Genomic DNA, 112,413 nt, shown 5'->3' with positions numbered 1-112,413 from the left:
GCCCGGCAACCAGCAGCAGCCCGGCCGCCAGCGCCGCCAGCAGCACGGGCGAGGGCCGCCGCGGGTCCGGGCCGAATTGCCGCCAGGCCAGCCAGGCCAGGGAGGGCAGCAGGATGAGCAGCGCGGCGATGAGGTAGGGCATGTGGATGATATAGACGTGGCGCGCCGAAGCGGCACCCGTCTCAATCGCGCAGCACGCGGGCCAGATTCACCAAAATGGTGGCGGTGGCGCCCCAGATCAGGTGGTCGTCATGCGGCCAGACCCAGTAGTCCCGCATCCGGCCGCGCCATTCGGTGCTGCGCCGCATCGGCGCCGCCGGGTCCATCAGCACGGACAGCGGCAATTCGAAGATCGCCTGCACCTCGGAGGGGTCCGGCGTCAGGTTGAAGGGCGGGTCGAGGAAGGCCACCACCGGGGTCACGCGGTAGCCGGTGCCGGTCATGTGGTCCGGCAGCGTGCCGCGGATGCGCGGCAGGCGCGGGTCCAGCCCGACCTCCTCCGCCGCCTCGCGCAGCGCCGCGGCCTCGGCGGTCTCGCCCGGCTCGATCCGGCCGCCGGGGAAGGCGACCTGCCCGGCATGGGAGGACAGGCGGCTGGACCGCAGGGTCAGCAGCACGCCGGGGGTATTGGAATGCCAAGTGATCGGCACCAGCACCGCCGCCGGCACCGGCCCGCCCGGCCGTTCCGCGGCCAGCCAGTGTTCCGCATCGTCGGAGGCGGTGGCGCCGGCGCGTGCCATCACCGCCGGGTCGGCCAGCCGGGCCGCGATCTCCTGCCGGCTGGGAAGGGACAGGCTCATCGGTGGCGTCGCGCGATCACTCCGCCGCCTGGCAATGCGCCGCGGGGGTCTCGTCGATCGGGAAGAACACGCCCTGCGACCAGACGCCGAGCACCGACCGGCCCTCGACCGTTTCCGGTTCGGCCAGCGCCACCAGTTCGTAGAACACCGCGCGGTTGATGCGGGCCTCGAGCCCCGGGCGCACCGTGACATAGGGCCGCGGCTCCCGCGTACGCGGGTCGATGGCCACCCGGATGGGATGGTCCGCATCGGCGGTCACCATCTCGTCCAGGTTGGTCCGGAAGGTCAGGCACTGCCGCGGTTCCGGGGTGGGGGCGAAGGGGTCGGCGCAGGTGCGCCACCACATCTCGACCGCCACGAAGGGCGCGTCCTCCACCTCGATCCGGCCGCGCTCCACCGGCGTCTCCAGCCAGAAGCTGCCATCGGCCTCCCGCTTCAGGACGGAGGCGAACAGGCAGACCAGCTCCTTCCGGCCGATCGGGCTGCCGCGGTAGTGCCAGCTGCCATCCTTGGCGATCCGCATCGAGAATTCGCCGCAATCATGTCTGAGCGGCGGCATCCGGGCCTTGGCGGGACCCGATTTCTGAGAATCGGTCTTGCTCATGCGGGACATTGGCGCCTGGACCGGCAAGCCTCCGGCCACCCGCGCTCCGTCGGGTCGTGCTTCGCTCATCCGCCCTTCCGCACCCCCAGCTTGTGCCGCGGGCCAATCGGCCCGGGCTGCCTCTCCGCCGCTCGCGGCATCTTACACTTTGATGCACTGCGATGTGGCATCCGGGATGGGCGGCGTGGATACTCTGCCCATATCGGATGTGACGCATATAGGGAGCCCGACCCGCATGGTGGAAGTAGCGGACAGCGCCGAGGCGGAAACTCTGCTCGCCGAGGCCGATTCCCTGGCCTCGCGGCTGGCGCGGGTGCGCGAAGGTGTCGGCCGTGTCATCTTCGGGCAGGAAACGGTGGTGGAGCGCACGCTCATCACCCTGCTGTCGGGCGGCCACCTGCTGCTGGTCGGCGTGCCCGGCCTCGGCAAGACCAAGCTGGTGGAGACGCTGGGCACCGTGCTCGGCCTCGATGCCCGCCGGGTGCAGTTCACGCCCGACCTGATGCCCTCCGACATCCTGGGGTCGGAGGTGCTGGAGGAGGATGCGCATGGCAAGCGCAGCTTCCGCTTCATCAAGGGGCCGATCTTCTGCCAGTTGCTGATGGCGGACGAAATCAACCGCGCCTCCCCGCGCACCCAATCGGCGCTGCTGCAGGCGATGCAGGAGCAGAAGGTGGCCATCGCAGGCGAGGTGCACGCCCTGCCGCTGCCCTTCCACGTGCTGGCGACGCAGAACCCGATCGAGCAGGAGGGCACCTACCCGCTGCCGGAAGCCCAGCTCGACCGCTTCCTGCTGGAGATCGACGTCACCTACCCCGACCTCGCCGCGGAACGCGCGATGCTGCTGGCGACCACCGGGGCGCGGGAGGCGAAGGCGGCCCCGGCGATGACCGGGCAGGAACTCGCCGCCGCGCAATTGCTGATCCGCCGGCTGCCGGTGGGCGAGCAGGTGCTGGAGGCGATTCTCCGCCTGGTGCGCAGCGCCCGGCCCGAGACGACCGAGATCGAGGATGTGCGCCGCCACCTGGCCTATGGCCCCGGCCCGCGCGCGGCCCAGGCGCTGATGCTGGCGACCCGGGCGCGGGCGGTGCTGGACGGGCGGCTTTCGCCGAGTGTCGAGGATGTGAAGGCGCTGGTGGAGCCGGTGCTGCGGCACCGCATGGCGCTGAACTTTTCCGCCCGCGCCGATGGCGTGCGGCTGGGCGAGGTGCTGGATGTGCTGAAGGCGCAGCTTGGTTAAGGCGCGCCTCACGGTTCCCTGGGCGGAACAGCTCGGCGCCCGGCTGCCGCCGCTTCTGGTGCAGGCCGAACGGGTCGCCGCCACGGTGATGCCGGGGGTGCATGGCCGCCGCCGCTCCGGCCCCGGCGAGGCCTTCTGGCAGTTCCGGCCCTACGTCGCCGGCGACCAGGTCAACCGGATCGACTGGCGGCAATCCGGCAAGTCGGACCGGCTGTTCATCCGTGAGACCGAATGGGAATCGGCGCAGACCGTGGCGCTGTGGCGTGCCGCGGATGCCGGCATGGCCTGGCGCAGCAACCGCGACCTGCCGGAGAAGGGCATGCGCGCCGAATTGCTTCTGCTGGCCCTGGCCGCGCTGCTGCTGCGCGGCGGGGAAAGGGTGCGGCTGTTCGGCCTGCCGCGCCCCTATGCCGGCCGCGGCGCCCTGCCGCAGATCGCCGATGGCATGGCCGGAATCGCGCCGAGGCCGGAGGATCCGCGCATCGCGCGCCACGCCCGCGCCGTGCTGTTCGGCGATTTCTGGGATCCGCTGGAGGAGACGCGCCGCGCCATCAGCCGTCTGGCGGGGCAGGGGGTGCGGGGCCATCTGCTGCAGGTGATCGACCCCGCGGAGGAAACCCTGCCCTATGCCGGGCGTATCCGCTTCGAAGGGGTGACCGCGGGGCTGGAGGGCGCGCTGGTGCCTCGGGTGGAAGCTGTGCGGCCGATCTATGCCGAGCGTGTCGCCCGGCACCGGGAAGGCCTCGCCGCGCTGGCCGCCGCCGCCGGCTGGACCTTTGCAAGCCACCGCACCGACCAGCCGCCGGAAGCGGCACTGCTGGCGCTGCACCAGCGATTGGCGCCGGGATGAGCCCATGCTGACCTTGGGCGCCCTGACCTTCGCCGCCCCCTGGCTGCTGCTGGCGCTGCCGGCGTTGCCGGTGCTGTGGTGGCTGCTGCGGATCACGCCGCCGGCGCCGAAGCGGCAGGATTTCCCGGCGCTGCGCCTGCTGCGGGACATGCCGGCGCCGGAGGAAACCCCGGCCCGCACGCCCTGGTGGCTGCTGGCGCTGCGACTGGCGGCGGCCGCCCTGATGATCCTCGGCCTGGCACGGCCGATCTGGGGGCCGGGGACCGGCGCGGGTGGCGACGGGCCGCTGCTGATCGCGATCGACGATGGCTGGGCCGCCGCCGCCGACTGGCCGGACCGCATGGCCGCCGCCGAGGCGGAACTGGATGCCGCCGCGCGCGAAGGCCGCCGCACCGCCCTGCTGCTGACCGCCCCCCCGGCGCTGCCCGACGCGCCGCGCATCACCGGCCTGATGCCGGCCGAGGAGTTGCGCGGCCGGCTGGTGGCGCTGCGCCCGAAGCCCTGGGCTCCGGACCGCGCCGCGGCGCAGGCCGCGCTGGCCGCCTGGCGCACGCAGCACCCCGGCGGCTTCGGCGCGCTGTATGTCGCGGACGGGATCGAGCATGTGGAGGCCGACGCCTTCCGCCCCCTGGCCGAGGCGCTGGCCGCCGGCGGCGCGCTGACCGTGGCGCGCAGCGAGGGTCGCCCCACCCGCCTGCTGCCGCCGCCGCGCGCCGAGGCCGACCAGCTTGTCATCGCGCTGCGCACCACGCCCCTTCCAGTTGCGTCGGAAGCCGTGGTGCTGGCGCGGACCGGCGATGGCCGCACCCTGGCCCGCGCCGCCATCCCGGTGCCGGCCGGCGCGACCGAGGCCGAGGCGGCGCTGCCCCTGCCGATCGAGATCCGCAACCAGGTGGTGCGCCTCGATCTCGACGGCGTCGCCGGCGCCAATGCCACGGTGCTGCTGGACGAGCGCTTCCGGCGCCGGCCCGTCGGCCTGATCGCCGGCGGCGAGGCGACCGCCGCCGACGTGCCGCTGATCGGCGAGCTGTTCTACCTGGACCGCGCTTTGGCGCCGCATGCCGAACTGCGTCGCGGCAGCGTCGACGAATTGCTGGCGCGGCGTCTCTCCGTGCTGGTCCTGGCCGACCGGCCGGTGGATCCGGGCTCGGAGCGGGACCAGCTGATCGCCTGGATCGAGGCCGGCGGCACGCTGATCCGCTTCGCCGGGCCGCGACTGGCGGAAAGCCCGGACGGCCTGCTGCCGGTGCCGCTGCGCGCCGGGGAACGGCAACTGGGTGGCGCGCTGTCCTGGGAACGACCGCAGGCGCTGGCGCCCTTCCCCGATGGCTCGCCCTTCCAGGGCCTGCTGCCGCCGCCGGAGGTGACCGTGGAACGCCAGGTGCTGGCGACGCCCTCGGCGCAGCTCAGTGGCCGGACCTGGGCGCGGCTGGCCGATGGCACGCCGCTGGTGACCTGGGAGACCCGCGGCGCCGGGCGGATCGTGATGTTCCACGTCACCGCCAATGCCGAATGGTCCAGCCTGCCGCTGTCCGGCCTGTTCGTGGACATGCTGCGCCGGCTGGTCGCGCTGTCCGCCGGGGTCGCCGGCAACGAGGGAGAGGCGCCGCTGGCCCCGATGGAAACGCTGGATGGCTTCGGCCAGCTCGGCCCGCCGCCACCGGGCGCGCAGCCGGTCTCCGCCGCGCGCGTGGAGGCCGAGGCGCCTTCGCCGCAGCATCCGCCCGGCTGGTATGGCAGCGGGCGGGGCGGCGAGGCGGCGCATCGCCGCGCGCTGAACCTGGGCGCCGGCGTGCCCGCGCCACGCCCGGCCGCGGCGCTGCCGCCGGGCACCGCCGTGCGCGCCATCGGCGGCGTGCCGGCGGAACGCGACCTCGGCCCCTGGCTGCTGGCGGCGGCGATGCTGCTGCTGGTGGTGGACCTGCTGCTGTCGCTGCTGCTGCGCGGCGTGTTGGCGCGGCCGCGGAAAGCACTGGCGGGGGCGGTGCTGCTCGGGCTGGTCGCCACGACCCCGGCCCTCGCACAGGATGGCGGCGAGGCGCTGGCGACGCGGCTGGGCTACGTCGTCACCGGCGATGCGCAGGTGGACGAGGTCAGCCGCGCCGGCCTGGTTGGCCTGTCCGATTTCGTCAACCGCCGCACCGCCGCGGCGCTGGCCGAACCGGTCGGCGTGCAGCCGGGGCAGGACGATCTTTCGTTCTTTCCGCTGCTGTACTGGCCGGTGACGGGCGAGTCCGCGCAACCCGGCGCCAATGCTGTGGCCGCGCTGAACGGCTTCATGCGCAATGGCGGCATCATCCTGTTCGACACCCGCGACGAGGGCTCGGGCGAGGGCTACGCGCCGGGTTCGCGCGCCGCCCTGCGCCGGCTGACGCGGGACCTCACCGTGCCACCGCTGGCGCCGGTGCCGGAGGATCACGTGCTGAAGCGCGCCTTCTACCTGCTGCCCGAACTGCCGGGCCGCTTCGCCGGCGGCACGGTCTGGGTGGCCCGCGACCAGGACCGGGCGAATGACAGCGTCAGCCCCGTCATCATCGGCGGGCATGACTGGGCCTCCGCCTGGGCCATCGATGCGCGCGGCAACAACCCCTATGCGGCGATCCCCGGCGGCACCCGGCAGCGCGTCCTGGCCTACCGCTTCGGCACCAACCTCGTGATGTACGCGCTGACCGGCAACTACAAGGGCGACCAGGTGCATGTGCCGGCCATCCTCGAACGGCTGGGGAATTAGCCCGTGAACCAGGCCCTCGCCGGGATTGATTTTGCGCCTGTCATCCCACTTTGGCTGCTGGCCGGGCTCGGCATCCTGGCCGGGCTCGCCCTGCTGCCCGCCGTGCTGCGCTGGCAGGCTGAAGCCGGTGGCGCACGGCGTTGGCAACCGGCGCGCGGCGCCTGGTTCCGGGCGCTCGCCTTCGCCGCGCTGCTGCTGGCGCTGGCCAATCCGCGCCTGGTGGAAGAAACACGGGCGACGCGGCCGGATATCGCCTTGCTGGTGGTGGACCGCAGCGACAGCGCCGGCCTGAACGCCCGCCCCACCCAGATCACCGCCGCCCGCGACGAGATCGAGGCCCGCGCCCGCCGCCTGCCGGACCTTGAACTGCGCACCGTGGAAGTCCCGGAAGGCGGCAACCAGGGCACCCGGCTCCATACCGCCATGGAACGCGCCTTGGCCGACATCCCGCGCGCCCGCCTCGCCGGCGTGATGGCGCTGAGCGACGGCCAGGTGCACGACCTGCCGGAGGCCCCGGCGCTCGACGCGCCCTTCCATCTGCTGCTGCCGGGCGCGGAGGGCGAGGTGGATCGCCGCATCCGCATCATCGAGGCGCCGGGCTTCGGCATCGTCGGCCGGCCGGTCGAACTGCGCGTGGTGGTCGAGGATCTCGGCGCGCCGGCCGATGCGGGTGGCGCCGCCCGCCTGACCATCCGCCGCGACGGCCAGCCGCCGCGCGTCGAATCGGTGCCGGTCGGCCGCGAGCATCGCATTTCCGTGCCGATCGAGCGCGGCGGCCCGACCGTGGTGGAGATCACCGCGGAGACCCGTCCCGGGGAGGTCTCCGACCTCAACAACCGCAGCGTCGTCGCCATCAACGGCGTGCGGGACCGGCTGCGGGTGCTGCTGGTGAGCGGGGAGCCGCATGCCGGGCAGCGCACCTGGCGGCGGCTGCTGAAGGCCGATCCGAATGTCGACCTGGTGCACTTCACCATCCTGCGGCCGCCGGAAAAGGACGATTTGACGCCGCTGCACGAACTGGCGCTGATCGCCTTCCCGGTGCGCGAGCTGTTCCAGGTGAAGCTGCGCGAATTCGACCTGATCATCTTCGACCGCTTCGGCAATCGCGGCCTGCTGCCGCCCATCTATTTGCGCAACATTGCCGACTATGTGCGGGACGGCGGCGCGCTGTTGCTTTCGGTCGGGCCGGAATTCGCCGGGCCGACCAGCCTCGCCTCGACGCCACTCGGCCAGATCCTGCCGGCGCGACCGCCGACCGGCATGGGCGCGGCGCAGGCGGCGCTGCTGGAACAGCCGTTCCGGCCCTACGTCACCGAACTCGGCGCGCGGCATCCGGTGACGGAAAACCTGCCCGGCGCCAACAGCTTCACGCCGGAGGGCGCGGCGCTGGCCGACGCCACCTGGGGCCGCTGGTACCGCGCGCTGCGTGCCGATGCCCGCGCCGGCAGCACCGTGATGCAGGGCCCAGGCGGCGCGCCGCTGATGGTGCTGGACCGGGTGGGGGAGGGTCGCGTCGCCCTGGTGCTGTCCGACCATATCTGGCTGTGGTCGCGCGGCCATGATGGCGGCGGCCCGCAGCAGGAGTTGCTGCGCCGCATCGCGCACTGGACCATGAAGGAGCCGGAGCTGGAGGAGGAGGACCTCACCGCCCGCATCGAGCACGGCTCGCTGACCGTGGTACGGCGCTCCCTGGAACCCGGCGCCGCGCCCGAGATCACCGTCACCGCGCCCGATGGCAGCCTGTCGCGCCACACGCCGGCGCAGCGCGGGTCGGGGCGCGCGGTGGTGGAGATGCCGGCGATGCAGGCGGGGGTCTGGCAGGCCGGCGACGGCCGTCGCACCGCCTTCGCCGCCGCCGACGCGCCGAACCCGATGGAGGTCGCCGACCTGCGCGCCGATGCCGCGCCGCTGCGCCCGCTGGTGGCGGCGACCGGCGGCGGCGTGCGCTGGCTGGGGGCGGAGGGCGTGCCGGCGGTGCCGGAACTGCGCCGCGTCGGCCTCGGCCGGGATGCGCAGGGGCCGGGCTGGATCGGCCTGCGCCGCAACGGCGACCACACCGTCACCGGCATCACCGCCCTGCCGCTGCTGCCGCCCTGGCTGGCGCTGCCGCTGGTGCTCGGCCTCGCCTTGCTGGCCTGGCGGCGCGAGGGGCGCTGAGCCGCGCGGGATGGTGAAGGGCGTCGCGCTGGACCGGCGCCGGCGAAGGCCCAACATGCTGCGACATGGCCCAGATGCTCCGCGCCCTCCCGTTGCTCGCCCTGCTTGCCGCCTGCGCCCAGGGGCCGACCCTGGACCAGCGGCTGTCCACCTTCGTCGGCCGCACGGAGGGCGACCTGGTCGCCGCCCTCGGCGTCCCGGTGCGGGTCCATGAGGCCGACGGCCGGCGCTTCCTGCTGTTCGAGCAGCGCCGCACCGTGCCGGTGGCGCCGCCGAGCCCCTTCCTCGGCTATGGCCCCGGCCCCTGGGGCCCCTCGCTGGGCTACTGGCCTTCGGTGCCGAGCGTGGCGGAGCTGCGCTGCGAGCAGACCTTCGCCATCCGCAACGGGCGGGTGGAGACCTTCACCTATCGCGGCGAGGGCTGCTGAGCCGCAATCCCCGCTCGCCGCCCTTCCTAGGGAGCGTGAAAATGCCTAGGGTCCGCGCCATGCGCCTCAATCGTCTCGCCCTGCTGGGCACCGTCCTGATCCTTCCGACCCTGCTCGCCCCCGCGGCGGTGCAGGCCCAGGGCATCGTCCGGCCGGCGGACCAGCCGACGGCACCCCGTGCCGCCGCCCCGGCCCTGCCGGGCCTGACCTCGCGCAATGCCCCGGCGCCGATCCCGCGGCAGACGCCCGGCAGCCTGGCGCCGAACGCCGCGCTGTTCGATGCGATCTCGCGCGGCGACATTGCCGCGGCGCGGGATGCGGTGGCGCGTGGTGCCAATATCGAGGCGCGCAACGCGCTCGGCCTGTCGCCGCTCGACGCCGCGGTGGACCAGGGGCGCAACGAGATCGCCTTCTACCTGCTGTCCGCCCGCGACCGCACCCGCAACCCGGCGGCAGCGCCGAGTGCCGAGGATGTCGCCGCCGGCCCGCGACCCTCCTTGAGCACGCCAACGGCCCGACCCGCCGCGCCGCGCGCACCGCTGCAGGCGCCGCCCGCCCTGGCCGCGACGCCGGCCGCAAGTGCCGTGGGCGCCCAGCTCTGGGCCGGCAATGGCGGCGCGCCGCGGCCTGAGATCGGCTTCCTCGGCTTCGATGCCGGGCGCCCGGCGGGGGCCACGCCCCCGGAGGCGCCTGCTGCGCCCGGGCGCCGCGTCCGCCGTTAAAGCTTTTGCAGGTCCTGCGTCCACGCTTCGGGGAGTCCGGCGCGCGTGCATCCCTGGTTCAGGCTGCCGGCCGGGCGCTGGCCAGCAACCATGACCCGGGCCCCTCTCTCGAGCTTCGCCAGCCCATCGATGGTCACCTCGCCGTGCCAGCCGGCGCCAAGGCGGCGCTGAGTATCGCAGAAGGTGCCGGGGATCCGGGCATGGCAGACCTGCTGACCCAGCGCATCGCGAGCCATGAAAGGACGGCCTGGATGCGGCGGGCGATGCTGAGTGAAGAAGCGCCCGCGTCGTGACCGGTTCCGGCGCGGAGGATCAAGCAGGTCCGGGCGTGCTCCGCGCCCCCAACCGCATCCCCTGGCCTCCCATCCTGTTCGGGACGGCGGCGCTTGCGGCGGTGGGGTTGGACTTCGTGCTGCCCGGGCCCGACTGGCTGCGCGCCCCGATCTGGGCGGCTCTGGGCTGGGCGGTGTTGCTTGCGGGGCTTGCGCTCGACATCGCGGCCATGGTGACGATGTCGCGTCATCGCGCGAACATCCTGCCGCACCGCGCTGCGACGGCGCTGGTCAGCACGGGACCCTTCGCCTGGTCGCGCAACCCGATCTACCTCGGCAACACCATGGCCATGACAGGCGCCGCGCTGGCCTTCGCCAATCCATGGTTCCTGCCCGCGGCGCTTCTGGCAGCGCTGGCGGTCACCCGCCTCGCCATCCGGCGGGAGGAGGCGCATCTGGCGGCGCTGTTCGGCGCGAGCTGGGATGCCTACAGCAAGCGCACCGCGCGATGGTTCGGCCGGGCATGACCCGCCATGGCCGGATGGACAAGGAGGCCGCCATCCGGCGCTTCACCCGTCGCTTCGTGCATCCGCCGAACCTCGCCAACGCCGAACAGCGTCTGCTTGAAGACCTCTCGGTTTGGATGGGCCGCCCCTCGCTCTACATCCCCCTGTCGCGCGACCTGTTTGATCCAACGGGCCAATGTCGGCGTCAGGACATCAGCTTCCCACCTTCAACGTGCTGGTCAGGCCGCGCAGGCAGGCCAGGATCGACAGCGGGGTGATCTTGCCCGTGCGCGGGTTTTCCTCGCTCGGGACGTTCTCGATGGTCATGGTCAGCCGGGCGCTGGCGGCCTCCACCCGGATGGTGTGGGTGTTGCGGGTCACGTTGGTGTCCGCCCAGATCTCCACCATGGTGCGTTCCGGCCCGATGCCCGCCAGGGCCAGCGCGGCGGCGACGTTCACATTGGCCGGGAAACCCTGCGCGGCGTCGTAGGCATTGCCCTTGAACACCAGCGTCGGCGTGGTGATGGCCGTCACGTCGATGCCTTGCTGGTCGAGGTAGGGTGCGCCGACCAGGCCGCGCGGCGGCTTGCGGGTCTCGATCGTCACCGTCGCCACCTCGCCCTCCGCCGCCGCCCGCACGGCATCGAGGCCCAGCAGCGCGCCGGTCGGCACGATGATGCGCGCGCCGGTCGCCCGGGCGCGTTCAATCAGGTGCATGCGCGGCAGCAGCGCGCCGACGCTGGAGGGCACGAAGATGCGGCCGGCCTCGATGGCGGCGATGGCGATCTGCTCGAACACCGCGGCCGGCGCCGCCTCCACCACCACATCGGCGAGGCGGGCGAGGTCCGGCAGGGCCACCAGCTCCGGCGGGTTGCGGAAGCCGGCGATGTTGGCGCGGGCCTTGGCCTGGTCGCGCCCCGCGACGGCGACCAGGCGCAGCCCCTCCACCCCCTGGTCCAGCGTGCGCGCCAGATGCAGCCCGATGGCGCCGAGCCCGCCGATGCCGACCGTGAGTTCGCGTGCCATGTCCCGATCCCCTGAATTGCGAGGCCCGCCGGTAGCATGCGGGGCGGCTTGCCGGGAGAGGCTTCGGGCGTGACACTCGCCGCCATCCACGAAGGAAGGCCCCCGATGCCTGACCAGATGCCCGACCCGATGCCCGAGCCGCTGTTCGACGCGCTGATCGCCCGCGCCGGCCTGACCCTGACGCCGGACCAGCGGGCCAGCATCCACGCCGCCTCCCGCCACCTGGCCGCCGCCACCGACCGGCTGCGGCCGCAGGGCGGCGTCGAGGTCGAGCCGGCCACCGTCTTCGCGCCGAGGGGCCCGCGCGCATGAGCGATCTGCCCATGAGCCTGGCCGAGGCCGCGCGGCTGATCGCGGCGCGAAAAGTCTCGCCGGTGGAACTGGCGGAGATCGCGCTGGAGAAGGCCGAGCGCCGCAACCCGGACCTGCACGCCTTCATCCGCCTGACGCCGGAGGTGGCGCGCACCCAGGCGCAGGCCGCCGAGGCGCGGCAGATGCAGGGCGGGCTGCTCGGCCCGCTGGATGGCATTCCGATCGGGCACAAGGACATCTACGAAACCGCCGGCATCCCCACCACCGGCCACTCCCGCATCCTGGAACACCACGTGCCCCAGCGGGATGCCGCCACGGTGCGCGCCTGGGGCGGCGGCGGCGCGGTGATGGTGGGCAAGACGGCGACGCATGAATTCGCCTGGGGCGGCCCCTCCTTCGACCTGCCCTGGCCGCCGGCGCGCAACCCCTGGGACACCACGCGCTTCACCGGCGGGTCCTCCACCGGCAGCGCCGCGGCGCTGGCGGCGGGCATCGTGCTGGGCGCCACGGGCAGCGATACCGGCGGTTCGATCCGGGGCCCGGCCGGGCTGTGCGGCCTGGCCGGCATCAAGCCGACCTTCGGCCTGTGCAGCCGCGTCGGCATCCTGCCGCTGGCCTACAGCCTGGACACCGCCGGACCTCTGGCCTGGGCCACGGAGGATTGCGCGCTGCTGCTGCAGGCGATGGCCGGGCACGACCCGGAGGACCCATCCTCCGCCGATCGTCCAGCACCGGACCTGCTCAGCGGCTTGTCCGGTGGCGTGAAGGGCCTGCGGATCGGTGTCATCCGGCATTTCCACGAGCGTGACGTGGTCGCCTCCGCCGCCGTCCGCACCGGCGTGGACCACCTGGCGGATGTGCTGCGCACCGAGGGTGCGACGGTGCGCGACGTGACCTTGCCGCCGCTGATGGATTTCAACGCCGTCGGCTGGGTGATCCTGATGTCGGAGGCGCTGGCGGTGCATGAGCCCTGGCTGCGCGCCCGCTTCAGCGAATACGGCGAGTTCCTGCGCGAAAGGCTGGCGCTGGCGTCCCTGGTCTCGGCCACGGACTTCATCCAGGCGCAGCGGAGGCGGCGGGAGCTGACGGCGGCGGTGACGGCGGCGATGCAGGAATGCGACCTGCTGCTGACCGCGGCGCAGGTGGCCGAGGCCCCGGTGATCGAGACCGTGGGCAAGTTCGCCAGCCTGGAATCCCCCGGCCTGACCATCCCCTTCAACCTGACCGGCCAGCCGGCGATGACGGTCTGCGCCGGGTTCGGGGAGGGTGGCCTGCCCGTCGGCGCCCAGATCATCGGCCGGCCCTTCGAGGATGCGCTGGTGCTGCGCGCCGGCCACGCCTTCGAACGCGCGACGTCCTGGCGGGCGAGGCGGGCCGAGTAGAAACTCAGGGCAGTACCAGGTCCCCCGCCTGCAACCCGCTGCGGATCTCGACGCCGTCCGGCGTGTTGATGCCCAGCACCACGGGCACGACCTGGTCCTGCCCGCCGCGGCGCACCCGGACCACGCGGCCGGCGCCGAAATCCTGCACGACATGCGGCGGCACCACCAGCGCGTCCGGCTTGTCGTAGGTGATGATGGACAGGCTGGCGGACATGCCGACCGCCAGTTGCCGGCGCTGGTCCTCCGCCAGGTTCTCCACCGCCACCACCACCGGGAAGGTCGGCATGCCGGTGCGGGAGGAGGCTTCGCCGCCGGCCTGCGCCGCGACGCTGGTGACGCGGCCTTCCAGCACCAGCCCGCCGAAGGCATCGCCGGTGACGCTGACCTTCTGGCCGACGCGGACGTTGTTCACGTCGATCTCGTCCACCATCGCCCGCACCCGGAAGCTTTCCAGCGCGCCGAGGGTGAACATGGTCTGGCCGCGCTGCACGCGCGACCCGGCCTCGATGGTCTCCGCCCGCCGTCCGCCCGCGCCCTCGGGCGGCATCAGCACCACGCCGGAGACCGGCGCCAGCACGGTGGCGTTGGCGACATCCGATTCCAGTTCGCGCACCTTGGCCTCGGCATTCAGGTGTTCGAGTTCGGCGACGCGCAGCGTCTGCGGGTCGCCGCGCGCCAGCGTCGCCTCCAGGTCGTTCTCCGCCGCCTGCACCTGCAATTGCTGGTTCCGCTGCTGCTGCACCAGGGCGCGGTGTTCATCCGCCGCGATGATGCCGCGCGACAGCAGCATGCGGGTCTGCGCCGCCCGCGCCGCGATGTCGGCGGCTTCCAGCCGGGCCGCGGCCAGCGTGCGGCGGGCGCGCGCCACCTCGAAGCCGGTTTCCCAGCCGCGAAGTTCCGCGACGCGCTGGCGGGCGCGGATCTCGGCGCTGCGGGCATCGCGCAGCCGCACCTCGACCTCGCCCAGGTTCAGCCGCAGCAGCGGCGCACCGCGTTCCACCTGGCCGCCGTACTGGAACAGCCTTTCCTGCACCAGCCCGTCGAACGGCCCGACGACGCTGACCAGCGACCCCGCATCCAGCATCCCCACCACCGCGATGCGGGAGGTGACCGGACGCGGCGAGACGGCGATGGGCTGCGCGCCGTCCGAGCTTTGCACGTCGCCGCCCCAGCCGGAGGGCATCGGCAGCCAGGCATAGGCCCCGGTCGCCAGCAGCAGCGCGGCGACGCCCGCGGCACCGGCCAGCCGCGCCAGCCGCACGCGGCGCGCGACGAGCTGCGCCCGCACCGCGCCCTGTTCCAGTTGCAGGTAGGCGGTCTGCAACTTGCGATGCTGGTCGGCGAGATCACGGCTGAGCGCCGCCTCGGCCTCGGCCAGCCGCTCCGTCTCCGTCACGTCGGTGAGGCTGGCGGTGACGCCGAGCCGCCCCTGCTGCGGGCCGATGCGCATGCGATAGGCGCGGCTGGCCACCGAGATGCGCCGCCCGGCGAAGACCACGGTCCGGCGCGGCACCGGCGCCTCCTGGCCGATCGGCGCCAGGATCGCATCCAGCAGGTCGTCCGCCGAGCCATCCTCCGGCAGCAGCGATTGCAGCGTGGCGCCGGCAGCGGCGTCCGGCCGGGTGCCCAGCATCGCGGCGGCGGCGCCGTTGATGGCGGTGACGGCACCGTCGCTGCGCAGCGTCAGCACGCCATCCGTCAGCCCATCCATCGCCGCGCGGAAATCGAGGTCCAGCCGGTCATGCGTCGCGCGGAGTTCGTCCTCCGACGTCGCGAGGCGCGCATGCGCCGCGTCCAGCTCCAGCATCCGCCGGCGCAGCTCCAGCTCCGTCACCACCCGCGCCGCCAGCAGCCCGAGACCCTCGAGCTGCGCCGGCGCCAGGTCGCGCGGCACCACGTCGACGACGCAGAGCGTGCCGAGCGCGAAACCGTCCCCGGAGATCAGCGGCGCGCCGGCATAGAAGCGCAGGAAGGGATGGCCGGTGACGGTGGGATAATCCGCGTAGCGAGGATGCGCGGCCAGGTCCGGCACCACCAGCAGGTGGCGCGCCTTGATGGTGTCGTTGCAGAGGGCGTGCCCGCGGGCGCAGGTCAGCAGCGCGGCGTCGAAGCCGTGCGCTGCCTTCAGCCATTGCCGCCCGGCATCCAGCAGCGCGACATAGGCCATCGGGCAGCCGGTCAGCGCCGCCGCCAGCCGCGCCACATCGTCGAAGGCGGCCTCCGGCGGCGTGTCGAGGATGGCGTAGCGTTCGAGCGCCGCGAGGCGCGCGGCTTCGGGCGAGGCGGCGCCGTCCATCAGGGCTCGTTCAGGCTGATGCGCCAGGTCTCGAGCGTGGTGCCGAGCACCTGGTCCATCGCCGTCAGCGCGTTGAGATAGGCGATCACCGCGGCGAGTTCCGCGCTTTCCGCCTGCTGCAGCGCGGTCTGGAAGGACACCACCTGGAAGTTGCTGGACCGCCCGGCCTGGAGCTTGATCAGTTCGGCCGAAAGCTGTTCCGCCGTCAGCTGCCGCGCGCGGGCGGCAAGCTGCGCCTGGCGGCGCTGCGCCTCGATGGTGCGGACAGCGTTCTCGGTCTGGGCACGCACCGTGTCGCGCGCCTGTTCGGCGGCGACTTCCGATTGCCGCAGCGCGACGGTCGCGTTGACCTCCTGCTGTTCGCGCGACAGCACGCCGATCGGGATGTTGACGCGGAGCCCGATGTTGAAGTCGGACCGCACGGTGGACAGCGCGCCGATGGTGTCCAGCACCTGGGACCGCAACGCCTGCTGCCCGGTGCTGGCGACGATGGAGACATCCCAGAGCCGCTGGTTGCGCGCGATGTCGAGGTTGATGCGGTTCACCTCGATCGCCAGCATGGTGGACAGGAAGCCCGGCTGCTTCGCGTAGGCCGTGGCCAGCGCCCGGTCCAGGTCGATGCGCACGGCAGGTGCCGCCGGCCGCTCGCTGGCCCAGACCGGGGAGGCCGGGTCGATGCCCATCAGCACCAGCAGCGACAGCCGGGCCGCATTGGCCGCGTTCTGCGCGCCGATCAACTGCAACTCCTGCTGCGCGATGCTGGCCTCGGACTGGATGAGTTCCACCTGCGCCAGGCGGCCGGCCGAGATCAGCGCGCGGTTCACCTCCACCAGCTCGCGTGCGCGGCGCAGGCTGTCGCCGGCGATGCGCAGCTGTTCCTGGCTTTGCAGCAGCGCGCGGTAGGCGACGATGATCTGCGAGATCTGGTCGATGACCTGCGCCTGCAACCGCAGCTTGGCACCCTGTTCCGAGATGCGGGCGATGCGGCGGGGTGCCATCGCGTAGTCGATGCCGCCGCCGGCCAGCAGCGGCTGTTCCACCTGGAAGCCGATCTGGGACGGCGCCTGCGGCGTCTGGCCGCGCACGTTGGTCTGCGTCGCCAGCCAGGACATGGTGAAGCGCGCGCCCGTCGGCGTGTCCACGCTGACCACCGGGCCGAGGCCGGCCTGGGTCACGTTGACCCCGGCATTGCGGCTGCGGCCGATGTCGCCGGCGATGCTGAGCCGTGGCGCGAAGCTGTTTTCCGCGACGCGGAGCGCGAAGCGGTCGGCGATGCGTTGCAGGTAGTCGCCGCGGATGCCGCGGTTGTTGCGCAGGCCGAGGAACACCGCCTCCGGCAGGGTCAGGGCGACGGAGCCTTCGGGGGGGCGTGGCGTGGCGCTGCGGGCCGGTTGTGCCGCGGCGGGTCCGGCCAGCAGCACCAGCAGCACGCCGAGGCCCGCAACAACGCGAATTCCCACCTTGAGGCCCCTCCTGACTGCCCGGCTCAACCAGGGGGCGAGTATCACATCGCCTGGGTCTGGGCAGCAATGCGGCGCTCAACAGGAATACAAAGGTACTCCCTATGGCGCGTATTGAAGGTATCCGAATTGTCGCAGTAGTGGAAAGCGTGCAGCTTGCCATTCGTCAGGGCGCCAACAAGGCCTGCCCGGAGAGAGGAAGCGCATCATGCGTATCGTGACGAAACTGGCCACCGCGGCACTGGCCCTGGCGGCGGTGACGGCAACCGGCGCCAGCGCCCAGGCGCATGAGTGGAACCAGTCGGCCCGCACCTGGCACCACTCCTCGGTGCAGGTCTGCCGCCTGCGGCTGGAAAGCATCGTCCAGGACAACCCGGGCCAGCCGCTTCGCGTCGTCATCACCAACACCAGCCATACCCGGTTGCGCTACGATGTCAGCATCGAGGTCCAGCGCGGCGGCGGCCAGGGCACCGCCCTGACCCAGATCCGCGTGGACAACGCCAATGCCGGCGAGCGCTCGACCGCCACCAGCCTGTCGGCCATCAGCGGCTCCATGCAGGGCAGCCGCGTGACGCTGCGCGTCACCTCCTGCTCGATCCGGACCTGACCATCCGCACCGGGCCGAAGCCCTCTCCCCCCGCCTGGGGGGGAGAGGGTTGGGTGAGGGGGGCAGCACAGGCCTGCCGCGCCCTCGCCGGTGTGTCTGCCCTGCTGCTGGCCGCCTGCGGCACGCCGGCGGTGCTGACCGCGCCGCCGATCTCCGCCAGCATGGAGCCCGCCGCCGCCCTGCCGGTGCCCGCCATCGCCGAGCCGACCGGGGAGGCGCCGATCAGCCTGCCCGACCCGGACGCTACTCCGCCCGCAGCGCCTCGATCGGATCGAGGCGGGATGCCATGACGGCGGGGTAGAAGCCGAAGAAGATGCCGACGGCGACGGACACGCCGGCACCGAGCGGTGCCGCGGTGGGCGAGATCACGAACTCCCACCCCGAAAGCCAGGCGAAGGCCCAGGCGCCGGCGATGCCGAGGAAGATGCCGAGGACGCCGCCGGTCACCGACAGCAGCACCGCCTCCGCCAGGAACAGCGTGCGGATGTCGCCGGGCTCGGCCCCGATCGCCAGCCGCACGCCGATCTCCCGTCGCCGCTCCGCGATGGAGACCAGCATGATGTTCATCACGCCGACGCCGCCGAGCGCCAGCGCGATGGCGCCCACCGCGCCGAGCAGCAGGGTGAACAGCTGCATCTGGCTCTGCATGCCGGCGATGAGCTGCCGCGCGGATTGCACGGACAGCACGGCGTCGCGCAGTTTCGGCGCGAAGTAGCGCTCGATCTGCGCCGTCGTCTGGTCCGCATCCGCCTCCGGCCGCATCCGCGCGATGGCCATGGACAAGGCGGGGTTGGACATGATGCGGCGGACATTGGGGATGGAGACGAACAGCGTGCTGTCGATGTCGACCGGCATCATCGGGCTTTGCAGCACCGGGTCGAGAATGCCGATGACGGCGAAGACATAGCGCCCGATCCGCAGGTTCGAGCCCACGCGCAGCGGCGCGTAGGGCGTGGACAACTGCCGCGCCAGGCCATCGCCGACCACCGCATACAGCTCGTAGCGGTCGAGGTCCGAGATGAAGCGCCCGCCCTGCATGCGCAGGCGGGAGACGCGCGCGAAGGCGGCCGTGACGCCGAGATGCGATCCGTTGCCGACCTGCCCCTCATGCCCCACGCTGCCGCCGCCGATGACGAAGGGCGCGATCTCCGCCACCATCGGCACCTCCCGCGGCACGGCTTCCACATCGGCCAGTTGGAAACTGCCCATGCCGGTGGTGCCATCGACGCGCAGTGTCAGGATGTCCGTGCCGAGCTGGCGGAACTGCCGCACCGTCTCGTTGCGCGCGATGGCGCCGACATTGAGCATGGCGATGACGGCGGCGGCGCCGATGACGATGCCGAGCAGCGCCAGCGCCGATCGCTGGCGGGACGCCAGCAGATTGGCGGCGGCCTCGGCGATCACACGCCTCAGCATTCGGACAGCACCCCATTGGCCAGCACCACCTGGCGTTCGCATTGCGCGGCGACGCCCGGGTCGTGGGTGATGATCAGGATCAGCACGCCGTATTCGCGCTTCAGCTCCAGGAACAGCTCCATGATCTCCTGGCTCACCTTCGGGTCGAGCGCGCCGGTCGGCTCGTCCGCCAGGATGACGCGGGGTTCGCCGACCAGGGCACGGGCGATGGCGACGCGCTGCTTCTGGCCGCCGGACAGCATCGCCGGCATGTGTTCCGTCCGCTCGCCGAGGCCGACGCGTTCCAGCATGGCGATGGCGCGCGCCCGTGCCTCGCCCTCCGGCGTGCCGCGATACATCAGCGGCAGCGCCACGTTGCGCCAGGCGTTCAGCCGCGGCAGCAGGAAGAAGGACTGGAAGACGAAGCCGATGAGGCGGTTGCGCAGGCGCGAAAGCTCGCGCGCCTCCGCGCGCAGCACGTCCTGGCCATCGATGCGGTACTGGCCGCTGGTCGGCTTGTCGAGCAGGCCGATGATGTTCATCAGCGTGGTCTTGCCCGACCCCGACCCGCCCATGATGGAGACGAGCTGCCCGGCCGCCACCGTCAGCGACAGGTGCCGCAGGATGTGCATCTCGCCCGGGCCGACCCTGAAGGACCGGCCGATATCCACCAGTTCCAGCATGAGGGCGCTACGGCCGGGGTCGGCGGGGCAGGGGTGCCGCGCCGTCCGGCCGCGACATGCTCAGCGGCAGTTGTTGACGGCGACCGTCGGGCGACCGCTGCCGGCGGGTGCGTCGTAGGTCACGGTGACGGTGCCCATGTTGATGTTGCCGTTGGTGCCGTTGCCGAAGCGGATGGTCTGGCTGGCATTCGGGCCCAGCGCGATGCCGGCGAGCTGTGGGCTGAACAGGGTGACGGTGTGGCCGAAGCCGGCGAAGTTCAGCTGCGCCGTCAGCGCGGCGGGCGTGCCGTTGCGGATCTGCACGAAGTATTCGTAGCGGTTGCCGCCCAGGCCCGTCTGGTACACCGAGTCGATGAAGACGCGGCCGCGGCAGGTGGCGGACTGCGCCTCGGCGGGGGCCGGCGCCAGCGCCAGCAGGGGGGCGACGGCGAGGCCGGCCACCAGGGTGCGGCGGGCCAGGGTGCGGGCGGCGGAGGTCAGGCGGGTCATCTCGGCGGTTCCTTGCGATGGGAGGGTGCGGGTGCCGCCCTCCGACACAGGGAGAGTAGGACGCAATTTTGTTTGCCTCCAGGTTGAATGACCTTTGGCGGCCATAGGCCCGGGTTTAACTTTCGCGCATCAGCGCCGCGGCTCGGCGGCCGGCCAGATCCAGGGCTGCACGCGCAGCACCGGGATGCGGGCCAGCGCCAGGGTGCGGTCCTCCAGCGTCACCGGCACCTCGATCTCGGTGGCGCCGGCGGCGTTGGGGCGGGCCATCAGCGGCAGCATGATGCGCGCGGTACCGGCGGCGCGGCGGCCGACCAGCCCGGCATCGGCCAGGGCCTGCAACGCCTCGTTCGCGCCGGTCACGCGCAGGCTGCCGGCCCCCATCGGTTGCAGCGCCTCGTCCAGCGCCAGCGTCGCCGCCGCCGCCACCTGCGCCGGGCCCCACTGCACCGCCAGGCGCGACAATTCGAAGGAGCCACCGCCGTCGCGCCAGGCTTCCGCGCGCCGCGCGGGCACGCGGCCGGGCGGCACCGGGCCGCTCAGCGCCGCCTCCGCCGCCAGGGATTCGATGCGGCGGCCGAAGACCGGGTTGGCCGCGCCCGGGGGCATCGGCAGGTCGATCGCGGCGGCCTCCAGGCTCAGTTGCAGCGCCGCTTCGTCATCCGTGGCGGTGGCGGTGGCGGCGGCGGAAAACCGCAGGCTCGCCACCTCCATCGGCCCGGCGGGGGTGGCGAGCCGCAGGCGCCCGGCCAGCACCACCGCCTCGCGCGGCGGCGTGTCGGCTTCGAGCGGGACCAGCGCCACAAGTTCATCCGCCGCGAAGCGCCACTCCGCGCCGTCCAGGCGCAGCCGCTGCGCGCCGGGCATCTCCACCCGCAGCTGGTTCAGGCGCGGCAGGGTGACGCGCAGCACGACGCGCTCCGCCTCCAGCGCCACGCCGCCCGGCAGGGTCGCCGCGCCACCCTCCAGCCGTACCGCGCCGAGGCTGAGGGTGGCGGAGAACGGCCAGCCGCCGCGGACCGGCGGCGCGTGTTCCACGCGCCAGCCCTGCGCGCGCCGGATCTCCACCCAGGTGGCCAGCCCGGCCTCCAACTGCCCCGCCATGATGCGCCACAGCACCGCATGGCCGGCACCCAGCGCCAGCACCGCCAGCAGGGCGCCGAGCGCCAGGCGCGGCCCGATCGGCCGCCGCCGCGGCCCTCGCTTGGGGCCACCACTGGGGCCAGAGCTCTTCATTTCCATTCCGCCCGCAGCTATAGCCCGAAGCGACCCGCCCGTGCAGACCTTCTCCTCCCTCGCAGTTCGCGAAATCCCGGTACCGCTGCATGACGGCGCGCTGTGGGTGTTCGGCTATGGCTCGCTGATCTGGCGGCCGGGTTTCGCGCATGAGGGCAGCCATCCGGCGCTGCTCAGCGGGTTCCATCGCCGCTTCTGCCTGTGGTCGCACCGCTACCGCGGCACGCCGGAAGCCCCGGGGCTGGTGCTGGGGCTGGATCGCGGCGGCGCCTGTCGCGGCGTGCTGTTCCGCGTGCCGGGTGCCGCGGCGGCCGAGGTGCTGCGCTACCTCGATGACCGCGAACTGCCGGATGGGGCGGAGGTGGTGTACCACCGCCGGGTGCTGCGGGTGCGCCGGCTGGATGCGCCGCGGCACGGCCCCGGTGCCGGCACGGTGCCGGCGGTCACCTATGTCGCGAACCGGGACTGCCGGCTTTAGGTGCGGTCGCTGGATACCGCCGCGGCGGCGGCGGCGATCGGCCGCGGCGTCGGCCAGATGGGTGCCAATCGCGACTACCTGCTGAACACCATCCAGCATCTGGCGGAGATGGGCGTCCGCGATGCCGGCCTGGCGCGGATCGCCGCGCTGCTGCCCGCCCCGGCGCAGGCCGGCCCACAGATCTCCGCAGATTAATCCACCGTTCGCGGCCCAGCGTCGCGACCAGCGGAAGCGCGGGGACAAGGCGGAAGCCGATCCACGGCTGGTGGCGAAGGGCGGTCAACAAATTCATTGATATCAGTGACTTGCCCGAGTTCCAGACAAGCGGCGGCGCAACAACAACATAAACCCCGATGCCGGATTCAGCGGCAGAACAGGGACTTGGCTGGCGCGGCTGCCGCGCTACGGCAGAGTCAGTCCACAGATTTATCCACAGCGGGCTGACCTGTTGGAATCGCAGCGATTGGCCCGGCCTGCGGCTCCGCCATCAGGCGGTCGGTCTCTCCCTCGATCTGCGTCTCCAGCGCCGTCAGAAGGCGTGCCCGGTTCAGGCCGGGCGGCAGCGCTGGCAGCACGGAGATGCGGATCATGCCCGGACGCTTGATGAAATGGCGCCGGCCCCAGACCCGCCCGCTGTCGGTCGCCACCGGCACCACCGGCGCCCCGGTGCCGGCGGCGATGGCGACCACGCCCGGCTGGTAGCTGACGCGCTGGCCGACCGGGGTGCGTGTGCCTTCCGGGAAGATCACCACCTGGCGGCCGGCGGCGACGCGGGCGGTGGCGGCGCGCAGCATGTTGCGCAACGCCGCGCCACCCCCTTCGCGGTCCACCGGAATCATGCCGGCCTTGCGCGCGTGCCAGCCATACAGCGGGATGCGCAGCAATTCCTTCTTCATCACATAGGCCGGCTCCTCCAGCAGGCTGAGCCAGATGATGGTGTCGAAGGCCGATTGGTGCTTCGCCGCGATCACCACGCCGCCGGGCGGCAGGTTCTCCCATCCGCGGATCTCGACCGTCACGCCCACGGACCAGCGCAGTGCCCAGATCACCCAACGTGCCCACAGCTTGGTCATCCACAGGGTGGACCGGCGCGACATCGGCAGGGTCGGGATGGTGGCGATCGAGACCACGGCGGTGATGCCGAAGAACAGCAGGTTGAACAGCAGGGACCTGGCCCAGAGCATCGCCCGGCTCATGGACGTACCCGGCGCGGCAGGTTGGAAATCCAGGGCGTCGACGTCATGGCAGGGCCTGCTCCTTCGCCGGCAGGAAGCGCGTGAGTCCGGCCGCCGCCGCCACATACTTCAGATACTCGCCGGGCAGCAGGGTCCATCGCCGCATCGCCGAGACCTCCCTGGCGCGGGGCGGCGCCTCCGCATCCGCGCGCAGCGCCGCCGGCGTGACGGGGTGCGGCACCAGCCGCAGGCCGGGTGCGGCCCGGCGCAACTCCAGCAGCGCGCGCGGCATGTGGTAGCCGGCGGTGACGACGCGGATGGAGGCGATGCGCTGCGCCCGCGCGTAGTCCGCGACCTCCGCCGCGTTGCCGCGCGTGGTAGCGGCGATGCGGCCGAGGATGACCCGGCCTTCCAGCGCCGCCGGGGCGCGGCCATGCGCGCGGGCCAGCTCCGCCAGGGTCAGGTCGGTATTGGCGCCGGAGACCAGCAGGCGCGGCGCCAGCCCGGCCTCCAGCAGGCGCAGCGCCGTCTCCACGCGGTCCGATCCGCCGGTCAGCACCACGATCGCATCCGTCGGACGCTCCGGGGCCGCCACCGGCGCCGCGGCCTGCGACAGGAAGCCGAGGAAGCCGGCGCCGAGCGCCAGCAGCGCCAGCACCGACGCGGCCAGGCCGAGCCGCAGGAAGCGCCTCACGGCAGTTGCCGCAGCCAGCGCCGCACCGTGGCCTGGGCGGTGCCCCAGCCGACCAGGTAGGCAACCGGCGGCAGCGCCAGCAGGCCGAGCCAGGGCAGCCCCGCCAGGCTGTCCATCCGCCCCTCCGCGCCCACCCAGGGCCCGGCGAGGTTCGCCAGCAGCCCGAGCGCCGGCACCGCACCCAGCGTGCCGGCCAGCGCGCCGGCGGCGGCCAGCAGGCCGAGCCGGCGGGCGAAGCGGCCGGCGATGTCGCGGTCCCGCGCGCCAAGGCCGTGCAGCACCTCGATGGCGTTGCGGCGCGATGCCAGGCCGGCCCGCGTCGCCACCGCCACCACCGCGGCGGCGACCACCGCGACCAGCAGCAGCACGCCGAGCGCCATCGCCTGGAGGCTGCGTGCCAGCGCCGCCAGCCGTTGCACCCAAAGCCCATGCGCCTCAACCAATGCGCCGGGCACCAGGCCGGACAGGCGGTCGCCGATCAGCACCGGGTCGGTCAGCGCGCTGCGCAGGCGGAGCTCGATGACGCCGGGCACCGCCAGCGCCGGCGCATCGCCCAGCCAGGGGCGCAGCAGCGCGGCCAGGCGCTCGGGCGGCATCGCGCTGGCCTCCGCCACCTCCGGCATGGCGCGCAGCGCCGCCAGCGCGCGCTCGGTCCGGGCCGGGTCGGAATCCGGGATCTGCACGGTGACGGCGGCGGCGGCGCCACGCTGCCAGCGCTCCGCGAGGCCCGCGGCGCCCTGCGCCCCGGCCAAGGCGAGGGCGGCCAGCAGCGCCATGGCGGCGACCAGGCCGGGCAGCAGCAGGCCGGACAGCGCCCGGCGCAGGCCGAGCGGGTCGCGCGAGTAGCGGCGGCGCCTAGCCATCCGGCTGTTCCTCCGCATCCGCCTGGTCCAGTCCGCGCGCGGCGTCGAGGTCGTGGAGGCGGCCGTCCCGCAGCAGCAGGGAGGGTGCCGGGAAGCGGGCGACCAGATCCTCGTCATGGGTCGCCACCACCACGGTGGTGCCGAGGCGGTTCATCTCCCGCAGCAGGGCCAGCAGGCGGCGGGCCTGGTGGGTATCGAGGTTGCCGGTGGGCTCGTCCGCCACCAGCAGGGCCGGGCGGTGCACCACGGCGCGGGCGATGGCGATGCGCTGCTGCTCGCCGCCTGAGAGTTCCGGCGGCAGCGCGTCGGCCCGGTTGCCGAGGCCGACCCAGCGCAGCATTTCCGTCACGTCGCCGCGCAGCGTGCCCTCCGGCTGCCCGGCGAGCCGCAGCGGCAGCGCGACATTGTCGAAGGCCGACAGGTAGGGCAACAATCGAAAGTCCTGGAACACCACGCCGATGCGGCGGCGCACCGGCGGCAGGGCGGCGCGCCTGGCCTGGGCGGTGCGCAGGCCGAGCACCTCGACCTCGCCGCGCGTCGGCCGCAGCGCCAGGTGCATCAGGCGCAGCACCGAGGATTTGCCCGCCCCGGAGGGGCCGAGCAGCCAGGTGAAGGACCCCTGGGGCAGGGCGAAGGTCACGTCGACCAGCGCCTCCGGCCCCCAGGACCCACTATGCGGGCCGCCGCCCGGGTAGCGGAGACCGACCGCTTCGAAGCGAACCATGGCGGGGTGTGTGCCACGCGCCGGGCGCGGCGCCAAATTGCTGCGCGCCGGGCGCGGCGCCAAATTGCTGCGCGCCGGGCGCGGCACCAAATTGCGCGCTGCTGATGCAACCGTGCGGGGCGGAACGCCGGTTCACGGCTGGACGCGGCCGACGCGGCGCTTCAAAACTGTGTCTGCATGCGAATTTCCTGTCCAAAATGCGACGCCGCCTATGAGGTGCCCGATACGGCGCTTGCCACAGGGCCGCGCCGGCTGCGCTGCGCCCGTTGCGGGCACCAGTTCCAGGCGGCCCTGCCGGGGGCGGCGGCCCTGCCCGGCGTGGCGACCGGGCCTGGGGCGGCAGCCGGGCGCGCCGAGCCGTCCTCCGCCGCCGGCAGCGCGCCGGCCGCGGCGGATCTGCTGCGGGCGAAGCTCGCCACGGCACCGGCCCCGCCGCTGCCGAGCCCCCCCCCGCGCCTCGCCGAAAAGATGGCGGCGGACAAGCCGCCGGCACCCAGGCCCGCCGCCGAGCCTCCGCCGGCCCCCACGCTGCCACCGATTCCCGAGACCCGCGCGCAGGGCCGGCTGCGCGATGCGCCGGCCAGCCCGCCGGACCGCTTCACCCTGGTCGGCTGGCTGCTGACCATCGCGGTGCTGGCGGGCGCGGGCTACGCCGCCTACGCCTACCAGGCCGAGATCGTCGCCGCCTGGCCGCCGGCGCTCCGGGTCTATGCGCTGCTCGGCCTGACCTGAACCGGCTTGTGCATCACACCGGCGCCGGCAGGCCGCCATGCGCGGCGGACCAGGCGAAGGGGTCGGCGAGGTAGCGGCGCAGTTCGGCCAGCGTCGCGGGCGGCCAGGTGCCGCGCGCCTCGGCCTCCGGCAGCACATCCTCCCAGGTCGCGAGCGCGAACAGGCTGGCGCCGATATCGGCGATGTCGGTCACCACGCGATCGAAGATGCCCCATTTGAACAGCACGAAGATCGTCGTCACCTCCGCCCCCGCGCGCGCCAGGGCGCGGCTGTAGCCGGCCTTGCTGCGGCCATCGGTGGTGACGTCGCTGACCAGCAGCGTGCGCGCGCCGGGCCGCAGCGCGCCCTCGATATGCGCGTCCGCGCCGAAGCCCTGCGCGCGCCGCCGCACCGTGACGAAGGGCAGGTGAAAGCGCTCGGCCAGCATGGCGCCGATGGCGATGCCGCCCTGTTCCGTGGCGGCCACGGCATCGAAGCCGTCGAAGCCCACTTCCTCCAGGATGCGCGCCTCCGCGCCATCCAGCAGCGCGCGGCGGGCGAGGGGAAGCGACAGGGCGCGCGGCATGTCCAGGTAGGCCGGGCTGGCCCAGCCGGAGGACAGCATGAAGGGCCGGTCGGGCCGCAGCAGGATGCTGCCCGTGTCCAGCAGGATGCGCGCCGTGCGTCGGCCGATGGCCTTCCGGTCCAGGCTCATCGGCCCAAAGCCTCCGCGCCCGTCAGCAACAGCGCCTGCAGCACCGCGGCGCCGGCGAGGAAGTCGGAAAACTCCATCGCCTCGCGCGGGTTGTGGCTGCCGTGCTCGTTGCGCACGAACACCATGCCGGCGGGCACGCCGGCGCCCGCAAAAATCGCCGCATCGTGGCCGGCGCCGCTGGCGAGCGTCTCATGCGGCATGCCCGCAGCCGCACAGAGACGCTGGGCGTGGGTCAACAAACGAAAGTCCATCACCGCCGGCGGGGTGCGCACCGCCGGGCCGAGTTCGATCCGCACGCGGCGCTCGCGCGCGATCTCGGCCGCCTCGGCCTCGGCCAGTTCCAGGAAATCGTCCAGGGTGCGCTCGCTTTCGCTGCGGTATTCCAGGGTGAAGCGCACCTCGCCGGGCACGCGCGTCATCGCATGCTCGCGCGGGTCCGTCGTGAAGATGCCGAAGGTCATCACCAGGTCCTCGCCGCGTTCCAGCAGGGTGCGCCAGCTGGCATCGAGGCGCATGGCGAGGTCGGCCGCGCCCAGCACCGCATCGCGCCGCAGCCAGCGCGGCACCGCGCCGGAATGGGCGGCCTCGCCCACGCAGCGCGCCGCCGGGTGGCGGTGGTTGCCACGGATGCCGGAGACCAGGCCCACCGGCACGCCGCGCGCCACCATCACCGGCCCCTGCTCGATATGCAGTTCGACGAAATGCGAGAGCCGCGCCGGGTCCAGCAGCCTGGTGCCGCGCGCGATCGCCTCGGTGTCCGCACCCTCGCCCTGCATGGCGTCGCGCAGCAGCAGGGAGGAGTCCTGCAGGCAGGGCAGGTCGAGCCAGCGCGGGTCGAAGCTGCCGAACAGGGCGGAGGAGCCGAGATAGGGCCGCCCGAACCAGGCGCTTTCCTCGCCGCGCATCACCAGCAGCAGCAATGTGCGCGGCCGCGGCCCGGCGCGCTGCGCCGCCAGCAGGGCGAGCAGCCCGGCGATGACGCCTGCCGCACCGTCGAAATTGCCGCCCTGCGGCACGCTGTCCAGGTGCGAGCCGCAGGCGGCGGCGGGCAGGGTGGGATCGGTGCCGGGCAGGCTGATCCGCAGGTTCGCGGCGGCGTCCCAATCCGTGGCGAGCCCGGCCCGTTCGGCCACCGCCTCGATCCGCCGCATCGCCGCGGTTTCCGCCAGGCCATAGGTCTGCCGCGTGATGCCGACGCCGTCATGGTCCGCCGCGCGCAATTCCTCGAACAGGCGCTGCGCGAGCTCGGCGAGGTCCGGCGCGATGGGCGGGATCGCGCCCTGTTGGGGCAGGTCCATGGCGGATGCTCGCGCAGGCCTGTCGGCGCCGCAAGCCTCGGCCCTTGGCATCGCCGTCGCGGCGCCCCACCATCGACAGGCATTGGCCCGGGCAGCGCATGGACACCGACGACTTCCTCATCCTCCGCGCCGGCGAGGCCGACGGCCTGGTCACCCCGGCCGAGGCGCTCGACGCCATCGAGGCTGCCTGGCGCGAGCACGGCACGGCACGACAGGTGCTGTCCCGGCCCGCGGCCCTGTCGCTCGCCACGCCGGCTGCCGGATTCTCGGTGAAGGGCGCCGTGCTGGCGGAGGACGGGCTGGCCGGCTTCCGCATCCTGTCGCGCGGCACGAATGCCCGGGACTGGATCTGGCTCGCGGATCTGGAGGGCCGGCCGCTGGCGCTGATCGAGGCGTCCTGGCTGCGCGCGCTGCGGACCGCCACGACGGCGGCGCTGGCGGCGCGGATGCTGGCGACGCCGGGCGTGACAACGGCCGCGCTGATCGGCGCCGGGCGCATCGCGGCGCAACTGCCGGCGGTGCTGGCGGAGGCGCTGCCCGGCCTCGCCGCGCTGCACGTCGCGTCGCGGCGGCCGGAGGCGGTGGCGGAATTCTGCGCGGCGCACCAGGCCAAGATGGCGCTGCACCCCGCGGACAGCGCGGCGGCGGCGGCTGCGCAGTCCGACATCGTCATCACGCTGAGCGGCGCCACCACGCCCCTGCTGCACGCCGCCGATCTGCGCCCCGGCGCCACCGTCGTCGCGCTGGGGGAGGCCGATGTGGCGGCGGATGTGCTGACCGGCTGGGCGCAGCGCTTCGTGGTGGACAGCGACGATTTCGCCGCGGCGGGCGGCAACCTCGGCGCCTGGATCGCTGCCGGCGCGGTGACGGCGGAGGCGCTGGCGCAGCGGCTCGGCACCGACCTCGGCCTGGTCGCGGCGGGGCTGGCGACGGGGCGGGAGAAGCCGGGGCAGAATGTGCTGGCGGTGCTGCAGGGCATGGCGACGGGCGACCTGGCGCTGGCCGGCATCGCCTGGCGCAAGGCGCGGTTGCGGCGGCTCGGCCTGCGCTTCCCGCTCGGCGAGGCCGCCGCCACCCGCTTCCGCGGCCCGACCCCGCGGCGCAACCGCAGCCTGCGATAGGATCCATGGATACCGGGCCAGCGGATTTCCCGGTTGCGGAACGCGCGGCGCGGGTGCTGGACAGCGCGCCGGTCGGGCGGCGCTACCACCGCCTGCTGCTGGACGCGCCGGATCTTTCGGCGCGCAGCCGGCCCGGCCAGTTCTTTCACCTGCTGTGCCGCGATGCGGGTGGCCAGGGGCCGTATCTGCGGCGGCCGATGAGCATCTGGCGCTGCGGGCCGGACCAGCCGCTCGGCTTCCTGTTCCATGTGAAGGGGCGCGGCACGGCGGCGCTGGCGGCGCTGCGGGCGGGGGATCGGCTCTCGATGGTCGGGCCGCTCGGCCAGGGGTTCGTGCTCGCGCCGGACTGGCGGCGCATCCTGATCCTGGCGCGCGGCGTCGGCCTCGCCACGCTGGCGCCGCTGACGGAGGCCGCGGCGGCGCGGGGCATCGCGGTGCGGGCGGTGCTGTCGGCGCAGGACCCCGCGGACCTGATGCAGGCGGAATTCGCCGGCGCATCGGGTGCCGCCATCACCGCCGTCTTCGACAGCGACGGCGGCAGCGCCGTGCCGGCGGTGGAGGCGCTGCTACGCCAGGACGTCGCGCAGGCGCGGCCGGATGCGGTGTTCACCTGCGGCTCCAACCGGCTGTTCATGCTGCTGCAGAGGCTGGCGGCGGAACAGGGGATTCCGGGGCAGATCGCGCTGGAACAGCAGATGGGCTGCGGCCTCGGCATGTGCTTCTGCTGCGTGCGGCAGGTCCGGGGCGAGGACGGCACCGTGCAGAACCTGCGCGTCTGCACCGAGGGCCCGGTCTTCGACCTCCAGGCGGCGCTGGCGTGGTAGAACTGGCCGTCCGCATCGGTCGGCTGACGCTGGCCAATCCGGTGATGCCGGCGTCGGGCACTTTCGGGCCGGAACTGGCCCAGGTTTTCGACCTCGACGCGCTCGGTGCGTTGGTGACGAAATCCGTCACGCCGCAGCCGCGCGCGGGCAATCCGCTGCCGCGGCTGTGCGAGACCGAGGCGGGCGTGCTGAATTCCATCGGCATCCCCGGCAAGGGGCTCGACCATTTCCTGGCACATGCGGTGCCGGAGTGGCGGCGCTTCCGGCCGCCGCTGGTGGTCTCGCTGTCCGCCGACACCGTCGCGGCTTTCGCGCAGGCCGCCGCGCGCATCGCCGCCACGCCCGGCATCGCCGCCATCGAGGCCAACATCTCCTGCCCCAATCTGGAGGAGGATGGCCGCGCCTTCGCCATGCATCCCGAAAGCGCCGCCGCCGCGATCGCCGCGATGCGCGCCGCCTGCGACCTGCCGATCTGGGCCAAGCTGTCGCCCAACACCGCCGATATCGCCGCCGTCGCGCAAGCCGTGGAGGCGGCGGGGGCCGAGGCGGTGGTGGTCGCCAACACGATTTTGGGAATTGCCATCGACATCGAGAAGATGATCCCGAAGCTGGGGGCAGGGATGGGCGGGTTCTCCGGCCCGGCCTTCAAGCCGATCGCGCTGCGCCTGGTCTGGCAATGCGCGCAGGCGGTGCGGATTCCCGTCATCGGCGTCGGCGGCATTGCGACGGCCGCGGATGCAGTGGAGTTCCTGATGGCCGGCGCCACCGCCGTGCAGGTCGGCACCGCCAGCTTCGTCAGCCCGAACGCCATGCCCGAGGTGCTGGCGGGGCTCTCGGCCTTCTGCACCCGCAAGGGATTTGGCCGCGTCTCGGACCTGACCGGCCTGGCGCTGCCGGGGCGGCGGCACGCGGCCGAATAGCGCCGCCGATTGCCGCGCGGCGACGGCCCACCCTATGCTGGCCGGAAAGGGGAGCGAAGACTGATGCCCACGGTGCGCGAGGCGACGCTGGACCTGCTGCGCTCGCTGGGCGTCACCACGGTGTTCGGCAACCCGGGCTCCACCGAACTGCCCTTCCTGGATCGCTGGCCGGCGGATTTCCGCTACGTGCTCGGCCTGCAGGAAGCCTGCGTCGTCGGGATGGCGGATGGCTATGCGCGGGCGACCGGCATGGCGGCCTTCGTCAACCTGCATTCGGCGGCGGGCGTCGGCCACGCCCTGGGCAATGTCTTCACGGCGCATCGCAACCAGGCGCCGATGGTCATCACCGCCGGCCAGCAGGTGCGCGCGCTGCTGCCGAACCAGCCCTTCCTCGGCGCGACGGAGGCCGCTGCCTTCCCGCGCCCCTATGTGAAGTTCAGCATCGAGCCGGCGCGGGCGGAAGACGTGCCCGCCGCCATCGCCCAGGCCTTCCGGATCGCGATGCGGAAGCCCTGCGGCCCGACCTTCGTCTCGATCCCGGCGGATGACTGGTCGGCGCAGTGCGAGGTGCCGCAGGCGCGCGTTCTTTCGCCGGACAGTGCGCCCGACCCGGCGCTGATCGACCAGGCGGCGCGGGCCATCGCGGCGGCGCGCCGCCCGGTGCTGGTGATCGGGCCGGAGGTGGACCAGGAAGGCGTCGGCCCCGCGATGGTGGCGCTGGCGGAGCACATCGGCGCGCCGGTGCTCACCAGCCCCTTCTGCGCCCGCCTCGCCTTCCCCGAGGACCACCCGCTGTTCGCCGGCTTCCTGGCCGCCGCGCCGCAGGCGGTGTCCGAGGCGCTGGCACCCCATGACTGCGTGCTGGTGGTCGGCGCCCCCGTCTTCACCTTCCACGTCGCCGGCGTCTTCCGCAGCGACGTGCCGATCTTCCACCTGACCACCGACGAGGCGACCGCCGCCTCCGCCCCCGCCGGCACCAGCATCCTCGGCAGCCTGCGGTTTGCCATCCCGGCGCTGCACGCGGCGATGCCGGAAGTGTCCCGCGCGCCGCCGCCGCGACGTCAACCAGCCGCGCCGCCGATTCGGAAAGATCCGATCCCAGCGGCTTTCCTGCTGGCCCGGCTGCACGCGGCGATGCCCGCGGATGCGATCCTGGTCGAGGAAGCGCCGTCCCACCGCCCCGCCATGCAGGCACAGATGCCGCGCACGCGCTGGGGCAGCTTCTTCACCATGGCCAGCGGCGGGTTGGGCTATTCGCTGCCGGCGGCCATCGGGGTGGCGCTGGCCAAGCCGGAACAACGCGTGGTCTGCCTGATCGGCGACGGGTCGATGATGTATTCGCCGCAGGCGCTGTGGACCGCCGTGCAGCACGGCCTGAAGGTCACCACCGTGGTCATCAACAACGGCGGCTACGGCGCCATGCGATCGATCGGCCAGGCGATGCAGGTGCGGGACGTGCCGGGGATCGACCTGCCGGGGCTCGACTTCGTGCAGATCGCCTGCGGCATGGGCTGCCCGGCGATCCGCGTCTCCGACCCTGGCTTGCTGGACGCGGCGCTGCGCGAGGCCTGCCAAGCGCCGGGACCGATGCTGGTGGAGGTCGTGGTCGATGCCGCGATCCCCACCCTCTACCACAAGGCCTGACCAACGGGCCGCAGGGAGCAACGCCATGCCGATCAGCCGCCGCCTCCTCCTCGCATCCGCCACCCTCGCCACGCCGGCGCTTGCGCAGGCCTGGCCCTCGCGGCCGGTGCGGCTCATCGTGCCGTTCCCGCCGGGCGGGCTGGTGGATGTGCTGGCGCGCAGCATTTCCCAGCGGCTCACGGAACGGCTGGGCCAGCCGGTGGTGGTGGAGAACCGGGCCGGCGCGGGCGGCAACATCGGCGCCGATGCGGCGGCGAAATCGGCGCCGGATGGCTACACGCTGCTGGCGAGTTCGCTCGGCCCGGTCGCGGTGAACCAGTTCATCTACCGCAGCATGCCCTTCGACACGCAGACCGCCTTCGCGCCCATCGTGCTGCTGGCCAGCACGCCGAAGGTGCTGTGCGTCGGCGCCACGAAGCCGTGGCGGACCGTGCAGCAGGTGGTGGAGGCCGCGAAGGCGCGGCCGGGCGTACTGACGGGCGGGTCCGCCGGCCCCGGCACCAGCCTTCATCTGGCGCTGGAGCTGTTCAAGCGCACCACCGGCACGGACATCCAGCATGTGCCCTACCGCGGCGCGGCCATGGCCATCACGGACCTGATTGCCGGGCAGATCGACCTGGTGATCGACAACCTGCCCAACATCCTCGGCCAGATCACCGGAGGACAGGTGCGGGCGCTGGCCGCCGCGACGCCGCAGCGGCTGCCGCAACTGCCGGACGTGCCGACGATGGGGGAGGCCGGCATCGACCTGGTCTTCGGCACCGCCTTCGGCATGGTGGCCCCGGCCGGCACGCCGGAGCCCATCATCCGGCGACTGGCGGAGGAGATCACGCTGGCGCTGCGCGACCCCGCCATCGGCGGCCGGCTGGCGCAGCAGGGGGCGGTGCTCGGCGGCGGCTCGCCGGAGGCATTCGCCGCCCTCATCGCGCGGGAGAAGGCGGTGCTGGAACCGGTGATCCGTGCCGCCGGGATCACCGCTCAATAGCAGCGTCGGCGCGTCGCAGCGTCCCAGATGAGGAGCGACTTGCGGCCGCCGCAGGCGGCCGAGGCCGCGAATGCGGCCCGCGGTCTATGCCGCGCGCTCGGCGACCTAGAGCCATACCCTCAATACAACCCGCCCAAATTGCTGTCGGCACTCGCCGCCGCGGTGGCCGGGCTGTCGCCGGCCAGGGGGTCCACCGGCGGGCGGGCGCTGTTCTCGGTGCCGGGCTTGAACGCCTCGAAGATCGACTGGCCGTTCGAGGTCTGCACCCGCACCAGCGCCACGCCCGGCGGCGCGCGGAACGGAATCGGCGGGCTGTCGCCGAGCGCCGCCGCCATCACGTCGCGGAAGATCAGCGCGGCGTTGCTGCCGCCGGTCTCGCCATTGCCCAGGCTGCGCGGATCGTCATGGCCGACCCACACCGCCACCACGAGGTCCGGCGTGAAGCCGACAAACCAGTTGTCCTTGAAATCATCCGTCGTGCCGGTCTTGCCCGCCACCGGCCGGTTCAGCCCGGCGCCGGCCCGGGCGCCGGTGCCGCGCTGCACCACGCCCTGCAACATGCTGGTCATCTGGAAGGCGGAGACCGGGTCCGTCACCTGCCGGCGCGTCTCGGTCAGCTCCGGCGGCCTTCCGCCATTCTCGGTGGCGCACGCCGCGCATTCCCGCGCATCGGTGCGCCAGACCAGCCGGCCGAGCCGGTCCTGCACGCTGTCGATCAGTGTCGGCGTCACCTGCCGCCCGCCATTGACGAAGCTGGCATAGCCCGCCGCCTGGCGCAGCACCGTGGTCTCCCCGGCGCCGAGCGACATCGCCAGCACGCGCGGCATGTTCTGGATGACGCCGAAGCGCGCCGCCACCTCCGCCACCGCCGGCATGCCGACCTGCTGGGCGAGGCGCACGGTCACCAGGTTCAGGCTGCGCTCCAGCGCGCTGCGCATGGTGACCCAGCCCTGCGGCGCGCCGCCGCCGTAGTTGCCCGGTCGCCAGATGCCCTGCGGCGTCATCAGCTCCACCGGTGCATCAAGAAGTAGCTGGTTCGGCGGGATGCCGGCCTCCAGCCCCGCCAGGTAGACATAGGGCTTGAAGGAGGAGCCGGGCTGGCGCTGCGCCTGGGTGGCGCGGTTGAACCACGACCGCTCGAAGGACCAGCCGCCGACCATGGCCAGCACGCGGCCGGTGTTGGGGTCCAGCGCCACCACGGCGCCCTCGGCCTCCGGCATCTGGCGGAGCGTCAGGCGTTCCGGGCGGGCCGGGGTGCGGCCTTCGGCGGGCGTGGCGGGCAGCATCTCCACCATCACCACGTCGCCGGGCGCCAGCACGTCCTGCATCCGCCGCGGCGCGCCGCCGACGCGGCCGTCGCGCACCGGGCGGGCCCAGCCGGAGATCTCGGCAAAGTTCAGGGTGCCGGTGCGCGGCTGCGCGGCGGCGCCGCCGGCCGGGCGTTCCAGCCAGGCCATGCGCGCCTCGCGGTCCCGCACTTCCAGCGCCACGGCGACGCGCCAGTCCGGCATGGCGCCGGGCGGGCGGGCCTGCGCCTGCAAGGCGGGCAGCCATTCGGTCGGGCTGGCGGAGATGCGCGCCACCGGGCCGCGCCAGCCGCCACGGCGGCGGTCATAGGCCAGCAGGCCGTCGCGCAGGGAGCGTTCCGCCTCCGCCTGCAAAATCGGGTCCAGCGAGGTCCGCACCACCAGGCCGCCCATGGTGGTCTGGTCCGCGCCGAAGCGCGCCACCAGCTCGCGCCGGACTTCCTCGGTGAAGTACTGGCCGACCGGCACCACGTCCGGGCGGCGCTGCGGGCGCGGCTCCAGCGGGTCCGCCTTGGCGCGGGAGGCGTCCGCCACGGTGATGGCGTTGTCCTGCGCCATGCGGTCGATCACCCAGTCCCGCCGGCCGCGCGCGGCTTCCGGGAAGCGGGCGGGGTTGTAGTTGTTCGGCGCCTTGGGCAGCGCCGCCAGGAAGGCGGCTTCGGCCAGGGAAAGCTCGTCCAGCGACTTGTTGAAGTAGTTCTGCGCCGCGGCGGCCACGCCATAGGCCTGCTGGCCCAGGAAGATCTCGTTCAGGTAGATTTCCAGGATGCGCGCCTTCGGCATCGCCTGTTCGATGCGCAGCGCCAGGATCGCCTCCCGCACCTTGCGCATCAGCGTGCGGTCGTTGCCGACCAGCATGTTCTTGGCGACCTGCTGGGTGATGGTGGAGGCACCCGCCATGCGCCGGCCGGAGCCGAGCTGTTCCAGGTTGGTCACCACGGTGCGCGCGATGCCCATGGGATCGACGCCGTAATGGGTCCAGAAGCGCTGGTCCTCGGCCGAGATGAAGGCCTGCTGCACGCGCTGGGGAATCGCCTCGATCGGCACGAAGACGCGGCGTTCCTGCGCCAGTTCGGCCATCAGGCGGCTGTCGTCGGCGTAGATGCGGCTCATCTGCGGCGCCTGGTAGTCCGCCAGCCAGCGATAGTCCGGCAGTTCGGCGGCGGCCGAGCGGTACAGCGCATAGGCGGCACCGGCGCCGGTCAGGCCGATGGCGACGGTCAGCACCAGCACGGTCTTGAACAGGAAGCCGATCGTGCCGCCGAACCAGCCGCGGCGGCGCGGGGTCTTCGGCGCCTTGGGCGGCTTCGGCGGGCGCGGCGGGGTGGTGCCGGGCTCCGGGCTGGCATTCGCGGGGCGGCGGCCGACCAGGGGGCCTTCGGCGCGGAGGTCGTGGGTGTCCATGGGCTCCCCATACACTGTCTCGCCGCAGGCGGCACATGCCAAGCACCGGATGCTGCCCCGCAACAAGGCGGCATCCTCTAGTTTGTGTCGCAGGGCTGCCGCTGCCAGGGCCCTGCCGCTATCCCAGGCTGGACCCCATGGGGTGCCCGGTGTGCTGGCGCTGGTCGAGCCAGCCATGGATGGCGCGGCCGAGCGCGGTGGCGAGCTTCGCCCGGTGCTCCGGCCGGCGCAGCGCCGCCTCGTCCCGGGGGTCGGACAGGAAGCCCATCTCCACCAGCACCGCCGGCACGTCCGGCGCCTTCAGCACCATGAACCCGGCCTGGCGGTGGGTGTTGGGCAGCAGCGGCACGTCCGGCCGCAGTTCGGCCACCACATGCTGCGCCATGCGGGCGCTGCCGATGCGGGTCTCGGCGCGGACCAGGGACATCAGGATGGCCTGGACCTCCGGCGGCACCGGCGGCAGGCGCAGCCCGCCGGCGCGGTCGGCCAGGTTCTCCCGCCGCGCCAGGGCACCGGCCAACTGGTCCGAGGATTCGCCGAGCGTGTAGACGCTGGCACCGCGGGCACCCGGCGCGCTGTCGGCGTGGAGCGAGACGAACAAGGCGGCCTCCCGCCGCCGGGCGAATTCCACGCGGCCGGCGAGCGGCACGAAGCGGTCGTTGGTGCGGGTCATCGCCACCCGGCAGCGGCCGCCCGATTCCAGCACCCGGCGCAGCGACTGCGCGGCGGCCAGCACCACGCGCTTCTCCTGGGTGCCGCTGCGGCCGATGGCGCCGGGGTCGCGGCCGCCATGGCCGGGGTCCAGCACCACCAGCGGCAGCCCGGCACGCCCGCCACCTTCCGCGATGGCGCGCCCGCCGGCGGCGAGGCGGGCGAATCCGGCGGCGGTGCCGGGCACCAGCTCGATCACCAGCCGCCCGCCCGAGGCCTGCGCGCTGCGCAGCGCGACGGGGGCGGACAGGTCCAGCCGCATCCGCCCACGCTCCAGCCGCGCCGCGCGCACCCGCCCGGCGCCGGGCAGGCTGGACCGGATGCGCCAGGCCTGGCCGGGCAGTTCCACCAGGATGCGGTTCGGGCTGCGCGCCGCGACCACGCGCCAGGTGGCGCCATCCGGCACGGCGAGGATCAGGCGCGTGACCGCGCCATCGGCCTGCAATGTTGCGCCGGTGACGGCGGCGCCAGCAGGTTTCGGCAAGGCGGCGAGGCCGAGAAGCAGACTCGCCAAGGCGCGGCGACCAAACATGGTGCGGACCCCTGGTTCCGGGTACAGGGCCGCCTCCGAAAGCCGGATGCGGCGGGCCGGACCACCCCCCGGTGCCGCGCCCGCCGGCAGAATGCCACATCCGGCCCGGTGCTTGCCAGCGCGGGTTCAGACGGCGGATGAGATCGGCGGCGGCGTCCGGCGTGGCGCCTTGTGAAGTGGGGACGGGCCGCCTATGGTGACCCGCCCCGGTGGCAGACGCCGCCGGCTGGGTTTGCGTGTCGTACGGCCGCCCATGGCCTCGCCTTCGCCCGCGTCACCGCGGCAGGCAGGTTGCGGGAGACAGGTCGGATGCCTGGCAGGGCTTCGGGATCCGTTCCCGATGCCGCGTTTCGCCAGGTGCCGCGATGCAGGCCTCGCCGGCGCGGACCCTGCGCGGCCATTCCGTTCGCCCTCGCGTGGATGCGTGGGACAGGATGCGCCAGCAGGACTGCCGCCAGCCCGATTGCGCCTGCGACCGGCGCCCCAGACTTGGCCTTCCGCGCCCCACTCGGCGCAAGGCCCGGGGCGTGTCGGCCGAAGGGTTTCCGGGGCAGCGCGAGGCGCGCCCGCCGGGACCGGTCTGCCAGGGATTCCCTGGTGCATCGATCCCACTGAACCCAACAGGGTCGTCGCCCCGGGCCATGCCCGGGACCGGCCCGCCGCGACAAGGACCGGATCGCCGCCGCATGGGTGATTTCCTGCCGCCGATCCGCCTCGTCACGGGCCCCGCCACCACCTGCCGCCGCAGCCGGCCCATCGGGTTCAACCCTGGCCAGCGCGGTGCGGAGTCCCCTCCTCCATGACCAAGCGCATGCTGATCGACGCATCCCACCCCGAAGAGACACGGGTGGTGGTGCTGGATGGCAACCGGCTCGAAGCCTTCGACATCGAGTCGGCGAACAAGATGCCCCTCAAGGGCAACATCTACCTGGCCCGCGTCGTGCGGGTCGAACCCAGCCTGCAGGCCGCCTTCGTCGAATACGGCGGCAACCGGCACGGCTTCCTCGCCTTCAGCGAGATCCACCCGGACTACTACCAGTTGCCCGTCGCCGACCGGCAGCGCCTGATCGAGATGCAGCAGGCCGAGGCGCGCGAGGAACAGGAACGCGAGGAGGCCGAGGAGGCCGCCCGCGACGGCGACGCGGCGCTGACCAATGCCCTCGAATCGGGCGAGTCCGAGGCGCCGGAGGATTTTGGCACCGCCATGCCCATGGCGATCGAGGTGGAGCGCGTCTCCGCCCCCGACCTCGCCGCGCTGGAGGCTGAGGCCGCCGAGGCGACGGTGCCGCATGAGGGCACGGCCCTGCCCGAGGACGGCGTGCCGGTGGCAGCCCCGATCGAGGCCGAGGCGCGCGATGCCGCCGAGGAGGCTGAACTGGCCGCGGAGCGCCAGGAGAACCTGGAGGCGGCGCGCGACCAGCAGGACGGCGAGGCCGAGTCGCAGGGCGAGGCCGGCGACGCGGACGATGCCGGCGAGGAGAACGGCTCCGAGGATGAGGCCGTGGCACGCGAGGGTGCGCCCGAGGGGCGCCCGCGCGAGCGCAGCCGCGAAGGCCGCGGGCGGCAGGATCGCGGCGGCCGTGGCCGTGGCCGCGAGCGCGGTGGTGACCGGGGCGGCGACCGGGATCGTCCGCGCCAGGAGGATGATGTCGAGAGCGTCGGCAACTCCGAGGCACCGCCGCCGGAATCGCTCGGCGGCAGCACCGAGGATGATGCGCGCGAACGCCGCATCCCGCCGCGCTTCCTGCGCCACTACAAGATCCAGGAGGTCATCAAGCGCCGCCAGATCATGCTGATCCAGGTGGTGAAGGAGGAACGCGGCGGAAAGGGTGCCGCGCTGACCACCTACATCTCGCTCGCCGGCCGCTTCTCCGTGCTGATGCCGAACTCCCCGCGCGGCGGCGGCGTGTCCCGCAAGATCACCTCCGCCGGCGACCGCAAGCGGCTGCGCGAGATCATCGACGAGCAGCAACTGCCGCAGGGCATGTCCCTGATCGTCCGTACCGCCGGCGCGCAGCGGCCGAAGCCCGAGATCAAGCGGGACTGCGAATACCTGCTGCGGCTGTGGGACAACATCCGCGAACGCACCTTTGCCAGCACCGCGCCGGCGCTGATCTACGAGGAGGCGGACCTCATCAAGCGCTCGATCCGCGACGTCTACGGCCGCGATGTCGAGGACGTGCATATCGAGGGCGAGGACGCCTACCAGGAAGCCCGCGACTTCATGCGCATGCTGATGCCGCAGCATGTGAACCGCATCAAGCCGGTGCGCGACGGCGTGCCGCTGTTCGCCCGCTTCGGCGTCGATGCGCAGCTCGATGCCATGCACAGCCCGAACGTGCAGCTCAAGTCCGGCGGCTACATCGTCATCAACCAGACCGAGGCGCTGGTCTCCATCGACGTGAACTCGGGCCGCGCCACGCGCGACCGGCACATCGAGGACACCGCGCTGCGCACCAACCTGGAAGCGGCGGATGAGGTGGCGCGCCAGCTTCGCCTGCGGGATCTCGCCGGGCTGATCGTCATCGACTTCATCGACATGGAATCGTCGCGCAACGACGCCATGGTCGAACGCCGGCTGAAGGAGGCCCTGAAGCAGGACCGGGCCCGCATCCAGGTCGGCCGGATCAGCCATTTCGGCCTGCTGGAGATGTCCCGCCAGCGGCTGCGGCCCTCCGTGGTGGAACACGCCTACGTCGCCTGCTCGCATTGCCAGGGCCGCGGCCTCGTGCGCAGCGTGGAATCCAGCGGGCTGCAGGTGCTGCGCGCGATCGAGGAGGAAGGCGCCAAGCGCCGTGCCGCCGAGATCGTGGTGCATGTCGCCATGCCGGTGATGCTGTGGCTGCTGAACCTGAAGCGCGAGCGGCTCGGCCAGATCGAGCAGCGCTTCGACATGCGCGTCATGGTGCAGCCGGACGACACGCTGATCCCGCCGGCGCTGCGCATCGAGCGCACCCGCGCCGCCAACCCGGATGCGATGCCGGAGCGTCCCTCCGCGCTGCGCATGGACTACGCGCCCGAAGCCACCCAGGACTTCGCCGAGGAGCCGGCGGAGATCGAGGAGCTGGAGCCGGAGGCGCTGCCGGAGGAGACCGAGCCGCGGCCGGTGCCCGCCGCCGAGGCCAGGCCGGAACGCGCGGCCGAGGGCGCCGAGGGCGACGCCGCCCGCCGCAAGCGCCGCCGCCGCCGCCGTGGCGGGCGTCGCGACGGGGTCGAGGGCCAGGCGGGCCAGCCCGGTTCCGCTGAGTCCGGTTCCGCTGAGTCCGGTGCCGCCGAGGATGAGGGCGAGGACGGCGAGGAGACCGCCGAGGGCATTGCCGTGGCTGATGCGCCCGAGGGCACAGCCGAGGCTGCCGCGCCCGACGCGCAGGCCGAGGAGGGCGAGGAGGACGAGGCGGCGCGCCGCCGCCGTCGCGGCCGCCGCGGTGGCCGTCGCCGGCGCGAGGAAGGCGAGGCGTCCGCGGAAGCGGACCAGGCCGCGCAGCCCCCTGCCATGGCGGCGCCGATGCCGACCCTGCCGCAGGCCCCGCCGCCACCGCGCCGTGCGCCAACCCCGGCGGACCCCTTCGCCGGGCACATGGACGACATCTTCATGGCGATGGAGGCGGCCGAGCAGGCTGCCGAGCGCGCCGTGACGACCCGCCGTGCCACGCCGCCCCAGCCAGCCCCGCGTGCTCCGGTGCCGGTGCCGGTCCAGGCCGCAATGGTCGAGGTGCCGGCCGCTGAGATCGCTGCGGTCGCGGCGACGCCGGCCGAGTCGGATCCGGTGGAGGCCGTGACGGTCGAGCCCGCGGTGGCCGAGCCGGTCGCGCCGGTGCAGCCGGAGGCTCCGGCCGAATCGGCGCTGTCCGAGCCGGTCGTGGTGCCGGTCGAGGCACCGGTCGCGGCGCCGGCGGTGGCGCCCGAGGCGGCCACACCCGCCGAACCCACGCCCAACGAGCCCACGGTGGCGCCGCCCGTCGCGCCGATCGTGCTCGGCGAAGGTGCCGTGGCCGACCTGCCGCGCAAGCGGGGCTGGTGGCGCAGCTGAAGCCGGCCTGATTGCCGGGCGGGCGTTGCGATGCAGCGCCCGCCCGGTTGCCCCCTCGCTGCGTCAAGGGCAAGGATGCGCCGCCGTCCTGCAACCCGGACGGCAGGTGCAGAGGGAAAACCAGACCGTGGCGCAACTGACCGTCCTCGAACCCGAGGGCATGTACCCGGACACGCTGCTGGAGCAGGAGGTGTTCGGCCCCGGCGTCGAGATCCTCCATGGCGGTGCGCCGCATGACGGGTCGCTGGATGCGCTGCCCGATGATCTCTGCGCCAAGGTCGATGGCCTGCTGATCTTCCGCCACTGGCTGCGCCCGGCCGATATCGCCCGCTTCCCGAAGCTGCGCGTGGTGGTGCGCATGGGGGTCGGCTACGACCGCCTGGACCGCGCCGCCTGCGCCGCGCGCGGCATCACCGTCTGCAACGTGCCGGACTACGGCACGCAGGAAGTCGCGGACCACGCCATCTCACTGGCGCTCGGCCTGCGCCGCGGCCTGTTCCTGCACCACGACCTGCAGCGCGCGGATCCGCCCGCACCCTGGCGCTACGTCGACAGCGCGCTGATCCGGCGGGCGGAGGTGCAGGGCTTCGGCATCGTGGGTCTCGGCCGCATCGGCACGGCGGTGGCGCTGCGGGCCAAGGCCTTCGGCTTCAAGGTGCGCTTCTACGACCCGCATCTGCCGAACGGCGTCGATCGTGCGCTGGGCATCACCCGCTGCCGGACGCTGGAGGAGTTGATGCGCGGCGCCGACGTGCTGTCGATCCACGCGCCGGATACGCGGGAGACGCGCGGCATGATCGGCGCGCGCGAGTTGGCCTGGCTTCCGGAAGGCGCCGTGGTGGTGAACACCGCGCGCGGCACCAGCCTCGACATCGCGGCGCTGGAGGCCGGGCTGCGCTCCGGCCGCATCGCCGGCGCCGGACTCGACGTCATCCCGGTGGAGCCGCCGGTCGAGCCCGTGCCGGCGCTGCTGGCGGCCTATCGGGCGCGGGAGCCCTGGCTGGTCGGCCGCGTCGTCATCACGCCGCACAGCGCCTTCCACACGCCGGAAGCCTGGCTCGATATCCGCCGGAAAAGCGCCGAGACGATGCGGGACGTGCTGGTGGAAGGCCTTACCACCAACGTCATACGTCCGGATCAGGGCTGAGGTTCGATTGGAACCTCCCCGCATCCGGACTTCGTTCCGGATTGCGTTGAAAAAAAGAGATTGACCCAGAGCGATAAACAACACACACTTGTGAGGCATCAGCGCACGCGATACTGTTCATTGTTGCGCTGCACACCGCACAAGGCCGTGTGCATCCAACTGGGTCGTCTCACCGGCAGTCTTCCGGCAGGGCGGAGCGAGGAGATTGCTCAGCGTGCAGGTCTTCCTCGATGTCTCCAGGCTCCTGTCCGTGGCCAACCGGCCGGCGCCTTCGGGAATCGATCGGGTTGAACTGGCCTATGCCCGGCACTGGGCCAGCGGTGAGGCCGGGCCCTGCACCTTCATCGCCGAAGTTCCGCTGCTCGGCTTTTCCGCCCTGCCGACCTCCCTGGTGCGGGAGCTGGTGGTGGCGCTGGAGGAAAGCTGGGAGAGTGGCACGCGGCTGGCAAGTGGGGCCGCCCGGCGTGCGCGGCTTTCCCTGCCCTTCGGCCGCGCGGCGCTGAACGAGGCGCTGCGCCGGCCCGGCCCCAAGGCGTTCCTGCTGGTGTCGCACCGGGCCCTGGAACGGCCCGGCCGTATTGCCGGCATGCGGCGCAACGGCTGCCACTTCGTGCCGCTGATCCACGACCTGATCCCCCTTGTGCATCCCGAATTCGCCCGCGCCGGCCAGGCCGAGACGCACAAGCGCCGCATCATCACCACGGCCGCCCTGGCGGACGCCATCATCGTCAATTCCGCGGCCACGGCGGTGGAACTGGCACCCTGGCTGGCGGCGCGGCAGGACCGGCCGCTGATCTCGGTCGCGCCGCTTGGCGTGTCGCCGCCTTCCGTCGACGCGCCGCCGGTGGCGCTGCGGCCCTATTTCGTGGCACTCGGCACCATCGAGCCGCGCAAGAACCACCTGCTGCTGCTGAACCTGTGGCGGCAATTCGCCAACACCCTGGGCGGCGCCGCGCCGCGCCTGGTCGTCGTCGGACGCCGCGGGTGGGAGAACGAGAACATCCTCGACATGCTGGAGCGGTGTTCCGCCCTGGATGGCCTGGTGCGGGAATCGGGTTCGCTGCCGGACCGCGAGGTGGCGTCCCTGCTGCGTGGCGCCCGCGCCCTGCTGTTTCCGTCCTTCGCCGAGGGATTTGGCCTGCCGCTGGCGGAAGCGCTGGCGCTCGGCGTGCCGGCGCTGTCCTCCGACCTGCCGGCGCTGCGCGAGGTGGGGCGGCAGGTGCCGGACTACCTGGATCCGCTGGACGGCATGGCGTGGCGCGCCGCCGTGCTCGACTACGCCCGCCCGGACAGCGCCAGCCGCCGCGCCCAGCTGGGCCGGATGACGAACTGGCGGCCGCCCAGCTGGGAGGACCACTTCCTCGAGGTCGACCGGCTGTTCCACAACCTGCTGCACCGCCCGGCGGAGCCGCGTGATGTTGCCGCGCCGCAGCGCCAGATGGCGGTACCCAGCCTCGGCCGCCGCGACGAGGGCGTGCCATGAACCCCCGGCTTCGAGGCTGACCCTGCGATGAGATCCGCCCGCTCCTCCCGGGCGGCCCCGGATCGCCCCGCCACGCCCATCGCCATCCTCGGCATGGGCTGCCGGTTGCCCGGAGCCGCGGACCCGGATGCGCTGTGGTCTCTGCTGGAGGCTGGCACCGACGCGGTTTCAACGCTGCCGGCGGACCGCTTCAACCAGGCGGCCTTCCTGCACCCGCGACGCGGCGAGCCCGGCCGCAGCTACACCTTCGCCGCCGGCAGCATCGGCGATGCGCGGGCCTTCGATGCGGCGGCCTTCGGGATCTCCCCGCGCGAGGCGGCGGAGATGGACCCGCAGCAGCGCGTGCTGCTGGAAGTCACCGCGCAGGCCTTCGAGGATGCCGGCTGCCCCGCCTCGGCGCTTGCGGGGCGCGAGGTCGGCGTCTTCGTCGGTGGTTCCTCGACCGACTATGGCGACCTGCAGCTGTTCGACCACAGCGCCGCCGACCGCTACTTCATGACCGGCAACGCGCTGTCGATCCTGGCCAACCGGCTGACCAACGTGTTCGACCTGCGCGGCCCGGCGGAGACCATCGATACCGCCTGCGCCTCCTCGCTCGTGGCCCTGCACGCCGCCTGCCGGGCGCTGGCGGAGGGGCGGCTGGAGGCGGCGGTGGTGGCGGGGGTGCAGATGCTGCTCTCGCCGTTCTCCTTCGTCGGCTTCTCCCGCGCCGGGATGCTGTCCCCCACCGGGCGCTGCCGCGCCTTCGCGGCGGAGGCAGATGGCTATGTGCGGGCGGAAGGCGCCGCCGCGCTGCTGCTCAAGCCGCTGGACGCGGCGTTGGCGGCGAGGGATGCGATCCGCGGCGTGATCCTGGCCAGCGGCGTCTCCGCCGTCGGGCACAGCATCGGGCTTTCGCTGCCGAACCGCGACAGCCAGGCCAGGCTGATCCGCCAGGTGATGGCGGATGCCGGCGTCACGCCGGACCGGCTGGCCTATTTCGAGGCGCATGGCACCGGCACCCAGGCGGGCGACCCGGTCGAGGCCTGGGCGATCGGGCAGGCGGCGGCCGGCCGCGCGGCGCCGCTGCCGGTCGGCTCCATCAAGTCCAATATCGGCCACCTGGAGCCGGCCTCCGGCGTCGCCGGGCTGCTGAAGGCACTGCTGGTGCTGGAGAGGCGGCAGGTGCCGGCCACGCTGCACCAGGGCCGGCACAACCCGAACATCGATTTCGACGCGCTGAACATCCGCGTGCCGGCGGCGCTGGAGCCGATGGCGGAGATCGCCGAGCCGGTGGTGGGGGTGAACTCCTTCGGCTTCGGCGGCACCAACGCCTCCGTCCTGCTCGGCCCGGCGCCGCTGCGGGTGGCGCGGCCGGCGAAGCCCGGGCCGATGCCGCCGCTGCTGATCTCGGCCCACTCCGCCGCCGCGCTGTCGGCGCTGGCGGCGCAGTGGGAGAGGCGATTGGCGGCGGCGGGGCCCGGGGAGGTCGCGGCGCTGGCGCGCGGCGCCGCCCGGCAGCGCGACCTGCACCCGCACCGGCTGGCGCTGCGGGCGCCGGATGGCGCGGCGCTGGCCGCGCGGATCGCCGCCTGGCGCCGCCCCGGCGACCGGCCGGAGGGCGCGACGGATGGCATCGCCACGGCCACCGGCGGGTTGTGCTTCGTCTTCAGCGGCAATGGCGCGCAGCATGCCGGCATGGCGCGCGCCGCGCTGGCGCAGTCCGCGCCGTTCCGCGCCGGGATGCGCGCGGTGGATGCGGCACTGGCGCCGCTGCTCGCCTGGTCGCCGCTGGCGCGGCTGCGCGCGGGCGTGACCGAGGCGGCGCTGGCCGATACCGACGTGGCGCAGCCGCTGCTGTTCGCCATCCAGGTCGCCAGCCTGCGGGCGCTGGCGGCGGAGGGGCTGCGGCCGGACATCGTGCTGGGCCATTCGGTGGGGGAGGTCGCGGCCGCCCATGCCGCCGGGCTGCTCGACCTGCCCGCCGCCGCGCGGCTGGTCGTCGCACGGTCCCGCCAGCAGCAGCGGACGCGGGGCCAGGGCCGCATGGCGGCGTTGAACGCCACGGCGGCGGAGGCGGCGGCGCTGCTGGCCGAGCTGGGCCTCGCCGCGCAGGTGGAGATCGCCGCGCTCAATGGCCCGGCCGCGGTGACGCTGGCTGGTTCCTCCACGGCGCTGGAACAGGTGCAGGTGGCGGCGGAGGCGCGGCGCCTCGCCTGCAAGGCGCTGGACCTCGATTTCGCCTTCCACAGCGCCGCCATGGATGGCGTGCGTGAGGGTCTTCTCTCGGACCTGCTGGGGCTGGCGGCGCAGCCCGGCTGCCTGCCGATGGTCTCGACCGTGACCGGGGAACTGCTGGCGGCGGAGGCGGCCGGCCCGGTCTACTGGTGGCGCAACCTACGCCAGCCGGTGCGGTTCGAGCCGGCGGTGCGGACGGCGATCGCGCAGGGCGCGCGGCTGTTCCTGGAAATTGGCCCGCACCCGGTGCTGCAATCCTACCTGCGGGAGACGGCGCGGGCGGCTTCGGTCGATGCGGCGAACCTGGTCAGCCTCAGCCGGCGCGATGCGGAGGAGGCCGACCCGTTCCCCGGAATCGCCGACCGCGCCTTCGCCGCCGGCGCCGACCCGCGCGGTGGCCCGGCCTTCGCCGGACCTACGGCGCTTCGGCTGCCGCTGACGCCCTTCGACCGCAAGCCCGCCTGGTATGCCGGGACGGTGGAGGCGGTGCGCCTGGTCGATCCGGTGCAGGACCACCCGCTGCTCGGCTTCCGGCGGGAGCCGGGGGTGTGGTCGCGGTCGCTGGACACCGAGGAGATGCCCTGGCTGGCCGACCACCGGCTTGGCCCGGATGCGGTACTGCCGGCCGCCGCCATGCTGGACATGGCGCTCGCCGCGGCCCGCACCCGTTTCCCGGAGGCCGCGGTGCTGGAGGTGGCGGAGTTCCGCATCCTGCGCGCCGCGACGCTGGAGCAGGGCCGGGCGCGGGAGTTCCGCTGCACGCTGGAGGCGGCCTCCGGCCTGTTCCGCATCGAGGGGCGCCGCCGGCTGTCCGAGGAAGCCTGGGCGCTGCATGCGGAAGGCGAGTTGCGCGCCGCGACGGCCGCCGCGCTGCCGCCGCCGGAGGCTGTTCCGGGCCATGCCGCCCGGGTGCGGCCGATGGAGGGTGCGGCGCTGCGCGCTGTCGCCGCAGGGCTCGGCCTGACCTATGGCCCGGCCTTCGCCGCGGTGGAGCATGTCGCCCCGACCGCCGTGGCCGGGCAGCTTCGCGTCCGCTTGGTGCTGCCGGACAGCGCACCGCCGGATGCCGGTTTCCTGCTGCACCCCTCGCGGCTGGACGGCGCCATGCAGGGGCTGTTCGGCCTGCTGGCCGACAGCCCGCCGCCGCCCGGCACGGGCCTCGTGCCGGTGCGCTTCGGACGGCTGGTGGCGCAGCCCGGCGCCGCGCCGGCCGTGGCGGCGGAGGTGACGCTGCTGCGGCGCGGCGTGCGCTCCGCCACCGCACGCATCGTGCTGCGCGATGCGCTCGGCCAGGTGGTGGCGCGCATCGAGGATGCGGTGTTCCAGCGCTTCGCCCTGCCCAACGCCGATGCGGCGCTGGACTGGGCCTACCGCATCGGGCTGGCCCCGGCGGCGGAGGGCCCGCCGCCCGCGCCGGCCCTGGCGCCGGCGGTGGAGGCCGCGCGCGCCGCGGCCGCCGGGCTCGACCTGACGGAAGCCGCGCTGCTGCTGGAGGCGCATGTCGCCGCCGCGGCGCAGGGTCTCTATGCCGCCGACGCCACCCTGCACGGAACCGCCGAGGCCTCTGCCTACGAGGCCTTCCTGCGCCGCGCGCTGGTCGAGGATGGTGCGGCGGAGCCGGCGGCGAAGGGGGGTGCGGGCGGCATCCGCCTGCTACCCGACAGCGCGCTGCCGGACGCCGCGGAAATCTGGCGTTCGGTGCTGGCCGAGCAGCCGGGCCTGGCACTCGACCTCGCCTGGATCGCGGAGGCGGCGGAACACCTGCCGGAGGCGCTGCGCGGCACGCGGCGCGACCCGGCGCCGCCGCCCGCGCAGGGCGAGGGTTTCGCCCGGCTGGCGGAGGCGCTGGCGGCGGCCGTCGGCGCCCTGGCCGCCGCCTGGCCAGAAACCCGGCCGCTGCGCATCCTGGAAGTCGGCACCGCCAGCGGCGTGCTGGCGCGGCGCGTGCTGGCCCGGCTGGCGCCGCTCGGCCGCGCGCTGGTCTATGTCGCGGCCGGGGAGGGGCGCGTCGCGCTGCCCGAACTGCCGCAGGGGATGCCGCCGGGCAGCGAGATCCGCGGCGTCGTGTGGGATCCACTGGCGATGTCCCTGGCCGGTCCGCCGCCATTGGTTGCGGACATCGTCATCGGCTTGGCGCCGGCGGCCCGCGCAAGGGCGGGTTCCGCCCTGGCCGCCGCGCTGCGCCCGGCGCTGGCGGAAGGCGGCGCGTTGCTGCTGGTGGAACCGCTGCCCGGCCGGGTCTGGACCTTCGCCTGCGGCCAGGACCCGGCCTGGTGGACCGGGCTCGGGCCGGATGCGGTGGGCGGCTCGGCCGGCGGGGCGCTGCCGGATGTGGCGCTGTGGCTCGGCCGGCTGGCCGAATCGGGCTTCCGGGCGGCATTGGCGGAACCGCTGGGCTGCGCCCCCTGGCCGGCATTGCTGCTGGCCGCCGAGCAGCCGCCGCCGCCGGCCGCCGCACCGCCGGCGCCGCCGCGCAGCCTTATCCTGCACGATGCCGCCTCCGCCCCGCTGGCCCAGGCGCTGGCCGCGCGGCTGCTGCGGCGCGGCGCGCAGGTGGACAGTGGGCCGCTGGGTGTCACACCGAAAGACCTGCGCGGCAGCCGCCTGCTAGTCCTGGCCGCGCCCGAGGCACCGGCGCTGGCCGAGACGCTGGCCGCCGTGACCCGGCTGGCCGAGGCGGCGAGCGGCACCGCCGGCTTCGTGCTGGTGACCCAGGGCGGGCAGCAGCCGGCCGAGGGACGCCACGTGCCGGAAGCCGCGGCGCTGGTCGGACTGGCGCGGGTGCTGGCGAACGAGATGCCGGCGCTGCACGCACGCCGCATCGACCTGGCGCCGGGCCTGGCGCCGGAAGCCGCGGCGCGCCGCCTGGCCGCCGAACTCGACCAGGCGCCGCCAGGCGGCGAGGCGGAGGTGACGCTCGGCCCGGATGCGCGGCTGGTGCCGCGGCTGCAACCCGGCCTGGCCACGCCGCCGCCCGGCGGGCCGCTGTCGCTCGGCATCCTCCAGCCCGGACGGCTTGGGACGCTGGCCTGGCAGGCGGCGCCGCAGCGCCGGCCGGGGCCGGGCGAGGTCGCGCTGCGCGTCGAGGCGGCCGGGCTGAATTTCCGCGACCTGATGTGGGCGCAGGGGCTGCTGCCGGAGGAAGTGCTGGAAGCCGGCTTCGCCGGGCCCACCCTCGGCATGGAATGCGCCGGCGTGGTCGAGTCGGTCGGGGCCGGCGTGGCGCTGCGCCCGGGCACGCGCGTCTTCGGCTTCGCTCCCGGTGCGCTCGCGGCCCGCGTCATCACCCGGGTCGAGGCGATCGCGGCGCTGCCGGAGGGGCTGGACCCGGTCGAGGCCGCCACCATTCCCGTCGCCTTCATGACGGCGCTGCATGCGCTGGAGACCTGCGCCGACCTGCAGGCCGGGGAGACGGTGCTGATCCATGGCGGCGCCGGCGCGGTGGGGCTGGCGGCGGCGCAGGTGGCGCAGGGGCTCGGCGCGCGCATCGCGATGACCGCCGGCAGCCCGGCCAAGCGCGCCTTCCTGCGCGCGCTCGGCGCCGAACTGGTGCTGGACAGCCGCGACCCGGGCTTCGCCGACCAGTTGCGCGCGGCGTGGCCGGATGGCGTGGACGTGGTGCTGAACTCCCTGGCCGGGGAGGCGATGGAACGCTCGATGGGGCTGGTGAAGCCGTTCGGGCGCTTTGTCGAACTCGGCAAGCGGGACTACGTGGAAAATCGCCGCGCGCCGATCCGCACGCTGCGCCGCAACGCCAGCTACTTCGCCGTCGATGTCGATGAATTGCCGCGCGCCCGGCCGGCCCAGGCGGCGCGGCTGCTGGGCCAGGTGCGGGACCGGTTGCAGGATGGCTCGCTGCGGCCGCTGCCGCATGCGCTGTTCGGGCCGGAGGAGGTGGAGGCGGCGTTCCGCACGCTCCAGGCCTCGGCGCATATCGGCAAGCTGGTGATCCGCCCGCCGGCCGAACGCCCGGCCGCACCGGCCGCCTGGGCGCCGGCCGCGGACCAGACGATCGTCGTGGTCGGTGGCACCCGGGGCTTCGGCCTGGCCACAGCAAGCTGGCTGGCGCGCCAAGGTGCGAAACACCTGGCGCTGGTCGGGCGCCACGGCGGGACCGGGGACAGCGACGCGCTGCGCGCGTTGGCGGCGCTCGGCGCCCGCGCCGCCATCCACGCCTGCGATGCCACGGACGCCGAGGCACTCGCCGCGACCTTGGCAAAGATCCGCGCAGCGCGGCCGATCGGCGGCGTGGTGCATGCCGCGGCGGTGCTGGATGACGGCGCCGCCACGGCGATGGATGCCGCGCGCTTCCGCCGCGTGCTGGCGCCGAAGCTGCAGGCGGCGGAGAACCTGGACCGGCTGACGGCGGGCGATCCGCTGACGCTGTTCCTGCTGTTCAGCTCCGCCACCACCGCCTTCGGCAATCCCGGCCAGGCGAACTACGTCGCCGCCAATGCGGCGCTGGAGGCGCTGGCCCGCCGCCGGCGCGCTGCCGGCCGCCCGGCGCTCGCCGTGGCCTGGGGGCCGATCGCCGATGTCGGGATGCTGGCCGATGACCGCGAGAAGGCGGAGAAGCTGAACCGTCGCCTCGGCGTCGCCGGGATGGACGCGGAGGCCGCGCTGTCCGCCCTGCCGGCGCTGCTGGCGGCCGGGGAAGCGGCGCCGCTGCTGGTGCGGCTGTCCACCGGGGAGGGCCGGCTCGCCCTGCCGATCATGGCGGAGCCGATGCTGGCGGCGCTGGCCGGCACCGAGGCCCCCGCCGCGGCCGAGGATCTGCGCGCACGTCTGCCCAACCTGCCGCGGGCGGAGGCCGAGGCGGTGATCCTGCGCCTGGTGACGGAGGAGATCGCCCGCATCCTGCGGCTGCCGCCGGATGCCGTGCCGGCGGAGGCGGCGGTGACCGGCCTCGGCCTCGACAGCCTGGGCGCGCTGGAGTTGCGCGGCGGGCTGGAACAGCGGCTTGGCGTGCAGGTGGCGCTGGCGGCGCTGACGGAGGAGTTGACGGTGGGTGCCCTGGCGCGGCAGATCGCGGAAGCCGCCCTGGCCCCGGCCGGCGACGAGGTGACCATCTCGACCCTGATGGAATCCTTCGAGCCGAGCGTGGATGCCGTGCAGGCGGCCGAGTAGGCGAGCGGGGGTTCGGCATCACGGCATGAGTCGCGGTCTGGGGTTCGGTCTTTCCAATACGGCGCGCCTCGCATTGGTGCAGCGCCTGGCGCGGCGGCGGGAGGGGCAGGAGGCGCAGGCCGCCTCCGACCAGCGCGGCTTCGGCGCCATCCAGGGGCTGCGCGACTACGGCCTGATGCGGGAGGCGATGGGTGCGCTCGCCATCGAAAGCCCTTTCTTCCGCGCGCATGAAGGCCGCGCCGGCGCGCACAGCCTGATCGGCAACCGCGACACCATCAATTTCGGCTCCTACGACTACCTCGGCCTGAATGGCGACGCCCGGCTGCACCAGGCGGCCGGGGCGGCGATGGCGCGCTACGGCATCTCCGCCAGCGCATCCCGCCTGGTGTCCGGCGAGCGGCCGATCCACGCCGAGCTGGAACGGCGGCTGGCCGCGCATTACGGCCAGCAGGCGGCGCTGGCCTTCGTCAGCGGGCACGCCACCAACGTCACGGTGATCGGCCACCTGATGGGGCCGCGCGACGTCATCGTGCACGACGCCGCCATCCACAATTCCTGCGTCGAGGGCGCCCGGCTGTCCGGTGCCCGGCGCGTCTCCTTCGCGCACAACGACATCCGGGCGGCGGAGCGCGAAATGGCCGCGGTCCGGCGCAGCGCCGGGCGCGCGCTGCTGCTGGTCGAGGGGCATTACTCCATGGACGGCGACGTGCCGGACCTGGCCGGCCTGCTGCGCATCGCCCGCCAGCATGATGCCTGGCTGATGGTGGACGACGCGCATGGCCTCGGCGTGGTCGGCGCCACCGGACGCGGCGTGTTCGAGGCGGCGGGGGTGGACCCGGCCGAGATCGACATCTGGATGGGCACGCTGTCCAAGACCCTGTGCGCCTGCGGCGGCTACATCGCGGCGCGCGGCGACCTGGTGGACTGGCTGCGCCACACCGTGCCCGGCTTCGTCTATTCGGTCGGGCTGCCGCCGGCGCTGGCGGCCGCGGCGGCGACGGCGATGGATGTGATGCAAGCGGAGCCCTGGCGGGTGGCGAAGCTGCAGGCCAATGCGACGCTGTTCCGCGATTTGTGCCGGGCGCGCGGCTTCGATACCGGCACCTCCCAGGGCCTCGGCATCGTGCCGGTGGTGCTGGGCAGTTCGGTGCGCGCCATCCGCGTCTCCGCCGCCCTGCTGGACCTCGGCGTCAACGCGCTGCCCATCGTCTTCCCGGCAGTGCCGGAGAAGCTGGCGCGGCTGCGGTTCTTCCTGTCCGCCGAGCATTCCGAACAGGATGTGCGCGACGCCGTGACGGCGCTGGTGACGGCGACCGACGGCGTCGCGCCGGCCGACCTCGCCGGGTGATCTTCTCCGGTATCCGGCAGGTCGCGACGGACGCGGAGGCACGTGCCTTCCACGCCCTGCCGGCCCGGCTGCGCGGGCTCGGCTGGTCCGTACCGCTGGCCTTCGAGGAGGCGCGGATGTTCGACCCGGCCCGCTTCGGCTTCCTGGCCGACCACCGGGTGATGCGCTTCGTCGCCTATCGCTACGGCCTTGCGGTGGGGCGGATTGCCGCCTGCGTGCCCGATGACGCCACGGCGCCGGCCACCTTCGGCTTCCTGTGCGCCGAGCAGGACGCGGCGCTGGTCGCGGCGCTGCTGGCCGCGGCGCGTCAATGGGTCGCGGGGCAGGGGCGGGCGGAGATGCTCGGCCCGCTGTCCTTCACCATCAACCACGAGGTCGGCGCCCAGGTCGGCTTCCACGACCGTCCGCCGATGCTGCGCATGCCCGGCACGCCGGACTGGCTGCCGGCGATGCTGGAGGCGGCCGGGCTGGAGCCGGCGCAGGATGTGGTGGCCTGCACGCTGGACGTGGCCGCGGAACGCCATTCCGCCCGCTTCGCCGCGCTGGCGATCCGGCGCGCGCCCGACATGGCGCGGCTGCGCCTGCGGCCGATGGACCGGCGCCACTACGCCGCGGAAGTGGAGCGCATCGCCGCGCTGTACAACGACGCCTGGGCGGCCAACTGGGGTGCCGTGCCGCTGCGTCCGGCCGAGGTCGCGGGCCTCGGCGCCCTGCTGCGCCCGCTGTTGTGGGCCGGGGAGGTGGTGTTCGCGGAATGGGACCGCGAGCCGGTCGGGCTGGTCGCCGTGGTGCCGAACCTGGCGGCAGCGATGCTGGCGGATGGGCGGCTGCTGCCCTTCGGCTGGGTCCGGCTGGCGGGCGCCCTGGCCGGCCGCGTGGGCTCCGCCCGCATCCCGATGCTCGGCATCGCGTCCCGGTTCCGCGGCCACCCGGCCTCGGCGCTCGCCATGGGGGCGCTGCTGCGGGAGGCGATCGGGATCGCGGGCCGGCGCGGCTGGAATCGTCTCGAGATCTCCTGGATCCTTGCGGACAACGCGGCGATGCGGAACGCCATGGCACGGCTTCCGGCGCCGGTTTCGGGCCGCTGGCGCATCTGGCGCATGCGATTCTGAAATGATACGAAATTGTCCGATGGGTGTCGGGCATTGACAGTTTGAACAGCGATGACGGCTATGGGTGCTACATGGCGCCGTCAGCCTCCCACGATCCGGATTTGCGTCAGCCCGGGGTTGGCGGCCCGCAACGCGGGGGGGCGCGTCGCTTCCTGTTCCTGCAGGGTCCGATCAGCCCGGTCTTCGCCGAGGTCGCGGCGAGCCTCGCCGCGCGGGGGCACGACATTCATCGCATCAACCTGTCGCTCGGGGACCGGCTGTTCTGGGGGCGGGTTCCGGGCACGCGGCCGGCGCAGGATTATCAAGGCCGCCTGTCAGGCTGGCCGGCGCATGTCACCGCCTATCTCGACGAGCACGGGATCACGGACCTGCTGCTGCTCGGGGAGCAGCGACCCTACCACCGCGCCGCCATTGCCGCCGCACAGGCCCGTGGCATCGCCGTGGCCGTCACCGATTTCGGCTACTTCCGTCCGGACTGGGTGACGCTGGAGCGTGACGGCATGGGCGGCGACAGCCACTTCCCCCGCCAGCCGGAGGCGATCCGCGCCCTGGCGGCCAGGCTGCCGCCGGCGGACCTGACCGAACGTCACCGCGACGATTTCGGCCTGCAGGCCCGCTGGGACGTGCTGTACCACCTGGCGAACCTGGCGCCCTGGCCGTTCCGCCACTACGAAAGCCACCAACTGCATCATCCCGTCGCGACCTACTGGGGCATCGCCCGCCGGCTGCTGCGTCGCGGGCGGGAGATGGCGGAGGGTCACCGCGCGCTGGAGCGCATCGGAAGCGCGCCATTCTGGCTGTTCGCCATGCAGATGGAGACGGATTTCTCCGTTCGTGCCTATTCGCCCTACCCGGACCTCGACACGCCGATCGCCGAGGTCCTCGGCAGCTTCGCGCAGCATGCGCCGGCCACGGCGCATCTGCTGGTCAAGGTGCATCCGCTGGACCCCTGCCTGAAGCGCTGGGACCGACGGGTGGCGCGCCTGGCGGCGGCGGCGGGCGCCGCGGGCCGGGTGCATGTTGCGCATCATGGGCCACTGGACCTGATGTTGCAGCGGGCGCAGGGCCTGATCACCATCAACAGCACGGTCGGCCTTCGCGCCCTGGTGCTCGGCCGACCGGTGAAGGCGCTGGGCCAGGCGGTGTGGGACGTGCCGGGGCTGGCGCATCAGGGTCGGCTCGACGCCTTCTGGGCCGAAACCGCAGGGCCCGACGTGGCGCTGCCGGACCCGGAGCTGCGCGATGCCTTCCTGGCGGCGCTGCAGGGCTCCACCCAGCTTCGCGGCGTGTTCTACGGAACCGAAGGCCGCGCCGTCGCCGTCAGGGCCATCGTCGAGGCGCTGGATGCCGACAGGGTGGGACCCCTATTGCCGGACACCGTGCTCCAGGGTTGCTCTACGACTCCGGACTGACGCGGAACCGCATCCGCCGCGCCGCCCAATCGCCCAGCCGGGGTGGCAGCAGCGCCAGCAGGCGCAGTCCGGCGGCCAGCGGCCAGGGAAAGGCGGCGCGCGGCCGGCCCTGCAGCACGGCGCGCTGCACCCGCGCCGCCACATCGGCCTGGTCCAGCAGGAACAGCCGGCGGCCATGGAAGCGGGCGCCCATGGCGCTGTCGAAGAAGCCCGGCGTCACCACCGTCACGGATACGCCGCGCGGGCCGAGTTCGGCGCGCAGACCCTCGCCCCAGGCGATCAGCCCGGCCTTGCTGGCGCAATAGGCGGGGAAGTCGGGCAGGCCGCGCAGCCCGGCGACGGAGGCGACCAGCCCGATCCGCCCGCGCCGCCGGGCCCGCATCCCGGGCAGCAGCGGGCCGACCAGGTTGATGGCGCCGACCAGGTTCACCTGGACCTGGCGTGCCGCGGCCACGGCGTCCTCCGGCGTGCCATCCGGCGCGGTGCCGGCGGAGGTGCCGGCATTGGCGATCACCAGCCCGACCGGCCCGCCGGCCTCGAAGGCGGCCAGCGCGGCGGCGATGGCGGGCGCGTCGGTCACGTCGAGCACGGCGACGGCAACCTGCGCGCCCCGCGCGCGGCAGTCCCGTGCCACCTCCTCCAGCGCGGCGGCGGACCGCGCCAGCAGCAGCAGCCGCGCGCCGGGCACTGCGAAGCGCCGCGCCAGCGCCGCGCCGAGGCCGCGGGAGGCGCCGCTGATGACGACACCCTCGGCGGCCGGCGTGCTCACTTCCAGCCTCGCAGACGCGACAGGGTGCGGGTCAGGAAGCCCTGCACGGCGCGCAGCCGGCCGCGGCGGCCGGTCGGGAACAGGTCGGGACGGTCCATGCGGTCCAGCAGGACCTCGGGCGGGCAGGGCAGGTCGGTCAGCGGGTCGATGCAGCGCGGGTACAGGATCAGCGCCGCTGCCACCAACTCGTCCAGCGTCAGGACCCGGGTGCGCGGCGGCCTGGCGGGCGGGCCGCGGTCGCGCGTCAGGCCCCAGCCGGCATAGAAGGGCGTGCCCCAGCAGGTCACCGGCAGGCCGCGCAACAGGGCCTCGAACCCGGTCAGGGAGGTGATGGTGTGCACCGCATCCACCATCCCGAGCAGCGGCGCCATCGGCGCCCGGTGCAGCACCTGGTCGGCGAGGCCGGCGAGGTCCGCCTGCGCGATGCGGCCGCGGCGAAAGCCGGCCTCGATGTCGGGATGCGGCTTGTAGACCAGGAAAGCGTCCGGCTCGGCCGCGCGCACCGCCCGCAGCAGGTCGAGGTTGCGGCGGATGGGGCCGGCGCCGAGGCGGATGGAGGCATCGTCCTCGACCTGGCCGGGGACCAGGATGCGGCGCCGTCCGGCCGGCGCGGTGATGACCGGCGCGGCGCCGCCGAGGTTGTACTTGGTGACGCCACGCGCCACCACGGCTTCGCGCAGCGCCGCGGCCCGCGCCAGCAGCGCGGGCGGGAAACCCGCCGTCGCCAGCAGCCGCGCCAGGTCGCTCTCCGTCGCCGGGTCGTAGTAGGGACCTCTGGAATCCAGGGCGAAGGACGCGCCGGCGCGGAAGGCGGCGCCGAGGCCGGCGGAGCGGATGAAGCCATCTTCCAGCCAGCGCAGCGGAACCCCGGCTTCGGCGCAGAGCGCGGGAAGGGTCGGCGGCGCGCTGGCGCTCCAGGCCAGCACCGCGCCGCCGCGCCGTCGTGCCAGGGCGACGGCGCGGTGGGCGTCGCCGGTGAAGGCCGGCGGCGGGCCGGCGGAGGCGAGCAGGGCGCGCAGCCGGTCCCGCTTGTAGGGATGGGCGCCGAGGCAGGCGGCGATCTCGTGCGATTCCGCCTGCCGCGCCCGCCACAGGGCCAGCAGGTCGAGACCCTCGGCGATGCTGCAGGGGCGGTTGTGGAACGGGTCCGCGGCGCGGGTCGCGGCCAGCAGTGCGGACCAGGTCGGGACAGGATCGGCGCCGGCCAGCGGGCCATCCGCCACCGCCACGCCGGCAGCCAGCGCCAGCAGGGCCAGGTCGCGGCTGGCGCCATGCAGGGTGTGGGCGGCATCCAGAAGGGTCCAGGGATCCCAGGGCGGCCCGGCGGCCGGAAGGCTGTCGGAAAGCACCGGCGTGCCATCGGCGAATGGGTCCCGCGCCACCAGGACCGCTGATCCCGCACGCTGCAGCCGGGCCAGCAGGGCCTTCGCCACGCCGGCCAGCGCCGGGTCGCAGGGGTCGAGCAGGATGCGGGCCTGGCGCGGCGCCAGCCCGGTGCCCGCGGTGCCCGGATCGGGCAGTCCTGGCGGCGCGCCGATCCGGCCCGCCACCATCGCCGCCATGGCGGCGGCGGTCTCCGGATGATGCCCCGGGACGGGATCTGCCAGGGCGGCCCCGACCGGGTCGGGCGACGGGCCGACCACGAGCAGCACCGGGACCTCCCGTCCGCCAAGCCGGGCGGGGCGGAAGGGGCCGGGCGTGTAGCCGGGCGGCGCGGTGGCGGTGGGTTCGCGGTGGTCTGCCGGCCGCGCATCCGGCGGGCCTGGCGCAACCGCAATGACCTTCCGGTCCGGCCAGAAGGCCGGCAGGTGTGGGAATCGCAAAAGTTGCGCTTGAGGAAGACGGAGCGGCAGCAGGATGTTGGTCCTTGTCGGGCCGGCCCGCCGGGTCGGCGAGACGCGGTCGCAGCAGACCGCCGAAGCATTCTGCATGTATTTGCATTTTGCCTAAGTCTGCCCGTTCGGCTAGTCTCCGGAATTATGACGCACCGCACACCTGCCCTTGCCCCTCACTCGGCGCGCGCGCCTGCAGCGCGGGCCATGTTGGCGCTGCTCGGACTGCTGGTGGTCAGCGGCTGCGCCCGCATGGGGGGCCAGGGCATGGCCGGCGGCATGTCGGCGACACCGAACGTTGCGGCGGCGTCCACCGACCCGCTGGTCGTCTTCGCCAGCCGTGCCCGGCCGGGCGCGCAGGAGCGTGTGGTGATGGCCGATGGCCAATCCGCTCAGGTCCGGCTGGTGCGCAGCTACAACGCCGCCAGCGGGCGGGAGTGCCGGGAACTGATGGTCGGCTCCGGCATGATCGAGCGGCCGAGGCTGGTCTGCGCCACCGGCAATGGCGGCTGGGCGGAGGCGCGGCCCCTGCTGCGTGGCGGCGGAGCCGGCCGTCCGTGAGCGCGGCGGCCGGAGGTTCCGGGCTGCCGGAAGGATTTCCGGAACGTCGCAGCGAGTTCAGCCGGACGATCGAGGGTTTCCGGATCCAGGGGCGGGTCATCCACGCGCTGCTGCTGCGCGAATTGCAGACGCGGTTCGGGCGCGGGCACCTGGGCTTCCTGTGGCTGTTCCTGGAGCCGCTGCTGCTGTCGGTCGGCATTTCCGTCTTCAAGCTTCTCCTTGGCGGCGGCGGCACCGGGGCGGTGCCGCCCTTCCTGTTCGTCGTGGTCGGCTATGCCCCCTACTTCGCCTTCCGGGCCATCATCAACCGCGCCGCCACCGCCTTCCAGGCCAACATGACCCTGATGTACCATCGGCAGGTTCGCCTTCTGGACATCATGATCGCGCGCAACCTGCTCGAGATGGGTGCGGTGACCTGCGTGCTGGTGCTGGTCGTCGTCGGCACCTCCTGGTTCTCCGCCTTCACGCCCTACTCCATCCCGGTGCTGGTGGAGGCGATGATCCTGATGTTTGCGTTTGCCAACGGGCTGGGGCTGCTGGTCGCGGCGGGTGCGGCGCGGTGGGAGATCCTGGAAAAGATCGTCCATCCGCTGACCTACCTGTCCCTGCCCTTTTCCGGCTGCATGTTCGCGCTGCACTTCATGCCGCCCTCCTGGCGCGACGCGCTGCTGTGGAATCCGCAGGCCAACCTGCACGAGATGGTGCGCGACGGCATGTTCGGCGACATGATCCCGGCCTACTACGACACGACCTATGTCGTGATCTGGGTGGTCATGGTGAACCTGCTCGGCATTGCCGCGGTGCGCGCCGTGCGCGCGAAGCTCGAATTCTGACGATGCGCGCATGATCTACTTCGACCGTGTCTCCAAGCACTACGAACTGCGTGGTGGTGGCAAGAAACACGTGCTGCGCAGTGTCTCGGGCATCATCCGCCCCGGGGATGCGCTGGGCATCCTCGGTCGCAACGGCACCGGGAAGTCGACGCTGGTCCGCATGCTGGCCGGCGTCGAGCATCCCAATTCCGGGCGGATCGAGCGGCGGATGTCGGTGTCCTGGCCGCTGGCCCATGGCATCGGCCTGCAGAACAGCATGTCCGGCGCCGATAACGCCCGGTTCATCGCCCGCATCTACAACCAGCCGGTCAAGCGGGTGCTCGACTTCGTGGAGGAGTTCGCGGAGCTCGGCCCCTACATGCATATGCCGGCCAAGACCTACTCGGTCGGCATGATGGGCCGTCTGCTGATGGGTTTGTCCTTCGCGGTGGATTTCGACTGCTACCTGATCGACGAGGTGACGGCGACGGGCGACCAGCGCTTCATCGCCCGCGCCCAGGCGTTGCTTGCTGAAAAGACCCGCGGCCGGACGCTGGTCCTGGTCAGCCACGTGCCGGATCACCTGAAACTGTATTGCCGGAGCGCCGCGGTGCTGCACGACGGCAGTCTGACCTTCTTCGAGGACGTCGATGAAGCTGTCGCCACCTATAAGGCCCTCTGAGTCCCTCGCCGCCACGGGCGTTGCCCCTGGCGTCGCGGGACTGTCCGCGGAGCCGGAACGCAGGCGCCGAACCCTGGTGCCGAGCGGCGCGTTGGGCTGGTTCCTGCTTCTGGTCGCCCTGCCGACGCTGCTGGTCGGTCTGTACTACGCAACTTGCGCCTCCGACCTGTACGAGGCGGAGGCGCGCATCCTGGTGCGTGGACGTCCGGGGGCCCCGGCCAGCGGCGGCATCGCCAGCATGATCGGCTCCGCATCGGGCGCGATGCGGCCGGGGGCGGAGGAAGCGCAGGCCGTGCGGGCCTTCGTCAACAGCCTGGATGCGCTGTCCGGGCTGCGCCAGCGCCTCGACCTGATCGCGATCTGGCGGCCGGCGGACGCCGACTGGATTTCGCGCCTCTGGTACGAGGAACCCCAGGCCGAGCAACTGATGAAATACTACCGCCGCCGAGTCACGGTGGATTATGATCTCGAAACAGGGCTCGTGACGCTGAAGGCGCTGGCGTACCGGCCGGAGGACGCCAGGGCGATCGCCACATCCCTGCTGGAGATGTCGGAGGACCTGGTCAACCGCTTCACCGCTCGGACCTCCGAAGACACGTTGCGGGTGGGACGCGAGGAAGTGGCCATCGCGGAGCGCCGCGTGGTCGAGGCGCGTGCCGCGCTGACGGCATTCCGCGAACGCGAGCAGACGCTGGACCCGACCGCCGCCGTCGGGTCCGCCGTGGAGACGATCGGCCGTCTGGAGGGCGCGCTGGCGCAGGCCCGGACCGAACTGCAGGAAAAGCGCGCCTTCATGCGGGCCGACAATCCGCAGATCCAGGTGCTCAACAACCGCATCGCGGCCCTTTCGGCGCAGATCGTCACGGAACGCGCGCGACGCACCAGCGGCAACGAGACGCTGACCCAGCAATTGTCGGGCTATGAGCGCCTGACGCTGGAGCGCGAGTTCGCCGAGCGGGTCTATGCCTCCGCCATCGCTTCGCTGGAGGGGGCACGCGCGGATGCGCAGCGCCAGCAGGTCTTCCTGATGCGGGTGGTGGAGCCGAACCTGCCGGAGCGGTCGACCTTCCCCAAGGCCTTTTTCAATATCATGACGCTGTTCGTCATCCTGACCGTCTTCTTCGCCATCGGATGGCTGATCATGGCGGGCGCGCGTGAGCATGCGAGCTGACCGCCAGGCCTGATGCCCTTCCGCTCCAGGCATGGCGTGCCCGTTCCGGGCACGCCATGCTGCCGCCGGCCGAACTCCGGCCCGGCCTGATCCTGATCCTGATCCGGACTTCCAATCACATGCCCGCATCCGCCCGTCGTTTCCGAACCTTGCCGGCCTGCCTGGCGCTGATCCTCGGCTTGCTGCTGCCCGGCCTGGCCGCGGCGCAACTGCAGCCGCCGGGCATGGCGGGCGCAGCCATACGCGGCCCAGCGGTCGGCAACCTGCCGGCACTGCTCGGCGCCACGGGCGACAACATCAACACCGCCCGTGCCGGCACCGCGACGGCGGCGGAAGGCGGGCCAGTGGCGGTGGGGCCGATCGGCGATCCGGCGCGCGCGGCTGGCCCGGCAACCGTGGTGTTCGGCGCGGCGCTGTTCACCCGCGCGCCGCCATCCGCCACCGAGACACCGAACCCGAACTACGTGATCCGCGCGGGCGACCGCATCTCCGTCACCATCTGGGGCTTCATCGAGGCGTCCGCTGTCGGCGTGGTGGACCCCGAGGGCAACCTGTTCCTGCCGCAGATCGGCCCGATCCGCCTGGCCGGGACCCGGTCCGGAGACGTCCAGCGGGTGGTGGAGGCCGAGGTCCGGCGCATCTACTCGCAGCAGGTGCAGGTCTACGCCGTGCTGCTCAATGCCGGCCAGGTCGGCGTCTTCGTCACCGGCTACGTCCGCCTGCCGGGCCGCCACCTCGGCGCCGGGTCGGACAGCATCCTGGACTACCTGACGCGCGCCGGTGGCGTGGACCCGGGCCGCGGGTCCTACCGCGACATCGCCATCAACCGCGGCAACCGCACCGTGGCGCGGATCGACCTGTACCGCTTCCTCCAGACCGGCCAGCTTCCCAACATCACCATGCAGGAAGGCGACACCATCGTGGTCGCGCCGCAGGGCGCGATGGTCGGGGCCGATGGCGCGGTGCGCAACAACTTCCTGTTCGAGGTCAGCGGCCGCGCCATGCCGGGCAGCGAGCTGCTGCGCCTGGCGTCGCCGCTGCCGGCCGCGACCAATGCGGTGATCCGCGGCACCCGCGGCGGCCAGCCCTTCGCCCGCTACGCCACGGTGCGCGAACTCGGCAGCCTGCAGCTGCTTGACCAGGACACCATCACCTTCATCACCGACAGCCCGGCACCGACCGTTCGCGTCAGCGTCGAGGGCAGCCGCATCGGGCCTTCGGTCCTGATCGCGGATCGCGACATCAGCCTGTGCACCCTGCTCGACCATGTCGCGGTGGACCCGGCGCTGGCCAATACCAGCGGCGTCTTCCTGCTGCGTCCCTCCGTCGCGCAGCAGCAGGTGCGGGTGATCAACGAGGCACTGGACCGGCTGGAGCGCCAGTTGTTCATGACGGTGTCCTCCACCACCGGCGTCGCCGAGATCCGCGCGGTGGAGGCGAACCTGGTCTCCACCTATATCCAGCGCGCCCGCCGCACCCGGCCGGAAGGCCGCCTGGTGGTGATGGACCGCGCCGGGCGCTGCGCCGACGTGCGGCTGGAGGATGGCGACGTCGTCGTCGTTCCGGAGCGGGTGCAGACCGTGCTGGTCTCCGGCGAGGTGATGGTGCCGCAGGCGGTGGTCTGGCGGCCGGACATGCGCATCAACGACTATGTCCGCGCGGCCGGCGGTTTCGCCGAGCGTGGCGTCGAATCCCAGGTCATGATCCGCAAGGCGAGCGGCGAGTTGATCCCGGAGCCCACCGAGGGCCCGGCGCCGGGCGACGAGCTGATCGCGCTGCCGCGGCTGGACCCGAAGAACTTCCAGATCGCGCGCGACCTGCTGAACCTGATCTTCCAGACGGCGCTGTCGGCGCGCGTCTTCATGAACTGACACCAGCGGTCATTCTCGATGACCGTCGGTCTTGCCCGGGCATCAGGCACCGCGCGCTCGGCCGGCATGGCCGGCCGCAGGTCGCCCGTCGGTGCCGCCGGCATGACCTGATCCGTGCGTGATGCCGCGCCCGATTGCGGCGCGGCGTCCGGCGCGTTACCAGCATGGGACGACCGGCCCAAGGCCGGCGCCAGGCAGGGAGGCCGCAACCGATGACCCGTCCCATCTTCACCACCTTTGGCCGCCGTGCCGCGCTCGGCCTCGGCGCCGGCCTGCTCGCCGCCCCGGCGCTGCGGGCGCAGGACCGCTTCCCGAGCCGGCCGATCCGCCTGATCGTGCCCTGGGCCGCCGGCGGCACCACCGACATCCAGATGCGCGCGCTTGGCGAACAGGCCTCGAAGCGCCTCGGCCAGCCCATCATCATCGAGAACCGCGCCGGCGCCGGCGGTATCCTCGGCCCGCAGCAGCTGCTGAACGAGCGGCCGGACGGCTACGTGCTGGCGCAGATGCCGATCAGCGTGTTCCGCCACCCGCAGATGGCCCCGCGCGCGCTGTTCAACCCGCTCGAGGACTTCACCTACGTCATCCACCTGACCGGCTACCTGTTCGGAATCGTGGTGAACGCGGACAGCCCGTGGCAGACGCTGTCGGAGTTCCTGGACTATGCGAAGGCCAATCCGGGGAAGGTGAACTACGGCACGCCGGGCGTCGGCACATCGCTGCACATCACGATGGAGCAGATCGCCGGCGCGCGCGGCGGCATCGATTGGACGCATGTGCCGTTCCGTGGCTGGGCGGAGAACAGCCAGGCGCTGCTCGGCAACCAGATCCAGGCGAGCGCCGACAGCTCCGGCTGGGCGGAGCTGGTGATGTCGGGGCGCATGCGGCTGCTGGTGACCTGGTCGGCGGAACGCGCCAAGCGCTTCCCCAACGTGCCGACGCTGAAGGAAAGCGGCATCGACATCGTCTCGGCCTCCCCCTACGGCCTGGCCGGGCCGAAGGGCATGAACCCGGACCATGTGAAGGTGCTGCACGACGCGTTCCGGGAGGCGCTGTTCGATCCCGCTCATCTCGGCATCCTGGACCGCTTCGACATGGCGCCGTTCCACCTGGGGCCGGAGGAGTACGCCACCTTCGCGCGCCGGCAATACGCCGAGGAGGGCGAGATGATCCGCCGCCTGGGCCTCCGCCTCTGACCCGAACCGCCCATATCCGCTGCGGCGACGACCTCCGGGACCTGTTGCCGCAGGCGGGCTGGGCGGGAGAGTACCTGCCGATCGCGGACCCGGTCTGCGTCGGCGCCGTCTCCGACGGCGACCTGATGGCCTATCTCGGCCAGCGCGCCCGCGTGGTCGCGCTGCATGCAGGGGTGGATGCGCAGGAGGCGCGGCTGCGGCTGGGGCGCGAATACATGGCGCTCAACGGCCTCGGGAAGTACGACCGCGTGCTGCTGTGGTTCGAGCACGACCTGTGGGACCAGGCGGTGCTGATCCGCGTGCTGTCGCTGCTCGCCGGCCGGGCGCCGCTCGAGGGCCGGCTGTTCCTGGTGCCGGCGGATGGGCGCCGCGCCTTCGCCCGGATGCCGGCGGAGGAACTGGCCGCGCTGGAGCCGGTGCCGCTGGGCGCCCTGCAACTGGAAGCCGGCGCCGAGGCCTGGGCCGCCTTCGCCGATCCCGATCCCACGGCGCTGGACCGGCTTTCGCGCCGCGCGCTGCCGCTGCCGCATCTGGCGCCCGCGCTGCGCCGGCACCTGCAGGACCTGCCCTGGCGCAACGATGGCCTGGCCTTGACGGAGCGCCTGCTGCTGCGCGCGGTGGCCGACGGCGCCACGGATCTGCCCGGCGCATTGGCCGCGCTGCGTCGGGCGGACCCGGTCTTCCAGGTGACGGACCTGATCGTGAAGGAGGTGGCGCAGCGCCTGTCGGCCGGGCCGCAGCGCCTGATCGGCCGCGACGCGCCCTGGCAGTTGACGGAACGCGGCCGGATGGTGCTGGCCGGCGAGGCCCGCCACCGCCCGCCGCCGCGCTTCCAGGGCGGTGTCATGGTCGGCCCCGACCCGGCCTGGTGGTGGGACCGCCGCGCGGCGGGCGTGCACGGGGCGCCGTAGCGCGCCGTTCAGCCGGCCAGCAGCTTGGGCAGCAGGTCCAGGATGCGGGCCGAGACCGGGTTCGCGCGCACCGCCGCATCCACTGCCTCCGGCGCCTGGGCATAGGCCTGATGGCTGCGGGCGACGAAATCCTCCAGGTCCAGGACCTCGAAGCTGCGATCCTGCCGCAGCCGGGGCCGGAAGCGCAGGTGGCCCGCGACGCCGAGGCGCCGGGCGTGGCCGGGATAGACCGGGAAGATCGCGAGGTCCGCCAGCCGGTCCGGCACCACCTCCGCCGCCTCCAGCGCCATCTCGCCGAGGCCGGCCGCGGCGGCGACCATGCGGCAGGTGTCGGCGATCGGGCGCAGGCAGGGGTGGTTGATGGTGTGCATGAAGGCCCGGCCGCCTGATGGTCCGGCCTGCGTCCAGACCGGCAGGCGGTCCGCGATGTCGTGGCCCAGCTCCCGGTAGTGCCGCAGCAACTGCGCCAGGGCGGTGTCGTAGGCCTCGGCGAAGCCCAGCCGGCCGAAGACCAGCGGGTTGTACAGCCGCACCGCGCGCTCCACCGGCAGGCCGAGCAGGAAGGCGGCGGCGGCGATGGCCGAATGATAGACATCGAGCGGCCCGCGCAACGGCTCCCCGCCCACCACCTTGCCGGGCGGGAACAGGTAGACGCAGTCCGGGTGGAAGCCCTGGAAGGCCAGCGTCGGGATGAACCAGACCGGCAGGCCCGAGGCCGCGAGGCGCGGCTGTTCCAGCGGCCCGAACCGCGCGCCATGCACCGGATGGGCGAAGACATGCGAGAACTCGCCGAGCCGCGCGCCGATGGCGGCCGCCGCGCCGACGGGATCGCCGGTGGCACCCAGCGCCGTCAGGTCGAACAGGGTCGTCTCCACCTTCGGCAGGAAGACGCGCAGGCAGTCGGCGAAGCCGGCCGCCTGGCAATTGCCGATCACCGCGAAGCGCATTTCCGTCAGCGATCCTTCCGTCCGGGGTCCAGCGCATCCTCGTCGCAGAGGATCTGCGCCAGGCTGTCGAAAGCGGCGGCATCGGCCGGCGATGTCGCCTTCGGCACGGCAGCCGGCGCCGGTGCCACGACAGGCCGGCCTTCGCCCGTCAGGTAGTGGCGGTCGAACACCGACATCACCGCCGCGACGCCCGCCGCCGTCACGCTGCGCAGATCCTCGGCGAAGTAGCGGCCGCGCGCCTGCGGGCCGGTGATGATCTCGTAGCTGGGGAAGTAGGCGACGAGGGGGAGGCGGGCGGCGGCTTCCTCGGCGGCGACGCGCAGCACCGCCTTGCTGTAGCTGCTGGCGGGCAGGACGTGGGCCGCGGTGTAGGTGGCGGCCAGCGGCACCGGGGAGACGGTCAGGATGCAGCGCAGGCCGGGATTCACCTCCGCGACCAGGCCAAGGAAGGCCAGCAGGTCCGCCCGCACCTCGTCCAGGGTGAAGTTGTGGAAGCGGCAGGAGGATGGCTCCGCAGGGCTGGCGAGGATGCCCGGCGCGAGCGGGTAGGCCGCGCCATCGGCACCGATCCAGGCCTCCGTCAGGCCCAGGGTGAAGACCAGCACATCCGCCGTCTCGAACACCTGGCGCAGGGCGGCCAGATGCGGCTCGCGCGCCGCCCGCACCGCATCCGCCGTGGCGTGGCCCGCCGGGTGCAGGCCGGGCCGGAAGGCGTCGACGAAGCGGCCATCGGGGCGCTGCCAGGCGGCATCCCGCGGCTGGAACAGGCCGAAGGCTTCCTCGCACAGGCGCAGCATGTGGCGACAGGTGTAGATATTGCCGTAGTTGGCGGCGAACAGGCCGAAGGCGGCGGCCTCCGGCGCCTCGGGCGGTGGCTCGGTGCGCACCAGCCTGTGGCCGCGACGGTGCAGGTGGCCGGCGATGTGCTGCGCGAAGCAGCTTCCCGCGGTGGCCACCGCATCGCGCGGGCCGATGCCGAAGGGCACCTGCGTGACCGGGTCCACCGTGCCATCCGGCACGCCGGCCACGGCGCGACGCCAGAAGGCGGTGTCGGGAAGGCTGCGGTAGGGGTGGTCCATGCGGGCTTTCGCGAGGGGTGGCGTGGCCGTTTTAGCGTCGCACCCGAAAGAAGTCCCGCAGCAGCGTCGCCGATTCGCTCTCCCGCACGCCGCCGATCACCTCCGGCGCATGGTGGCAGGTGGGTTGCGTGAAGATGCGTGGGCCGTGCTCGACGCCGCCGCCCTTGGGGTCGTAGGCGCCGAATACCACGCGGCGGATGCGGAAGAAGGCGATGGCCTGGGCGCACATCGGGCAGGGCTCCAGCGTCACGTGCAGTGTCGCCTCCGGCAGGAATTTGCCACCGGCGCCGGCCGCGGCGGCGCGCAGCGCCAGCATCTCGGCATGGGCGGAGGGATCGCGGCGGGCCTCCACCTCGTTGCCGGCGCGCGCCAGCACGCGGCCCTGGGCATCGGTGACGACCGCGCCCACCGGCACCTCGCCGCGCGCGGCGGCGGCGCGGGCGTCCTCGAGGGCCAATTCCATCGGTTGCGGCACGGCTTGCATGGCGGATGCTTGCCCTGTGGCAGGCCACGGGTCTAGCAACCGGCATGAACAAACGCCCGGTCATCGGCGTGACCCTGGATGCGGAGCCGGCCGGTGGCTGGTCGAAGCTGCCCTGGTACGCGCTCCGCCAGAACTATTTTTCCAGCATCATCGCCGCCGGTGGCCTGCCGGTGGCGCTGCCGCACCATCCGGACCTCGCGGTGGAGTATCTCGATGCCATCGACGGGCTGCTGGTGACGGGTGGCGCCTTCGATGTCGACCCGGCCTTGTGGGGCGGTGGCGCGCCGCATCCGAAGGTGACGCTGAAGCCGGGGCGGACGGATTTCGAACTGGCGGCGACGCGGGCGGCGCTGAACCGGGACATGCCGGTGCTCGGCATCTGCGGCGGCCAGCAATTGCTGGCGGTGGCGCTCGGCGGCACCCTCATCCAGCACATCCCGGACGAGGTGCCGGGCGCGCTGGCGCATGAACAGCCGAACCCGCGCACCGAGCCGGGGCATGAGGTTTCGGTCGCGCCCGACACGCTGCTGGCCCGCATCGTCGGCGGCACCCGCATGGCGGTGAACAGCGCGCATCACCAGGCGGTCGCGACACCGGGGATGGGCGCCGTGGTGAACGCCGTGGCGCCGGATGGCGTGGTGGAGGGGATCGAGCATCCCGGCCACCGCTTTGCGCTGGGCGTTCAGTGGCACCCGGAATACGCCGTGGACCCGCGCGACCCGGATATCCTTTCGGCCTTTGTCGAGGCGGCACGCCGATGACCGACGAGATCGACGACAAGGACGACACCGCCGGGCGCGGCGAGCGCATCGCGAAATACCTGGCGCGCGCCGGCGTCGCCTCCCGCCGCGATTCGGAAAAGCTGATCGCGGACGGCGTGGTCAAGCTGAACGGCAAGAAGGTGGACAGCCCCGCCACCTTCGTCGCGCCGGGGGACCGCGTCTCGGTGTCCGGCAAGACGGTGGCGACGGCGGAGCGCACCCGGCTGTTCCGCCACCACAAGCCGGATGGCGTGGTGACCACCCACAAGGACCCGCAGGGCCGCCCCACGGTGTTCGAGCGCCTGCCGCCGGCGATCGGCCGCGTGGTGTCCATCGGCCGGCTGGACCTGACCAGCGAGGGGCTGCTGCTGCTGACCAATGACGGCGCGCTGGCCCGCCGGCTGGAACTGCCCAGCAATGGCTGGCTGCGCCGCTACCGCGTGCGCGTGTTCGGCCATATCGACGAGCGCGCCTTCATCCAGCTGGCCCGCGGCATCACCATCGAGGGGGTTGCCTACGGCCCCATCGAATGCGGCCTGGACAGCCGCCAGGGCGGCATCGCCTGGCTGACGGTGAGCCTGAAGGAAGGCAAGAACCGCGAGATCCGCCGCGTCATGCAGCATCTGGGTCTGCAGGTGACGCGGCTGATCCGCACCGCCTACGGCCCGTTCCAGCTCGGCACCCTGCCGAAGGGCGCGGTGGAGGAGGTGCATCCCAAGGTGATGCGCGAACAGCTCGGCATCGGCGAGGTGCCGCAGAAGCGCCGGCGACGGGAGGTGGCGGAAGCCGAGGCCGCCGCCGCCGCCGCTGCCGCCGCCACCACCGCACCGGCACCGGACCCGGCTGCCGAAGCCGCCCCGAAGCGCCCGCCCCGCCCGGGCAACATCCCGCGCGCCCGCAACGCCGAACCGAGGAAGCCCGCCCGTGCTGCGCGTAGTCGCCGGCCGCCACCGCGGGCGTAGGCTCGCCGCCCCGCCGGGCGAGACCACCCGCCCGACCAGCGACCGGGTGCGCCAGGCGGTGTTCGACATGCTGTGGCACGCGCCCTGGGCCGGGCGCGAAGCCGTGGAGGATCGTGCCGTCCTGGACGCCTTCGCGGGGTCCGGCGCGCTGGGACTGGAGGCGCTGTCGCGCGGCGCGTCGCATGCGAGCTTCCTGGAACAGGACCGCGTCGCGCTGGCCGTGCTGCGCCAGAACATCGCCGCGATCGGCGAGGCGGCGCGCTGCTCGGTGATGGGCGGCGACGTGCTGCGGCCGCGCGCGGCGCCGGCGCCCTGCGGGCTGGTGTTCCTCGACCCGCCCTATGGCCGCGACCTGGTGCCGAAGGCGGTCGTTGCCATGGCGGCGGCGGGCTGGATCGCGCCGGATGCGCTGCTGGTGGCCGAGGTGGGGCGGGAGGAGACGCTGGAGGTGCCGGGCTACGCCGTGGTGGCGGAGCGGGAGCATGGGGCCGCGCGGGTGGTGTTCCTGCGGCAGGATGGGCTCAGCCCGTCTGCCATGGATCGATGAGCGGCAGGCCGCAGCCCTCGAAGTCGGCGGTATTGCGCGTGGCAATGGCGGCGGCGCCGCGGGCGCAGGCGATCGCCGCGATCATCGCATCCGCAGTCGCCACCGGCCGTCCCGCGGCGCGGCGGAAGGCGGCGAACTGCGCATAATGCGGCGCGGCGGCGCGGTCGAAGGCCAGCACGCGATCCGCCAGCCGGTCGGCGAACAGCGCATCGATTGCCGAGGCCAGGATGTCGCGCCGGCCGCCAGCCGGGAGCAGGGCCAGGCCGAACCGGATCTCGGCCTCCGTCACGGCGGTTGTGGTGACCGACGCCCGAGGCACACCCTGCGCCCAGGCGAGCACCGCCGCTTGCGGCGCGGGACGGAGCAGTTCGGACAGCACGTTGGTGTCGAGCACGATCACCGCGACAGGTCCGGCGGCGGGCGCAGCGCATCGCGCGGCGGCGTCTCGAGTTCGACACCACCGAGCGGCGCGATGAGTCCGCGCACCGCCTCCCCCAGGCTCTCGCCTGTGCTGCTTTCGAGGGCGCCGCGCAGGATGACCCGCACCTCCTCCTCCATCGAGCGGCCATGCCGGGCTGCGCGGATGCGGAGCGAGGTCTTCAGCGCATCATCGAGGTTGCGGATGGTGAGGCTGCCCATGCGGGCATGCTACGCAAGCGATGAATGCATTGCAATCACTGCATGCGCTGCCCCAGCCGCACCCCCACCCGCGCATACATCTCCGCCAGCCGCCGCTCGTACTGCTCCGGCCCATACAGCGCCGCCTGCACCGGCCCCTTCGCCGCCAGCGCCGCCCGCAGTTCCGCATTGCCATCCAGCGCCTGGATTGCCTCCGCCATCGCCCGCGTGTCGTAGGGGTCCACCGTCAGCGCCGCCTCGCCAACCACTTCCGGCAGCGACGATGTGTTGCTGGTCATCACCGGCGTGCCGAGCAGCATCGCCTCCAGCGCCGGCAGGCCGAAGCCCTCGTACAGCGAGGGGAACAGCAGCGCGCGTGCGCCGCGCACCAGGCTGACCAGCAGGCGGAACGGCGCGTAGTCCAGCAGGATCACCCGGTCGCGCAGCTTGCGGACCAGGCTCTGCACGCCGTCGATCGGGCCGGGGTCGGACATCAGGCGGACGTCGTCCTCGTAGATCAGTCCCAACTCCTGCCGCATCTGCCAGGCCTGCTTGCCGCAGATCACCAGCGGCAGCGTGCTGCCGGAGGCGAGGTAGGCCTCGATCAGCCGTCCGACATTCTTCTTCGGCTCGATGGCGCCGAAGAACAGCCAGTACTGGCCCCATTCCAGCCCGAAGGCGCCCTGCACCTCGGCGCGGGCGAGCCCCTCCGGCTTGCGCGCCAGGCGGTCCGGGATCTCGACGGATTGGTAGGTGTTGGAAATGCGCTCCGCCGGCACGCCCAGCAGGTTGATGATGTCGCGCTTCGAGGCTTCGGAGACCGTCACGATGTGGTCCGCCTCCGCCGCGATGGCGCGGCAGGTGCCGAGGTAGCGGCGCTTCACGTCGAGCGTGGTGTAGGGCATCCGCAGCGGCACCAGGTCGTGGATGGTGTAGATGTTCTTCGTACCCTCCACCCGCAGCGGCAGCGGGTAGGTCCAGTGCATCACGTCCTGCCGGTCCGGCAGCCGCACCCGGCCCATCTTGCGCTTGGCGCCGAAGCTCTGCACCGCGGCCCGAAAGACCTCCGGGATGTTCCACAGCGTGTCGGCGTGCGGGATGCGGGCTTCGAGGCCCTTGCGGATCACGCGATCCGTCAGCGGCACGCGCTGCGCCTCCTGCCCGAAGGACAGCTTCACGCCCTGCACGGCGTCGTCGACCATCCGCTTGGCCCAGTGCGGCGGCCGCGGGCGCGCGTCGTACAGCGTCACCTCGCGCAGCAGCTCGTCCTTCCCGGCGGAGCCGCGCTGGCCGTACAGCACGCCCACCTCCGCCCCCAGCGCGCCGAGCCGGTGCGACAGGTTGCGGGCGTAGGTGGCGACGCCGGTGCCCTGGTCGAGGGCGAGGTTGTATCCATCGATGGCGATGCGCGGCTTCGACACGGGCATTCCCTTACCTGCGCATCCAGGCGGGATGCCGACACTCCTTAAGCGATGCCCGTGCGACGCCGTCAACCTTGGAACAGTCTGCCGCAACGCGGAGCGTGACACGCCCCCACGCGGAGCGTGACACGGCTCCACGCGCCGCGTGAATCGCGCTATGCCGTTCCGCGACGATATCGGGCGGGGCCAGACGCATGGACGGGGCGCGGCAGGGCGAGGGCGCGGGGCTGCTGGGCGAGGCGGATCGCCGCCGCGACGCGCGCGACTGGCGCGGCGCCGCCGAGGGCTATGCCGCCTGGCTGGCACAGCGTCCCGATGATGGCGCGATCTGGGTCCAGCATGGCCACTGCCTGAAGGAACAGGGTGATCTGGCGGGCGCCATCGCCTCCTACCGCCAGGCGCAGCGGGCGCGGCCGCAGGATGCGGATGTGGCGATGCAGCTTGGACATGCGCTGAAGCTGGCCGGGGATCGCGGTGCGGCGCGGCAGGCCTATGCCCGCGCGCTGGACCTGGCGCCGGACAGCGACCAGGCGTGGCGCGAAGTGGCGGCGCTGCTGGCGCAGGGCGGGCTGGGGGAGGCGGCCGAGGCGGGCGGCCTGACGCTCCTCGGCGACCTGTCCGTCGTGTTCGACCTGTCCGACCTGCTGTCCTGGTTCGGCAGCCACCGCGCGCCTTCGGGCATCCAGCGGGTGCAGATGGAGATCGTGGCGCCGGCGCTGCGCGGCGGCACGGTGGCGACCACGGTGCTGCTGGCGGTGTTCGACGCCGCGGCCGGGCAATGGCGCGCCCTGCCGCGCGAGATCTTCCTGCGCCTCGCGAACCTGTCCCGCGCCGGGGCGGACCCGCTGGATGCGGCGTGGCGGGAGGCGGTGGGGCTGGCGCAGCAGGCCGTCGCGGCGGCGCCGGAACTGGCCTTTCCGCAGGGCGCCTGGCTGGTGAACCTCGGCTCCTCCTGGTGGCTCGGCGACTACAACCTGGCACTGCGCGCGGCGAAGGCGCGGCATGGGCTGCGCTATGCGGCACTGGTGCATGATTGCGGGCCGCTGGTGGTGCCGGAACACAACGACCCGGCGACGGTGGCGCAATTCGCCCGCTGGTTCGCCGGGCTGGGCGCGCATGCCGACCTGCTGCTGGCGGTGTCCGACGCCACGCGGAAGGACCTGGAACGGCTGCGCGCCACGCTGCTGCCCGGGCTGCCGGCGCCGCCGGTGGCGGTGCTGCGGCTGGATGCGGCGCCGAGTTGGGCCAAGGCTGGCCAAGGGCCGGCGACGCGGCCCCATCCCGGCGTCGCGGCGCTGGCCGGGCGGCCCTATGCGCTGTTCGTCGGCACGCTGGAATCCCGGAAAAACCACCTGTTCGTGCTGAACGCCTGGCTGGCGCTGATCCGCCGGCATGGCGCGGCCAAGCTGCCGCTGCTGGTCCTGGCCGGCCGCCCTGGCTACCTGTCGGAACCCGCGCTCGCCCTGCTGCGCAACGCGCCGGCGCTGCGGGACGGCGTGCGGCTGCTGTCGGACGTGCCGGACGCCGCGCTGGCCGGCCTGGTCGAAGGCGCGCTGTTCAGCCTGTACAATTCCTTCCACGAGGGCTGGGGCCTGCCGGTGACGGAGGCGCTGTCGCTCGGCAAGGCGGTCCTCGCCCCGGACCATAGCGGGCTGCTGGAGGCGGGCCTCGGGCTGGCGCTGCATTTCCGCCACCAGAGCGAGCCGGATTTTCTCGATGCGGTGGAAAAGCTGGTCTTCGACGCGGCCTTCCGCATGGCGCAGGAGGCGAAGGTGAAGGCCGGGCTGCGGCTGCGTGCCTGGCCCGAGGTGACGGGGGATCTGTTCGCCCGCCTGGTCGCGGCACCGCCTGCCGAGGCGACGGCGCTGCCGGCGACGCCGGGCCTGGTGCTGGGCCTCGGCGAGATCGCGGCGCCGCTGCCGACCCCCGCCATGGCCCGCGCCGACCTGCTGCGCGCCGGGGAGGGCTGGCACCGTGCCGAGGCCTGGGGCTGCTGGACCCGCCCCGGCCGCGCCCTGCTGCGCCTGCCCGTGGCGCCGTCCGCGGACCATGTCGCGGGCTCGCTGCGCCTGCACCTGATGCTGCGCGCCCCTGCACGGCCGCAGCGCGTGGTGCTGGCGACGCCAGGGGTGGAGCCGCTGGTCCTGGAACTGGCCGCCGGGGCGCGGGCCGTCGCGGCGCTGGAACTGGCAGCCATGCCCGGCCTGCTGGAGATCGCGATCGAGGCCGATGCGGCGCCCGCCTCGGCCGAACCCGGCGCGGCCGAGGTCGGCGTCGGGGTGGTCTCCGTCATGGTCTGTGCGGCGGGGGACCTGGCGGCGCGGCTGGCCTATCTCGAACGGCAGCGCTTCGTCTGGCCGGAGCCCGTCTGAACCTTCAGCCGGCCGAGCGGCGGCGGGCGACCAGGACCAGGGCGGACAGGCCCATGCCGAACAGGGCCAGCGACATCGGCTCCGGCACCGCGACGGCCGCAGGGCGGAGGTTCGGGATGTGGGTCGCGGTCAATTGGCCGGTGAAGGTGCAGGCGCCGCTGGTGAAGCAGGGGCCGCCGCGATCCGTGCTGTAGACCCCGCTGACGCGGCCATCGGCGCCGAACACCAGGTCGGTGTTCGATTCGCTGTCGTTGTAGGCGACGGTTCCGGTCGGGAACAGCGCGCCGGGCGTGCCGCGCAGGCCGAAGGAATAGTATTGCCCGTTGCTGGGCTGGGGATTCGGCGTGATGAATCGCGGCAGGTCGCCGACCACGGCCCGGCCCCGGTCGAAGGTCGCGAAGAAGATGTTGAGCAATCCCGGCGGCGGCGCAGGGGCCTCGGCGGATGGTGCGTTGGTGTCAGCGCCCAGGTAGTAGGGCGCGCGAACGAGTTGGTCCGCCAGGGTGAAGCTGCCGGTCGTGAACACGTCGTTCGGGCCGTCGGGGCCGTAGTCCGTCCCGGTCGCGATGGTCGGGCCGGTCTGGCTGAAGCTGTAGACCATGGCGGCCGAAGCCGGATTGATCAGCAACGGCAGCACCGCCGCAACGACAGCAAGTCTTATGGATCGCATCCGTATCTCCCGTGTCGGCGAAGGGCCCAACCCGGTTGAAACTTCAGCCTGGGTGAACGTCCCGCCAGCAGCATGGGCAATCTAAGCCTGGGATTCTCGTCAAAACAAGGTGATTTATTTCATTTTGCACGAGGAGATAGTTTTGCGCAGGATCGCACAGCTTGGCTGTATTTCTGATGTTGTTTTGCCAACGGAGGCTGGGGGCGCGCGGATCGGGCGCGGCTACAAGGCGCGCCAGCCAATGTCGCGCCGGCAGAATCCGGCCGGCCAGTCGACCGAATCGACCGCGGCGTAGGCGGCATCGCGCGCCTCGCGCAGGGTTTCGCCCGTGCCGGCCACGGCGAGCACGCGGCCGCCATGGGCGCGCAGCACACCCTGTGCGTCGCGGGTCGTGCCGGCGTGGAAGATCATCGCCCGCTGCGCCGCGGCGTCGAGGCCGTGGATCGCCGTGCCGCGGCGCGGGGCGCCGGGATAGCCCTCGGCGGCCATCACAACGACCAGGCTGTGGCGGGTGGACCAGTCCAGGCTGTGGCCCGCCAGGCTTCCGGTCGCGGCGGCGTGCAGCACCGGCAGCAGGTCGGATCGCAGCAGCGGCAGCAGCGTCTCGCATTCCGGGTCGCCGAAGCGGACGTTGTACTCGATCAGCTTCGGCCCCTCCGCGGTCAGCATCAGCCCGGCGAACAGGACGCCGCGGAACGGCGTGCCCCGGCGCGTCATTTCCACGAGTGTCGGGCGGATGAAGCGCTCCATCACCTCGGCCTGCAGGGCCGGCGTGAAGGCAGGGGCGGGGGCGTAGGCACCCATGCCGCCGGTATTCGGGCCGGTATCGCCCTCGCCGACGCGCTTGTGGTCCTGCGCGGCACCAAAGGCCAGGGCATCGGTGCCGTCGCAGATGGCGAAGAAGGAGACCTCCTCGCCCGCCAGGCATTCCTCGATCACCACGGCGGCGCCGGCGCTGCCATGGATGCGGTCCTCCATGATGGCGGCGATGGCGGCCTCCGCCTCCGCCAGCGTTTCGGCCACCACCACGCCCTTGCCGGCGGCCAGGCCATCCGCCTTGACCACGATGGGGGCGCCGGTCTCGCGCAGCCAGGCTCGGGCGGCGCCGGCCTCCTCGAACCGCTGCCAGGCGGCGGTCGGCACCCTGGCGGCATCGGCGACCTGCTTGCAGAAGGCCTTGCTGCCCTCCAGCCGGGCGGCGGCGGCGGAAGGGCCGAAGCAGGCAATGCCGGCGGCCGCCAGCTGGTCGGCCAGCCCGAGGGTCAGCGGCGCCTCCGGCCCGGCGACGACGAGGTCCACCGCCTGGTCGCGGGCGAAGGCGACCAGGGCGGGGATGTCCTCGGCCCCGATGGCGACACATTCGGCAACCGCGGCGATGCCGGGGTTGCCCGGGGCGCACCACAGCTTCGCCAGGCGCGGCGACTTCGCGATCGCCCAGCACAGCGCATGTTCCCGGCCGCCGCCGCCCACCACCAGCACCCGCATCGCGGCCCCCCTGACATCCCGCCGCCTCCTAGCATAGGGTCGCGCCATGGACACGACGCCGACCTCTGCCTCCAACGTTCCCGAATACGCGGTTTCCGAGATCGCCGGCGCGGTGCGCCGAACGCTGGAGGGCGCCTTCGGCCGCGTCCGCGTGCGCGGCGAGATCTGCGAGGCGAAGCGCTACCCCTCCGGCCACTGGTACCTGTCGCTGAAGGATGAGAACGCCAAGCTGGAATCGGTGATCTGGAAGACCACCGTGCCGCGGCTGGCCTTGCAGCCGGAGAACGGCGTCGAGGTCATCGCCACCGGCCGCATCACCACCTATGCGGACCGGTCGAAGTACCAGCTGGTGATCGACCGCCTGGAATTCGCCGGCGAGGGTGCGCTGCTGGCGCGCATCGAGACGCTGCGCAAGAAGCTACTGGCGGAGGGGCTGTTCGAAGACTCCCGAAAGCGCCCGCTGCCGCGCCTGCCGCTGGTGATCGGCGTGGTCAGCAGCGAGGCCGGGGCGGTGATCCAGGACATCCGCACCACCATCCTTCGGCGCTTTCCGCGCCGGATCATCCTGTGGCCCGTCGCGGTGCAGGGGATGGGCGCGGCGGAGAAGATCGCCGCCGCCATCGCCGGCTTCAACGCGCTGCCGGTGGGTGGGCCCATCCCGCGCCCGGACGTCATCATCGTGGCGCGCGGCGGTGGCAGCCTGGAGGATCTGATGGCTTTCAACGAGGAGGTGGTGGTGCGCGCCGCCGCCGCCTCCGCCATCCCGCTGGTCTCCGCCGTCGGGCACGAGACCGACACCACGTTGATCGACTTTGCGTCGGATCGCCGCGCGCCGACGCCGACCGCCGCCGCCGAACTCGCGGTGCCGGCACGCGCCGACCTGCTGGCCGATTTGGCGCAGCGGGAGGCGCGGCTGCGCGGCGCCATGGTGCGGCAGATGCGCGCCGCCGAGACCATCCTGCTGCGCCTGGAACGCCGCCTGCCGGACGTGCCGGCCCGCGTCACCGATCTGCGCCGCCGGCTCGATGAGGCGGAGGAAGGACTGGCCCCGGCGCTCGCCGGCTTCGTGCGGCGGCGGCAGGAGGCGCTGGCCCGGCTGCCGGTGCCGCACCCCCGCGCCGCCATCGCCGCACGGCGTGCGACGCTGGCGTTGCTGGAGGGGCGCAAGGGCGCCTCCTTTGCGCGGGCGGTTCAGCGCGCGCGGGGTGCGCGCGCGGTGCAGGCGTTCTCCGTGGCGCCGCTGGCCGGGCTGCTGCGGGAGAAGGCCTTCCGGTTGGCGGGGCTTGCGGCGCGGCTGGAGGCGGGGTCCTACCAATCCGTCCTGGCGCGCGGTTTTTCCCTGGTCCGGGATGCCGACGGGCATGCGTTGACGCGGGCCGCGCAGGTGGGGCCGGGCCAGAAACTTTCGATCGCCTTCGCCGATGGCGATGTCGCGGCCACCGCGGACGGAGTGCCTCAGAAGCGCGGTCGAACTCGGGAAAAGCCGCCGGAACAGGAGACCCTGCTGTGATCGGACGCCGGATCCTGCTCGCCGCCCCTGCGCTGCTGCTGGCCCGCGCGGCACAGGCCATCGAGTGGCGCGGTGCGGCGGCGCAGGGCGCGCTGGTGCTGGGGCGGGCGGAGCCGGGGACGCGCTTGGCGCTGGATGGGCGCGCGGTGCGGGTCTCGCCGCGGGGCGACTTCGCGCTCGGCTTTGCCCGCGACCATGCGGCGGAGGCGCGGCTTGCCGTCACGCATCCCAGTGGCCGGGTGCAGACGCTGCGCCTGCCGGTGGCGCCGCGCGAATGGGACGTGCAGCGCATCACCGGCCTGCCGCCGGGCCTGGTGACGCCGGACGAGGCGGCGCTGCGGCGCATCACGGCGGAACGCGCGCAACTGGCGGCGGCGCGGGCGCTGGACAGCGGCGGCACGGATTTCACCGAGGCCATGGCCTGGCCGGCCCGCGGGCGCATCAGCGGCATCTTCGGCAGCCAGCGCATCCTGAACGGCCAGCCGCGCCAGCCGCATTACGGCCTGGACGTGGCGGCGCCGACCGGCACGCCGATCAGCGCGGCCCTCGGCGGGCGGGTGAGCCTCTCGGGCGATTTCTTCTTCTTCGGGCAGATTCTCGTCATCGACCACGGGCACGGCGTGAACACGCTCTATGCCCATCTTTCGGAACGGCTGGTGCCGGAAGGGGCGCAGGTGGCGCGCGGGGATCGCATCGCGCGGATGGGCGCGACCGGCCGCGTCACCGGGCCGCATCTGCATTTTTCCCTGTCATGGTACCAGACCTTTCTCGATCCCCAGCCGTTGTTGCCAGCGGAACAAGGATGAACCGCCATGCCTGAGACGCGCTTCGCCACCTACCCCTCGCTGGCCGGCAAGGTCGTGCTGATCACCGGCGGCGCCTCCGGCATCGGGGCGGAGCTGGTGGCGCAATTCGCCGCGCAGAAGTCGCGCGTTGCCTTCCTCGACTTCAACGATCCGCCGGGGCGGGAGATCGCCGCCGCGACCGGCGCGCTGTTCCTGCACTGCGACCTGCGCGACATCGCGGCCCTGCGCGCGGCGGTGGCCCAGGTGGCCGAACAGCTCGGCCCGGTGCAGGTGCTGGTGAACAACGCCGCGCGCGACGACCGCCACAAGCTGGACGATGTGGAGCCGGAGTATTGGGACGAGCGCATGGCGACGAACCTGCGCCACCAGTTCTTCTGCGCCCAGGCAGTGGCGCCGGGCATGCGCGCGGCCGGGTCCGGCTCCATCATCAACATGGGCAGCGTGAGCTGGATGGGCGGACAGGGCGGCATGCCGGCCTACACCGCCGCCAAATCCGCCGTGCGCGGCCTGACGCGCGGCCTGGCGCGGGACCTCGGCGTGGACGGCATCCGGGTGAACGAACTGGTGCCGGGCTGGGTCTTCACCGGGCGGCAGGAGGCGCTGTGGGCGACGCCGGAGGGCGTGGCGCGGCACATGGACAAGCAGGCGATCAAGCGGAAGGTCATGCCGCCCGACATCGCCCGCATGGCGCTGTGGCTGGCCGCCGATGACAGCGAGATCGTCACCGGCCAGTATTTCGTGGTGGATGGCGGCGCCATCTGAAGCCCTCTCCCCCCATGGGGGGAGAGGGTTTGGGTGAGGGGGCTCTCGCCGCGCTACCGCAGCGGCAGAGCGTAGATCAGCCCACTGTCGGTCCAAAGCCGGTTCGGCCCGCGCGGCAGGTTCACCGGCGTGTTCGGCCCAAAATGCCGATCATAGATCTCGCCGTAATTGCCCAGCGTGCGCACCACGTTGTAGGCCCAGGCCGGGTCGAGCTTCAGCGACTGGCCGAGTTCCGGCGTCACGCCCAGCAGGCGGCGCGTGTTGGGGCTCACGCTGGTGCGGCGGCGTTCCTCGGCATTCGCGCGCGTCACGCCCTGTTCCTCCGCCTCGATCACGGCGTAGGTGTACCAACGGATCAGGTCGAACCATTCATCGTCGCCGCGGCGCAGATAGGCGCCGTAGGGCTCCTTCGAGAAACGCTCGTCCAGGATGGTCCAGTCCGCCGGCCGCGGCATGGAGGAGCGCACGCCGGCAAGCTGGGAGGCATCCGTGCCGAAGGCGTCGCAGCGCCCGGCCTGCAAGGCGGCGCTCGCCTGGTCCGTGCGTTCGTACAGCACCGGGGTGAAGGGCACGTTGATGGAGCGGAAGTAGTCCGCCGTCACCTGCTCGTTCGTGGTGCCCTGGATCAGGCAGATGGTGGCGCCGCGCATGTCGGCGACCTTGGACACGCCAAGATTGGCGCGGATCATGAAGCCGTGGCCGTCGTAGAAATACGTCACGGCATGGCGCAGGCCGAGCGTGGTGTCGCGCAGCATGGTCTGCGTCGAGGTGCGGAACAGCACGTCCACCTCGCCCGAGCCCAGCGCGGTGAAGCGTGTGGAAGAAGACAGTGCGACGAAGCGGACCTTGGTCGGGTCGTTGAAGATGGCGACCGCGACGCCGCGGCAGAGATCCACATCCATGCCCTGCCATTCGCCACGGCTGTCCGGCAGCGCGAAGCCGGCGACGCCGGTGTGGATGCCGCAGACGACCATGCCGCGCGCACGGATCGCATCGAGTGTCGGCCCGGCCTGCGCCGGCTGGATGAACGCCGCGCAGCCGCCAATGAACGCGGCCGCGAGGCCTCGTGCCCAAGACATTTTTGAACCCCCTGTTTGGATCGGGGGCCGATGGTCCTGCCGGTGTCGACGCGCTGTCAATGCACTTGCGGACCGGGCAAAGAAAAACCCCCGGCGAATGACTTCGCCGGGGGCCTTTGCATGGATCCTGTGGCGTTGCCGCCTTGGGCCTAGTGACTCGCCGCCGCGCTGGCGGTGGCGATGATCCAGCCCGCGGAACGGACGCCCGCATTGATACCATGAGACACTGGATCACCTCCTTTCGGTTGTTGCCTGATACCTGACATGATGGGGAGGCTTTCCGGCCTATGCAAGGAAAGTTTCGCGGTCAGCCCACGCCCTCCCGCGCCTGCGCGCGCAGGATGTGCTTCTGGATCTTGCCGGTGCTGGTCTTCGGCAGTTCGGTGAACACCACGTGGCGCGGCACCTTGAAGCTGGCCAGCCGCCCCTTGCACCAGGCGATCAGATCCTCCGCCGTGGCCTCGGCGCCCGGGCGCAGCTCGACGAAGGCGCAGGGCGTCTCGCCCCATTTCTCGTCGGGCCTTGCCACCACTGCGGCAACGGCGACGGCGGGGTGCTTGTAGAGCGCATCCTCGACCTCGATGGACGAGATGTTCTCCCCGCCCGAGATGATGATGTCCTTCGAGCGGTCCTTGAGCTGGATGTAGCCATCCGGGTAGGTCACGGCGAGGTCGCCGGTGTGGAACCAGCCGCCGGCGAAGGCTTTCCGGGTCGCCTCGGCATCCTTCAGGTAGCCCTTGCTGACGACGTTGCCCCGCATCATCACCTCGCCCAGCGTCGTGCCGTCCGCGGGGGTCGGGGCCATCGTCTCCGGGTCCATCACGCACAGGCCCTCCAGCGCGATGTAGCGCACGCCCTGGCGCGCCATCAGCGCCGCCTGTTCCTGCGCGGTCTTCCAGTCCCAGCTGCTGTTCCATTCGTTCACCACGGCGGGGCCGTAGCATTCGGTCAGGCCGTAGACATGGCAGACGGCGAAGCCCGCATCCTTCATCGCGCCCAGCACCGCCTCGGGCGGCGGCGCGCCGGCGGTGACGAACTGCACCTGGTGGGGCAGGGGACGCTTCTCGGCATCGGGCGTCGCCAGCAGCGTCGCCATGACGATCGGCGCGCCGCACATGTGGGTCACGCCTTCCCGCGCCATCAGATCCCACATCGCATTGCCGCGCACCGCGCGCAGGCAGACATGCGTGCCGGCCTGCGCGGTGATGGACCAGGGGAAGCACCAGCCGTTGCAGTGGAACATCGGCAGCGTCCACAGATAAACCGGATGCTTGCCGATGCCGGCCGAGAGCATGTTGCCGATGGCGAGCAGCTGCGCGCCGCGATGATGATACACCACGCCCTTCGGCCGGCCAGTGGTGCCGGAGGTGTAGTTCAGGGAAATCGCGTCCCACTCATCCCCTGGCATCGGCCAGTCGAACCTGTCCGAACCTTCCGCGACCAGCGATTCGTAGTCGATGGCCCCTTCCAGCCGGTTGGCCCGGGCGGCGTCGCTGGCCTCGGGATCATCCACCTCCACCAGCAGCGGTCGCACCTGGCATTGCGTCAGCGCCATGCGCGCCAGGGGCGCGAACTCCCGGTCCACCACCAGCACCTTCGCCTCACCGTGGTCGAGGCAATAGGCGATGGTGGCGGCATCCAGCCGCGTGTTCAGCGTGTTCAGCACGGCGCCCGCCATCGGCACGCCGTAGTGGCATTCCAGCATCTCGGGGATGTTCGGCAGCAGTACCGCGACAGTATCGCCGCGCACCACGCCGCGGCGTGCCAGCGCATCCGCCAGCGCCACGCAGCGGGCGCGCAGCTCGCGGTACTTGCGGCGCACCTGGCCGTGCACCACCGCGACATGGTCGGGGAAGGTGGTGGCGGTGCGTTCCAGGAACAGCAGCGGCGTCAGCGGCTGGTGGTTCGCCGGCGTGCGGGGCAGGGCGTCGTAGTCGGATGCGGCCATTCTGGATTTCCTCGGACAGTCTTGGCGCCGCGCCGAAACTGGACCGGCGCCCCCCGCATTGGCAATGATCTGCCGCAACCGCGCGGGGCCGCAAGCGGCGGCGTCAGCGATCCTGCCAGACCGGCTTCCGCTTGCCGAGGAAGGCCGCGATTCCCTCCGCCGCATCCTCCGCCATCAGGTTGCAGGCCATCACCCCGGCGGCATGCGCATAGGCCTGGTCCAGCGGCAGCGCGCGCTGCGCGTGAAACGCCGCCTTTCCGAGCCGCACGGCATGGGCGGAGCGGGCGGCGATGTGCGCGGCCAGGGCGTCCGTCGCCTGCGTCAGGTCGGCCGCCGGAACCACGCGGTTCACCAGGCCGAGCCGGCGGGCTTCCTCGGCGCCCACCATCTCCCCGGTCAGCAGCATCTCCAGCGCCGGCTTGGCGGCGATGGCCCGCGACAGGGCGACCGCCGGGGTCGAGCAGAACAGGCCGATATCGACGCCCGGCGTGCAGAACCGGGCCAGTTCGCTGGCCACCGCCAGGTCGCAGCTGGCGACCAGCTGGCAGCCGGCGGCGGTGGCGACGCCCTGGACTTCCGCGATCACCGGCTGCGGCAGGGCGACGATGGCCTGCATCACCTCCGCGCAGCGCTGCATGGCGGCGTCGTAGAAGCCCTGGCCCGCATCCTCGTCGTTGCGATGCGCGGCGATCTCCCGCAGGTCGTGCCCGGCGCAGAACACCGGGCCGGCGGCGGCCAGCACCACCACCCGCGGGCCATTGTCCTGGGCAATCTCGGACAGCGCGTGGTGCAGCGCGCCGAGCATGGCGAAGGACAGGCTGTTGCGGCTGTCCGGGCGGTTGAGGGTCAGGCGGGTGATGCCGGCCTCGCTGTCCTGCCGCAGCAGCAGGGGCGTGGAGCCGTCAGGCATGGGCCTGGTTTTGCATGTTGGCGTTCCCGTCATTTGGCAGGCCCTTCCAGGCCGGCGCCCAGCCTGCGCCGCGGCCGGGCCTGGATGCAACCATTACATAGGTGATTCAAGCCACTGGACCCCCGTTGGCTGGCGCTCAAGGCACCAGCGCCCGGGCCAGCGCCGGCGCGTCGAAGCGCTTTTCCATGCGCTGTTGCGCGGCGACCAGCTGGAAGCGCAGCGCACCGGTGATGGCAACCGTCTCCCCGCGGCGCTGGTCGGGGTGCACCGGCAGCGTGGCCAACAGCGTGGCCTGGGCGTTGATCGGGCGGCGGTCCGCGCCCTGCGGCGGGGCCACCTGCTGCGCCAGCAGATGCGCCTCCAGCGCCGCGGCCGTCGCATCCAGGGTCGCGCGCTCGGCCTCCGGCGCCGGCGACTGGTCGAGGACGTCGCGGCCGATGCGGGCGAGGGCCGCGGCGAGGTCCGGTTCGGCGTTCCGGGCATGCGGACGCAGCCAGCCCTCCGCCAGGGCCAGGATGTCCGGAGTCGCGGCGGCGAAGGTCTGCCAGCGGCAATGCGCCAGGGCCGCGAGGAAGTCCGGATCCTCGAAAAGCAGCCGTTCAGTTAATCCGGCCTTCACCCGGCAGTAATCCACCGCCGGCTTCTGCGCGACGAAGGCCGCCTGTTCGCCCAAAAAGCGGGCGAAATCAGCAGTATCATCGCTCGGAGGCTGGTGAAAGTGGCGCGTCAGCCACGACAGCATTGCGAGTAAGCCCCCAGAACGGCAACGATGTTGCGCGGCGGTTTCAGACCATGTTAGCCAGCAGGATAGTGAAATTTCACCGGGCAGGTATTGCAAACGGTGGACGCCGGGCCAAGCCGGTCGAGCAGGGGAGATTGGGGTATGCCGCTTGTGGAAGACACGAAAGGTCCACGGGGGCCGGGTTCGGCCGGCGTGGACCCAGGGGTGGATAAGGCGACGGGGGATGCCTACTGGCGCCGCACCTCCGGCCTGATGTGGACCATGATGGCGATCTGGGCCATCGCAGGCTTCGGCGTGCACCTGTTCGCCACCAGCCTGAACACCATCGTCATCCTGGGCTTCCCGCTCGGCTTCTACATGGCAGCCCAGGGTAGCCTCATCATCTTCGTCGTCTCGCTGTTCTGGTTCGCCTCGCGCCAGAACGCGATCGATGAGGAATTCGGCGTGGAGGAGGAATAGCCATGTCGGATTCCCCGAAAAGCGCCGACAGCGGTGATTTCCTTTCGAACCTGGGCCGCGTCTATGGCTGGTACACCGGCGGCTTCGCCGCCTTCGTGCTGGTCCTGGCGGTGCTGGAACAGGTCGGTGTCCCGAACCGCATCATCGGCTACCTGTTCGTCTTCCTGACCATCGGCGTCTACGCGCTGATCGGCTACCTCTCGCGCACCGCGCAGGTGTCGGAGTACTACGTGGCGGGCCGGCGGGTCCCGGCGCTGTACAACGGCATGGCGACCGGTTCGGACTGGATGTCCGCGGCCTCCTTCATCGGCATGGCCGGCACGCTGTACCTGCAGGGCTATGACGGCCTCGCCTTCGTGCTGGGCTGGACCGGTGGCTACGTGCTGGTGGCGATCCTGCTGGCGCCCTACCTGCGCAAGTTCGGCGCCTACACCGTGCCGGACTTCCTCGGCGCGCGGTACGGCGGCAACCTGGCGCGGTTCTGCGGCGTCATCGTGTTGATGTCGGCGTCCTTCACCTATGTCGTGGCGCAGATCTTCGGCACCGGCATCATCGCGTCCCGCTTCCTCGGCATCTCGTTCGAGGTCGCGGTGTTCGTCGGCCTCGCCGGCATCCTGGTCTGCTCCATGCTGGGTGGCATGCGCGCCGTCACCTGGACCCAGGTGGCGCAGTACATCATCCTGATCATCGCCTACCTGCTGCCGGTCGTGCTGCTGTCCGCCAAGGTCACGGGCGTGCCGATCCCGCAGCTGATGTACGGCCAGGCGCTCGAGCAGATCGAGATCCTGCGCACGACGAAGGAGGCCCTGGCGGGAGCTCCATCGCACATTACGCCGTTCATCAACTCCGACCCGATCAACTTCTTCGGGCTGATCTTCTGCCTGATGCTCGGCACCGCGTCGCTGCCGCACATCCTGATGCGCTACTTCACCACGCCATCCGTGCGCGATGCGCGGAAGTCCGTGGCGTGGAGCCTGTTCTTCATCTTCCTGCTGTACTTCACCGCGCCGGCCTATGCGGCCTTCGCGAAGCTGGAAGTCTTCACCAACGTCATCGGCGCGCCGATCGCGAGCCTGCCGGAATGGGTCAGCATCTGGTCCAACATCGGCCTGGTGCGGGTGACGGACGCGAATGCGGACGGCATCCTGCAGTTCCGCGAACTGGTCATCAACGCGGACGCCATCGTGCTGGCGACGCCGGAGATCGCCGGCCTGCCCTACGTCATCGCCGGCCTGGTGGCGGCGGGCGGCCTGGCGGCGGCGCTGTCCACCGCGGACGGCCTGCTGCTGGCGATCGCCAATGCGCTGAGCCACGACATCTACTTCCGCATGATCGACCCGAAGGCGAACGCCAAGCGCCGCCTCACCATGGCGCGCATCCTGCTGATCATCGTCGCGATCATCGCGGCGTGGGTCGCCAGCACGAGGCCCGCCGGCATCCTGGCCATGGTCGCCTGGGCCTTCTCCATCGCCGCATCGGGGCTGTTCCCGGCGCTGGTGATGGGGGTCTGGTGGAAACGCACCACCTCCGCCGGCGCGGTCGCCGGCATGGCGGTGGGCTACGGCGTCTGCCTGTTCTACCTGATCGGCACGCAGTACTACGGCATGCCGCTGTGGTTCGGGATCCGCAACATCTCCTGCGGCCTGTTCGGCATCCCGGCCGCCTTCCTCACCACCTACGTCGTCAGCCTGATGACGCCGGCACCGTCCCAGGCGATGCAGGACTTCATCGACAGCATCCGGACGCCGCGCGGCGGCGTGCGGATGGTGGGCGGGGAGAAGGTGCTGGACTGACACGCCGCGACGTGCCTGAACCACGGGCGGGGTGCCGAAGGGCGCCCCGCCCGACGTGTGTCCGCCCCCTTTCCCGGTGACCGATGGACCAGCCGCATTTCATCTTCGGCCACCTGCCCTTCTGGCTGGTGACCTACAGCCTGGCCGTGGTGGGCTGGACGCTGTTCGGCCGTTTCCTGATGCAGTTCTTCGTCGCCCCCGACAGCCGGCTGTACATCTGGCGCTGGTTCCGCCTGCTGACGGACTGGGCGGTGCGCGCCGCGTCCTGGCTGGTGCCGCGCTATGTCGCGCCGCTGTACCTGCCGCTGGTGGCCGCCTTCTGGATCTTCACCTTCCGCATGGCCTTCGGCATCTTCATGTGGTCCGCCGGCTGGGCGCCGCGGCTGGCGCCGGCCTGAGCCCGCAAGCATGAGCCCACAGACCCTGTTCCTGGTCGCGATGACGGCCAGCCTGCTGACCGGCATGACCAGCCCGGCCACCGGCCTGGTCTTCGGACTGTGGCCATTGTGGTACCCGCAGGTGGTCACCCCGGTGCAGGAGCTGATCTACTACGGCGCCAGCCTGATCGTCGCGACCGCCACCCTGCTGTCCGCCGCCATCCCGGCCGCCATCGCCGAGCGGCTCGGTGCTTCGCAGGTCGCCACCATGGCCTTCTGGGCCGGCGGCGCAGTGCTGCTGCTGGTGCTCGGCATGGGGTAGTGCGTGATCGCCGAAGGCAGGCCGTGTCTTTTCGGCATCGCCACGCCGCACCCTGTGGCAGCGCGGCCACGCCGTCCTGGCAAGGCGGCCGGCTTGCCTGCTAGGTTTTCCGACATGAACAGCCCCCTTCCGCCCCGCCGCATCCTTCTGCTGCTGGCCGCCATGTTGGCCGGTGGTGCCGCCGCCGGCACGCCGAGCCCGGCCAGCGTGCCGCCGGTCGCCGCTGAACCGGTGGGCGTCTTCGGCACCTACCTCGCGGGCCGCTTCGCGCAGTCCGAGACGGATACCGCCGCCGCCGCCGACCGGCTGCTGGAGGCGCTGCGGCGCGACCCGGACCAGGCGGAGGTGCTGACGCGGGCCTTCGCCGCCGCCCTGCTGGACGGGCGGCCGGAGGCGCTGCGCCTGGCCCGCCGCCTGCCGCGCAACCAGGCGGCCGGACTGCTGCTGGTTGGGTCGGAAGCCCTGGCCGGCCGCTGGGAACGCGCCGAGGGCCGCGTGCGCGCGCTGCCCAACACCGGCCCGGCGCAGCTGCTGCGGCCGCTGCTGCTGGCCTGGATGCAGCAGGGCCGCGGCCAGACCGACGCCGCCCTGGCAACGCTGCGGCCGCTGACGGAAGCCGGCGCGCTGCGCGGCATCCACGCGCTGCACCTGGCGCTGATCGCCGATCTCGCCGGCCGGCCGCGGGAGGCGGAGCGCGCCATCCGCATCGCGCTGACGGAAACGCCCGCACCCTCCATCCGCCTGCTGCAACTGGCCACCGCCATCCTGGTGCGCAGCGGGCGGGAGGCGGAGGCGATGGCGCTGGTGGACGGCCTCGGCCGCGGCCCTGGCGACTACGCCGTCGCCGCCGGCACCGATGCCGGCCGGCAGGCGCTGCTGGGCGCCCGCGGCATGGCCTCGGCGGTGGAGGGAATCGCCGAATCCTACCTCTCCCTCGCCACCGCGCTGCGCCAGCAGGGGGCGGGCGATGCGGCGCTGATCCTGGCGCGGCTTTCGCTGCGCCTTCGCCCCGATTTCGCGCCGACGCTGCTGTTGATCGCGGAGGGGTATGCCGAGGAGAACCACCCGGACAGCGCGCTGCGGGTGCTGGACGCGGTGCCGGCCGCCGACCCGCTGGCCGCCGTCACCGCGCTGCGTCGCGCCGCGCTGTTCGACCGGCTGGAGCGGGTGGAGGCGGCGGAGGCGGCTTTGCGCGGGCTGGCGGTGGACCTGCCGACCGCGCCGCAGCCGCTGCTGCGCCTCGGCGACCTGCTGCGCGCCCGGAGCCGCTTCCCGGATGCGGTCGCGGCCTATGACCAGGCCGCCGCGCGCATCGCCACGCCCGGTGTGCAGGACTGGCCGCTGTTCTACGCCCGCGGCATCTCCAACGAGAGATCCGGCGACTGGCCGAAGGCGGAGGCGGATTTCCGCCGGGCGCTGGAGCTTTCGCCCGACCAGCCCTACGTCCTGAACTACCTCGCCTACACCTGGGTGGAGCGCGGGGAGCGGTTGCCGGAAGCGCGCCAGATGCTGGAACGCGCGGTGGCGCTGCGGCCGAACGACGGCAACATCGTCGACAGCCTCGGCTGGGCGCTGTTCCGCATGGGCGACATCCCCGGCGCCATCGCCGCGCTGGAACGGGCGGTGGAGTTGGAGCCGCGGAACTCCGTCATCAACGACCACCTGGGCGACGCGTACTGGGCCGCTGGCCGGCAGCAGGAGGCCCGCTTCCAGTGGAGCCGCGCGCTCGGGCTGGAGCCGGAGGCGGCGGACCTGGCCAAGATCACGCAGAAGCTGCGCCACGGCCTGCCCGAACCACCCGCCGCGACGGCGCAGCGCAGCGAGTGAGCGGGCGGGCGCCGGGCTTCGCGCCGGCCAAGGTCAACCTGTTCCTTCGCATCACCGGTCGGCGCGAGGACGGGTATCACCTGCTGGACAGCCTCGCGGTCTTTGCCGGCATCGGCGACCGAGTCTCGGCCGAGGCGTCCGACCGGCTGGCTCTGACCCTGGCCGGGCCGGAGGCGGCGGCGCTGGGGGCGGAGCCGGACAATTTGGTTCTGCGCGCGGCGCGCGCGCTGGCGACGGCGGCAGGCCGCCCCGCGCTGGCGGCGCTGCACCTGGAAAAACACCTGCCGGTGGCGTCCGGCATCGGCGGCGGGTCGGCCGATGCGGCGGCGGCGCTGCGGGTGCTGGATGCGCTGTGGGACGTGCGGCTGGGGCCGGAGGGGCTGGCGCGGCTGGCGGCGGGCCTCGGCGCGGATGTGCCGGTCTGCGTCGCAGGCCGGCCGGCGCGGATGCAGGGCGTGGGGGAGGTGCTGTCCCCGGTGCCGGCGCTGCCGCCGCTCGGCCTGCTGCTGGCCAATCCGCGCGTGGCGCTGGCGACGCCCGCGGTGTTCCGGGCGCGGATGCCGGGTTTTTCGGCGGAGGCCGCGATGCCGGCGGGCTTCGCCGATGCGGCGGCGCTGGCGGATTGGCTGCGGCCCCTCGGCAATGATCTGCAGGAGGCGGCGATCGGCCTGTGCCCCCCGGTGGCGGAGGTGCTGGCCGCCATCGCTGGCCAGCCGGGTTGCCTTCTGGCCCGGATGAGCGGGTCCGGCGCCACCTGCTTCGGGCTGTTCCCGGACCCCGCCCACGCCGAGGCGGCGGCGGCGGCCCTGCCGCGGGACTGGTGGCGCTGGGGCGGCGGCCTGGCCTGATGTTTTGTCGCATTTTCCGAGTCGCCAGGCGTCTCCGCCTGACTTGAAAATGCTTTAATCGGCGCGCGGATGCGCCTGGCGCCAGGTCTCCAGCAGGGAGGCCGCATCCACGCTGGTATAGCGCTGGGTGGTGGACAGGCTGGCGTGGCCGAGCAGTTCCTGGATCGACCGCAGGTCGGCGCCGCCGCCCAGCAGATGCGTCGCGAAGGAGTGCCGCAGCGCATGCGGCGTCGCGTGTTCCGGCAGGCCGGCGAGCCGCCGCCAGTTGCGGATCGACCGCTGCGCCACCGCCGGGTCCAGCCGCCCGCCACGGGCGCCGACGAACAGCGGCGCGTCGGGGCGCGGGTCGGGGTGCTCGGCCAGCCAGGCCTGCATCGCCTGGCGCACCGCCGGCAGCACCGGCACCAGGCGTTGCTTGCGGCCCTTCCCCGTCACCCGCAGCGCGCCGTCCTGGCCCGGGCGCGGTGCGTCGCCCACCTGCAGCGCCAGCGCCTCCGCGATGCGCAGCCCGCAGCCATACAGCAGGGTGAACAGCGCCACGTCGCGCGCCGCCTGCATCCGCGGCTGTTCCGCCCGGTCCGGATCATGCACCGCCCCGATGCCGGCGGCGGCTTCCTTCGCCTCGGATGGTGAGAGCGCCCGTGGCACCGGCTTGCCTGCCCGTGGGCCGCGCAGCCCGGCCAGGGCGGTGGCCGGCTGGCCGTGCCGCTTGGCCAGGTGGCGCAGGAAGCCGCGCAGGGCGGCCAGGCGGCGGGCGCGGGTGGTGTTGCCGTCGCCGAGGCGGGCGCGGTCCGCCAGGAACGCCCGCAAATCCGCAGGCCGCAGCGCGCCGAGCGCCGCGACATCCGGCTCCTCCCCCAGGTGCTTCGTCAGGAAGCCCAGGAACAGGGACAGGTCGTGGCCATAGGCCTCGACCGTATGCGGGCTGGCGCGGCGTTCCGCGGCCAGCATGGCGAGCCAGCCGGCGAGGGCCTGCGCGCCCTCCATGGCCTAGCGGGACAACGCGGCTGCCACGGTGCGGCCGAGGAAGGCGAAGGTCGTCGTCGTCTGCCGCACCGGCAGCGCCGCCGCATCCCGCGCGCCGAGCGCCAGCAGGCAGGGCGTGTTGCAGGACAGCGGCACGCGGATCAGCGCATCCCGCGTCACCAGCGGCGCGGCCTCGGTGTGCAGCAGGGCGGCATCCGTCACCTCGGTCCGCACCCGGGCATCGCGGCCGCGGCCGATCAGGTTGGACACGCCGCCGGCGGGCAGCGCCAGCATGCCGGCACGGCGGAAGCCGAAGCCGCGATCCTGGTTGTGCGGGCCCGGTTCCACCAGCAGGTTGCAGCTTTCCACCCGCAGCAGGGCCGGCAGTTCCTGCATCACCGTCTCCACCACGTCGCGGGAGCGCATCAGCGCCAGCACGGCAAGGCGGACCTGCATCATCAGCGTGGCGCCGGCGCGCCCATCGTCGATCGCGGCGCGCATCTCGGCTTCCAGGCCGCGGGTGCGGGCGCGTTCGGCGGCGACCATGGCGACCATGTGGTCGGCCATGTTCTCCCCATGGATGCGCCGCGGCGGGGTCAGGGCGCGGTACAGTTCGGGCCGGCGGGCCAGGAAATCCGGGTGTTCGGCCAGGTACGCCGCAACCTCCTCGGCCATCGAGTCAAGGCCAGGCGGATCAGGCGCGGCACGACCGGCGGCGGAGTCGAGGAGGGTGGCGGCGTTCGTCTTCACAGGATGCTTTGCCCCGTCTTGGCCCAGTCGGCGAGGAAGGCGGACAGCCCGCTGTCGGTCAGCGGGTGCTTCAGCAACTGCCGGATGACGCCGGGCGGCAGGGTTGCCACATGCGCGCCCAGCTTGGCGGCCTGCACGAGGTGGATCGGGTGGCGGACGGAGGCGACCAGCACTTCCGTCTTGATGCCCGGGTAGTTGCGGTAGATCTGCACGATGTCCGCGATCAGCAGCATGCCGTCGGTCGCGATGTCGTCCAGCCGGCCGACGAAGGGCGAGATGAAGGCAGCCCCCGCCTTCGCCGCCAGCAGCGCCTGGGCGGCGGAGAAGCAGAGCGTGACATTGACCGGCGTGCCCTCGTTCGCCAGCGCCCGGCAGGTGCGCAGCCCGGCTTCCGTCAGCGGCACCTTCACCGCGACATTGGCGGCGATGCCGCGCAGGTACTTGCCTTCGGCCAGCATGCCGGCGAAATCGGTGGCGGTGACCTCGGCACTCACGGGGCCATCGGTGATGGCGCAGATCTCGGCGATGACATCCGCCATCTTGCGCCCGGACTTGGCGATCAGGCTCGGGTTGGTGGTCACGCCGTCGACCAGCCCGGCTTCCGCCAAACCGCGAATTTCCGAGACGTCGGCCGTGTCGACAAAGAATTTCATCAGACGCAATTCCTATGACGCCAGGTTCTGCAACGCACGTCCCGCGCATACGCCGCGGTTTATTTTGTTTCGGTTTTGTTTGTCTTGGAGCTTATAGCATGCACCCCCCCGGGTGGAAGGCGCCGCATCCGAACCAACCGGCGGGCGTGTCTTCTGCGCCACGAATCCGTGTTCTGCTGCCACTTCCGCTGGTGGCCGGCGCGTATGACTACCGCGTGCCGGCCGGCATGGCGGTCGATCCTGGCGATTTCGTGGTGGTGCCGCTCGGCGGGCGCCAGGTGGTGGGCGTCGCCTGGGACGGCGCCACCGACCCGGCGCTGCCGGAGGCGAAGCTGCGCAACGTGGCCGAGGTGCTGGACGCGCCCCCGATGGGCGAAACGCTGCGCCGCTTCGTCACCTGGGTCGCCGCCTACACCCTGGCCCCGCCCGGTGCCGTGCTGCGCATGGCGATGAGCGCGCCGGCCGCGCTGGAGCCGGCGCCGGCCCGGGCCGGCTGGCAGGCCGCACCCGCGGAGGCCGGCCGCAAGCTGACCCCCGCCCGCGCCCGCGTGCTGGCGGCGCTGGCACCGGGGGAGGTCCGCGCCGGCCGCGACCTGGCCGAGGCCGCCGGCGTTTCCCCCGCCGTGATCCGCGGCATGGCCGATGCCGGCCTGCTGGTGCCCGCCCTGCTGCCGCCCGGTCAGGTTTTTGCGCCGCCGGACCCGGACCATGCCGGCCCGGTGCTGGGCGCGGAACAGGCGCTGGCCGCGGCGGCGTTGCGGGGCAAGGTCGCGGCCCGGGATTTCTCCGTCACGCTGCTGACCGGCGTCACCGGGTCCGGCAAGACCGAGGTCTACCTCGACGCCGTCGCGGAATGTCTGCGGGCCGGCCGGCAGGCGCTGGTGCTGCTGCCCGAGATCGCGCTGTCCGCGCAATGGCTGGAACGCTTCCGGGACCGCTTCGGCGTCGATCCGGCGCTGTGGCATTCCGAACTCGGCTCCCGCACCCGGGCGAAAACCTGGCGGGCGGTGGCGGAGGGGGAGGTGGGGGTGCTGGTCGGCGCGCGCTCCGCCCTGTTCCTGCCCTTCCCCGACCTCGGCCTGGTGGTGGTGGACGAGGAACACGAGACCGCCTTCAAGCAGGAGGAGGGCGTGGTCTACCACGCCCGCGACATGGCGGTGGTCCGCGCCCGGCTGGCGCGCGCGTCCTGCGTGCTGGTCTCCGCCACGCCGTCCCTGGAAACCCTGAACAACGTCGAGGCCGGCCGCTACGGGCATCTGGACCTGCCGGAACGCCACGGCGCCGCCGGCATGGCGCGGGTCGAGGCGCTGGACCTGCGGAAATCGCCGCCCGAGCGCGGCCGCTTCCTGGCGCCGCCGCTGGTGGACGCGATCCGGGAGACGCTGGCGCGCGGCGAACAGGCGATGCTGTTCCTGAACCGCCGCGGCTATGCGCCGCTGACGCTGTGCCGCGCCTGCGGCCACCGCATGCGCTGCCCGAACTGCACCGCCTGGCTGGTGGAACACCGCGCGCAGAAGCGCCTGCAATGCCACCATTGCGGCCATGCCGAGCCGATTCCGCCCACCTGCCCGGAATGCGCCGCGCCGGGCACGCTGACCCCGGTCGGCCCCGGCGTGGAACGGGTGGTGGAGGAAGCCACCGCGCTGTTCCCCGATGCGCGCCGCATCGTCATGGCCAGCGACACCATCCCCGGCCCGGCGGCGGCCGCGGCGGCGGCGGCGGCGATCTCGGCGCGGCAGGTGGACCTCATCATCGGCACGCAGATCGTCGCCAAGGGCTGGCACTTCCCGGGGCTGACCCTGGTCGGCGTGGTCGATGCCGACCTGGGACTTGCCGGCGGCGACCTGCGGGCGGCCGAGCGCACGCTGCAACTGCTGCACCAGGTCGCCGGCCGCGCCGGGCGGGCGGAGGCACCGGGACGGGTGCTGATGCAGACCTTCAACCCGGACCACCCGGTGATGCAGGCGCTGGTGTCCGGCGACCTGGAGGCCTTCATGTCCGCCGAGGCCGCCGGCCGCCGGCCCGGCCACTGGCCCCCCTTCGGCCGCCTCGCCGCGCTGGTGGTGAGCTCCGAGGATGAGCGGGAGGCGGATCGCGCCGCCCGCGACCTCGGCCTGGCGGCGCCGCGGGCGGATGGCGTGGAGGTGCTGGGTCCGGCGCCGGCACCGCTGGCCCTGCTGCGCGGGCGCCACCGGCGGCGGCTGCTGTTGAAGGCGCGGCGCGATGTGCCGGTGCAGCCGTTGCTGCGCGAATGGCTGGAACGTGTGAAGCTGCCGAACAGCGTGCGGGTGCAGGTGGATGTCGACCCGGTGGGGTTCCTGTAGCCGCGCGCGACCCATCAGGGAGGAAACAAGATGTCGGTCATCCTGCACGGTCCCGGCTACAGCACCTACGCCCGCACCGCCCGCCTGGCGCTGGAGGAGAAGGGCGTCGCCTACGAACTGAACGAGGTCGATATCCTGTCCGGCCAGGGCCAGGCACCGGAACACCTGGCGCGGCAGCCCTGGGGCAAGGTGCCGGCCTTCGAGCATGACGGCTTCATCCTGTTCGAGACCTTCGCCATCACCCGCTACATCGACGAAGCCTTTCCCGGCCCGGCGCTGCAACCGGCGGATGCCAGGGTCCGCGCGCGGATGACGCAGATCTGCGGCATCATCGACAGCTACGCCTATGGCGCCATGGTCGGGAAGGTGTTCTGGCAGGCGGTGGTGGTGCCGATGCAGGGCGGCACGGCCGATGCGGCGGTGCTCGAGGCGGGGCTGGAGTCGACGCGGCGCAGCCTCGCGGTCATCGAATCCCTGGTGCAGGGCGACCTGCTGTGCGGCGGCCAGGTCACCCTGGCCGACCTGCATTTGCTGCCGGTGCTCGACTACCTGGTGATGGTGGAGGCAGGCCAGGCCGCACTCGGCGGCAGCCCGAAGCTGGCGGCCTGGCACGCCCGGATGGCGGCGCGGCCCTCCGTGATGAAGACGCAGCCGAAGCTGGGGTAGGGGGTTACCCCCGCCGGCGCAGCGCGTCCTCGACCAGGGCGCGGTCGCGGGCCTCGTTGCGGCGGCCATGCACCACGGCGAGCGCCCAGATCACCGCGATGCCCCAGGCCGCCTGGCCGGCGACGAAGGGCAGCAGGATGAAGACCAGCCCGCCGGCCCAGAGCAGGCCGTTGAACACGGCCTGGAAGGGCTTGCCTGCGAACAGGAGGGCCAGCGGCGGGACGAGGATGGCGAGGAGGTACATCATGGTCCGCGTGAAATGGCCCTGTGCTCCCCGCGCTTCAATCGGCACCGGATCACATCCCTTTCAGGCGGCCAGGCGGACGACCTGCCTCTACGCCGCCAGGCGGACGACCTGCCTCTACGCCGCCAGGCGGACGATCCGCCCCTCCATCGCCTCCACCCGCCGGACGCCGATGATCTGGCCGAGGTTGCCGGCCACCAGATGCACCATGCACAGCGGCATGGCGCCCAGCGACACCTCCGCCCGCATCGCGTCGCCATCGCGGGTGGCGCGGACGCTGTCCGGCACCAGGTCGCGCTTGGCGAAGGGCTCCAGGATGCGGGACAGCAGGCCGGGGAAGGCGTCGGCCGTCACGGTGAAGCGCGCCGCGACGAGCGGCTCGGGATCTTGGTCTGACATGGGGAAGGCTCCGGATCGGGTGGCGAAGGACCGGGAAGGCACCCGGCCGCGCAGGGCCGATCCCCTTGCGGGGGTCGGGGTCAGGCGGCCGGGCCGGTAATTCGGCCCGTGAGGATCCGGAAGGTCGTCACACGCTATGATCTAGCGGGTTCCGGCGCGGCGGGAAAGTCCTCCTTTTCCGCGGGGTGCCGGGCCTCGCCGCGGTCGATGATCAGCTTCTGGTGCGGGTAGGGGATCTCGATGCCCAGCTTGTCGAAGCGCTGCTTGATGCGGCGGTTGAATTCGCGGCCGATGTTCCAGCGCGCCATCGGCTCGCCCTTGATGCGGGCGCGGATCAGCACGCCGGAATCGGCCAGCCGCTCGACGCCCAGCATCTCCAGCTCGTCGCGGATGATGGGCGCGAATTTCGGATCGGCGCGGATCTCGGCCGCCACCTCCCGCATCACCTCGACCACGCGGTCGGTGTCCTCGCCATAGGCGACGCTGACGTCGAGCACGGCGAAGGAGAAGTCGCGGGTCATGTTCGTCACGGTGGTGACGGCGCTGAACGGGATGATGTGGATGCTGCCATCCTGCGCCCGCAGCTTGATCGAGCGGATCGAAAGTTGCTCCACCACCCCCGCCAGCCCGCCGACCGAGACCACGTCGCCGACCGCCACCGCATCTTCGAACAGCAGGAAGACGCCGGTGATGACGTCCCGCACCAGGGTCTGCGAGCCGAAGCCGATGGCGAGGCCGATGACGCCGGCACCGGCGATCAGGGGGGCGACGTTGACGCCGATCTCGGTCAGCACGTTCAGCGCCACGAAGACGATGATGGTGCCGGACAGCAGGGTGCGCAGCATGGGCAGCAGCGTCCGCACCCGGGCGCTGCGCGCGGCCTGTGCGTCGCGGGACAGGCGCACCAGGTAGCGCTGGATGGCGGCGTTCGCCACCTCCCACACCGCCAGCGCCACGCCGACCGTCAGCCCGACCGAGACCAGGGAGGACAGCAGGCGGGCACCGAGCTGGCCGCGGCGGAACCAGGCGAAGGCCGGCACGCCCCAGGCTTCCAGCAGGAACAGCAGCGTCAGGATGGCGATCAGCCCGCTGACGATGCCCTTGAGCACCGGCAGGTAGCGGTTGGCGCGCAGCTCCAGCCCCGGATAGCGGCGGGCCATGTCCGGGCCGATGCGGAAGCCGCGGGCGATCGCGCGGCGCGCCACTTCGTCCACCAGCTTGGCGATGCCGAGGATGACGAAGGTGGCGATGGAAACGCGGATCAGGCGGTCGAAGCCGTCCCGCACCTCCAGCGCCCAGACCCCCCACAGCGCCACCAGCCACAGGATGGCCAGCAGGTGCCAGATATCGGCGATGCGGTCGCGCGCCATTCGCAGGGTGCGGCGCATGCGGTCCGGCTGGTCGCCGGGCTTGAGTTCGGGCGCGCGCAGCACATCGGCCATGGCGCCGCGGTTCTGCAGGATGACGATGATGAGCAGCAGCGTGACGATCAGCGCCGACAGCCGCAGGATGCCGTCATAGGCGGCCCAGGGCAGGCCGAACAGCAGCCCGGCCTCCGCGATCGCATAGCCGAAGATCGCCACCGCCATGATCCGGCGGACCCAGATGGTGATGTAGGCCGCCGTCTCGTCCAGGCAGGGCACCAGCCGCAGGTGGTGCGAGGCCGGGGAGAACAGCATGCGCGACAGCGCCATCACGGCGCGCAGCGCGATGTAGGCGTTGTTCGCGGTCAGCAGCACCAGTTCGGTGGTCGGCAGCGGGCGGACGGCGCTGATCATCCCGTAGGAGATCACGGCGAAGGCGGCCAGCGGCACCAGGTCCAGCAGGAAGCGCGCCAGCACCAGCGGCACCCGGCGCATCCAGGTCCAGGCGCTGCCGTTTTCCGGCGCCAGCGCATCCAGCCGGTCCGAGAAGCGGTGCAGGAAGCGGCGCGTCAGCCATTCCGCCAGCAGCCCCGCGCCGAACAGCACCGCCAGCTTCCAGGCGGCGTCGATGACGCGGGTCTGGGTCACCGGATCACGCGCGGCGTCGGAGGCCCAGCGGGCCACGGCCGGCAGGTCCGTCGCCGCCTCCGCCGCCGCGACGAAGCTCTCGGACAGGCCCTGCAGGCGCTGGGAGGCGCCCATCAGCAACTGCGCGCCAAGAGTGTTCGGCGCCAGCAGCGGAGCCTCGGGCGCGGCAGGTGCGTCAGCGGGCGCAGCAGCGGGCGCGGCGGCGGCGTCGGGTGCCGGCGCGGAGGCGGGAGGCGCTGCGGCGGGGGTGGGGGCGGGGGTGGGGGCGGGGGTGGCGGCAGCCGGGGCCGCGCGCTGCGCCGCCACCAGCGCCTCCAGGTTGCGCAACAGGGCGGCGCGGCCGGCTTCGTCGCGCAGCGTCGCCAGCAGCCGGTCCAGCTCGGCGGTACTCGCCTGGGGCGCGGGCGTGGGTTGGGGCGCGGGGGCCTGGCCCAGGGCCGGGGCACCGAGCAGCAGGAGGAGGAGGGGGAGCAGCCGGAACAGCGCGTGCATCGGCGGGGTGAAGCTTGTTCCGGCCTGCGCGGTCAACCCTGGCTCAAGCCGGGGGGCGGAAATGTCCGGTCGGCATGTTGCGGTGCAGCGCATCCGGGCGGAGGATGCGCCGGTGACACCGGCCGCTCCTCCCCTGCCATTGATCATGCTGGCCCTGATGGCGGCGCACCTGGCGGGCATGGGCGCCTTCCTGACGGTGCCGGTGCTGGCGCCGGCCATGGCGCCGGAGACCGGCGTGCCGGCGAGCCTGGCCGGGCTGCACACCGCGCTTGTGTATGCCGGAGCGCTGGTGACCGGGCCGCTGACCGGGCCGTTGATCCGCCGCTGGGGCGGGGTGCGGATGCTGCAGATTTCCATGGTGGTGCTGGGCTGCGGCATCGCGCTGGCGGCGCTCGGGCATCCGGTGGCGCTGGCGGCTTCCGCCATCCTGGCCGGCATGGGCCATGGGCCGGTGACGCCGGGCGGCAGCCACCTGATCGCGGCGCATACGCCGGCGCGGCGCCGCGCGCTGGTGTTCAGCCTGAAGCAGGCCGGCGTGCCGCTGGGCGCCATGGTGGTCGCCGCCCTGGCGCCGGCCATCGCGCTGGTGGCGGGCTGGCGGGTCAGCATCCTGTGCATGGCCGGCATCGCCTTCCTGGTCGCCCTCGCCATCCAGCCGCTGCGCGCCGGGCTGGATGGCGACCGCGACCGGCCGGGAGCCAGCGCCGGGCTGCTGGCGGTGCTGCGCGAATCGGCCGCCAACCTCGGCCTGCTGCGGACCGAGAAGGAGCTGGCGCGGCTGACGCTGATGTCCTGCGGCTATGGCATCGCGCAGTTCTGCTTCTCGACCTTCTTCGTGGCCTTCCAGGTCGCCTCGCTCGGCACCAGCCTGGGGGAGGCGGGGCTGCGGCTGGCGCTGGCGCAGGCGGCGGGCGTGGTCGGGCGCATCGGCTGGGCCTTGCTGGCGGACCGGCTCGGCGCGTCGCGCGTGCTGGCGGCCTGCGGCATCGGCGCGGCGCTGGCCGGGCTGGCGCTGGCCTTCGCAGGGCCGGGCTGGCCGGGGGCGCTGGTGGCGGCGGCCGGCATGGTGATGGGCGCGACAGCGGTCGGCTGGAACGGGGTGATGCTGGCGGAGGCGGCGCGGCTGGCGCCACCCGGGCAGGTCGGCGGCGCCACCGCGGCGCTGTCGTTTGCCTTCGGCATGACCATGCTGGTGGCGCCCCCGGCCTTTTCCGGCCTGATCGGCCTGACCGGCGGCTACGGTGCGGGCTTCCTGATGTGCGTCGTGGCCACCGCGGTCGGCGCGGTGGCGATAGCCGGGGCGCGCAAGTAGAGGGGCTGCCCGCCTTGCTGGCGCGGCGCGACATGCCATGTTGCCGCGATGACGACCTTCCTGACGGTCCTGGTGGGCCTTTCGATGCTCGGCACCCTCGGCGTGATGTTCGCGGGCATGCTGGGAATGGTGCGCAGCGAGGATGGCGGCGGCGGACGGTCGAACCGGCTGATGCGCTGGCGCGTTATCCTGCAGGGCATCACCGTTCTTCTGTTCCTGCTGCTGCTGTTCGTGATGCGGGCCTGAGCCGCCTGCATCCCTGGAACCGGGCCTGGAACCAGGGCGGTGACTTGTCCGCGCCAAGCCTCCGCCGTATGTTCACCGCCGTTTTCGCTTATCATTCCGCGGTTGCGGAAAGCACCTGGCGCCGCCGTCCCGCGCCGCGCCAAGCCCCAGGGATCCGGTAGCCGATGAAAATCCTCGTCCCCGTCAAGCGGGTGGTCGACTACAACGTGAAGGTCCGCGTGAAGGCGGATGGCACCGGCGTCGAGACCGCCAACGTCAAGATGTCGATGAACCCCTTCGACGAGATCGCCGTCGAGGAAGCCGTGCGCCTGAAGGAAAAGGGCGCGGCGACCGAGATCGTCGCCGTCTCCATCGGCCCGGCCGCCGCCCAGGAACAGATCCGCACCGCGCTCGCCATGGGCGCCGATCGCGGCATCCTGGTCGAGGTCGAGGGCGCGGTGGAGCCGCTGGCGGTCGCCAAGATCCTGAAGGCGCTGGTCGCCAAGGAAAGCCCGCAGCTGGTGATGATGGGCAAGCAGGCGATCGACGACGACATGAACGCCACCGGCCAGATGCTGGCGGCACTCCTCGGCTGGGCCCAGGGCACCTATGCCAGCAAGGTCGAGATGGCGGACGGCAGCGTGAACGTGACGCGCGAAATCGATGGCGGGCTGGAGACTCTGGCCCTGACCCTGCCGGCCATCGTCACGGCGGACCTGCGCCTGAACGAGCCCCGCTACGCCTCCCTGCCGAACATCATGAAAGCGCGGAAGAAGCCGATCGAGACGGTGAAGCCGGGTGATCTCGGCGTCGATACCGCGCCGCGCCTGACGGTGCTGAAGGTGGTGGAACCGCCGAAGCGCAGCGCCGGCGTGAAGGTCGGCAGCGTCGCCGAACTGGTGGACAAGCTGCGCAACGAAGCGAAGGTGATCTGAGCATGACCATCCTGCTGCTTGCCGATCGCGGCAACCCGCTGACCCAGCCGACCCGCAGCGCCCTGGCCGCGGCGACGCAGCTTGGCGGCGACGTGCATGTGCTGGTGATGAGCCGCGACGATGCGCCGGCCGCCGCCGCACTGCCCGGCGTGGCCAAGGTGCTGGTCGCCGGCGGCGCCGTGGCCGAGCACGGGCTGGCGGAGCCGCTGGCGGCGCTGCTGGTGGCGCTGGCGCCCAGCTATTCCCACCTGGTCGCGCCCGGGAGCACCGCCGGCAAGAACGTGATGCCGCGCGTCGCGGCCCTGCTCGACGTGCAGGTGATCTCCGACATCGCCGGCATCGAGGGGCCCGACACCTTCAGCCGCTTCATCTATGCCGGCAACGCGCTGGCCACCGTGCGCAGCGCCGATCCGATCAAGGTGCTGACCGTGCGCGCGGCGAGCTTCGACCCGGCGCCGGCCGAGGGCGGCAATGCGCCGATCGAGGATGCACCCGCCTCGGACGACCCCGGCATTTCCCGCTTCGTCGGGTCCGAACTGGTGAAGCTGGAGCGGCCGGAGCTGACGGCGGCCCGCGTGGTCGTCTCCGGCGGCCGCGCGCTGGGGTCGCTCGAGAACTTCAAGATCCTGGACGGGGTCGCCGACCGGCTCGGCGCGGCCATCGGCGCCTCCCGCGCCGCGGTCGATGCCGGCTACGCGCACAACGACATGCAGGTCGGCCAGACCGGCAAGATCGTGGCGCCGGAGCTGTACATGGCCTTCGGCATCTCGGGCGCCATCCAGCACCTGGCCGGCATGAAGGACAGCAAGGTGATCGTCGCCATCAACAAGGACGAGGAGGCGCCGATCTTCCAGGTGGCCGACTACGGCCTGGTCGGCGACGTCTTCAAGGTGATTCCCGAACTGGAAGCCGCCCTCGACAAGAAGTAGCCAAGGCCCTCTCCCCACGACGGGGGGAGAGGGTTGGGTGAGGGGGCTCCGCCACCCACGCCACCGAATGACAATGGCACGCCAGGCAGCGGGATGCGCGACCTCCCCGTCCCGAGCGGCCCCCCTCACCCCATCCCTCTCCCCCCCCCAAGCGGGGGGAGAGGGCGCCACGCTGGAGACGAAGATGACGCAGATCGAAAAACTCGGCGTCATCGGCGCCGGGCAGATGGGCAACGGCATCGCCCATGTCGCGGCCCAGTCCGGGCTGACGGTGGTGATGCTGGACGTGGCGCAGGCCGCGCTCGACAAGGGCCTGGCCACGCTTGCGAAGAACATGGACCGCCAGGTCTCGAAGGGCACGCTGGCCAAGGCCGACCGCGACGCCGCCATGGCGCGCATCTCCACCAGCACGGACTACGCCGCCTTCGGCGACTGCGACCTGGTGATCGAGGCGGCGACCGAGCGCGAGGACATCAAGAACCGGATCTTCGCGACCCTGACGCCGCATCTGAAGGCGGATGCGCTGGTCGCCTCCAACACCTCCTCCATCCCGATCACCCGGCTGGCGGCGGCGACGGACCGGCCGGGCCGTTTCGTGGGCATGCACTTCTTCAACCCGGTGCCGCTGATGAAGCTGGTGGAGGTGATCCGCGGCCTGGCGACCGATGACGCGACGGTCGACGCCGTGGCCGCCCTGGCCGGGCGCATGGGCAAGACCGTCGCCTATGCCGCCGACTACCCGGCCTTCATCGTCAACCGCATCCTGCTGCCGATGATCAACGAGGCCTGCTTCGCGCTGCATGAAGGCGTCGGCGACGTCGCCTCCATCGACGCCGGCATGAAGCTCGGCTGCAACCACCCGATGGGGCCGCTGGAGCTGGCGGACTACATCGGCCTGGATACCTGCCTCGCCGTGCTGCGCGTGCTGCAGGAGGGCATGGGCGATCCGAAGTACCGGCCGAGCCCGCTGCTGGCCAAGTATGTCGAGGCCGGCTGGCTCGGCCGCAAATCCGGCCGCGGCTTCTACGACTACGGCGTGACCCCGCCGAAGCCCACGCGGTAGAGACATGTCCGAGCCCATCGGCGCCTTCGACAGGGTCGCCGGTCGGGTCGGCATCCGCGCCGGCTACGGGCTGCTGGCGCTGGACCTGGCGGCGCTGGCCTGGGTGATCGTGGAATCCTTCCTGCCGCAGGGGCCGGCGCTGCGGCTGGTGGATTTCGGCTTCGGCCTGGTGCTGGGGACGGAGCTGGTGCTGCGGCTGCGGGCGAGCCCGAAACCGTGGCGGGAGTTGGCGCACCCGGCCGGCATCGCCGATGTGGTGGCGGTCGCCGCCTTCCTGCTGGCGCCCTTCGCACCCGGCTGGGGCTTCCTGCGCAGCCTGCGCACCCTGCGCCTGCTGCGGTCCGCGCGCCTGCTGGCCAAGCTGCGGCGCGACCTGCCGGTGTTCCGCCGCAACCCGGAAGCCCCGATCGCCGCCGCCGACCTGCTGGTGTTCATCGCGGTGATGACCGGCATCGTCCATGCCACCCAACACGCGCGCAATCCGGACATCGCGAACTGGGCGGATGCGCTGTACTTTACCGTCGCGGCGCTGACCACGACCGGATTCGGCGACATCACGCTGGATGGCACCGGCGGCCGGCTGCTGACCGTGCTGATCATGCTGGCCGGCGTCACCTTGTTCCTGCGGCTGGCGCAGGCGCTGTTCCGGCCGCTGAAGGTAAGCTTCCGCTGCCCGAGCTGCGGGCTCGGCCGGCATGACACGGATGCGGTGCACTGCAAGGCCTGCGGCATCCAGCTCAACATCCCCGACGACGGCGACTGAGCCTCCCCCGCAAGCCATCGGCGCGGTTGCCGACTGTCGACATGGGCGGCATCCTGCCCCGCATGAGCCGCGCAGATGGCCTGGAAACGGGAGACGATCCATGAAGCTGACACGCCGCATCCTGCTGGCCGCACCCCTCCTTGCCGCCCCCTCGCTGGCACCGTCCGTCGGCCGCGCGCAATCCGGCTGGCAGCCGACGCGCCCGATCCAGCTCATCGTCGGCTTCGCCCCCGGCGGCGGCTCCGACATCATCGCGCGCACCATCGCGGAGGCCTGCACCCCGCTGTTCCCGGTGCCGCTGGTGGTGGTGAACCGGCCCGGCGCCGGTGGCGCGCTGGCGGCGGAACAGGTGGCGCGGGCGGCGCCGGATGGCCACACGCTGCTGATCGCGGGCGGGTCCGAGAGCACGTCGCTGCCCGCGCACCGCGAATTGCCCTACGACCCGAAGAAGTCCTTCACCGCGGTCATCCGGCTGACCCGCAACGCGCATTTCATCTGCGCCCGCGGCAAGGGCGGCCGCTTCACTACGCTGGAACAGGTGATCGAGGCGGCGAAGGTGCGGCCGGAGGCGCTGACGCATGGCTCCTCCGGCGTCGGCACGCTGTCGCATTCCATCTTCATCATGCTGGAGCGCGCCACCGGAACCGACCTGCTGCACGTGCCCTACACCGGCGGCGGCCCGCAGCAGCAGGCGCTGCTGGCGGGGCAGGTGGACCTGGTGGTGCAGGCCTCCGACGAGCTGCGTGGCCTGGCGGCCTCCGGCGACATCCTGCCGCTGGCCTGCGCTTCCGCCCAGCGGATGCCGGCCTACCCCCAGGTGCCGACGCTGCGCGAGAGGGGAATCGAGCTGGTCGCCGACAACATGAAGGGCTGGGTCGGGCCCGCGGGCATGCCGCCGGAGATGGTGGCCTACCTGCATGACCGCTTCCGCCAGGGCATGTCCGCGCCCGGCTGGCAGCGCTTCATGCAGACCACCGGGGAGGCCGATGGCTATGCCGACGGCGCCGGCTTCCAGCGCGACATGGACACGCTGCTGGATGCCATCCGCGCCGCGATGCGCGCCTGATGCCGGACCTGATCAGCCCGCCGGCGCCGGCGGCCTTCATCGGTCTCGGCGTGATGGGTGCTGCCATGGCGGCCAACCTTGCCCGCGCCGGCTACGCGCTGGCCGTCCACAACCGCAGCCGCGGCAAGGCGGAGGCGCTGGAGTCCGCCGGCGCGCGGTGGGCCGCGACGCCGGCCGCGGCGGCGCGGGGCGCGCGGTTCGTAGCCCTCTGCCTGCCGGACACACCGGATGTGGAGGCGGTGCTGTTCGGCCCGGATGGCGTGGCCCAGGGCGTCGCACCCGGCACGGTGGTGGTGGATTTCTCCACCATCTCGGCCAGCGCCGCCGCCGGCTTCGCCGCCCGCCTGGCGTTGGAGACCGGCGCCGTGCTGCTGGACAGTCCGGTGTCCGGCGGGCCGAAGGGCGCCCTGGACGCCACGCTGACCTGCATGGTCGGCGGCGACGCAGCGGCCTTCGCCCGCGCCGAGCCCTGTTTCCGGGCGATGGGAAAGACTCTGACGCATCTCGGCCCGGCCGGGTCCGGCCAGGTCTGCAAATCCGCCAACCAGTTGATCGTCGCCGCCACGATGCTGGCGGTGGCGGAGGCGCTGGCCCTGGGGGCCAAGGCGGGGCTGGATGGGGAGGCGATGCGGCGTGCGCTGCGTGGCGGCAGCGCGGCGAGCTTCGTCATGGAGAACCACGCAACCCGGATGCTGGCCGGCAATTTCGCGCCGGGGTTCCGGGCCGAGTTGATGCGGAAGGACTTGCGCCTGTCCGCCACGGCGATGCGGGACAACGCCGTCTTCGCCCCGGCCACCGCCCTCGCCTCGCAGATGCTGGAGGCGCTGGTGCAGTCCGGCCGGGGCGGGTTGGACAGCTCCGCCGTGGGGGCGCTAGTGGCGGAGCTGTCGGGCGTCAGGCCGGACGCTTGAACGACACCTTGTCGTTCTCGCCGGCCTTCGGCGGCTCCCCGGTCAGGCGGGCCTTCACGTAGCCATAGGCGTGCAGCAGGGTGGAGGACGGCGCATCCCAGTATTCCGCGCCCTCGACCACCACCTTCAGCAGCGCCGCCTTGGGGTCTTCCGGCCCGCCGGGGAACCAGGTCCGCATCGGCTCCGACCACAGCGCCTTCTGCTTCGCCACGTCGCGGATCACCTGCGCGGTGCCGGAGACGGAGACGTAGTTCTGCGCGGACGGGTCCGAATAGGCGAGCAGCACGCGCTCGTCGTGGCGGATCTCCTCGGTCTTCGGGGTGTGGTCACCGGTGAAGAACCACAGCGTGCCGTCGAATTCCTGCAACTTCGCCGCGCGCATCGGCCGGCCGCGCAGGTGGCCATCGGTGTCCACGGTGACGAGGGTCGCGACCTCGACGTCGCGAATCAGCTCCCACACCTTGTCGCGGGCGGCCTGGTCGGTGCGTGTCTCGGTCATGCGGGCATCTCCTGCTTCGGTTGGGCATGAAACGGTCGCGCGCCCAGAGGGTTGCCTCCGGGGTTGCCTCCCTCTGGGCCCGCGTTACGGTGCGCGCATGTCGCACCCCCTCATCAAGCTCACCCGCGATGGCGTCATCGCCACCGTCACCATCGACCGGCCGGCCAAGCGAAACTGCATGGACCTGCCGATGTGGATCGCCCTTGCCGAGGCGATGGAGGAATGCTCCGCGGATGAGGACCTGCGCTGCGTCGTGGTACGCGGCGCGGGGGAGGAGGCGTTCTGTGCCGGCGCCGACATCGCCGCCTTCCCGACCGAGCGCGGCACGCCGGAGCGCGAGGCGGTGTACGCCGCCGAGATCGGCCGCAGCTTCCAGTCGCTCCGCATCTGCCGCCATCCGGTGGTCGCGGCCTGCCGTGGCTGGACCATGGGCGGCGGGGCGGGGCTGGCGACGATGGCGGATTTCAGGGTCGGCGGGCCGGGGACCCGGATGGGCATCCCGGCGCGCAACCTCAACATCTTCTACGCCTATGACGAGCTGGACCCGATCCTGCAGTCGGTCGGCTACGCGGTCGCCATGGAATTGCTGGTGGAAGGCCGCGTCTTCACCGGGGAGGAGGCCTTCCAGAAGGGCCTGCTGACCCGGCTTGTGCCGGATGAGGATGTGCAGGCGGAGGCGCTGGCCTTGGCGCAACGCATCGCCCAGGGCGCGCCGCTGGCCAACCGCTTCCACAAGAAGGCGCTGCAGGAGTTGCGCGGCGAATTGCCGATTTCGCCCGCGGCCTACGAGGCCAGCCGAAGCTTCCCCTTCACCGAGGATTTCCGGGAAGCGACGCAGGCGTTCCTGGAGAAGCGGAAGCCGGTGTTCCGGGGGCGGTAGAGCGGGCCCGGCCCCCACCCCGACCCTCCCCCGCAGGCGGGGGAGGGGGCGGCTGGATCTCCCTCCCCCGCTCTTGCGGGGGAGGGTCGGGGTGGGGGCTTGCGCTACCGCCCCATCCTCACCTTCAGCACCCGCACGACATCCGCCAGCACGCCCTCCAGGTTTCCCCGCACCTCGTTGTTCCAGTAGCGCAGGACGTGCCAGCCGGCCGCGACCAGCGCGGCGTCCCGGACCGCGTCCCCCGCATCCCCGCGCCGCCCGCCATCCACCTCGACCACCAGCCGCGCCTCGATGCAGGCGAAGTCGGCGATGAAGGGCGGGATGGGGTGCTGGCGGCGGAAGGCGGCGCCGAGCGCGTTCCGGCGCAGCGCGCGCCAAAGAAGCCGTTCTTCAACGGTGGCGTCGCGCCGAAGCCGGCGGGCGGCGGCACCGAGGGTGGGATCGCGCATGCTGGCGCGAACCCCCACCCCGACCCTCCCCCGCGAGCGGGGGAGGGAGAGGCAGGCTCAGCTATGCGCCAGGATCGCCAGCAGCAGCAGGGCCACGATGTTGGTGATCTTGATCATCGGGTTCACCGCGGGGCCGGAGGTATCCTTGTAGGGATCGCCCACCGTGTCACCGGTCACCGCGGCCTTGTGGGCCTCGCTGCCCTTGCCGCCGAAATGGCCCTCCTCGATGTACTTCTTGGCGTTGTCCCAGGCACCGCCGCCGGTGGTCATGGAGACCGCGACGAAGAAGCCGGTGACGATGACGCCGAGCAGCATGGCGCCCAGCGAACTGAACGCCGCCGCCTTGCCGCCGATGGTCAGGATGACCACGAAGACCACGATCGGCGACAGCACCGGCAGCAGGGAGGGGATGATCATCTCCTTGATCGCCGCCTTGGTCAGCATGTCCACCGCGCGGCCGTAATCCGGCTTCTCCTCCCCGGTCATGATGCCGGGATGCTCGCGGAACTGGCGGCGCACTTCCTCGACCACCGCAGTTGCCGCGCGACCCACGGCGGTCATCGACATGCCGCCGAACAGGTAGGGCAGCAGGCCGCCGAACAGCAGGCCGACCACCACATACGGGTCGGACAGGCTGAAGGTCAGCACGCCGATGCCCTCGAAGTAGGGGTAGGTCTGCGGGTTGGCGATGAAGTGGTTCAGGTCCTGCGTGTAGGCCGCGAACAGCACCAGCGCGCCGAGGCCCGCGGAGCCGATCGCATAGCCCTTGGTCACCGCCTTGGTGGTGTTGCCCACGGCATCGAGCGCGTCGGTCGAGACCCGCACCTCCGCCGGCAGGCCTGCCATTTCGGCGATGCCGCCGGCATTGTCCGTCACCGGCCCGAAGGCATCGAGCGCCACCACCATGCCGGCCAGCGCCAGCATCGTCGTGGTGGCGATGGCGATGCCGTACAGGCCCGCGAGGCCATAGGCGGACAGCACGCCGGCGATGATGATCAGCGCCGGCAGCGCGGTGCTTTCCATCGACACCGCCAGGCCGCGGATGACGTTGGTGCCGTGGCCGGTCTGCGAGGCCTCGGCGATGGACCGCACCGGGCGGAACTGCGTGCCGGTGTAGTATTCCGTCACCACGATGATGGCGGCGGTCACCGCAAGCCCCACGGCGCCGCACAGGAACAGGCTGAACGCCCCGAAGCTGCGCCCGCCGGAGACGATCGGCGTACTGCCGAAGGCCAGGTAGCAGAGCGGCAGCAGCACGATGAGCGACAGCGCGCCGGTCACCATGAAGCCGCGATACATCGCGCCCATGATGTTGTTCGACGCCGGCAGCTTCACGAAGTAGGTGCCGGCGATGGAGGTCACGACGCAGACCGCGCCGATGGCCAGCGGGAACAGCATGCCGGCGATGCGCGCCTCGTCGGTGAAGGAGATGGCGGCGAGCACCATCGTCGCCACCATCGTCACCGCATAGGTCTCGAACAGGTCCGCCGCCATGCCGGCGCAGTCGCCGACGTTGTCGCCGACGTTGTCCGCGATGGTGGCGGGATTGCGGGGGTCGTCCTCGGGGATGCCGGCTTCGACCTTGCCGACCATGTCGCCGCCGACATCGGCGCCCTTGGTGAAGATACCGCCGCCGAGGCGCGCGAAGATGGAGATGAGGGAGGCGCCGAAGCCGAGCGCCACCAGCGCGTCGATCACCAGGCGGCTATTCGCCGCATGGCCCATGATCGGCACCAGGATGAGGAAGTAGACGGCGACGCCGAGCAAGGCGAGGCCGGCCACCAGCATGCCGGTGATGGCGCCCGATTTGAACGCGACGTCGAGGCCGGAGGCCAGCGACTGCGTCGCCGCCTGCGCCGTGCGGACATTGGCGCGGACCGAGACGTTCATGCCGATGAAGCCGGCGGCCCCCGACAGGACCGCGCCGATCAGGAAGCCGATGGCCACCGCGAAGGCGTGCCCGCCGAAGCCGAAGGCGGCCAGGATGACGAAGAACAGCACCACGCCGACGACGGCGATGGTGATGTATTGCCGCTTCAGATAGGCGTTGGCGCCTTCCTGGATGGCGAGCGCGATTTCCTGCATGCGGGCGGTGCCGGCGTCACGCGCCAGGACCTCCTTCGCCGTCACCACGCCATAGGCGATGGACAGGGTGCCCAATACGATGATCAGCAACAATGCGAGCGTCATTTAGCGACGAACTCCCCCTTCCTGGTCTCCCCGGTCCTCGGGCGAGGCGGGCGGGACGCGCGGGGGGAGCCGTGCGGGACCTGCCCCGCGACGCGGGCCAGGGGAAAGCTTGCCGGGCGGGTGCGGCGCTGTCCACGCCGCCCGTTCGAACCGCGCAAGAAAAAGTCGCGGAGGTTGGCCTACTCGGCTGCGTCCTTCAGGCTGGCTGCCTGATAGGCGGCCATGGAGGACATGATGATGTCCGCCGCCTCGCTGGCCGAGCCCCAGCCGCGCACCTTCACCCACTTGTCGGATTCCAGGTCCTTGTAGGTGGCGAAGAAGTGCTCGATGGAGGCGCGGGTGATCTGCGGCAGTTCCTCGGCGCTGGTGATGCCGGAGAACATCGGGTGGACCTTGTCGTGCGGGACGCAGACCAGCTTCTCGTCGGACCCGGCCTCATCCTCCATGTGCAGCACGCCGATGGGCCGGGCGCGGATGACGCAGCCGGGCACCACCGGGGCCGGGGTCAGCACCAGCACGTCGGCCGGGTCGCCGTCATCGGCCAGCGTGCCGGGGATGAAGCCGTAGGCGGCCGGGTAGGCCATGGGGGTGAACAGGAAGCGGTCCACCACCACCGCGCCGCTGTCCTTGTCCAGCTCATACTTCACCTGGCTGCCCTGGGGGATTTCCACCACCACGTTGACATCGTGCGGCGGCGCCTTGCCGGTCGGGATCTTGGCGAGGTTCATGGCGGAGGAGGCCCTTGGATGGCGGTTGTGGCGGCAGTCTAGCGCGCGGCGCGACCGGACGCGACGGGTCGCCGGTTCGCCACTTGCGGGAGGCGCCTCGCCCGTCCCACCCTGGCCAAAACCATCCAGGAGGAACCCGCCCATGCGCCTTCGCCCGCTTCTGGCCGCCCTGCTGTTCGCCGCATCCGCCGCCCAGGCCCAGCCCCAGGCACCTGCGCAACCGCCCGCAACCGAGATCGTGGAGAAGCGCGTCTTCGAGGCCGCCACCCACCAGACCCGCAACGGCGGCACCATCGCCAACCTCCGCATCGGCTACCAGACCGCCGGGACGCTGAACCAGGCCGGCGACAATGCCGTGCTGGTGGCGCATTTCTTCTCCGGCAACAGCCACGCCTTCGGCCGCTATGCCGCCGACCAGCCGCCCGGCTACTGGGACGCGATCATCGGCCCGGGCCGCGCGATCGACACCAACCGCTTCTTCGTCATCTCCTCCGACACGCTGGTGAACCTCAACGTGCGCGACAACCGCACCGTCACCACCGGCCCGGTCTCGGTGAACCCGGCCACCGGGCGCAACTGGGGCACCGCCTTCCCGGTGGTCTCGATGCGGGACTTCATCGAGGTGCAGAAGAAGTTGCTGGACAGCCTCGGCGTGCGGCGGCTCGCCCTGGTCACTGGTCCCTCCATGGGCGCGCTGCAGGCCATCGAATGGGCCGCGGCCTACCCCGAGATGATCGACCGCGTGATGCCGGTGATCGGCACCGGCGAGATCGACCCCTGGATGCTGAACTGGCTCGACATCTGGGAGGCGCCGATCCGACTCGACCCGAACTGGCGCGACGGCGACTACTACGCCCAGGGGCGGGAGCCGCCGCTGCGCGGCCTGGCCGCGGCACTCAAGATCGTCACCGTCCACGCCCAGGACCGGCCATCCCTGGCGCGCTTCGGCCGGCGGGTACCGGAAGGCCAGGACCCGGCGCGGCGCCTGGCGGATCGCTTCGAGGCGGAAAGCGCGCTGGACACCGCGGCGATGGCCCGCGCGCAGGCGTCGGATGCCAACCACTTCCTGTACCTGACGCGGGCCAACCAGTTGTTCCTGAACGAATATGACAGCACGGAGGCCGCCCTCGGCCGCAGCCGGGCGCGCTGGCTGGTGGTGGCGTCGCCCACCGACCGGGTGTTCATGCTGGACTACAACCGGGAGATGGTGGCGACACTGAACCGCCTGGGGCGGCCGGCGGAGCTTGTGGAGGTCTCCGGGCCGCTCGGGCACCTGAACGGCGTGGTGGGCCTGGCGCCGGTCGCGGACCGCATCCGCGCATTCCTCGACGCCCAACCCTGAACCGGGACGCAACCGGCGCGGTAGCCGAGCGCAACCGGGGCGGCATGGGAAGCAAGTTGCTGCTACGGACAGCGTTGCAGCGGCGGAACTGGCACCGGTTCGCGACGGCCGGGGATGTGTCGGAAGTCATAACGGTTTCCCGGCAGGATCGTGCGTGGACGGATCAAGTTACGGGACTCACTGATATTTTGTGGCTGGCACGGCAGTTGCAGCCTTGACAGGCCCGGCATGGAAGCCGGTGCGTGTGGAGGTCAAGAACAATGCTGAACTTGAGGAAAAGCGCTTTCAGCCTGCTGGCAGCGGGCGTCTTCGCCCTGCCACTGATGCCCGAGCGTGCCGAAGCGGGTCCGGTGGCCCTGGAACTGGTCCTGGCGCTCGATGTGTCCGGCAGCATCAGCACCAGCGAATTCAACCTGCAACGCACCGGCTACGCCGACGCCTTCGCCAGTGCCGTGGTGCAGAACGCCATCGCGGCCGCGCCCGGCGGCATCGCGGTGACGCTGGTGCAGTGGTCCACCAGCGCCGTGCAGTCCATCGGCTGGACGTTGCTCGACGGCGCCGCATCGGCCAACGCCTTCGCCGCCTCCATCTCCAGCCTCGGCCGCGCCTTCTCCGGCGGCACCAGCGTGCAGACGGCCATCACCTTCTCCACCGGCCTGCTGCAGGCGGATAACGGCTTCGAAGGGGCACGCAACGTCATCGACGTCTCCGGTGACGGCACCTCCTCCGCCTCGGCGACCGCCGCGGCGCGGGATGCGGCCGTCGCGCTGGGCTACACCATCAACGGGCTGCCGATCGGCGGTTCGGCGAGCCTGAACAATTTCTACGCCACCAACGTCATCGGCGGACCGGACGCCTTCTCCTTGCCCGCGAACAGCTTCGAGGATTTCGCGACGGCCATCCAGA

Annotated in this window: 100 protein-coding genes and 1 pseudogene (2 of these 101 running past the window's edge); 59 read left to right on the top strand and 42 right to left on the bottom strand. The window is 72.6% G+C overall.

Translation table 11 applies throughout. From position 1 onward, the window contains the following. The 3 genes in view from ACFHPP_RS17245 to ACFHPP_RS17235 are tightly spaced (at most 40 nt apart) and all read right to left on the bottom strand, a layout consistent with a single transcriptional unit that may run on beyond the window. Positions 1–142: the 5' portion of a hypothetical protein gene (locus ACFHPP_RS17245; RefSeq protein ID WP_437164476.1), read on the bottom strand. Its footprint begins 113 nt before the window's first position; the window shows 142 of its 255 coding nt (coding positions 1–142); the start codon lies at positions 140–142; the stop codon falls past the left edge of the window. 40 nt (positions 143–182) lie between these two features. Continuing rightward, positions 183–800: an NUDIX hydrolase gene (locus ACFHPP_RS17240; RefSeq protein WP_437164475.1), complete on the bottom strand. Its 618-nt coding sequence runs from the start codon at positions 798–800 to the stop codon at positions 183–185. Between the two features lie 16 nt (positions 801–816). Beyond that, complete coding sequence (locus tag ACFHPP_RS17235) at positions 817–1,359, bottom strand: DUF1285 domain-containing protein (protein WP_437164492.1); 543 nt, start codon at positions 1,357–1,359, stop codon at positions 817–819. A 280-nt stretch (positions 1,360–1,639) separates the two neighbouring features. Between ACFHPP_RS17235 and ACFHPP_RS17230 the strand changes: the two genes are divergently transcribed. The 7 genes from ACFHPP_RS17230 (at position 1,640) to ACFHPP_RS17200 (ending at position 10,331) form a co-directional block, all read left to right on the top strand. Then, positions 1,640–2,644 carry an AAA family ATPase gene (locus ACFHPP_RS17230; RefSeq protein WP_437164474.1) on the top strand — a complete coding sequence of 335 codons (1,005 nt, stop codon included), beginning with the start codon at positions 1,640–1,642 and terminating at the stop codon, positions 2,642–2,644. After that, complete coding sequence (locus tag ACFHPP_RS17225) at positions 2,637–3,494, top strand: DUF58 domain-containing protein (protein ID WP_437164473.1); 858 nt, start codon at positions 2,637–2,639, stop codon at positions 3,492–3,494. The genes ACFHPP_RS17230 and ACFHPP_RS17225 overlap by 8 nt, the downstream gene beginning before the upstream one ends. A 4-nt stretch (positions 3,495–3,498) precedes the next feature. Next, on the top strand, positions 3,499–6,225 hold the full coding sequence (locus ACFHPP_RS17220; RefSeq protein ID WP_437164472.1) for a DUF4159 domain-containing protein: 2,727 nt from the start codon (positions 3,499–3,501) through the stop codon (positions 6,223–6,225). 3 nt (positions 6,226–6,228) lie between these two features. Continuing rightward, positions 6,229–8,382 (top strand): hypothetical protein, encoded by a 2,154-nt coding sequence (locus tag ACFHPP_RS17215; RefSeq protein ID WP_437164471.1) that lies wholly within the window; start codon positions 6,229–6,231, stop codon positions 8,380–8,382. 74 nt (positions 8,383–8,456) lie between these two features. Continuing rightward, complete coding sequence (locus tag ACFHPP_RS17210) at positions 8,457–8,810, top strand: hypothetical protein (RefSeq protein ID WP_437164470.1); 354 nt, start codon at positions 8,457–8,459, stop codon at positions 8,808–8,810. A 59-nt stretch (positions 8,811–8,869) separates the two neighbouring features. Continuing rightward, positions 8,870–9,532 carry a hypothetical protein gene (locus ACFHPP_RS17205; RefSeq protein WP_437164469.1) on the top strand — a complete coding sequence of 221 codons (663 nt, stop codon included), beginning with the start codon at positions 8,870–8,872 and terminating at the stop codon, positions 9,530–9,532. Between the two features lie 289 nt (positions 9,533–9,821). Further along, entirely contained in the window at positions 9,822–10,331 is a 510-nt protein-coding gene (locus ACFHPP_RS17200) for a methyltransferase family protein (RefSeq protein WP_437164468.1), read from the top strand. A gap of 192 nt (positions 10,332–10,523) precedes the next feature. Here ACFHPP_RS17200 and ACFHPP_RS17195 read toward each other — a convergent pair whose 3' ends face one another. After that, positions 10,524–11,336, bottom strand: a complete 813-nt coding sequence (locus tag ACFHPP_RS17195) for an aspartate dehydrogenase (protein WP_437164467.1) — start codon at positions 11,334–11,336, stop codon at positions 10,524–10,526. A 105-nt stretch (positions 11,337–11,441) separates the two neighbouring features. Here ACFHPP_RS17195 and ACFHPP_RS17190 point away from each other — a divergent pair, with 105 nt between their 5' ends. Together ACFHPP_RS17190 and ACFHPP_RS17185 are read left to right on the top strand one after the other, a co-directional pair. Continuing rightward, on the top strand, positions 11,442–11,648 hold the full coding sequence (locus ACFHPP_RS17190; protein ID WP_437164466.1) for a hypothetical protein: 207 nt from the start codon (positions 11,442–11,444) through the stop codon (positions 11,646–11,648). After that, entirely contained in the window at positions 11,645–13,030 is a 1,386-nt protein-coding gene (locus ACFHPP_RS17185; RefSeq protein ID WP_437164465.1) for an amidase, read from the top strand. The genes ACFHPP_RS17190 and ACFHPP_RS17185 overlap by 4 nt, the downstream gene beginning before the upstream one ends. A 4-nt stretch (positions 13,031–13,034) precedes the next feature. Here the strand turns inward: ACFHPP_RS17185 and ACFHPP_RS17180 are convergent, their stop codons facing one another. After that, a complete protein-coding gene (locus ACFHPP_RS17180) occupies positions 13,035–15,326 on the bottom strand; it encodes an HlyD family efflux transporter periplasmic adaptor subunit (RefSeq protein ID WP_437164464.1) in 2,292 nt (763 codons plus the stop codon). After that, positions 15,326–16,786 (bottom strand): TolC family protein, encoded by a 1,461-nt coding sequence (locus tag ACFHPP_RS17175; protein ID WP_437164463.1) that lies wholly within the window; start codon positions 16,784–16,786, stop codon positions 15,326–15,328. The genes ACFHPP_RS17180 and ACFHPP_RS17175 overlap by 1 nt, the downstream gene beginning before the upstream one ends. A gap of 208 nt (positions 16,787–16,994) precedes the next feature. Between ACFHPP_RS17175 and ACFHPP_RS17170 the strand changes: the two genes are divergently transcribed. Together ACFHPP_RS17170 and ACFHPP_RS17165 are read left to right on the top strand one after the other, a co-directional pair. Further along, positions 16,995–17,393, top strand: coding sequence for a hypothetical protein (locus ACFHPP_RS17170; RefSeq protein WP_437164462.1), 399 nt, complete (start codon positions 16,995–16,997; stop codon positions 17,391–17,393). A 53-nt stretch (positions 17,394–17,446) separates the two neighbouring features. Next, complete coding sequence (locus ACFHPP_RS17165; RefSeq protein WP_437164461.1) at positions 17,447–17,683, top strand: hypothetical protein; 237 nt, start codon at positions 17,447–17,449, stop codon at positions 17,681–17,683. On the opposite strand, the gene ACFHPP_RS17160 is transcribed toward ACFHPP_RS17165, so the two are convergent. The 4 genes from ACFHPP_RS17160 to ACFHPP_RS17145 form a co-directional block, all read right to left on the bottom strand. Further along, entirely contained in the window at positions 17,637–18,809 is a 1,173-nt protein-coding gene (locus ACFHPP_RS17160) for an ABC transporter permease (protein ID WP_437164460.1), read from the bottom strand. The genes ACFHPP_RS17165 and ACFHPP_RS17160 overlap by 47 nt on opposite strands. Beyond that, a complete protein-coding gene (locus ACFHPP_RS17155; protein ID WP_437164459.1) occupies positions 18,803–19,471 on the bottom strand; it encodes an ABC transporter ATP-binding protein in 669 nt (222 codons plus the stop codon). Before ACFHPP_RS17155 ends, ACFHPP_RS17160 begins: the two co-directional genes overlap by 7 nt. Before the next feature lie 60 nt (positions 19,472–19,531). Beyond that, complete coding sequence (locus ACFHPP_RS17150) at positions 19,532–19,960, bottom strand: hypothetical protein (RefSeq protein WP_437164458.1); 429 nt, start codon at positions 19,958–19,960, stop codon at positions 19,532–19,534. Between the two features lie 129 nt (positions 19,961–20,089). Then, the gene (locus tag ACFHPP_RS17145; RefSeq protein WP_437164457.1) at positions 20,090–21,193 is read right to left on the bottom strand and encodes a DUF2125 domain-containing protein; all 1,104 of its coding nucleotides are present in this window, start codon (positions 21,191–21,193) and stop codon (positions 20,090–20,092) included. Positions 21,194–21,233: 40 nt separating this feature from the next. On the opposite strand from ACFHPP_RS17145, the gene ACFHPP_RS17140 reads away from it, so the two are divergent. Continuing rightward, positions 21,234–21,671, top strand: coding sequence for a gamma-glutamylcyclotransferase (locus ACFHPP_RS17140; protein ID WP_437164456.1), 438 nt, complete (start codon positions 21,234–21,236; stop codon positions 21,669–21,671). Continuing rightward, entirely contained in the window at positions 21,672–21,866 is a 195-nt protein-coding gene (locus ACFHPP_RS17135; protein WP_437164455.1) for a hypothetical protein, read from the top strand. Between the two features lie 218 nt (positions 21,867–22,084). Here the strand turns inward: ACFHPP_RS17135 and ACFHPP_RS17130 are convergent, their stop codons facing one another. From ACFHPP_RS17130 to ACFHPP_RS17115, 4 genes are read right to left on the bottom strand one after another with little or no spacing between them, the layout of a single operon-like run. Continuing rightward, positions 22,085–22,855 (bottom strand): lysophospholipid acyltransferase family protein, encoded by a 771-nt coding sequence (locus tag ACFHPP_RS17130; protein ID WP_437164454.1) that lies wholly within the window; start codon positions 22,853–22,855, stop codon positions 22,085–22,087. Positions 22,856–22,910: 55 nt separating this feature from the next. Then, positions 22,911–23,540, bottom strand: coding sequence for a YdcF family protein (locus tag ACFHPP_RS17125; protein ID WP_437164453.1), 630 nt, complete (start codon positions 23,538–23,540; stop codon positions 22,911–22,913). After that, positions 23,537–24,403, bottom strand: coding sequence for a cell division protein FtsX (locus tag ACFHPP_RS17120; protein WP_437164452.1), 867 nt, complete (start codon positions 24,401–24,403; stop codon positions 23,537–23,539). Before ACFHPP_RS17120 ends, ACFHPP_RS17125 begins: the two co-directional genes overlap by 4 nt. Further along, positions 24,396–25,127: a cell division ATP-binding protein FtsE gene (locus ACFHPP_RS17115; protein ID WP_437164451.1), complete on the bottom strand. Its 732-nt coding sequence runs from the start codon at positions 25,125–25,127 to the stop codon at positions 24,396–24,398. The genes ACFHPP_RS17120 and ACFHPP_RS17115 overlap by 8 nt, the downstream gene beginning before the upstream one ends. 177 nt (positions 25,128–25,304) lie before the next feature. Here ACFHPP_RS17115 and ACFHPP_RS17110 point away from each other — a divergent pair, with 177 nt between their 5' ends. Then, positions 25,305–25,859 (top strand): zinc-ribbon domain-containing protein, encoded by a 555-nt coding sequence (locus ACFHPP_RS17110; protein WP_437164450.1) that lies wholly within the window; start codon positions 25,305–25,307, stop codon positions 25,857–25,859. A 13-nt stretch (positions 25,860–25,872) separates the two neighbouring features. On the opposite strand, the gene ACFHPP_RS17105 is transcribed toward ACFHPP_RS17110, so the two are convergent. Then, positions 25,873–26,553 (bottom strand): orotate phosphoribosyltransferase, encoded by a 681-nt coding sequence (locus tag ACFHPP_RS17105; protein WP_437164449.1) that lies wholly within the window; start codon positions 26,551–26,553, stop codon positions 25,873–25,875. After that, positions 26,550–27,851 carry a hydantoinase/carbamoylase family amidase gene (locus tag ACFHPP_RS17100; RefSeq protein WP_437164448.1) on the bottom strand — a complete coding sequence of 434 codons (1,302 nt, stop codon included), beginning with the start codon at positions 27,849–27,851 and terminating at the stop codon, positions 26,550–26,552. The genes ACFHPP_RS17105 and ACFHPP_RS17100 overlap by 4 nt, the downstream gene beginning before the upstream one ends. 98 nt (positions 27,852–27,949) lie before the next feature. Between ACFHPP_RS17100 and ACFHPP_RS17095 the strand changes: the two genes are divergently transcribed. The 5 genes from ACFHPP_RS17095 to ACFHPP_RS17075 all read left to right on the top strand — a co-directional run bounded on the left by ACFHPP_RS17095 (position 27,950) and on the right by ACFHPP_RS17075 (position 33,345). Continuing rightward, on the top strand, positions 27,950–28,972 hold the full coding sequence (locus tag ACFHPP_RS17095) for a hypothetical protein (protein WP_437164447.1): 1,023 nt from the start codon (positions 27,950–27,952) through the stop codon (positions 28,970–28,972). Between the two features lie 5 nt (positions 28,973–28,977). Beyond that, complete coding sequence (locus ACFHPP_RS17090) at positions 28,978–29,796, top strand: dihydroorotate dehydrogenase electron transfer subunit (RefSeq protein WP_437164446.1); 819 nt, start codon at positions 28,978–28,980, stop codon at positions 29,794–29,796. Beyond that, on the top strand, positions 29,790–30,716 hold the full coding sequence (locus ACFHPP_RS17085; RefSeq protein ID WP_437164445.1) for a dihydroorotate dehydrogenase: 927 nt from the start codon (positions 29,790–29,792) through the stop codon (positions 30,714–30,716). The genes ACFHPP_RS17090 and ACFHPP_RS17085 overlap by 7 nt, the downstream gene beginning before the upstream one ends. Before the next feature lie 63 nt (positions 30,717–30,779). Continuing rightward, positions 30,780–32,360: a benzoylformate decarboxylase gene (gene mdlC, locus ACFHPP_RS17080; protein ID WP_437164444.1), complete on the top strand. Its 1,581-nt coding sequence runs from the start codon at positions 30,780–30,782 to the stop codon at positions 32,358–32,360. Positions 32,361–32,385: 25 nt separating this feature from the next. Then, the gene (locus ACFHPP_RS17075; RefSeq protein ID WP_437164443.1) at positions 32,386–33,345 is read left to right on the top strand and encodes a Bug family tripartite tricarboxylate transporter substrate binding protein; all 960 of its coding nucleotides are present in this window, start codon (positions 32,386–32,388) and stop codon (positions 33,343–33,345) included. Positions 33,346–33,464: 119 nt separating this feature from the next. Here ACFHPP_RS17075 and ACFHPP_RS17070 read toward each other — a convergent pair whose 3' ends face one another. After that, on the bottom strand, positions 33,465–36,056 hold the full coding sequence (locus tag ACFHPP_RS17070; protein WP_437164442.1) for a penicillin-binding protein 1A: 2,592 nt from the start codon (positions 36,054–36,056) through the stop codon (positions 33,465–33,467). Between the two features lie 118 nt (positions 36,057–36,174). Beyond that, entirely contained in the window at positions 36,175–37,281 is a 1,107-nt protein-coding gene (locus ACFHPP_RS17065; protein ID WP_437164441.1) for an N-acetylmuramoyl-L-alanine amidase, read from the bottom strand. Positions 37,282–38,098: 817 nt separating this feature from the next. On the opposite strand from ACFHPP_RS17065, the gene ACFHPP_RS17060 reads away from it, so the two are divergent. From ACFHPP_RS17060 to ACFHPP_RS17030, 7 genes are all read left to right on the top strand, one after another. Continuing rightward, positions 38,099–41,329, top strand: a complete 3,231-nt coding sequence (locus ACFHPP_RS17060; RefSeq protein WP_437164440.1) for an Rne/Rng family ribonuclease — start codon at positions 38,099–38,101, stop codon at positions 41,327–41,329. Positions 41,330–41,456: 127 nt separating this feature from the next. After that, positions 41,457–42,476, top strand: a complete 1,020-nt coding sequence (locus tag ACFHPP_RS17055; RefSeq protein WP_437164439.1) for a C-terminal binding protein — start codon at positions 41,457–41,459, stop codon at positions 42,474–42,476. A 214-nt stretch (positions 42,477–42,690) separates the two neighbouring features. Then, positions 42,691–43,959 carry a glycosyltransferase family 4 protein gene (locus ACFHPP_RS17050; RefSeq protein ID WP_437164438.1) on the top strand — a complete coding sequence of 423 codons (1,269 nt, stop codon included), beginning with the start codon at positions 42,691–42,693 and terminating at the stop codon, positions 43,957–43,959. A 27-nt stretch (positions 43,960–43,986) separates the two neighbouring features. After that, positions 43,987–51,303 carry an SDR family NAD(P)-dependent oxidoreductase gene (locus ACFHPP_RS17045; RefSeq protein WP_437164437.1) on the top strand — a complete coding sequence of 2,439 codons (7,317 nt, stop codon included), beginning with the start codon at positions 43,987–43,989 and terminating at the stop codon, positions 51,301–51,303. A 25-nt stretch (positions 51,304–51,328) separates the two neighbouring features. After that, positions 51,329–52,651 (top strand): aminotransferase class I/II-fold pyridoxal phosphate-dependent enzyme, encoded by a 1,323-nt coding sequence (locus ACFHPP_RS17040; RefSeq protein WP_437164436.1) that lies wholly within the window; start codon positions 51,329–51,331, stop codon positions 52,649–52,651. After that, positions 52,648–53,763, top strand: a complete 1,116-nt coding sequence (locus ACFHPP_RS17035) for a GNAT family N-acetyltransferase (RefSeq protein ID WP_437164435.1) — start codon at positions 52,648–52,650, stop codon at positions 53,761–53,763. The genes ACFHPP_RS17040 and ACFHPP_RS17035 overlap by 4 nt, the downstream gene beginning before the upstream one ends. A gap of 71 nt (positions 53,764–53,834) precedes the next feature. Next, positions 53,835–55,175 (top strand): capsular polysaccharide export protein, LipB/KpsS family, encoded by a 1,341-nt coding sequence (locus ACFHPP_RS17030; protein ID WP_437164434.1) that lies wholly within the window; start codon positions 53,835–53,837, stop codon positions 55,173–55,175. On the opposite strand, the gene ACFHPP_RS17025 is transcribed toward ACFHPP_RS17030, so the two are convergent. Then, the gene (locus ACFHPP_RS17025) at positions 55,159–55,944 is read right to left on the bottom strand and encodes an SDR family NAD(P)-dependent oxidoreductase (protein ID WP_437164433.1); all 786 of its coding nucleotides are present in this window, start codon (positions 55,942–55,944) and stop codon (positions 55,159–55,161) included. The genes ACFHPP_RS17030 and ACFHPP_RS17025 overlap by 17 nt on opposite strands. Beyond that, on the bottom strand, positions 55,941–57,875 hold the full coding sequence (locus tag ACFHPP_RS17020; protein WP_437164432.1) for a capsular polysaccharide export protein, LipB/KpsS family: 1,935 nt from the start codon (positions 57,873–57,875) through the stop codon (positions 55,941–55,943). The genes ACFHPP_RS17025 and ACFHPP_RS17020 overlap by 4 nt, the downstream gene beginning before the upstream one ends. Positions 57,876–57,983: 108 nt before the next feature. Here ACFHPP_RS17020 and ACFHPP_RS17015 point away from each other — a divergent pair, with 108 nt between their 5' ends. The 7 genes from ACFHPP_RS17015 (at position 57,984) to ACFHPP_RS16985 (ending at position 64,980) form a co-directional block, all read left to right on the top strand. Further along, positions 57,984–58,337: a DVU3141 family protein gene (locus tag ACFHPP_RS17015; RefSeq protein WP_437164431.1), complete on the top strand. Its 354-nt coding sequence runs from the start codon at positions 57,984–57,986 to the stop codon at positions 58,335–58,337. Continuing rightward, positions 58,334–59,170, top strand: a complete 837-nt coding sequence (locus ACFHPP_RS17010) for an ABC transporter permease (protein WP_437164430.1) — start codon at positions 58,334–58,336, stop codon at positions 59,168–59,170. Before ACFHPP_RS17015 ends, ACFHPP_RS17010 begins: the two co-directional genes overlap by 4 nt. Positions 59,171–59,180: 10 nt before the next feature. After that, positions 59,181–59,831, top strand: coding sequence for an ABC transporter ATP-binding protein (locus ACFHPP_RS17005; RefSeq protein WP_437164429.1), 651 nt, complete (start codon positions 59,181–59,183; stop codon positions 59,829–59,831). 76 nt (positions 59,832–59,907) lie between these two features. Then, positions 59,908–61,002, top strand: a complete 1,095-nt coding sequence (locus ACFHPP_RS17000) for a capsule biosynthesis protein (protein ID WP_437164428.1) — start codon at positions 59,908–59,910, stop codon at positions 61,000–61,002. Positions 61,003–61,121: 119 nt separating this feature from the next. Next, a complete protein-coding gene (locus tag ACFHPP_RS16995) occupies positions 61,122–62,873 on the top strand; it encodes a polysaccharide biosynthesis/export family protein (protein ID WP_437164427.1) in 1,752 nt (583 codons plus the stop codon). A gap of 212 nt (positions 62,874–63,085) precedes the next feature. Then, the gene (locus ACFHPP_RS16990) at positions 63,086–64,069 is read left to right on the top strand and encodes a tripartite tricarboxylate transporter substrate binding protein (protein ID WP_437164426.1); all 984 of its coding nucleotides are present in this window, start codon (positions 63,086–63,088) and stop codon (positions 64,067–64,069) included. A gap of 44 nt (positions 64,070–64,113) precedes the next feature. Further along, positions 64,114–64,980 carry a hypothetical protein gene (locus ACFHPP_RS16985; protein WP_437164425.1) on the top strand — a complete coding sequence of 289 codons (867 nt, stop codon included), beginning with the start codon at positions 64,114–64,116 and terminating at the stop codon, positions 64,978–64,980. A gap of 8 nt (positions 64,981–64,988) precedes the next feature. Here ACFHPP_RS16985 and ACFHPP_RS16980 read toward each other — a convergent pair whose 3' ends face one another. The 3 genes from ACFHPP_RS16980 to ACFHPP_RS16970 are packed head-to-tail and all read right to left on the bottom strand — an operon-like array spanning position 64,989 to position 67,469. Further along, complete coding sequence (locus tag ACFHPP_RS16980; protein WP_437164424.1) at positions 64,989–65,927, bottom strand: WcbI family polysaccharide biosynthesis putative acetyltransferase; 939 nt, start codon at positions 65,925–65,927, stop codon at positions 64,989–64,991. A 5-nt stretch (positions 65,928–65,932) separates the two neighbouring features. Beyond that, complete coding sequence (locus ACFHPP_RS16975) at positions 65,933–67,006, bottom strand: GSCFA domain-containing protein (RefSeq protein WP_437164423.1); 1,074 nt, start codon at positions 67,004–67,006, stop codon at positions 65,933–65,935. 31 nt (positions 67,007–67,037) lie between these two features. Then, positions 67,038–67,469, bottom strand: coding sequence for a nucleoside deaminase (locus tag ACFHPP_RS16970; protein WP_437164491.1), 432 nt, complete (start codon positions 67,467–67,469; stop codon positions 67,038–67,040). A 65-nt stretch (positions 67,470–67,534) separates the two neighbouring features. Here ACFHPP_RS16970 and ACFHPP_RS16965 point away from each other — a divergent pair, with 65 nt between their 5' ends. The 3 genes and pseudogenes from ACFHPP_RS16965 (at position 67,535) to rsmD (ending at position 69,760) form a co-directional block, all read left to right on the top strand. Continuing rightward, positions 67,535–68,251 carry a gamma-glutamyl-gamma-aminobutyrate hydrolase family protein gene (locus ACFHPP_RS16965; RefSeq protein WP_437164422.1) on the top strand — a complete coding sequence of 239 codons (717 nt, stop codon included), beginning with the start codon at positions 67,535–67,537 and terminating at the stop codon, positions 68,249–68,251. Then, positions 68,248–69,018: pseudogene (locus tag ACFHPP_RS16960) on the top strand (pseudouridine synthase); the annotation flags it as partial. The gene ACFHPP_RS16965 and the pseudogene ACFHPP_RS16960, both read left to right, overlap by 4 nt. Before the next feature lie 157 nt (positions 69,019–69,175). Further along, positions 69,176–69,760, top strand: a complete 585-nt coding sequence (gene rsmD, locus ACFHPP_RS16955; protein WP_437164421.1) for a 16S rRNA (guanine(966)-N(2))-methyltransferase RsmD — start codon at positions 69,176–69,178, stop codon at positions 69,758–69,760. Here rsmD and ACFHPP_RS16950 read toward each other — a convergent pair. From ACFHPP_RS16950 to ACFHPP_RS16940, 3 genes are read right to left on the bottom strand one after another with little or no spacing between them, the layout of a single operon-like run. Beyond that, complete coding sequence (locus ACFHPP_RS16950) at positions 69,735–70,160, bottom strand: type II toxin-antitoxin system VapC family toxin (RefSeq protein ID WP_437164420.1); 426 nt, start codon at positions 70,158–70,160, stop codon at positions 69,735–69,737. The two genes, rsmD and ACFHPP_RS16950, sit on opposite strands and share 26 nt — an antisense overlap. Beyond that, the gene (locus ACFHPP_RS16945) at positions 70,157–70,399 is read right to left on the bottom strand and encodes a FitA-like ribbon-helix-helix domain-containing protein (RefSeq protein WP_437164419.1); all 243 of its coding nucleotides are present in this window, start codon (positions 70,397–70,399) and stop codon (positions 70,157–70,159) included. Before ACFHPP_RS16945 ends, ACFHPP_RS16950 begins: the two co-directional genes overlap by 4 nt. A 35-nt stretch (positions 70,400–70,434) precedes the next feature. Then, positions 70,435–71,799, bottom strand: coding sequence for a glycosyltransferase family 4 protein (locus ACFHPP_RS16940; RefSeq protein ID WP_437164418.1), 1,365 nt, complete (start codon positions 71,797–71,799; stop codon positions 70,435–70,437). A 194-nt stretch (positions 71,800–71,993) separates the two neighbouring features. Here ACFHPP_RS16940 and ACFHPP_RS16935 point away from each other — a divergent pair, with 194 nt between their 5' ends. Beyond that, a complete protein-coding gene (locus ACFHPP_RS16935) occupies positions 71,994–74,171 on the top strand; it encodes a glycosyltransferase (RefSeq protein ID WP_437164417.1) in 2,178 nt (725 codons plus the stop codon). A gap of 4 nt (positions 74,172–74,175) precedes the next feature. Here the strand turns inward: ACFHPP_RS16935 and ACFHPP_RS16930 are convergent, their stop codons facing one another. Both ACFHPP_RS16930 and purD read right to left on the bottom strand, forming a co-directional pair. Continuing rightward, positions 74,176–74,841, bottom strand: coding sequence for a PEP-CTERM sorting domain-containing protein (locus tag ACFHPP_RS16930; protein WP_437164416.1), 666 nt, complete (start codon positions 74,839–74,841; stop codon positions 74,176–74,178). Positions 74,842–75,063: 222 nt separating this feature from the next. Beyond that, positions 75,064–76,326, bottom strand: coding sequence for a phosphoribosylamine--glycine ligase (gene purD, locus ACFHPP_RS16925; RefSeq protein ID WP_437164415.1), 1,263 nt, complete (start codon positions 76,324–76,326; stop codon positions 75,064–75,066). Positions 76,327–76,372: 46 nt separating this feature from the next. Between purD and xseA the strand changes: the two genes are divergently transcribed. From xseA to ACFHPP_RS16910, 3 genes are read left to right on the top strand one after another with little or no spacing between them, the layout of a single operon-like run. Continuing rightward, on the top strand, positions 76,373–77,836 hold the full coding sequence (gene xseA, locus ACFHPP_RS16920; RefSeq protein ID WP_437164414.1) for an exodeoxyribonuclease VII large subunit: 1,464 nt from the start codon (positions 76,373–76,375) through the stop codon (positions 77,834–77,836). Then, positions 77,833–78,642, top strand: a complete 810-nt coding sequence (locus ACFHPP_RS16915) for a M23 family metallopeptidase (RefSeq protein WP_437164413.1) — start codon at positions 77,833–77,835, stop codon at positions 78,640–78,642. The genes xseA and ACFHPP_RS16915 overlap by 4 nt, the downstream gene beginning before the upstream one ends. A gap of 6 nt (positions 78,643–78,648) precedes the next feature. Beyond that, positions 78,649–79,404, top strand: a complete 756-nt coding sequence (locus ACFHPP_RS16910) for an SDR family NAD(P)-dependent oxidoreductase (RefSeq protein ID WP_437164412.1) — start codon at positions 78,649–78,651, stop codon at positions 79,402–79,404. A gap of 53 nt (positions 79,405–79,457) precedes the next feature. Here ACFHPP_RS16910 and ACFHPP_RS16905 read toward each other — a convergent pair whose 3' ends face one another. The 4 genes from ACFHPP_RS16905 to ACFHPP_RS16890 form a co-directional block, all read right to left on the bottom strand. Continuing rightward, positions 79,458–80,483, bottom strand: coding sequence for an amino acid ABC transporter substrate-binding protein (locus ACFHPP_RS16905; RefSeq protein WP_437164411.1), 1,026 nt, complete (start codon positions 80,481–80,483; stop codon positions 79,458–79,460). A gap of 307 nt (positions 80,484–80,790) precedes the next feature. Next, positions 80,791–82,431, bottom strand: a complete 1,641-nt coding sequence (locus ACFHPP_RS16900) for an acyl-CoA synthetase (protein WP_437164410.1) — start codon at positions 82,429–82,431, stop codon at positions 80,791–80,793. 103 nt (positions 82,432–82,534) lie between these two features. Continuing rightward, the gene (locus ACFHPP_RS16895) at positions 82,535–83,341 is read right to left on the bottom strand and encodes an enoyl-CoA hydratase (RefSeq protein WP_437164409.1); all 807 of its coding nucleotides are present in this window, start codon (positions 83,339–83,341) and stop codon (positions 82,535–82,537) included. 136 nt (positions 83,342–83,477) lie between these two features. Then, positions 83,478–84,014 carry a hypothetical protein gene (locus ACFHPP_RS16890; protein WP_437164408.1) on the bottom strand — a complete coding sequence of 179 codons (537 nt, stop codon included), beginning with the start codon at positions 84,012–84,014 and terminating at the stop codon, positions 83,478–83,480. A 273-nt stretch (positions 84,015–84,287) separates the two neighbouring features. Between ACFHPP_RS16890 and ACFHPP_RS16885 the strand changes: the two genes are divergently transcribed. The 6 genes from ACFHPP_RS16885 (at position 84,288) to ACFHPP_RS16860 (ending at position 89,709) form a co-directional block, all read left to right on the top strand. Then, complete coding sequence (locus tag ACFHPP_RS16885) at positions 84,288–84,542, top strand: DUF4212 domain-containing protein (protein WP_437164407.1); 255 nt, start codon at positions 84,288–84,290, stop codon at positions 84,540–84,542. A gap of 2 nt (positions 84,543–84,544) precedes the next feature. Next, the gene (locus ACFHPP_RS16880; RefSeq protein WP_437164406.1) at positions 84,545–86,335 is read left to right on the top strand and encodes a sodium:solute symporter family protein; all 1,791 of its coding nucleotides are present in this window, start codon (positions 84,545–84,547) and stop codon (positions 86,333–86,335) included. A gap of 83 nt (positions 86,336–86,418) precedes the next feature. Beyond that, complete coding sequence (locus ACFHPP_RS16875; protein WP_437164405.1) at positions 86,419–86,733, top strand: hypothetical protein; 315 nt, start codon at positions 86,419–86,421, stop codon at positions 86,731–86,733. Between the two features lie 10 nt (positions 86,734–86,743). Continuing rightward, positions 86,744–87,034, top strand: coding sequence for a hypothetical protein (locus ACFHPP_RS16870; RefSeq protein WP_437164404.1), 291 nt, complete (start codon positions 86,744–86,746; stop codon positions 87,032–87,034). 114 nt (positions 87,035–87,148) lie between these two features. Beyond that, the gene (locus ACFHPP_RS16865) at positions 87,149–88,861 is read left to right on the top strand and encodes a tetratricopeptide repeat protein (protein WP_437164403.1); all 1,713 of its coding nucleotides are present in this window, start codon (positions 87,149–87,151) and stop codon (positions 88,859–88,861) included. Continuing rightward, positions 88,858–89,709 (top strand): 4-(cytidine 5'-diphospho)-2-C-methyl-D-erythritol kinase, encoded by an 852-nt coding sequence (locus tag ACFHPP_RS16860; RefSeq protein ID WP_437164402.1) that lies wholly within the window; start codon positions 88,858–88,860, stop codon positions 89,707–89,709. The genes ACFHPP_RS16865 and ACFHPP_RS16860 overlap by 4 nt, the downstream gene beginning before the upstream one ends. A 54-nt stretch (positions 89,710–89,763) precedes the next feature. On the opposite strand, the gene ACFHPP_RS16855 is transcribed toward ACFHPP_RS16860, so the two are convergent. The 3 genes from ACFHPP_RS16855 to fsa are packed head-to-tail and all read right to left on the bottom strand — an operon-like array spanning position 89,764 to position 92,078. Continuing rightward, positions 89,764–90,696, bottom strand: coding sequence for a tyrosine recombinase XerC (locus tag ACFHPP_RS16855; protein WP_437164401.1), 933 nt, complete (start codon positions 90,694–90,696; stop codon positions 89,764–89,766). A 3-nt stretch (positions 90,697–90,699) separates the two neighbouring features. Further along, positions 90,700–91,425, bottom strand: a complete 726-nt coding sequence (locus ACFHPP_RS16850) for a DUF484 family protein (protein WP_437164400.1) — start codon at positions 91,423–91,425, stop codon at positions 90,700–90,702. After that, positions 91,422–92,078 carry a fructose-6-phosphate aldolase gene (fsa, locus tag ACFHPP_RS16845; RefSeq protein ID WP_430670120.1) on the bottom strand — a complete coding sequence of 219 codons (657 nt, stop codon included), beginning with the start codon at positions 92,076–92,078 and terminating at the stop codon, positions 91,422–91,424. Before fsa ends, ACFHPP_RS16850 begins: the two co-directional genes overlap by 4 nt. A gap of 98 nt (positions 92,079–92,176) precedes the next feature. Here fsa and ACFHPP_RS16840 point away from each other — a divergent pair, with 98 nt between their 5' ends. Further along, complete coding sequence (locus ACFHPP_RS16840; RefSeq protein ID WP_437164399.1) at positions 92,177–94,402, top strand: primosomal protein N'; 2,226 nt, start codon at positions 92,177–92,179, stop codon at positions 94,400–94,402. Between the two features lie 30 nt (positions 94,403–94,432). Further along, the gene (locus ACFHPP_RS16835; RefSeq protein WP_437164398.1) at positions 94,433–95,068 is read left to right on the top strand and encodes a glutathione S-transferase family protein; all 636 of its coding nucleotides are present in this window, start codon (positions 94,433–94,435) and stop codon (positions 95,066–95,068) included. A 4-nt stretch (positions 95,069–95,072) separates the two neighbouring features. On the opposite strand, the gene ACFHPP_RS16830 is transcribed toward ACFHPP_RS16835, so the two are convergent. The 3 genes from ACFHPP_RS16830 to ACFHPP_RS16820 all read right to left on the bottom strand — a co-directional run bounded on the left by ACFHPP_RS16830 (position 95,073) and on the right by ACFHPP_RS16820 (position 98,251). Then, a complete protein-coding gene (locus ACFHPP_RS16830; protein ID WP_437164397.1) occupies positions 95,073–95,360 on the bottom strand; it encodes a hypothetical protein in 288 nt (95 codons plus the stop codon). Between the two features lie 69 nt (positions 95,361–95,429). Beyond that, on the bottom strand, positions 95,430–95,711 hold the full coding sequence (locus ACFHPP_RS16825) for a hypothetical protein (protein ID WP_437164396.1): 282 nt from the start codon (positions 95,709–95,711) through the stop codon (positions 95,430–95,432). 134 nt (positions 95,712–95,845) lie between these two features. Beyond that, positions 95,846–98,251 carry a mechanosensitive ion channel domain-containing protein gene (locus tag ACFHPP_RS16820; RefSeq protein WP_437164395.1) on the bottom strand — a complete coding sequence of 802 codons (2,406 nt, stop codon included), beginning with the start codon at positions 98,249–98,251 and terminating at the stop codon, positions 95,846–95,848. A gap of 25 nt (positions 98,252–98,276) precedes the next feature. Between ACFHPP_RS16820 and ACFHPP_RS16815 the strand changes: the two genes are divergently transcribed. The 8 genes from ACFHPP_RS16815 (at position 98,277) to ACFHPP_RS16780 (ending at position 105,419) form a co-directional block, all read left to right on the top strand. Then, positions 98,277–99,527: an MFS transporter gene (locus tag ACFHPP_RS16815; protein ID WP_437164394.1), complete on the top strand. Its 1,251-nt coding sequence runs from the start codon at positions 98,277–98,279 to the stop codon at positions 99,525–99,527. Positions 99,528–99,575: 48 nt separating this feature from the next. Continuing rightward, positions 99,576–99,773 carry a twin transmembrane helix small protein gene (locus ACFHPP_RS16810; protein WP_437164393.1) on the top strand — a complete coding sequence of 66 codons (198 nt, stop codon included), beginning with the start codon at positions 99,576–99,578 and terminating at the stop codon, positions 99,771–99,773. Positions 99,774–99,937: 164 nt separating this feature from the next. Continuing rightward, entirely contained in the window at positions 99,938–100,687 is a 750-nt protein-coding gene (locus ACFHPP_RS16805) for an electron transfer flavoprotein subunit beta/FixA family protein (protein ID WP_437164392.1), read from the top strand. A gap of 2 nt (positions 100,688–100,689) precedes the next feature. Next, positions 100,690–101,616, top strand: a complete 927-nt coding sequence (locus ACFHPP_RS16800) for an electron transfer flavoprotein subunit alpha/FixB family protein (protein WP_437164391.1) — start codon at positions 100,690–100,692, stop codon at positions 101,614–101,616. A 184-nt stretch (positions 101,617–101,800) separates the two neighbouring features. Then, positions 101,801–102,679, top strand: coding sequence for a 3-hydroxybutyryl-CoA dehydrogenase (locus ACFHPP_RS16795; RefSeq protein WP_437164390.1), 879 nt, complete (start codon positions 101,801–101,803; stop codon positions 102,677–102,679). 4 nt (positions 102,680–102,683) lie between these two features. Further along, on the top strand, positions 102,684–103,442 hold the full coding sequence (locus ACFHPP_RS16790; protein WP_437164389.1) for a potassium channel family protein: 759 nt from the start codon (positions 102,684–102,686) through the stop codon (positions 103,440–103,442). Positions 103,443–103,542: 100 nt separating this feature from the next. Beyond that, positions 103,543–104,508: a Bug family tripartite tricarboxylate transporter substrate binding protein gene (locus tag ACFHPP_RS16785; protein WP_437164388.1), complete on the top strand. Its 966-nt coding sequence runs from the start codon at positions 103,543–103,545 to the stop codon at positions 104,506–104,508. Beyond that, positions 104,508–105,419: an NAD(P)-dependent oxidoreductase gene (locus tag ACFHPP_RS16780; protein ID WP_437164387.1), complete on the top strand. Its 912-nt coding sequence runs from the start codon at positions 104,508–104,510 to the stop codon at positions 105,417–105,419. Before ACFHPP_RS16785 ends, ACFHPP_RS16780 begins: the two co-directional genes overlap by 1 nt. Here ACFHPP_RS16780 and ACFHPP_RS16775 read toward each other — a convergent pair. After that, positions 105,403–105,918 (bottom strand): pyridoxamine 5'-phosphate oxidase family protein, encoded by a 516-nt coding sequence (locus ACFHPP_RS16775; RefSeq protein ID WP_437164386.1) that lies wholly within the window; start codon positions 105,916–105,918, stop codon positions 105,403–105,405. The genes ACFHPP_RS16780 and ACFHPP_RS16775 overlap by 17 nt on opposite strands. 97 nt (positions 105,919–106,015) lie before the next feature. Here ACFHPP_RS16775 and ACFHPP_RS16770 point away from each other — a divergent pair, with 97 nt between their 5' ends. Then, entirely contained in the window at positions 106,016–106,798 is a 783-nt protein-coding gene (locus ACFHPP_RS16770; RefSeq protein ID WP_437164385.1) for an enoyl-CoA hydratase/isomerase family protein, read from the top strand. 104 nt (positions 106,799–106,902) lie between these two features. Here ACFHPP_RS16770 and ACFHPP_RS16765 read toward each other — a convergent pair whose 3' ends face one another. From ACFHPP_RS16765 to ppa, 3 genes are all read right to left on the bottom strand, one after another. After that, the gene (locus tag ACFHPP_RS16765; protein ID WP_437164384.1) at positions 106,903–107,247 is read right to left on the bottom strand and encodes an endonuclease domain-containing protein; all 345 of its coding nucleotides are present in this window, start codon (positions 107,245–107,247) and stop codon (positions 106,903–106,905) included. Positions 107,248–107,304: 57 nt separating this feature from the next. After that, entirely contained in the window at positions 107,305–109,437 is a 2,133-nt protein-coding gene (locus ACFHPP_RS16760) for a sodium-translocating pyrophosphatase (protein WP_437164383.1), read from the bottom strand. Positions 109,438–109,616: 179 nt separating this feature from the next. Continuing rightward, positions 109,617–110,165 carry an inorganic diphosphatase gene (ppa, locus tag ACFHPP_RS16755; RefSeq protein ID WP_437164382.1) on the bottom strand — a complete coding sequence of 183 codons (549 nt, stop codon included), beginning with the start codon at positions 110,163–110,165 and terminating at the stop codon, positions 109,617–109,619. A 142-nt stretch (positions 110,166–110,307) separates the two neighbouring features. Between ppa and ACFHPP_RS16750 the strand changes: the two genes are divergently transcribed. Beyond that, positions 110,308–111,507, top strand: coding sequence for an E22 family MetX-like putative esterase (locus ACFHPP_RS16750; RefSeq protein WP_437164381.1), 1,200 nt, complete (start codon positions 110,308–110,310; stop codon positions 111,505–111,507). Between the two features lie 260 nt (positions 111,508–111,767). Beyond that, positions 111,768–112,413, top strand: the 5' portion of a protein-coding gene (locus ACFHPP_RS16745; protein ID WP_437164380.1) for a DUF1194 domain-containing protein. Its footprint extends 146 nt past the window's final position; 646 of the gene's 792 nt are visible here — the first part of the coding sequence; it begins with the start codon at positions 111,768–111,770; the stop codon falls past the right edge of the window.

The organism is Falsiroseomonas sp. E2-1-a20 (assembly GCF_051433195.1).
Lineage (GTDB): Bacteria > Pseudomonadota > Alphaproteobacteria > Acetobacterales > Acetobacteraceae > Falsiroseomonas.
Note: the sequence above shows the minus strand (reverse complement) of the source record. Positions and strands in the feature narration are given on the sequence as shown.

Coding starts and splice junctions, on each gene's coding strand:
- ACFHPP_RS17240 (WP_437164475.1), bottom strand. CDS start 800: ATGAGCCTGTCCCTTCCCAGCCGGCAGGAGATCGCGGCCCGGCTGGCC.
- ACFHPP_RS17235 (WP_437164492.1), bottom strand. CDS start 1,359: ATGCCGCCGCTCAGACATGATTGCGGCGAATTCTCGATGCGGATCGCC.
- ACFHPP_RS17230 (WP_437164474.1), top strand. CDS start 1,640: ATGGTGGAAGTAGCGGACAGCGCCGAGGCGGAAACTCTGCTCGCCGAG.
- ACFHPP_RS17220 (WP_437164472.1), top strand. CDS start 3,499: ATGCTGACCTTGGGCGCCCTGACCTTCGCCGCCCCCTGGCTGCTGCTG.
- ACFHPP_RS17210 (WP_437164470.1), top strand. CDS start 8,457: ATGCTCCGCGCCCTCCCGTTGCTCGCCCTGCTTGCCGCCTGCGCCCAG.
- ACFHPP_RS17205 (WP_437164469.1), top strand. CDS start 8,870: ATGCGCCTCAATCGTCTCGCCCTGCTGGGCACCGTCCTGATCCTTCCG.
- ACFHPP_RS17195 (WP_437164467.1), bottom strand. CDS start 11,336: ATGGCACGCGAACTCACGGTCGGCATCGGCGGGCTCGGCGCCATCGGG.
- ACFHPP_RS17190 (WP_437164466.1), top strand. CDS start 11,442: ATGCCTGACCAGATGCCCGACCCGATGCCCGAGCCGCTGTTCGACGCG.
- ACFHPP_RS17185 (WP_437164465.1), top strand. CDS start 11,645: ATGAGCGATCTGCCCATGAGCCTGGCCGAGGCCGCGCGGCTGATCGCG.
- ACFHPP_RS17180 (WP_437164464.1), bottom strand. CDS start 15,326: ATGGACGGCGCCGCCTCGCCCGAAGCCGCGCGCCTCGCGGCGCTCGAA.
- ACFHPP_RS17170 (WP_437164462.1), top strand. CDS start 16,995: ATGCGTATCGTGACGAAACTGGCCACCGCGGCACTGGCCCTGGCGGCG.
- ACFHPP_RS17160 (WP_437164460.1), bottom strand. CDS start 18,809: ATGCTGAGGCGTGTGATCGCCGAGGCCGCCGCCAATCTGCTGGCGTCC.
- ACFHPP_RS17155 (WP_437164459.1), bottom strand. CDS start 19,471: ATGCTGGAACTGGTGGATATCGGCCGGTCCTTCAGGGTCGGCCCGGGC.
- ACFHPP_RS17150 (WP_437164458.1), bottom strand. CDS start 19,960: ATGACCCGCCTGACCTCCGCCGCCCGCACCCTGGCCCGCCGCACCCTG.
- ACFHPP_RS17145 (WP_437164457.1), bottom strand. CDS start 21,193: ATGAAGAGCTCTGGCCCCAGTGGTGGCCCCAAGCGAGGGCCGCGGCGG.
- ACFHPP_RS17130 (WP_437164454.1), bottom strand. CDS start 22,855: ATGCTCTGGGCCAGGTCCCTGCTGTTCAACCTGCTGTTCTTCGGCATC.
- ACFHPP_RS17120 (WP_437164452.1), bottom strand. CDS start 24,403: ATGGCTAGGCGCCGCCGCTACTCGCGCGACCCGCTCGGCCTGCGCCGG.
- ACFHPP_RS17115 (WP_437164451.1), bottom strand. CDS start 25,127: ATGGTTCGCTTCGAAGCGGTCGGTCTCCGCTACCCGGGCGGCGGCCCG.
- ACFHPP_RS17110 (WP_437164450.1), top strand. CDS start 25,305: ATGCGAATTTCCTGTCCAAAATGCGACGCCGCCTATGAGGTGCCCGAT.
- ACFHPP_RS17105 (WP_437164449.1), bottom strand. CDS start 26,553: ATGAGCCTGGACCGGAAGGCCATCGGCCGACGCACGGCGCGCATCCTG.
- ACFHPP_RS17100 (WP_437164448.1), bottom strand. CDS start 27,851: ATGGACCTGCCCCAACAGGGCGCGATCCCGCCCATCGCGCCGGACCTC.
- ACFHPP_RS17095 (WP_437164447.1), top strand. CDS start 27,950: ATGGACACCGACGACTTCCTCATCCTCCGCGCCGGCGAGGCCGACGGC.
- ACFHPP_RS17090 (WP_437164446.1), top strand. CDS start 28,978: ATGGATACCGGGCCAGCGGATTTCCCGGTTGCGGAACGCGCGGCGCGG.
- mdlC (WP_437164444.1), top strand. CDS start 30,780: ATGCCCACGGTGCGCGAGGCGACGCTGGACCTGCTGCGCTCGCTGGGC.
- ACFHPP_RS17075 (WP_437164443.1), top strand. CDS start 32,386: ATGCCGATCAGCCGCCGCCTCCTCCTCGCATCCGCCACCCTCGCCACG.
- ACFHPP_RS17070 (WP_437164442.1), bottom strand. CDS start 36,056: ATGGACACCCACGACCTCCGCGCCGAAGGCCCCCTGGTCGGCCGCCGC.
- ACFHPP_RS17060 (WP_437164440.1), top strand. CDS start 38,099: ATGACCAAGCGCATGCTGATCGACGCATCCCACCCCGAAGAGACACGG.
- ACFHPP_RS17045 (WP_437164437.1), top strand. CDS start 43,987: ATGAGATCCGCCCGCTCCTCCCGGGCGGCCCCGGATCGCCCCGCCACG.
- ACFHPP_RS17040 (WP_437164436.1), top strand. CDS start 51,329: ATGAGTCGCGGTCTGGGGTTCGGTCTTTCCAATACGGCGCGCCTCGCA.
- ACFHPP_RS17030 (WP_437164434.1), top strand. CDS start 53,835: ATGGCGCCGTCAGCCTCCCACGATCCGGATTTGCGTCAGCCCGGGGTT.
- ACFHPP_RS17020 (WP_437164432.1), bottom strand. CDS start 57,875: ATGCAGAATGCTTCGGCGGTCTGCTGCGACCGCGTCTCGCCGACCCGG.
- ACFHPP_RS17015 (WP_437164431.1), top strand. CDS start 57,984: ATGTTGGCGCTGCTCGGACTGCTGGTGGTCAGCGGCTGCGCCCGCATG.
- ACFHPP_RS17005 (WP_437164429.1), top strand. CDS start 59,181: ATGATCTACTTCGACCGTGTCTCCAAGCACTACGAACTGCGTGGTGGT.
- ACFHPP_RS16995 (WP_437164427.1), top strand. CDS start 61,122: ATGCCCGCATCCGCCCGTCGTTTCCGAACCTTGCCGGCCTGCCTGGCG.
- ACFHPP_RS16990 (WP_437164426.1), top strand. CDS start 63,086: ATGACCCGTCCCATCTTCACCACCTTTGGCCGCCGTGCCGCGCTCGGC.
- ACFHPP_RS16980 (WP_437164424.1), bottom strand. CDS start 65,927: ATGCGCTTCGCGGTGATCGGCAATTGCCAGGCGGCCGGCTTCGCCGAC.
- ACFHPP_RS16975 (WP_437164423.1), bottom strand. CDS start 67,006: ATGGACCACCCCTACCGCAGCCTTCCCGACACCGCCTTCTGGCGTCGC.
- ACFHPP_RS16970 (WP_437164491.1), bottom strand. CDS start 67,469: ATGGAATTGGCCCTCGAGGACGCCCGCGCCGCCGCCGCGCGCGGCGAG.
- ACFHPP_RS16965 (WP_437164422.1), top strand. CDS start 67,535: ATGAACAAACGCCCGGTCATCGGCGTGACCCTGGATGCGGAGCCGGCC.
- ACFHPP_RS16945 (WP_437164419.1), bottom strand. CDS start 70,399: ATGGGCAGCCTCACCATCCGCAACCTCGATGATGCGCTGAAGACCTCG.
- ACFHPP_RS16935 (WP_437164417.1), top strand. CDS start 71,994: ATGGACGGGGCGCGGCAGGGCGAGGGCGCGGGGCTGCTGGGCGAGGCG.
- ACFHPP_RS16930 (WP_437164416.1), bottom strand. CDS start 74,841: ATGCGATCCATAAGACTTGCTGTCGTTGCGGCGGTGCTGCCGTTGCTG.
- purD (WP_437164415.1), bottom strand. CDS start 76,326: ATGCGGGTGCTGGTGGTGGGCGGCGGCGGCCGGGAACATGCGCTGTGC.
- xseA (WP_437164414.1), top strand. CDS start 76,373: ATGGACACGACGCCGACCTCTGCCTCCAACGTTCCCGAATACGCGGTT.
- ACFHPP_RS16910 (WP_437164412.1), top strand. CDS start 78,649: ATGCCTGAGACGCGCTTCGCCACCTACCCCTCGCTGGCCGGCAAGGTC.
- ACFHPP_RS16905 (WP_437164411.1), bottom strand. CDS start 80,483: ATGTCTTGGGCACGAGGCCTCGCGGCCGCGTTCATTGGCGGCTGCGCG.
- ACFHPP_RS16900 (WP_437164410.1), bottom strand. CDS start 82,431: ATGGCCGCATCCGACTACGACGCCCTGCCCCGCACGCCGGCGAACCAC.
- ACFHPP_RS16895 (WP_437164409.1), bottom strand. CDS start 83,341: ATGCCTGACGGCTCCACGCCCCTGCTGCTGCGGCAGGACAGCGAGGCC.
- ACFHPP_RS16880 (WP_437164406.1), top strand. CDS start 84,545: ATGTCGGATTCCCCGAAAAGCGCCGACAGCGGTGATTTCCTTTCGAAC.
- ACFHPP_RS16875 (WP_437164405.1), top strand. CDS start 86,419: ATGGACCAGCCGCATTTCATCTTCGGCCACCTGCCCTTCTGGCTGGTG.
- ACFHPP_RS16870 (WP_437164404.1), top strand. CDS start 86,744: ATGAGCCCACAGACCCTGTTCCTGGTCGCGATGACGGCCAGCCTGCTG.
- ACFHPP_RS16865 (WP_437164403.1), top strand. CDS start 87,149: ATGAACAGCCCCCTTCCGCCCCGCCGCATCCTTCTGCTGCTGGCCGCC.
- ACFHPP_RS16855 (WP_437164401.1), bottom strand. CDS start 90,696: ATGGAGGGCGCGCAGGCCCTCGCCGGCTGGCTCGCCATGCTGGCCGCG.
- fsa (WP_430670120.1), bottom strand. CDS start 92,078: ATGAAATTCTTTGTCGACACGGCCGACGTCTCGGAAATTCGCGGTTTG.
- ACFHPP_RS16840 (WP_437164399.1), top strand. CDS start 92,177: ATGCACCCCCCCGGGTGGAAGGCGCCGCATCCGAACCAACCGGCGGGC.
- ACFHPP_RS16835 (WP_437164398.1), top strand. CDS start 94,433: ATGTCGGTCATCCTGCACGGTCCCGGCTACAGCACCTACGCCCGCACC.
- ACFHPP_RS16825 (WP_437164396.1), bottom strand. CDS start 95,711: ATGTCAGACCAAGATCCCGAGCCGCTCGTCGCGGCGCGCTTCACCGTG.
- ACFHPP_RS16815 (WP_437164394.1), top strand. CDS start 98,277: ATGTCCGGTCGGCATGTTGCGGTGCAGCGCATCCGGGCGGAGGATGCG.
- ACFHPP_RS16810 (WP_437164393.1), top strand. CDS start 99,576: ATGACGACCTTCCTGACGGTCCTGGTGGGCCTTTCGATGCTCGGCACC.
- ACFHPP_RS16805 (WP_437164392.1), top strand. CDS start 99,938: ATGAAAATCCTCGTCCCCGTCAAGCGGGTGGTCGACTACAACGTGAAG.
- ACFHPP_RS16800 (WP_437164391.1), top strand. CDS start 100,690: ATGACCATCCTGCTGCTTGCCGATCGCGGCAACCCGCTGACCCAGCCG.
- ACFHPP_RS16795 (WP_437164390.1), top strand. CDS start 101,801: ATGACGCAGATCGAAAAACTCGGCGTCATCGGCGCCGGGCAGATGGGC.
- ACFHPP_RS16790 (WP_437164389.1), top strand. CDS start 102,684: ATGTCCGAGCCCATCGGCGCCTTCGACAGGGTCGCCGGTCGGGTCGGC.
- ACFHPP_RS16785 (WP_437164388.1), top strand. CDS start 103,543: ATGAAGCTGACACGCCGCATCCTGCTGGCCGCACCCCTCCTTGCCGCC.
- ACFHPP_RS16780 (WP_437164387.1), top strand. CDS start 104,508: ATGCCGGACCTGATCAGCCCGCCGGCGCCGGCGGCCTTCATCGGTCTC.
- ACFHPP_RS16775 (WP_437164386.1), bottom strand. CDS start 105,918: ATGACCGAGACACGCACCGACCAGGCCGCCCGCGACAAGGTGTGGGAG.
- ACFHPP_RS16770 (WP_437164385.1), top strand. CDS start 106,016: ATGTCGCACCCCCTCATCAAGCTCACCCGCGATGGCGTCATCGCCACC.
- ACFHPP_RS16765 (WP_437164384.1), bottom strand. CDS start 107,247: ATGCGCGATCCCACCCTCGGTGCCGCCGCCCGCCGGCTTCGGCGCGAC.
- ACFHPP_RS16760 (WP_437164383.1), bottom strand. CDS start 109,437: ATGACGCTCGCATTGTTGCTGATCATCGTATTGGGCACCCTGTCCATC.
- ppa (WP_437164382.1), bottom strand. CDS start 110,165: ATGAACCTCGCCAAGATCCCGACCGGCAAGGCGCCGCCGCACGATGTC.
- ACFHPP_RS16750 (WP_437164381.1), top strand. CDS start 110,308: ATGCGCCTTCGCCCGCTTCTGGCCGCCCTGCTGTTCGCCGCATCCGCC.